Source organism: Promicromonospora iranensis (assembly GCF_028994805.1).
In the GTDB taxonomy this organism is placed as follows: domain Bacteria; phylum Actinomycetota; class Actinomycetes; order Actinomycetales; family Cellulomonadaceae; genus Promicromonospora; species Promicromonospora iranensis.
Genome location: NZ_JAJQQP010000007.1, coordinates 1 through 81,434 on the forward strand (window position 1 = coordinate 1; position 81,434 = coordinate 81,434).

Annotated in this window: 73 protein-coding genes, 4 tRNA genes and 1 pseudogene; 33 read left to right on the forward strand and 45 right to left on the reverse strand. The window is 71.1% G+C overall.

Annotated elements, in window-relative coordinates; translation table 11 throughout:
* Positions 1-587: 587 nt before the first annotated feature.
* The 7 genes from LUM46_RS12820 to LUM46_RS12850 all read right to left on the reverse strand — a co-directional run bounded on the left by LUM46_RS12820 (position 588) and on the right by LUM46_RS12850 (position 6,460).
* Entirely contained in the window at positions 588-1,274 is a 687-nt protein-coding gene (locus tag LUM46_RS12820; protein WP_274994407.1) for a 3-oxoacid CoA-transferase subunit B, read from the reverse strand.
* Entirely contained in the window at positions 1,271-1,984 is a 714-nt protein-coding gene (locus tag LUM46_RS12825) for a 3-oxoacid CoA-transferase subunit A (protein WP_274994409.1), read from the reverse strand. The genes LUM46_RS12820 and LUM46_RS12825 overlap by 4 nt, the downstream gene beginning before the upstream one ends.
* The gene (locus LUM46_RS12830) at positions 1,981-3,174 is read right to left on the reverse strand and encodes a thiolase family protein (RefSeq protein ID WP_274994410.1); all 1,194 of its coding nucleotides are present in this window, start codon (positions 3,172-3,174) and stop codon (positions 1,981-1,983) included. Before LUM46_RS12830 ends, LUM46_RS12825 begins: the two co-directional genes overlap by 4 nt.
* Before the next feature lie 73 nt (positions 3,175-3,247).
* Positions 3,248-4,042 (reverse strand): IclR family transcriptional regulator domain-containing protein, encoded by a 795-nt coding sequence (locus LUM46_RS12835; protein WP_274994411.1) that lies wholly within the window; start codon positions 4,040-4,042, stop codon positions 3,248-3,250.
* Between the two features lie 565 nt (positions 4,043-4,607).
* Positions 4,608-4,883: a hypothetical protein gene (locus tag LUM46_RS12840; RefSeq protein WP_274994412.1), complete on the reverse strand. Its 276-nt coding sequence runs from the start codon at positions 4,881-4,883 to the stop codon at positions 4,608-4,610.
* 51 nt (positions 4,884-4,934) lie between these two features.
* The gene (locus tag LUM46_RS12845) at positions 4,935-5,618 is read right to left on the reverse strand and encodes an HAD family hydrolase (protein WP_274994413.1); all 684 of its coding nucleotides are present in this window, start codon (positions 5,616-5,618) and stop codon (positions 4,935-4,937) included.
* Positions 5,615-6,460, reverse strand: coding sequence for a GntR family transcriptional regulator (locus tag LUM46_RS12850; RefSeq protein ID WP_274994414.1), 846 nt, complete (start codon positions 6,458-6,460; stop codon positions 5,615-5,617). Before LUM46_RS12850 ends, LUM46_RS12845 begins: the two co-directional genes overlap by 4 nt.
* Positions 6,461-6,593: 133 nt before the next feature.
* On the opposite strand from LUM46_RS12850, the gene LUM46_RS12855 reads away from it, so the two are divergent.
* From LUM46_RS12855 to LUM46_RS12910, 12 genes are all read left to right on the forward strand, one after another.
* Positions 6,594-6,821, forward strand: coding sequence for a hypothetical protein (locus LUM46_RS12855; protein ID WP_274994415.1), 228 nt, complete (start codon positions 6,594-6,596; stop codon positions 6,819-6,821).
* On the forward strand, positions 6,821-7,114 hold the full coding sequence (locus tag LUM46_RS12860) for a DUF6284 family protein (protein ID WP_274994417.1): 294 nt from the start codon (positions 6,821-6,823) through the stop codon (positions 7,112-7,114). Before LUM46_RS12855 ends, LUM46_RS12860 begins: the two co-directional genes overlap by 1 nt.
* Before the next feature lie 14 nt (positions 7,115-7,128).
* Complete coding sequence (locus LUM46_RS12865; RefSeq protein WP_274994418.1) at positions 7,129-7,335, forward strand: hypothetical protein; 207 nt, start codon at positions 7,129-7,131, stop codon at positions 7,333-7,335.
* Positions 7,336-7,337: 2 nt separating this feature from the next.
* Positions 7,338-9,557 (forward strand): FtsK/SpoIIIE domain-containing protein, encoded by a 2,220-nt coding sequence (locus LUM46_RS12870; RefSeq protein ID WP_274994419.1) that lies wholly within the window; start codon positions 7,338-7,340, stop codon positions 9,555-9,557.
* Positions 9,558-9,559: 2 nt separating this feature from the next.
* Complete coding sequence (locus LUM46_RS12875) at positions 9,560-10,642, forward strand: hypothetical protein (RefSeq protein ID WP_274994420.1); 1,083 nt, start codon at positions 9,560-9,562, stop codon at positions 10,640-10,642.
* A 1-nt stretch (position 10,643) separates the two neighbouring features.
* A complete protein-coding gene (locus LUM46_RS12880; RefSeq protein ID WP_274994422.1) occupies positions 10,644-10,970 on the forward strand; it encodes a hypothetical protein in 327 nt (108 codons plus the stop codon).
* A 35-nt stretch (positions 10,971-11,005) separates the two neighbouring features.
* The gene (locus LUM46_RS12885; protein ID WP_274994424.1) at positions 11,006-11,380 is read left to right on the forward strand and encodes a hypothetical protein; all 375 of its coding nucleotides are present in this window, start codon (positions 11,006-11,008) and stop codon (positions 11,378-11,380) included.
* 152 nt (positions 11,381-11,532) lie between these two features.
* Positions 11,533-12,528 carry a bifunctional DNA primase/polymerase gene (locus LUM46_RS12890; RefSeq protein WP_274994425.1) on the forward strand — a complete coding sequence of 332 codons (996 nt, stop codon included), beginning with the start codon at positions 11,533-11,535 and terminating at the stop codon, positions 12,526-12,528.
* Positions 12,529-12,566: 38 nt separating this feature from the next.
* Positions 12,567-13,850: a hypothetical protein gene (locus tag LUM46_RS12895; RefSeq protein ID WP_274994426.1), complete on the forward strand. Its 1,284-nt coding sequence runs from the start codon at positions 12,567-12,569 to the stop codon at positions 13,848-13,850.
* A 178-nt stretch (positions 13,851-14,028) separates the two neighbouring features.
* Positions 14,029-14,265 carry a helix-turn-helix domain-containing protein gene (locus tag LUM46_RS12900; RefSeq protein ID WP_274994428.1) on the forward strand — a complete coding sequence of 79 codons (237 nt, stop codon included), beginning with the start codon at positions 14,029-14,031 and terminating at the stop codon, positions 14,263-14,265.
* Positions 14,262-15,434, forward strand: coding sequence for a tyrosine-type recombinase/integrase (locus LUM46_RS12905; RefSeq protein WP_274994429.1), 1,173 nt, complete (start codon positions 14,262-14,264; stop codon positions 15,432-15,434). The genes LUM46_RS12900 and LUM46_RS12905 overlap by 4 nt, the downstream gene beginning before the upstream one ends.
* 207 nt (positions 15,435-15,641) lie before the next feature.
* Positions 15,642-16,172: a hypothetical protein gene (locus tag LUM46_RS12910; RefSeq protein WP_274994431.1), complete on the forward strand. Its 531-nt coding sequence runs from the start codon at positions 15,642-15,644 to the stop codon at positions 16,170-16,172.
* A gap of 67 nt (positions 16,173-16,239) precedes the next feature.
* Here LUM46_RS12910 and LUM46_RS12915 read toward each other — a convergent pair whose 3' ends face one another.
* The 4 genes from LUM46_RS12915 to LUM46_RS12930 all read right to left on the reverse strand — a co-directional run bounded on the left by LUM46_RS12915 (position 16,240) and on the right by LUM46_RS12930 (position 17,780).
* Positions 16,240-16,968, reverse strand: a complete 729-nt coding sequence (locus LUM46_RS12915) for a DUF6338 family protein (protein WP_274994433.1) — start codon at positions 16,966-16,968, stop codon at positions 16,240-16,242.
* 3 nt (positions 16,969-16,971) lie between these two features.
* Complete coding sequence (locus LUM46_RS12920; RefSeq protein WP_274994434.1) at positions 16,972-17,157, reverse strand: hypothetical protein; 186 nt, start codon at positions 17,155-17,157, stop codon at positions 16,972-16,974.
* 249 nt (positions 17,158-17,406) lie between these two features.
* A tRNA-Arg gene (locus LUM46_RS12925) sits at positions 17,407-17,479 on the reverse strand.
* A 209-nt stretch (positions 17,480-17,688) separates the two neighbouring features.
* Positions 17,689-17,780: transfer RNA gene (locus LUM46_RS12930), tRNA-Ser, on the reverse strand.
* Positions 17,781-18,019: 239 nt separating this feature from the next.
* Here LUM46_RS12930 and LUM46_RS12935 point away from each other — a divergent pair.
* Positions 18,020-19,732 (forward strand): GMC oxidoreductase, encoded by a 1,713-nt coding sequence (locus LUM46_RS12935; RefSeq protein ID WP_274994435.1) that lies wholly within the window; start codon positions 18,020-18,022, stop codon positions 19,730-19,732.
* A gap of 75 nt (positions 19,733-19,807) precedes the next feature.
* On the opposite strand, the gene LUM46_RS12940 is transcribed toward LUM46_RS12935, so the two are convergent.
* The 5 genes from LUM46_RS12940 to LUM46_RS12960 all read right to left on the reverse strand — a co-directional run bounded on the left by LUM46_RS12940 (position 19,808) and on the right by LUM46_RS12960 (position 25,910).
* Positions 19,808-19,892, reverse strand: a tRNA-Ser gene (locus LUM46_RS12940).
* Positions 19,893-20,017: 125 nt separating this feature from the next.
* Positions 20,018-20,656, reverse strand: coding sequence for a GTP-binding protein (locus tag LUM46_RS12945; RefSeq protein ID WP_374727013.1), 639 nt, complete (start codon positions 20,654-20,656; stop codon positions 20,018-20,020).
* 172 nt (positions 20,657-20,828) lie between these two features.
* Complete coding sequence (locus LUM46_RS12950; RefSeq protein WP_274994436.1) at positions 20,829-21,239, reverse strand: DUF742 domain-containing protein; 411 nt, start codon at positions 21,237-21,239, stop codon at positions 20,829-20,831.
* Between the two features lie 10 nt (positions 21,240-21,249).
* The gene (locus LUM46_RS12955; RefSeq protein WP_020017525.1) at positions 21,250-21,699 is read right to left on the reverse strand and encodes a roadblock/LC7 domain-containing protein; all 450 of its coding nucleotides are present in this window, start codon (positions 21,697-21,699) and stop codon (positions 21,250-21,252) included.
* 38 nt (positions 21,700-21,737) lie between these two features.
* Positions 21,738-25,910: an ATP-binding protein gene (locus tag LUM46_RS12960; protein WP_274994439.1), complete on the reverse strand. Its 4,173-nt coding sequence runs from the start codon at positions 25,908-25,910 to the stop codon at positions 21,738-21,740.
* A gap of 141 nt (positions 25,911-26,051) precedes the next feature.
* Here LUM46_RS12960 and LUM46_RS12965 point away from each other — a divergent pair, with 141 nt between their 5' ends.
* Together LUM46_RS12965 and LUM46_RS12970 are read left to right on the forward strand one after the other, a co-directional pair.
* The gene (locus LUM46_RS12965) at positions 26,052-27,029 is read left to right on the forward strand and encodes an NAD(P)H-quinone oxidoreductase (RefSeq protein ID WP_274994758.1); all 978 of its coding nucleotides are present in this window, start codon (positions 26,052-26,054) and stop codon (positions 27,027-27,029) included.
* Between the two features lie 94 nt (positions 27,030-27,123).
* Positions 27,124-27,783 carry a bacterial proteasome activator family protein gene (locus tag LUM46_RS12970; protein ID WP_274994440.1) on the forward strand — a complete coding sequence of 220 codons (660 nt, stop codon included), beginning with the start codon at positions 27,124-27,126 and terminating at the stop codon, positions 27,781-27,783.
* 73 nt (positions 27,784-27,856) lie between these two features.
* Here the strand turns inward: LUM46_RS12970 and LUM46_RS12975 are convergent, their stop codons facing one another.
* The 3 genes from LUM46_RS12975 to LUM46_RS12985 all read right to left on the reverse strand — a co-directional run bounded on the left by LUM46_RS12975 (position 27,857) and on the right by LUM46_RS12985 (position 30,228).
* Positions 27,857-28,975, reverse strand: a complete 1,119-nt coding sequence (locus tag LUM46_RS12975) for a hypothetical protein (RefSeq protein ID WP_274994441.1) — start codon at positions 28,973-28,975, stop codon at positions 27,857-27,859.
* Between the two features lie 102 nt (positions 28,976-29,077).
* Positions 29,078-29,653: a dCTP deaminase gene (dcd, locus tag LUM46_RS12980; RefSeq protein WP_274994442.1), complete on the reverse strand. Its 576-nt coding sequence runs from the start codon at positions 29,651-29,653 to the stop codon at positions 29,078-29,080.
* 119 nt (positions 29,654-29,772) lie between these two features.
* The gene (locus LUM46_RS12985) at positions 29,773-30,228 is read right to left on the reverse strand and encodes a TM2 domain-containing protein (protein ID WP_274994444.1); all 456 of its coding nucleotides are present in this window, start codon (positions 30,226-30,228) and stop codon (positions 29,773-29,775) included.
* Between the two features lie 154 nt (positions 30,229-30,382).
* Here LUM46_RS12985 and LUM46_RS12990 point away from each other — a divergent pair.
* Positions 30,383-30,456, forward strand: a tRNA-Gly gene (locus LUM46_RS12990).
* 121 nt (positions 30,457-30,577) lie between these two features.
* Here the strand turns inward: LUM46_RS12990 and LUM46_RS12995 are convergent.
* The gene (locus LUM46_RS12995) at positions 30,578-30,964 is read right to left on the reverse strand and encodes a hypothetical protein (RefSeq protein WP_274994445.1); all 387 of its coding nucleotides are present in this window, start codon (positions 30,962-30,964) and stop codon (positions 30,578-30,580) included.
* Complete coding sequence (locus tag LUM46_RS13000) at positions 30,952-31,251, reverse strand: hypothetical protein (protein ID WP_274994446.1); 300 nt, start codon at positions 31,249-31,251, stop codon at positions 30,952-30,954. The genes LUM46_RS12995 and LUM46_RS13000 overlap by 13 nt, the downstream gene beginning before the upstream one ends.
* Positions 31,252-31,391: 140 nt before the next feature.
* Between LUM46_RS13000 and LUM46_RS13005 the strand changes: the two genes are divergently transcribed.
* The gene (locus tag LUM46_RS13005; RefSeq protein ID WP_274994447.1) at positions 31,392-32,111 is read left to right on the forward strand and encodes a GntR family transcriptional regulator; all 720 of its coding nucleotides are present in this window, start codon (positions 31,392-31,394) and stop codon (positions 32,109-32,111) included.
* Positions 32,112-32,159: 48 nt separating this feature from the next.
* On the opposite strand, the gene LUM46_RS13010 is transcribed toward LUM46_RS13005, so the two are convergent.
* Together LUM46_RS13010 and LUM46_RS13015 are read right to left on the reverse strand one after the other, a co-directional pair.
* Positions 32,160-33,221, reverse strand: coding sequence for a pirin family protein (locus tag LUM46_RS13010; RefSeq protein ID WP_274994448.1), 1,062 nt, complete (start codon positions 33,219-33,221; stop codon positions 32,160-32,162).
* Between the two features lie 520 nt (positions 33,222-33,741).
* Entirely contained in the window at positions 33,742-34,566 is an 825-nt protein-coding gene (locus LUM46_RS13015) for a hypothetical protein (protein WP_274994449.1), read from the reverse strand.
* A gap of 511 nt (positions 34,567-35,077) precedes the next feature.
* Between LUM46_RS13015 and LUM46_RS13020 the strand changes: the two genes are divergently transcribed.
* Positions 35,078-35,689: a TetR/AcrR family transcriptional regulator gene (locus LUM46_RS13020; protein ID WP_274994450.1), complete on the forward strand. Its 612-nt coding sequence runs from the start codon at positions 35,078-35,080 to the stop codon at positions 35,687-35,689.
* Between the two features lie 94 nt (positions 35,690-35,783).
* Here LUM46_RS13020 and LUM46_RS13025 read toward each other — a convergent pair whose 3' ends face one another.
* The 3 genes from LUM46_RS13025 to ptsP all read right to left on the reverse strand — a co-directional run bounded on the left by LUM46_RS13025 (position 35,784) and on the right by ptsP (position 39,817).
* Complete coding sequence (locus LUM46_RS13025) at positions 35,784-36,920, reverse strand: magnesium and cobalt transport protein CorA (RefSeq protein WP_274994451.1); 1,137 nt, start codon at positions 36,918-36,920, stop codon at positions 35,784-35,786.
* 310 nt (positions 36,921-37,230) lie between these two features.
* Complete coding sequence (locus LUM46_RS13030) at positions 37,231-38,109, reverse strand: sugar phosphate isomerase/epimerase family protein (protein ID WP_274994452.1); 879 nt, start codon at positions 38,107-38,109, stop codon at positions 37,231-37,233.
* A 58-nt stretch (positions 38,110-38,167) separates the two neighbouring features.
* Entirely contained in the window at positions 38,168-39,817 is a 1,650-nt protein-coding gene (gene ptsP, locus LUM46_RS13035) for a phosphoenolpyruvate--protein phosphotransferase (protein ID WP_274994453.1), read from the reverse strand.
* Between the two features lie 188 nt (positions 39,818-40,005).
* Here ptsP and LUM46_RS13040 point away from each other — a divergent pair, with 188 nt between their 5' ends.
* Together LUM46_RS13040 and LUM46_RS13045 are read left to right on the forward strand one after the other, a co-directional pair.
* On the forward strand, positions 40,006-40,521 hold the full coding sequence (locus LUM46_RS13040) for a PTS sugar transporter subunit IIA (protein WP_274994454.1): 516 nt from the start codon (positions 40,006-40,008) through the stop codon (positions 40,519-40,521).
* A gap of 36 nt (positions 40,522-40,557) precedes the next feature.
* A complete protein-coding gene (locus LUM46_RS13045; RefSeq protein WP_274994455.1) occupies positions 40,558-41,202 on the forward strand; it encodes an HAD family hydrolase in 645 nt (214 codons plus the stop codon).
* Between the two features lies 1 nt (position 41,203).
* Here the strand turns inward: LUM46_RS13045 and LUM46_RS13050 are convergent, their stop codons facing one another.
* Both LUM46_RS13050 and LUM46_RS13055 read right to left on the reverse strand, forming a co-directional pair.
* Positions 41,204-43,174: an NHL domain-containing thioredoxin family protein gene (locus LUM46_RS13050; protein ID WP_274994456.1), complete on the reverse strand. Its 1,971-nt coding sequence runs from the start codon at positions 43,172-43,174 to the stop codon at positions 41,204-41,206.
* A gap of 10 nt (positions 43,175-43,184) precedes the next feature.
* Positions 43,185-43,400 (reverse strand): hypothetical protein, encoded by a 216-nt coding sequence (locus tag LUM46_RS13055; protein WP_274994457.1) that lies wholly within the window; start codon positions 43,398-43,400, stop codon positions 43,185-43,187.
* 258 nt (positions 43,401-43,658) lie between these two features.
* Here LUM46_RS13055 and LUM46_RS13060 point away from each other — a divergent pair, with 258 nt between their 5' ends.
* The gene (locus LUM46_RS13060; RefSeq protein ID WP_274994458.1) at positions 43,659-44,732 is read left to right on the forward strand and encodes a chymotrypsin family serine protease; all 1,074 of its coding nucleotides are present in this window, start codon (positions 43,659-43,661) and stop codon (positions 44,730-44,732) included.
* Positions 44,733-44,984: 252 nt separating this feature from the next.
* On the forward strand, positions 44,985-45,329 hold the full coding sequence (locus LUM46_RS13065) for a hypothetical protein (RefSeq protein ID WP_274994459.1): 345 nt from the start codon (positions 44,985-44,987) through the stop codon (positions 45,327-45,329).
* A gap of 57 nt (positions 45,330-45,386) precedes the next feature.
* On the opposite strand, the gene LUM46_RS13070 is transcribed toward LUM46_RS13065, so the two are convergent.
* Both LUM46_RS13070 and LUM46_RS13075 read right to left on the reverse strand, forming a co-directional pair.
* Entirely contained in the window at positions 45,387-47,555 is a 2,169-nt protein-coding gene (locus LUM46_RS13070; RefSeq protein WP_274994461.1) for a S9 family peptidase, read from the reverse strand.
* 102 nt (positions 47,556-47,657) lie between these two features.
* The gene (locus LUM46_RS13075; RefSeq protein WP_274994463.1) at positions 47,658-49,697 is read right to left on the reverse strand and encodes a bifunctional copper resistance protein CopD/cytochrome c oxidase assembly protein; all 2,040 of its coding nucleotides are present in this window, start codon (positions 49,695-49,697) and stop codon (positions 47,658-47,660) included.
* Between the two features lie 158 nt (positions 49,698-49,855).
* Here LUM46_RS13075 and LUM46_RS13080 point away from each other — a divergent pair, with 158 nt between their 5' ends.
* Positions 49,856-50,137 (forward strand): WhiB family transcriptional regulator, encoded by a 282-nt coding sequence (locus tag LUM46_RS13080; RefSeq protein ID WP_308434123.1) that lies wholly within the window; start codon positions 49,856-49,858, stop codon positions 50,135-50,137.
* 211 nt (positions 50,138-50,348) lie between these two features.
* Here the strand turns inward: LUM46_RS13080 and LUM46_RS13085 are convergent, their stop codons facing one another.
* The 3 genes from LUM46_RS13085 to pdhA are packed head-to-tail and all read right to left on the reverse strand — an operon-like array spanning position 50,349 to position 54,072.
* Positions 50,349-51,836, reverse strand: a complete 1,488-nt coding sequence (locus LUM46_RS13085; protein ID WP_274994464.1) for a dihydrolipoamide acetyltransferase family protein — start codon at positions 51,834-51,836, stop codon at positions 50,349-50,351.
* Positions 51,837-51,865: 29 nt separating this feature from the next.
* Positions 51,866-52,897, reverse strand: coding sequence for an alpha-ketoacid dehydrogenase subunit beta (locus tag LUM46_RS13090; RefSeq protein ID WP_274994465.1), 1,032 nt, complete (start codon positions 52,895-52,897; stop codon positions 51,866-51,868).
* 5 nt (positions 52,898-52,902) lie between these two features.
* Positions 52,903-54,072: a pyruvate dehydrogenase (acetyl-transferring) E1 component subunit alpha gene (gene pdhA, locus LUM46_RS13095; RefSeq protein ID WP_274994466.1), complete on the reverse strand. Its 1,170-nt coding sequence runs from the start codon at positions 54,070-54,072 to the stop codon at positions 52,903-52,905.
* A 303-nt stretch (positions 54,073-54,375) separates the two neighbouring features.
* Between pdhA and LUM46_RS13100 the strand changes: the two genes are divergently transcribed.
* Entirely contained in the window at positions 54,376-55,374 is a 999-nt protein-coding gene (locus LUM46_RS13100) for an acetylxylan esterase (RefSeq protein ID WP_274994467.1), read from the forward strand.
* 111 nt (positions 55,375-55,485) lie between these two features.
* Here the strand turns inward: LUM46_RS13100 and hisC are convergent, their stop codons facing one another.
* Entirely contained in the window at positions 55,486-56,580 is a 1,095-nt protein-coding gene (gene hisC / locus LUM46_RS13105; protein WP_274994468.1) for a histidinol-phosphate transaminase, read from the reverse strand.
* A 14-nt stretch (positions 56,581-56,594) separates the two neighbouring features.
* On the opposite strand from hisC, the gene LUM46_RS13110 reads away from it, so the two are divergent.
* Positions 56,595-57,002, forward strand: a complete 408-nt coding sequence (locus tag LUM46_RS13110) for a phage holin family protein (RefSeq protein ID WP_274994470.1) — start codon at positions 56,595-56,597, stop codon at positions 57,000-57,002.
* Here LUM46_RS13110 and LUM46_RS13115 read toward each other — a convergent pair.
* Together LUM46_RS13115 and LUM46_RS13120 are read right to left on the reverse strand one after the other, a co-directional pair.
* A complete protein-coding gene (locus tag LUM46_RS13115; protein ID WP_274994471.1) occupies positions 56,992-58,539 on the reverse strand; it encodes an RBBP9/YdeN family alpha/beta hydrolase in 1,548 nt (515 codons plus the stop codon). The genes LUM46_RS13110 and LUM46_RS13115 overlap by 11 nt on opposite strands.
* A 2-nt stretch (positions 58,540-58,541) precedes the next feature.
* On the reverse strand, positions 58,542-58,796 hold the full coding sequence (locus tag LUM46_RS13120) for a hypothetical protein (RefSeq protein ID WP_274994472.1): 255 nt from the start codon (positions 58,794-58,796) through the stop codon (positions 58,542-58,544).
* Between the two features lie 217 nt (positions 58,797-59,013).
* Between LUM46_RS13120 and purB the strand changes: the two genes are divergently transcribed.
* Complete coding sequence (gene purB, locus LUM46_RS13125; protein ID WP_274994473.1) at positions 59,014-60,510, forward strand: adenylosuccinate lyase; 1,497 nt, start codon at positions 59,014-59,016, stop codon at positions 60,508-60,510.
* Between the two features lie 153 nt (positions 60,511-60,663).
* On the opposite strand, the gene LUM46_RS13130 is transcribed toward purB, so the two are convergent.
* A complete protein-coding gene (locus LUM46_RS13130) occupies positions 60,664-62,280 on the reverse strand; it encodes an AbgT family transporter (RefSeq protein ID WP_274994474.1) in 1,617 nt (538 codons plus the stop codon).
* Between the two features lie 103 nt (positions 62,281-62,383).
* Here LUM46_RS13130 and LUM46_RS13135 point away from each other — a divergent pair, with 103 nt between their 5' ends.
* Together LUM46_RS13135 and LUM46_RS13140 are read left to right on the forward strand one after the other, a co-directional pair.
* Positions 62,384-63,763: a M20 family metallopeptidase gene (locus LUM46_RS13135; protein WP_274994476.1), complete on the forward strand. Its 1,380-nt coding sequence runs from the start codon at positions 62,384-62,386 to the stop codon at positions 63,761-63,763.
* Between the two features lie 74 nt (positions 63,764-63,837).
* Positions 63,838-64,212: a hypothetical protein gene (locus LUM46_RS13140; RefSeq protein WP_274994477.1), complete on the forward strand. Its 375-nt coding sequence runs from the start codon at positions 63,838-63,840 to the stop codon at positions 64,210-64,212.
* A gap of 102 nt (positions 64,213-64,314) precedes the next feature.
* Here LUM46_RS13140 and LUM46_RS13145 read toward each other — a convergent pair whose 3' ends face one another.
* Together LUM46_RS13145 and LUM46_RS13150 are read right to left on the reverse strand one after the other, a co-directional pair.
* Positions 64,315-66,597 carry a YhgE/Pip domain-containing protein gene (locus LUM46_RS13145; protein WP_274994478.1) on the reverse strand — a complete coding sequence of 761 codons (2,283 nt, stop codon included), beginning with the start codon at positions 66,595-66,597 and terminating at the stop codon, positions 64,315-64,317.
* Entirely contained in the window at positions 66,594-69,428 is a 2,835-nt protein-coding gene (locus LUM46_RS13150; protein WP_274994479.1) for an MMPL family transporter, read from the reverse strand. Before LUM46_RS13150 ends, LUM46_RS13145 begins: the two co-directional genes overlap by 4 nt.
* Positions 69,429-69,553: 125 nt before the next feature.
* On the opposite strand from LUM46_RS13150, the gene LUM46_RS13155 reads away from it, so the two are divergent.
* Positions 69,554-70,249 carry a TetR/AcrR family transcriptional regulator gene (locus LUM46_RS13155; RefSeq protein WP_274994480.1) on the forward strand — a complete coding sequence of 232 codons (696 nt, stop codon included), beginning with the start codon at positions 69,554-69,556 and terminating at the stop codon, positions 70,247-70,249.
* A 15-nt stretch (positions 70,250-70,264) separates the two neighbouring features.
* Here LUM46_RS13155 and LUM46_RS13160 read toward each other — a convergent pair whose 3' ends face one another.
* Both LUM46_RS13160 and pgm read right to left on the reverse strand, forming a co-directional pair.
* Entirely contained in the window at positions 70,265-71,233 is a 969-nt protein-coding gene (locus LUM46_RS13160) for a glycoside hydrolase family 6 protein (protein ID WP_274994481.1), read from the reverse strand.
* A 178-nt stretch (positions 71,234-71,411) separates the two neighbouring features.
* Positions 71,412-73,106 (reverse strand): phosphoglucomutase (alpha-D-glucose-1,6-bisphosphate-dependent), encoded by a 1,695-nt coding sequence (gene pgm / locus LUM46_RS13165; protein WP_274994482.1) that lies wholly within the window; start codon positions 73,104-73,106, stop codon positions 71,412-71,414.
* Between the two features lie 74 nt (positions 73,107-73,180).
* On the opposite strand from pgm, the gene LUM46_RS13170 reads away from it, so the two are divergent.
* Positions 73,181-73,516 (forward strand): rhodanese-like domain-containing protein, encoded by a 336-nt coding sequence (locus LUM46_RS13170; protein ID WP_274994483.1) that lies wholly within the window; start codon positions 73,181-73,183, stop codon positions 73,514-73,516.
* Positions 73,517-73,594: 78 nt separating this feature from the next.
* On the opposite strand, the gene LUM46_RS13175 is transcribed toward LUM46_RS13170, so the two are convergent.
* Together LUM46_RS13175 and LUM46_RS13180 are read right to left on the reverse strand one after the other, a co-directional pair.
* Positions 73,595-75,262, reverse strand: coding sequence for a glycoside hydrolase family 10-like protein (locus LUM46_RS13175; RefSeq protein ID WP_274994484.1), 1,668 nt, complete (start codon positions 75,260-75,262; stop codon positions 73,595-73,597).
* 227 nt (positions 75,263-75,489) lie between these two features.
* A complete protein-coding gene (locus tag LUM46_RS13180; RefSeq protein WP_274994485.1) occupies positions 75,490-75,789 on the reverse strand; it encodes a GNAT family N-acetyltransferase in 300 nt (99 codons plus the stop codon).
* A gap of 100 nt (positions 75,790-75,889) precedes the next feature.
* On the opposite strand from LUM46_RS13180, the gene LUM46_RS13185 reads away from it, so the two are divergent.
* The 3 genes from LUM46_RS13185 (at position 75,890) to LUM46_RS13195 (ending at position 79,246) form a co-directional block, all read left to right on the forward strand.
* Positions 75,890-77,119, forward strand: coding sequence for an MFS transporter (locus tag LUM46_RS13185; RefSeq protein WP_274994486.1), 1,230 nt, complete (start codon positions 75,890-75,892; stop codon positions 77,117-77,119).
* A gap of 98 nt (positions 77,120-77,217) precedes the next feature.
* Positions 77,218-77,679 carry an NfeD family protein gene (locus tag LUM46_RS13190; protein WP_274994487.1) on the forward strand — a complete coding sequence of 154 codons (462 nt, stop codon included), beginning with the start codon at positions 77,218-77,220 and terminating at the stop codon, positions 77,677-77,679.
* Between the two features lie 88 nt (positions 77,680-77,767).
* Positions 77,768-79,246, forward strand: coding sequence for a flotillin family protein (locus LUM46_RS13195; RefSeq protein ID WP_274994488.1), 1,479 nt, complete (start codon positions 77,768-77,770; stop codon positions 79,244-79,246).
* A 69-nt stretch (positions 79,247-79,315) separates the two neighbouring features.
* Here the strand turns inward: LUM46_RS13195 and LUM46_RS13200 are convergent, their stop codons facing one another.
* Both LUM46_RS13200 and LUM46_RS13205 read right to left on the reverse strand, forming a co-directional pair.
* Entirely contained in the window at positions 79,316-80,623 is a 1,308-nt protein-coding gene (locus LUM46_RS13200) for an MFS transporter (RefSeq protein ID WP_274994489.1), read from the reverse strand.
* Between the two features lie 280 nt (positions 80,624-80,903).
* Positions 80,904-81,434 (reverse strand): annotated as a pseudogene (locus LUM46_RS13205) (hypothetical protein); the annotation flags it as partial.

Below are 81,434 nucleotides of genomic sequence, written 5' to 3' on the forward strand. Positions count from 1 at the left end.
CGGTCAGCGAAGCCACACCCGACAAGGGTTAAAACTTTGGCATTGACTATCAAGCACACTGTTGAGTTCTCAAACAACCGACGCACACCGTCAGAACCATCATCCTGTGGATGCTGGCCCCATCCGGGGCAACCTCTTCAACTTACCAGACCCGAACCCGCCTCGCAAACTTGCTGGTCCTGATGGACCTGCATGCTCTGCACGAGAGGATCCACATCTGATATCCCGCAGGGCGATGTGAACTGCCCTGCATCAGAGATGGGATCCAGCCCCGGCGCGGCCACCCGGGCCGTTTCCGGCCCCGTGTCCGTCGGCCCGTCGGGCTGACATCCAGAACAGTACGTCAGGTGCTGGGGTGCGTCAAAGCCGAGGGCGGTGACGGCGGACACAGAGGTGCTGTTCACCGGCTGTTTTTCCAAGAGGGCATCAGGTCCGAGGGGTGCGAAGCCCTGCCAGACGGCCTCTGACGCGCCCTGGTGCGGCAGATCAGCCGGGACCGGACCAAGAACTGCCCTCGTCGGCCATGTCTGCGTAATCTTTGGTTCAGATTTCGTCATCCCGGCGAACCGGCCGACGCAGCACCGCTCCTAGACCGAGACGGAGGCCAGGCTCAGGCCCAGCATCTCCTCGAGCTCCCGGTGCGCGACGCCGTACGACTCGACGAGGACCGCCTCGCCGTCGGACGCTGGACCGACGTCGATCACCGCGACGTCGCTGTAGATCCGGGACACGCAGCCGACCCCGGTGAGCGGGAGGGTGCACTCGCGGAGGAGCTTGGGCCGACCGTCCTTGGTCAGCAGCCTCATCATGACCACGCTCCGCTTGGCACCCACCGCCAGATCCATCGCGCCCCCGACGGCCGGCACGGCGCCGGGCCGGCCGGTGGACCAGTTCGCGAGGTCGCCCGACGTCGACACCTGGAACGCGCCCAGCACGCAGACGTCGATGTGGCCGCCGCGCATCATCGCGAACGAGTCCGCCTGGTGGAAGTACGAGGCGCCGGCGAGCTCGGTCACGGGGACCTTGCCCGCGTTGATCAGCTCCGGGTCCACGAGGTCCGCCCCGGGCGAGGGGCCCATGCCGAGCAACCCGTTCTCCGTGTGCAGGGTGATGCCCGAGCCGGCGGGCAGATGGTCGGCCACCAGCGTCGGCAGGCCGATACCCAGGTTCACGTACGAGCCGGGCCGGATGTCCGCAGCCACGCGGGCCGCCATCTGCGCGGTGGACAGCGGCGTCGTACCGCGCGCTCCCGTCGGCATCGTCTCCGCGCTCATGACATGGCTCCTCGCTCCGAAGGCTGTGCGCCCGCGAGCACTGTCGCGCTGTCGATCGGCACCACCGCGTCGACATAGATACCAGGGGTCACCACTGTCTCGGGGTCGATCGATCCGATGGGCAGCACCTCCGTCACCTGCACGACCGTTCGGTGCGCGGCGGTGGCCATGATCGGCCCGAAGTTCCTTGCCGTCTTGCGGTAGACCAGGTTGCCCGCAGCGTCGGCCCGGAATGCCTTGACGAGGGCGAGATCGGCGCGGAGCGGCGACTCGAAGACCATCGGGACGCCGTCGACCACGCGTGTCTCCTTGCCCTCGGCCAGCGGGGTGCCATAGCCGGTCGGTGTGAAGAAGCCGCCCAGGCCCGCGCCGGCCGCGCGGATGCGCTCGGCCAGATTGCCCTGAGGGACCAGCTCGAGCTCGATCCGGCCCGCGCGGTAGGCCTCGTCGAAGTGCCACGAGTCCAGCTGGCGGGGAAAGGAGCACACGATGCGGCGGACGCGTCCGCGGTGGATCAACCGTGCCAGGGCGTCCTCCCCGTTACCCGCGTTGTTGGAGACGACGACGAGATCGCCCGCCCCCTGTTCCAGGAGCGCCTCGATGAGCTCGACCGGCTGCCCGGCAGGCCCGAACCCACCGATCATCACGGTCGACCCGTCGGCGACGCCGCCCACGGCGTCGAGCGCGGTCTGCGGGAGCTGGACGGTCATGTTGCGGCTCGGACGTTCTCGAGCACCACGGCCATCCCCTGTCCGACGCCGATACAGATCGCCGCGACGCCCCAGCGTTGGTTCTCCGCGACCAGCCGGCGGGCGAGCGTTCCCAGGATCCGGGTGCCTGACGCGCCCAACGGATGGCCGAGCGCCGTCGCACCGCCCCATGCGTTGACGAGGTCGAGATCCACGCCCCAGGCGTCGACGCAGACGAGCGACTGCGCCGCGAACGCCTCGTTGAGCTCCACGGCGCCGACGTCGGACCAGGTGATGCCGCTCTTCGCCAGAGCCCGGTCGACGGCCTCGACCGGGGCGTACCCGAAGTACTGCGGTTCGTTGGCGACCGACGCACGGCCCGCGATGCGGGCGAGCGGTTCCAGGCCGGTGTGGCCGGCGGCCGCCTCCGAGCCGATCAGGGCGGCGCTGGCGCCGTCCGTCAGCGGGGAGGCGTTCCCCGCGGTGATGGTGCCTCCCTCGGCACGGAACGACGGCTTCAGCGCGGCCAGCTTCTCCAGCGTGCCGCCCGGACGGACGGGCTCGTCCCGGCGCAGGTCGGTGTCAGGCAGCGCGGTGACCAGGTCGTCGTACCGACCTGCCTCCCATGCCTCGTGCGCCAGCCGGTGGCTGCGCAGGGCGAACTCGTCCTGACGCTCTCGCGTGACGCCGTATCTCTCGCGCAGGCGCTCCGTCCCCTCGCCGAGGGAGACGGTCCAGTCCGGTTGCATCCGCTCGTTGATCAGGCGCCAGCCCAGCGTCGTGGAGACGAGCTCTGCGCTTCCCGCCGGATAGGCACGCCCCGGCTTGGGCAGGACCCAGGGTGCGCGGCTCATCGACTCGACCCCGCCCGTGACGACGACCTCGGCGTCGCCCGACTCCACGGCGCGGGCCGCCTGGACGACGGCCTCGAGCGACGAGCCGCACAGTCGGTTCACCGTGGCCCCGGGAACCGTGACCGGCAGTCCGGCCAGCAGCACCGCCATGCGTGCCACGTTCCGGTTCTCCTCACCGGCGCCGTTCGCGTTGCCCAGGATCACGTCGTCGATCCGGGCGGGGTCGAGCTCGGGAGCCCGGCGTGTCTGCTCCGCCACGACGAAAGCGGCGAGATCGTCCGGGCGTACCTCCGCCAGAGCACCCCCGTACCGGCCGAAGGGGGTGCGCACCGCGTCGTAGACGTATGCGTGTCTCATCGATCCAGACCCCTGCCTGTTCGCTGTGCGCACATCAGTTCCATAGGCGCACACTCACGCTAGCAGCCGGGGCTCAGGTCCGGGTGCGGGACAGGTCCGCCTCGATCTCGCGGGCAGCACGGAGCAGTGCCGGGACGAACTCGGAGGTCATCTCCTCGACAGGCCCTCTGCGGACGGGCGCGGAGACGTTCACGGCGGCGACGACCCGGCCGGTCCCGTCGCGCAGCGGAGCGGCGATCGACCGCAAACCCTCCTCCAGCTCCTGGTCGACGAGCGCCCAGCCCTGCTCCTTGACCGTGCCCAGCTCCGCACGCAGCTCGCCCTTGTCCGTGATCGTGCGGGAGGTGAGCGGAGCCAGGGTGGTGGCCGCGAGGAAGGCCTCGCGTTCACCGTCCGGTACGTGCGCCAGGACGGCACGGCCCATCGACGTGGCGGCTGCCGGAAATCTGGTGCCGACCTGGATCGCCGCGGACATGATGCGGCGGGTCGCCACCCGGGCGACGTAAACGATGTCGGCGCCGTCGAGCACCGCCACCGACGACGACTCACCGACCTCCTCCACCAGCTGCTCCAGGTGAGGCTGAGCCACCTCGGGCAACGACAGGCTCGACAGGTACGCGTACCCGAGCTCCAGCACCTGGGGCCGCAGTGCGAACACGCGCCCGTCGGTCACGACGTACCCGAGCTCCACCAGGGTGTGCAGGAAGCGCCGTGCGGACGCCCGGCTCAGCTCGGCCTCGCGGGCGACCTCGCTCAGCGTCATCCGAGCGCGATCCGTGCCGAACGCGCGGATCACTGCCAGGCCACGTTCCAGGGACTGCACGAACTCACCGGACCGAGCGCCGGCGTCCTGAACGATCTCGCTCATCCGAGTTCCTCCCTGCCAGTGCGCGTGTCCGCTTCGCATCCTCGACCGGGTCTCCGGCCGCTCCAGCTCGCACATGTGCGACCGGGGGTGCGTCACCTGGGCAGCACGCCCGCCCGGATCTTCCCCGGGGCCTACGTCGGAACGCATCGTTGAGCTCCGACGTCGGCCCTGGTTGTACTCCGAACGGGTGTGCCGCACGTGAACGTAGCGAGAGCCGCAGGCCAGGTCAACAGTCGAGTGGTCTGGGTCACAACCGTGACCACATCGGGATCTGCTCGCCGCCCGCCTGGCTGCGCCACGAGGAGCACTGTGGGAAGCAGCCGCTGCGGTCGGGTCCCCGCAACGACGAAGCCCCGGCCAGCGTTTCCGCTGACCGGGGCTTCGTGCCTGATGTGCGCCCGGAGGGATTCGAACCCCCAACCTTCTGATCCGTAGATGCGTCCGGATCGAGATTCACCAGGAAGGCGGCTTGCCCAGGACTGCCGCCGCGTCCGCCATCGTTCGGTTACGTCCGGGGCTGACTGACTGGGTTGGGCCAGTGAATGGGGCCAGTGGAGTTGTGTGGCTACAGAAATAGCGACCAGATGCTCGCGACCGCGCCAGCCACCAGGCCGGTGCCAACGAAGCCGATGTCCCAGAGCAGGGAGCGGCGTTCAGCATGCAGCGGCTCTCTGATGTCGTAGAGCATGTCTTCATAGGCCGTCGAGCTATGACCACGCCGTTCGATTGTTCGCTTGGCTTCATTGAGTCGGGACTGGATGCGCCAGAGCAGCCGCCCGAACCCGATGATCGGCAACACGGCAGCCGCGACGATCAGCACGATGATCAGTGAAGTCTGCACATCGAGAGCCTAGCTACATGAGCAGCCCATGCATCGGAGGGGCGGCGCCACCTAGCGGTTCGGACCTACGTTTGCCACAAGGCTGACGATGCTGTCGGTGACAGCGTCGGCACCCGCTTCGTGCAGCTCGGTCCCCCGCTGCTTCGTCTTGGCGTAGCCGATGGAGTGCACGCCGGTCGCTCTAGCGACCTCGATGTCAGACACGGAGTCTCCGATCAGAACTGTGCGGGAGGCACTAGACGCCACGGCCGCCAAGGCCAGCTCGACCGTGTGCGGGTGGGGCTTCATGAGGTCCGGGCGCATGAAGGGGCGTCCGATGACGTCGCGTACGTACGCCGTGAGCTCGTGCCGCTGGAGGTAGTTGTGAATCGCGGATGCGTCGTTGTTACTCACGACGACCACCGGGGTCTTTGCGGCGTAGAGAGCAGCGAGGAGCGCGTGCGCACCCGGGGTTGGGATGCACGTCCGCGCTGAGCCCATTTCCGCGATCGTGCAGGCGTCGTCCACATCGGCGAGCGCGTCGGGTGCGTGGACGCCTGCCCATCGGACCAGTGCGAGGTGGTCCGATGTCTTGGCGAGCTCGCCGGGGGGCGTAAATCCATGAGCTTTGAGCGCTTCACGGGCAGCGTCTGCGGCGTACATGTTGGCCGGCGCAGGCATGAGCGGGGTGACCGGGCCGTCGAAGTCGAGAAGTACGGCGGCGGACTCATTGAGGAGTTGTGCGGCATCGATCACGGCGTCAACTCCGTTGCCACGCTGTTCCAGACGCTGTCGAACCACTCTCGGACCTGCACGACGAAGGTTGATTCGATGGACTCGGGGTCTCCGTCGTCGGTGTAGTGGAAGAGGACAGCGTCCTTGCCCATCGGGTCAAAAATGCTGAGCTTGTCCCCGCTGACCCTGACGTCGTGTGTGACCACGGGGTAGAAGCCGAAGAAGGCGACGTCGCCGTTGATGACGTATGCCTTGAACACGGGCGCGGAGCCGAACGAGCGGGTCTCGACCGTGACGGTCGGGACGAGTTCGAGGTCCGCGAGCTCCAGCACCGAATCTCGAACGGCGCTGATGTGTCGGGTACCGATGTCTGCCATCCGTTGACGGGCGCGGGCGCTGTCGTCAACGTCGCCGCTCTCTGCGGCGGGCAGCGCGAGCGGTTGCCCCATGTCTGACACCAGCAGTCGGATGCGGATCGACTTGGGTGCGAGTCGGCCGGTCCGGATCTTGTCGAGCGGCTCCGCGATCGCTCCGTGAAGGGTCTCGGCCGTGTAGCCGACGAAGTCGATGCTGACGTCGTCTGCCTCGAATGCCTTTTCGAGGTGCGGCCGGAGTCCAACGGGGCGCTCCGTCCGCTCACGTGCGTACATCCCGCTCCCCTGGCGCGAGATGACGAGGCCGTCGTCCTTAAGGATGCGTAGCGCCTGCTGGACGGTCATGCGCGCGACGCCGTAGCGCTTCGCCAGCTCGTTCTGAGACGGGAGCTTGTCGCCGGGCGCGATGGTGCGCGTGAGGATCGCGGCGCGGAGCGCTGCCGCGACTTGCTGGTAGGGCGGGCGCGGGTCGTCAGGGTCGAGGCTCATGCCCTCAACGGTACCCGCTTGGACAGCCAAGTCAGCCAACTTTGATCTATCTGTTGACATGGCTAGCCAGCCTGTGCAAGTCTCCTGTCACGATCAGATGGCTAGCCAAGCTAGTCCACTCTAAGGAGACGAGATGGCACGGAGAACTGAGGACCTGGCCGCCGCAAGGCGGCTGCTGCTGGCGCTGTCCGAGGGCCTGGCCAAGGCCGGGCGGCTGCTCGTCGCGTCCGGCCTGGCCGAGGACGCCCGGGCCGTGGCGCGAATGCGGGCCGAGGTCGGGGGCATGCGCAAGCGCGTCCGCACTGTCCACAACGCCGCCATAGCCGCCGAGCGCGGAACCACCGCAACGGAGGAGAACTGATGAGCACCTACACCGCCCTTGCCGCGTTCGACGACGAGCCCACGCCCGCCGAGCTCGCCGCCATCGACGCCGAGGCACCGGTCATCGCCGCCGAGCTCGACGTCGTCACCGCCGAGTGCCGCCTCGCCAGCTCGCCGGACGAGCTCGCGATCAAGGCGCACCGCCGGGCGGTCACCCGCCTCAACGTCGTGCTCCGCACGAACCGCACCACCACGGCCCCGGTGTACTCCGCCGGTAGCCCGCTCTCGACGGCCCGCCGGGTCGTCATCCGTCCCGCCACCCGCACCGCCTGACAAGGAGCTTCGCCATGATCAACGTTTCCCTGCTGGTCGTCCTGCTCATCGCCGCCTGGATCGCCGTGAAGTACCTCAAAGTCAAGATCGGCGGGCTGCTGCTCGGTGTGTGCGTGGGCCTGGCGCTGGCGTCCACGTCGTTCGGCATGTGGGGCACCGAGGCCCTGAACGAGCTACTCGTCAACATGTTCTCGGGCGCCAACAACATGGTGGAGGGCTGACCATGACCACCCCGAACGAGCACATGCCCAGCACCCCGGATGACGGGCTGCCCGGCGCCGCCGAGCTCGAAGCCTGGATGCAGCTGACCGGCGACGAGACCGCGACCAAGCGGCTGGACCAGGGCGCTGCTCTGGTCCAGCCGGACGAGGACAACGCGCTTACCGGCGAGGTCATCGACGCCCCGAGCGTTCCCGAGGCCGACGCGGCGCCGCGTGCGCCGCGTGTGGTCGTGCACCGCGGGGACCACGAGCCCCTGACGGTGCTGCCCCAGTGGGCCAAGTCGCCCGAGGTGTTCCTCGCCGCCGTGCAGCGCGAGTCCAAGTTCGTGGCCTCGTGGGTCGGTCACCACGGGCTGCGCCTGCCGTTCGTGTACCTGCCCAAGTTCCTGGTCCGCGCCGGGGTCGGCCTGGGTGTGTGCGTGCGGGACCTGGCCCGGTGGGTGACCGACGCCGAGAACAAAGCCACCCGCGCCGCCCTCATGGCCAGTGTGCGCGGCACTGCAGAGTGGAAGACGCTCCGCAAGGAGCACGCTGACGGCGTCCGCGCCCGCCTCGGTGGCCTCGCGGCTGCTGGGTTCACGTCCGGTGTCGCCGGGGTGACCCTGCACACCTACACCGGCTCCGAGGGCCTGACCGCCGCCGCCGTGGCGGTCGGTACGGCCGCCGTGACCGCGTTCGGTGTGATCGGCACCAAGCGCGTCGAGGCGCCCATCGTCGAGGCGCACGAGGGCGAGGTCCCCAAGCTCACGGTGGACGTCGTCTCGGACGCCCTGCTCACCCTCGGTCTCGGTTCCATGGGCGAGGTCAAGGCGGGCCGCGCCGAGAACAAGGTCCTGCGGATCTTCCCCACCACGGGCGGCGTCGAGATTCACGTTGACCTCGTGCCCGGGGCGACCACGGCCATGGTGATCGAGCGCAAGGACCGCCTGGCCTCCGCGCTGCGCCGCCCGCTCGACACCGTGTGGCCGGAGAACAACCACAAGGCCAACCCCGGGCGCCTGAACCTCTACATCGCGGACAAGGCGCTCTCCGAGCGTCGCGACGTCGAGTGGAAGCTGCGCAACAAGGGCGAGACCAACGTGTTCGAGCCCTTCCCGATCGGTGAGGACCAGCGTGGCCGCCAGGTCTCGGTGAACCTCATGTACAACAACGTCGTCGTCGGTGGCCTGCCCGGCATGGGCAAGACCTACCTGCTCCGCGTCCTGATCCTGGGCGCGATGCTCGACCCGCGTACCGAGCTGCACATTCACGAGCTCAAGGGCACCGGTGACCTGCTGGCGTTCAAGCCCGTAGCCCACGTGTGCCAGTCCGGTGACGACCCCTCGGACTTCAAGGCACTGCGGGACGACCTGCGCAACGTCCGCGAGGAGGTGCGCCGCCGGTCCGCGTTCATCCGCTCGCTGCCGCGTGACCAGGTGCCCGAGTCCAAGGTCACCGACGAGCTGGCCAACCGGTACGGCATCAAGCCGCTGCTGTTCGTCATCGACGAGAGCCAGCTCGCGTTCAAGGACCCGACCTACGGCGGGGAGATTGCCGACCTGGTCGAGGACATCACCCGCCTGGGCCGTGCCCTGGCCATCCAGCTCATCCTGGCCACGCAGCGCCCGAACAAGGACGCGATCCCCACGGCCATTTCGGCGCTGATCAGCATCCGTATCTGCCTGCGGGTCGGTGACCAGACCACCAACGACATGGTCCTCGGCACGTCGATGTACCGGGCAGGGCACCGCGCCACGGACCTTGACCCCGAGGCCAAGGGCGTCGCGCTCATGGCGGGGGAGAAGGCGGACCCGCAGCTCGTGCGGGGTGCCAGCGTGGACGGGGCCGCCTCGGACAAGATCGTCGAGCGCTCCCGCGTCATCCGTGAGGCCAAGGGCCTGCTGACGGGCATGGCCGCTGGGGACATCCCCGCCGACCTGGACCACTCCACCGTGCTGGACCACCTGCTCGCCGTGTGGCCCGAGAACGACCCCGAGTGGGCCAACGGGAAGATCTGGTCCGACGAGCTGGCCGCCCGCCTGGCCGAGCACAAGCCCACCCTCTACACGGGCTGGGACGCCGCACAGGTCAACGCCGCCGCCAAGCGCCACGGCGTCACCGCCAAGAACGTCAAGCACGGCACCGGCGCCAACAACGTCCGCAAGGGCCTCGTGCGCGCCGAGGTCGTCAAGGCCGTTGGCGACGTCATCGCACTGCCCGACACCACCACCGAGGAGGACTGACCATGAGCACCACACACACCACGCCTGGCGGCTCCCGCCGCCTGGTCCTGACGCTCGCCGTCACGGTCGCGCTGCTGTGCACCGCCGTGGCCTACGAGGGCATGTACCAGTTCGGCCTGGACATGCTGGGCTGGTCGGTCGGAACCGCCCTCGCGTTCGCGGGCATCTTCGAGCTGGCACAGCTCACCGTGGCGCTGCTGGCCCGCGAGGCCATCAAGGATGGCCGCCCCGCCGGCACTCTGCTCACGTTCACGTGGATGCTCGCTGGAGCGTCCGGGTTCCTGGCCGCGTGGCACGAGCTGGACGCCGGACACGGCATCGGCGCGGCCCTGTTCCGCATCGCCGCGCCGGTCCTGGCCGCCGGACTGTGGCACCTGGTCCTCCTGGGTGACCGCCACCTCGCCGCCGGGCGGTCCTGGGCGCAGATGCGGGCCGATGCCCGGATGCACCGCCTGTTCCTGACCGTCGAGGACGCCGCCCGCGCCCACGAGACCGGCAAGGGCATCCAGCGTGCCGAGGCCGCTCGCCGCCGGGCACGCGCCGTCGCGCTGCGGACGGTTCCGCCGGAGGACATGCGCGCCAAGGCCACCGCGTGGCTCGGGTCGCTGTCCGCCGTCGCGGACGCCACGACCGACGTGGCCCGCATGCACCTGGAGACCAACGCCCGCGTCGCCGGTCTCGCACCGACCGCCACTCTGGTCCAGCCGGACTACGAGGCGCAGGCCGCCGAGTCGGTCCGGTCCGAGCTGGAAGCGATGACCGGTCCGGACCGGACCGCACGCCGGTCCCCGGTCCGGTCCGGCAACCGGTCCAAGCCGCGTCGGTCCGCTCTCCGGTCCGGTGCTGACCGGGCGGACCGGTCCGCCCGCCTGGCGATCGTGTCCGGTCTGCTGGACCAGGCTCCGGACGCGTCCGGTCCGGACGCACAGGCCGCCCTGGCCGCTGCCGGTCACGAGGTGAGCGACGGTTACGCCCGCAAGCTGCTGCGCGAGGCCCGCGCCACCACGCAGGACCGGACGCCCGACGAGGCACCGGCGATGGCTGCCGCCGTGGCGGACGCCGCGCCGGTTCTGGTGGAGGCCTGACATGTCCCCGATCTTCCAGCGCGCCGCCCGGGAGTGGGCCGCGATGCGGTCCGAGTACGGCGACTACCTGGAAGCCCACATCGCCGCCGCGTACCGCTCGACGAACGGTGTGCTGCTCAACGCCAGGGGTCGGGCCGCCGGGGTGAGTGAGGAACGGCTGTTCCTCGCCGGAGGTTCGTTCGCCGCCGCGTACGCCTCGCAGGAGCTGCGCGAGTTCTGGGCCACCACACCCCGGCTCACCGTCGAGGCATTCGAACGGGCCTGGGCCGAACGGCTCTGGGCCACCGAGGGAGAGGAACTGCCCGAGCACTGGCACACCGCCGCCTGACCACCGCACCACCCCGCCCACTCGCAGGAGGAACCGTGAACCGCAACGACAACCTCAGCCCGACCGAGTACGCCGAGCTCGTGCGCGACGCCCGCGAGCTCGTGGCCGCCGTCGAGCGCGCCGTCCGCCGCACTGGAGCCGTGTTCGCCGCCGCTATGGGCCTCACCGTCGCCGCCACGGGCCTCGGGCTGGACCTGGTCGCCTCGCTCGCCGCCGTGGTCGCGGTCATCGCGTTCACCGCTGCGCTGGTCTCGCTCATGGCCCGAATCGCCCTCGGTCCGATGCCCGCCGAGGTAGCCACCACCACCACCCCCGCCGAGGCGGCGCCGAGCCTGGCGATCGGTAGCGCAGGCCCCGCTACCGGTAGCGGCCCCGCTACCGCCGAAAACGGCGTGATTCCAACGAAGTAGCGGGGTAGCGCCCCCTCTCGGCGCACCCCGAAACCCCCACCTCACGCACTGCTGAGGGCACGGCGGGCCGCTACCGCTACCCGCCGTGCCCCTACCCCGCCCATGCCAAAAACAGGCCGCACCCGGCCGACCACCGCGAAGGAGCACCCGTCATGAGCACAGCACCACGCTGGACCAGCACGCACGCGGGCAGCACGCCGACCGAGCTCCACCAGGGCGCGCTACTGGCGACCGCCCTGGAGTACGCCAACCGGGGCTGGCACGTCTTCCCGCTCATCCCGGGCAGCAAGCGACCGGCGACGCCGCGCCATGCCGCCGCCGACTGCGACCACCGCGACCCGTGGTGCCGCAACGGACACACCGGGTGGGAGCAGCGCGCCACGACCAACCCCGACCGGATTACTCGAGCGTGGACCACCGCCCCGTACGGCATCGGGATCGCGTGCGGCCCCTCCGGGCTGCTGGTGATCGACACCGACACCCCCAAGCCCGGTGCCGCCCTCCCTGCGGTCGAGCTCCGGGGCGAGGCGACGTCGGGTGAGGGAGTGCTGATCGCTCTTGCCGAGGACTGTGGCGAGCCGGACGGGCTGCCGGAGACCTGGACCGTGGAGACACCGTCCGGCGGCGTCCACCGGTACTTCACGACCGCTCACCTCACGGAGTCGCTGGGCAACAGCGCCGGGCGCCTCGGGCCATGGATCGACACCCGAGGCGCGGGCGGGTACGTCGTCGCGCCGCCCACGGTGACCGGCGCCGGGCGCTACCTGGTCGGCCTGGACACCCAGCCCGAGCCCCTGCCCGCCTGGCTGGTCCAGCGCCTGACGACCCGTCCGGCCACACCGGTCGGCCCGCGCGAGCCGCGCCCCGTGACGCACCACTCCGCCTACCTGCGGTCGGTGCTGTCCAAGGAGGCACAGCACGTCCGAGAGGCAGCCGAGGGCGGGCGCAACCACGCCCTGTTCATCGCCGCGTGCTGCCTCGGTGAGCTCGTCGCGGGCGGCTCGCTGACCGAGGCCGAGGCCTCCGGGGTCCTGCTGGACGCGTGCGCCGGCCACATCGCCGCCGGGGCGTTCACCGAGGCCGAGGCGTGGCAGACGATCCGCTCCGGCTTCCGTCGCGGGGCCGCCAAGCCCCGCACCGCCGCATGACCGCCACCGACCACCGACGACCCGAGAGAGGACACCTGATGACCGCCACGACCCCCGACCTCCACACCACAGAGTCCGGTGACCTGGACCCCGAGTCGGTGTTCTGGGAAGCCCGCCCCGAGCTCGCCGCCGTCCGCCAGACCGCCCGCGCCGCCATGGCCTCACCCTGGGCCGTCCTGGGCTGCGTGCTGGCCCGTGTGTCGCTCTCCGTGCCGCCCTCGGTCGTCATCCCGCCCTTGGGCAACGACCGCTCCGCAGTGGCGTCGCTGAACGTGTTCGTGGGCCTGGTCGGCCCGTCCGGCACGGGCAAGGGCGTCGCCACCGCCGCCGCCGAGGACTTCCTCGCGACACCGCCGGGCGGTGGCCGCCTCATCGAGAAGCTTCCCCTCGGCTCCGGTGAGGGCATCTCCCACACCCTCATCGACACCGACAGCGAGGGCGACGTCACCCCCTCTATCCGCTCCGTGTGGTTCGACGTCCCCGAGATTGACACCCTCACCGCCCTCATCGGTCGCCAGGCCTCTACGACGTCGTCCGAGCTGCGCAAGATGTTCTCCGGGGAAGGGCTGGGCTTCCAGAACTCCGACGCGGCGCGACGCAAGATCGTCCCCGCGCACTCTTACCGCGCCGCTCTCGTGGCTGGGGTGCAGCCGCTCAAGGCTGGACCGCTGCTGGACGACGCCGCCGGGGGCACGCCTCAGCGGTTCCTGTGGCTGCCCGCCACCGACCCAGGCGCGCCCGACGTCACCCCGCCCGCCCCGGAGCCCCTGTCCTGGTCCAGCCCGGTCCTGGCCACCGAGCACCGCCGCACGCCCCTGACCGTGGCCGCGTCGATCACGGCCATTCTCCGGAAGGAACGCCTCGACCGACTGCGCGAGGTAGTTACGGACGGGAACGGGCAGCAGTCCCTGGTCCGACTCAAGGTTGCTTCCCTGCTCGCACTGCTCGCCCGGCGCCTCGACGTCACCGAGGGTGACTGGCAGCTCGCGGACTACATCATGCACATCTCCGACCGCACCCGGACCCGGATGCGTGACGCGCTGCGCATCGAAGCTGCCCAGGCCGCACGTGCCCGGGCCGAGGCCCGCGCCGCGTTCGACGAGCACCAGGACGACGCCGCCGTGCACCGCACGGCAGACAAGATTCTGGCCAAGCTCACCACCGACCCGACCCCCGCCAGCACGGTCCGGGCGGCCCTCGGGAAGAACCTGCGCGAGTACATCGAGGCCGCCGTAGACAGCCTCATCCGACGCGGCCTGGTCGAGCGCCTGGACGACGAGTACCAGGGCCGCCCTCGCATTCTGCTCCGCCTGCGGGCCTGACTCTCAGCCCTGGCATGTGCCAGGGCTGCCAAGGCTGGAAGTGCCGGGTCTGAAACCCCAGGTCAGGCCCCAAAAACCAGCCTTGGCAGGTCAGCCCTGGCAGTCCTGGCACATGCCAGGGCTGACCCCCTCAGACCACGACCCGCAGCACTCGCCCAACACACCAGGGAGAACCGTCATGGCTACCGCCACAACAGCGCCGGTCTACTCCGAGGCCAGGCCCACCGTCACCGTCCTGCTGTACCGCGTCGAGGAAGCCGCCGAAGCCCTGTGCATCTCGCGCACCCAGGTCTTCGACCTGATCCGCCTCAACAAACTCACGAGCGTCAAGATCGGCCGCGCTCGTCGCATCCCGGTATCGGCCGTAAACGAGTACGTCACCACCGCCATCGCAGAGGCCCAGGAGGCAACATGAGCAAGCGCGCAAACGGAGAAGGTTCGATCGACCAGCGGGCAGACGGCATGTGGCGTGCTCGGGTCTACGTCCTGAACCCCGAGGGCAACAAGGTCCGCCGCCCCGTATACGGCAAGACTCGTGAGGCCGTCGCGGAGAAGCTCGTCGAGCTGCAGTCCCTCACCCAGAGGCACATTCCCGCCGCTCCGGTGAAGCACACGGTCCGGTCGTTCGGTGAGGAGTGGATCCGGCGCCTGCGTGACGACGAGAAGCGCAAGCCCGCGACGGTTGCGAACTACGAGTGGATCTTGAAGCAGTACGTATACGACGTCGTCGGGAAGGTGCGCCTGACCTCCCTCACCCCGAACCACGTCCGCAAGGTCATGACCACGACCGCTGCCCGGCGGCGGACCCGCAAGGACGGGCAGACGGGTGAGCCACTGTCGGCCCGGACAGTGCAGCTCACGCGGGCTGTGCTCCGCGCCCTGCTGGCCGAAGCCCAGCGCGACGAGCTGATCCACCGCAACGTGGCTGCACTGGTGAAAGGTCCGACCGTGACGCGGGACGAGGTCCAGCCCTGGACAGCGCAGGAGGTGGACACGTTCCTCAAGGTGGCAGGGGAACACCGGCTGGGCGCACTATTCTCGGTCGGCGTCGCCCTCGGGATGCGCAAGGGCGAGCTACTGGCGCTCCGGTGGGCAGACGTGGACCTCACGAACAGGACTCTGCGAGTCCGTTCAACGCTCCAGCGCCTCGGCAACGGCGAGGGCATCGTCAAGGGCCTTCCCAAGTCGAGCCGTAGCCGTCGCACGATCCCCCTGCCTCAAAAGTCCGTGGCCACACTGGTCAAGCACCAGGCGACCCAGAGGGGCGAGCGGGCAGCGGCGGGCGACGGCTGGCGGGAGCTGGACTTCGTGTTCACCACCCAGGATGGCAACCACGTCGAGCCGCGCTACGTGAACACGCTGTTCGACAGCCTTCAGAAGCGCGCTGGCGTCCGCCGGATCCGGTTCCACGACCTGCGCCACACGTGCGCGTCGATGCTGCTCGGCCAGGGTGTTGCGCCAAGGACCGTGATGGAAGTGCTAGGGCATGCCCAGATGAGCATCACGACGGACCTGTACAGCCACGTCATGCCGACAACACTGCGCGAGGCCGCAGACGCCATGGACACTGTCCTCGGCATCTAGTCCTGCGCCCCTTGTACTACGGGTCGCGGGCGGTGCTCGGCCTTGGTCGAGCACCGCCCGCGACCCGCTCCAGGTGGTACAGGTCGAGCCCCGCGTGGTCGGCGCGTGTTTCTGGATGGACGCTATTGAATGACTTGATCGGTGTTCGGACGACTGGGTGGTGCCCTCGTGGGACGATCGCGCCACGTTCTAGCGCGGAGGTGAGTCGTGAGCGAGACACTCTGGGGCGTCCTGATCGGTGCCGTCGTCGGTGTGGCATCGGCGGCCATCGGGCCGATGATGACCGCCCGCCATCAGCGAGCCACCACCAGGGCAGAGCGCGTGCACAAGGCGATCGGTGACGTCGAGGCGGCGCACGACGCCTGGATGGCGATCGTCGCGGAGCGTGTGCACGACAGGGCCGAGGCTTGGGAGGCAGAGTTCACCGTCAGCGCTGCACTCCGGAGGTTGAGCACCGCGACGAGCAGCTACGTCCTCAGACGCGAGGCCGAACGGGCCACGGACGAGCTGGGCTACGTGACTGATGTGCTCGTGACGCCCGACGAGAACTACGCGCAGGCGTTCACACGGGCGACCTTCGCGTTCTCGAACACGTACGACGAAGCAATGCAGATCGCCGTGGAGATCGTGGACCCACCATTCCTGCCTGTGCGGGCATACCGCTGGGTCGCCCGCAGCGTACGGCAGCGAAGGTACTGGCTCAGGCAGAGGCAGATTGCTCGTGCTGGCGGCATGTAGGGCTAGGGATTCGAGGCGACGTGACGAGACCCGGACATTCCGCCTGGGCGAAGCCAAGGCACGTGCTCTACACGGCTTCCCGAGACTTCTCAGGCTCGGGCCCTTCCTCCGTCGTCGCCGCCCCCGACCCGGTCCCTGGCTCGGTCGTCATCGCTGGCTCGTAGGAGACCTTCATCCGGCGAATGTCTGAGCCAGGTAGCACTAGGTAGGTGGCCGTCACCGACTTCCGTTCCTCACCCACACGCTGAATCGAGAGGCCTGGCCCCGTAAGCGAGAGTTCCCGGTTGTCCATGGCCAAGTCGGTCGTGAAGTAGTGGACGTAGCCCCACACCTTCACGCCATCCATGAGCTCAATGGAGAGCCAGGTTTCCTCGCCCTTGGGCCTCGACTCCAGGATCGCCAAGTGCCAAATGCTCGTCTTGGCGTGCTTGACCGACTGGTCGTCCACCCACACCGCTAGCGCGGTCGCCGAGAGCCATGCCAAGGCGCATGCGAGTCCGACCTCTAGGAGGACCGACGACACCACGAGCCACAGGTGCTCGCTCACGTATTCGCTGCCCGATTCCAACCAACCAGCAAGATCGACGACAGCCCTCGGCGCGACCGCGCTGGCCGCCGCGAGGATCAGAATCGAAGCGGTGGTGAATGCAAGGCTCGTGAGTGCAACGCGGCTGGCTTCGCGAAAGGCACTCTCCTCCAGAGCTGGCCTGGCTCGCTCCCGAAGGAGTTGAAAGAGCAGGCCCGGTGCCACCAACCCCAGGAATGCATAGACGGTGGCCAGGCTCTCAGGGACCACCGGCTATACCTCGTCTTCGAACTTCCCCGGGTTCTGGCCGGAGCCGCCCGAGGCGGCATTGCGGATCTCCGTCGGCGGGCGGACCGGACCCCTGTCAAACTTCGCAGCTTCTTCGACCACGACCTTCGCTGCGTCCTCGGCACGCTTGGCTGCCGCCTCGGCCCTGGTTGCCGCTTCGTCCTTGTTCATCGGGAGTCACCTCATGAGTTGGGACGCGGGAGATTGTTCCCGCGTGTGCAGCTCATGTTTTCACTCCGACCAGGCACTGGCCTCCCAGGTCTGGGGTGACTTATCTGCCGGTCGCTGGTGCGGCGTCATGGCCGAGCCGAGTCCGGTTGGGCCACGGGATGGGGCCAGTGACAGCCGATCACACCTTCAAGGCCCTGCACGACGAAGCCCCGGTCAGCGTTTCCGCTGACCGGGGCCTCGTTCCGGATGTGCGCCCGGAGGGATTCGAACCCCCAACCTTCTGATCCGTAGTCAGATGCTCTATCCGTTGAGCTACGGGCGCTGGTCGTACCACTTCCTACCAGCCTGCCGTTCACACGGCCGACCGACGAGAACATTACCGCCTGTTCGGCGCGGGCCCAAACTCAAATCCGCGCTTCCCGAGGAGAACTCCGTCACAGCTCTCCGGAAGGCTCGAGCCACCGGGCGATCCGATGCTCCGAAGCCTTCCACAGAAAAGGCCCCGGGCGTCACGCGCGGCCGGGACCTTCCTGGCGGAGACGGAGGGATTTGAACCCTCGAACGGGTTGCCCCGTTACCACCTTAGCAGGGTGGCGCACTAGACCTGACTATGCGACGTCTCCTCGCGACGGCCCTTGCAGAGGCAGGGGTTTTGCCGCGCGGCCCAGGGTACCTGCCGTACGGCGGGCTGAGCAAAGTGGAGGGCCTCTCGACGCCCGAACCCCGCCCGCATCGCCGTCATCCCGCCAATTTTTTCATGTGCGGACACCGCCGACCAGGGTCGGCGGAGCACCCCCGCTCCCGCCGGACAGCATCGGCAGGCGTATTTCACCCAGCGTCAATAGCGGGTACATTCGCGGTCATGGACTACGACGTCTTGGTGATCGGGTCGGGCTTCGGCGGCAGCGTTGCCGCCCTCCGCCTCACCGAAAAGGGCTACCGGGTCGGTGTGCTCGAGGCGGGGCGCAGGTTCGAGGACCACGAGTTCGCCAAGAACTCCTGGCACCTCAAGCAGTTCCTCTGGGCGCCCGCGCTCGGCTGCTACGGGATCCAGCGCGTGCGACTGCTGCGCAACGTGCTGTGCCTGACGGGCGCGGGCGTGGGCGGCGGGTCCCTGGTCTACGCCAACACCCTCTACCGGCCGCTCGACCCGTTCTACGCGGACCCTGCCTGGTCCCACATCACCGACTGGAAGACCGAGCTCGCCCCGTACTACGACCAGGCGGAGCGCATGCTCGGCGTCGTCCAGTACCACGGCCGGTCACCCGCCGACGAGATCATCCGGGGTGTCGCCGAGGACATGGGCGTCGGGCACACGTTCCGCCCCACCCGCGTGGGCGTGTACTTCGGGCCCGGTGGCGCCGACGCGCCGTCCCCTGGGCAGTGCGCCGCCGACCCTTTCTTCGGTGGCGTGGGCCCCGAGCGCACCGGCTGCACCGAGTGCGGCGAGTGCATGACGGGCTGCCGGCACGGCGCCAAGAACACCCTGGTGAAGAACTACCTCTACCTCGCCGAGCAGGCCGGCGCCCAGGTGCACCCGCTGACCACCGCGGGCGTCGTGCGCCCCCTGCCCGACGGCGGCTACGAGGTCCGGACACACCGCACCGGCAAGAAGTGGGCGGGCAAACGGACGTTCACCGCGCGGCAGGTGGTGTTCGGAGCCGGCACTCTCGGCACGCAACGCCTCCTGCACGCCATGAAGGACACCGGCACGTTGCCGCGGCTGTCGAGGCGGCTCGGGCACCTCACCCGTACCAACTCCGAGGCGCTGCTCGGCGCGATGACCCACAAGGTCGGCACGACGGACTACTCGCGCGGCGTCGCCATCACCTCGTCGTTCTACCCGAGCGAGAGCACCCACATCGAGCCGGTGCGCTACGGCCACGGCTCGAACGTCATGGCCGCGCTCCAGCACATCCTCGTCGACGGCGGACCGTTCCGGTTTGTCCGGTGGTTCGGCGAGATGGGCAAGAACCTCAAGTGGCTTCCCGTGCTGCTCGACTGGCGTCGCTGGTCGGAGCGGACAGTCATCGCCCTGGTCATGCAGGCGCAGGACAACTCGTTGACCACGGTCACCAGGCGCGCGCTCTTCGGCCGGTTCATGACGTCCAGGCAGGGCACCGGCGCCCCCAACCCGAGCTGGATACCCGAGGGCCACGAGGCGGTTCGCCGCATCGCCGCCACGATGGGCGACGACGGTGTCGACGGCATCGCCGGGGGCACCATCGGCGACCCGTTCAACATCCCGCTGACCGCACACATCCTCGGCGGGTGCGCCATCGGGTCCGACGCCGAGAGCGGCGTCGTGGACCCGTACCTGCGGGTGTTCGGCCACGAGGGTCTGCACGTCATGGACGGCTCGGCGGTGACCGCGAACCTCGGGGTGAACCCGTCGCTCACCATCACCGCGCAGGCGGAGCGCGCCTGCGCGCTGTGGCCCAACGCCGGCGAGCCGGACGCCCGTCCGGCCCTGGGGTCGACGTACACCCCCGTGCAGCCCGTGCGCCCGGTCGCACCCGTGGTGCCAGAGGCCGCGCCGGCCGCGCTGCGGCTGCCCATCGTGGGCATCACCTGACCGCCGTCAGCAGTGCGGGAACGGCAACGGCTGGAATCCGATCCGGATTCCAGCCGTTGCCGTCTTCACCACGAGCGGAGGGCGAGGGATTCGAACCCCCGGTGCGTTGCCGCACAACGGTTTTCAAGACCGTCACATTAGGCCGCTCTGTCAGCCCTCCTCGTGCGCCGCGACGCACAGTGCACCAGGCACGGTGACGCGGCCACACAGTCTAACGCCTGCCGGAACAGCGACGGCGGGCCGCCCCCAGGGTGGCCCGCCGTCCGCGGAATGCTGCAGAGTGACTCAGCCCTGCGCCTGTGCGCCGGAGCGGAGCTGACGCATCGCGAGCTGAACCAGCGCGATCAGCGTCTGCTTGGTCGCCGCACGGGACCGTGCGTCCGTGTAGAGCATCGGGACGTGCGAGGGGATCTGCAGTGCTTCGCGCACGTCCTCGAGGCGGTGCTTGGCCACGCCGTCGAAGCAGTTGACGCCCACGACGAACGGGATGTTGCGCGACTCGAAGTAGTCGATCGCCGGGAAGCACTGCTCCAGGCGGTCGGTGTCGACCAGGACGACGGCGCCGATCGCGCCGCGCACCAGGTCGTCCCACATGAAGAGGAAGCGGTCCTGGCCCGGGGTGCCGAACAGGTACAGCCAGAGGTTGCCCGGGAGCTCGACACGGCCGAAGTCCATGGCCACCGTGGTGGTGGTCTTGCGGTCCGTGACGCCACCGGCGTCATCGACGCCGACCGAGTGCTCGGTCATGGCCGCCTCGGTGTTCAGCGGCTCGACGTCGGAGATCGACCCGATGAACGTCGTCTTGCCGACCGCGAAGCCACCGGCGACGACGATCTTGACGACCGTGGGCGCGGTGCGCTCGGCTGCGGGCTGAGAACCAGGAGCAGCCTGTGCGCCGGCGTTGCCGGTCGGAGCCTGCTGCATCACCGGCGGTGCGGGCTGTGCCTGCGCCGGACGGGACGCCTGTGCGGTAGGCGCCGGAGCACCGCCGCCGCCACCCAGCACGCTCTGGCGCGCAGGCGTGCTCGAGGAAGCGGTCGCGGTGCCGGCGTTACCCGACACCGGGGCCCAGTTGGGACCGCTGCGGGCCCCGCCGTCAGAGGGCGGAAATGCCATTCAGAACACTCTCCAAGACGCTCAGCGACAGGCCCGAGTTCGAGCTGCCGTGGCCTGTGTGGACGTTAACCGGTGTCGAGGTGTGCACAGTCACGTGCCCTTCCTCCTGCATGTCCGCCACAAGAATCCGGACGACACCCAGGGGCAGCCGCAGAAGGGCCGAGAGCTCGGCGATCGACACGTACGTGTGTGCGGCGTGCTGGAGGATCGCGCGCTTCTCGGGGGGCAACCCGAAGCTGCTGACCGCGCCGGGCAGAACCTCTACGAGGGCCTCGAGCGGCAGGTCGGACAGCTCCGACCGCACCCGGCCTCCGGTGACCGCGTAGGGGCGCACGGTAGACGTCTCACGGACGTCCCCCTGCCCCTGGGAACCGTAAGGTGCGTACGTCATGGTCGAGTCCTCATCCCACGCTGGCGGCTCGGGTCTGCCCGTCGACCGGGAGGCTGCCACGCATCTCCGAGATCAGCTGCGGCGTGAGCGTGGCCTCGGTGCGCGACACCAGGAGAGCCATCTCGTAACCGATAAGACCGATGTCGCACGTAGCTTCCGCCACCACGCCGAGCACAGACCCGTTCGAGACATTCATCAGGAAAAGGAAGCCGTTGTCCATCTCGATGATTGCCTGACGGACATTACCGCCGTTGAGCTGCCGAGAAGCTCCACGCGTAAGGCTTGACATACCCGAAACGATTGCCGCGAGCTGGTCACCGCTGGTGCGGTCCAGCTGGTCGGACATCGCCATGAGCAGGCCGTCCGCCGACACGACGAGCGTGTGCCGGCTGCCGGGAACGGTACGCACGAAGTTGTCGAGCAGCCACCCGAAATTCGTTGCTTCGGTGCTGAGGGTCACTCTCTGTTCCTCCTAGTCAGAATCCACAGACGCGCTTGTCACCGCGACTGCGGCGCTGAGTCAGGGACATGATTCACGGTCGAGGGTGCCCACGTCGAGTCCCCATCGGCCTTCCTGCCGTTCTCGTTCTCCGATCCACCCTCGTCCACGGATTCCGACCGGCCACGGGCGGTGGCCGACTGGAATGCCGAGAGCCGTGAGCGGAGCTGCTCGGGATCACGGTCAATGCGAGCTGAGAGACGCTCGACGGTGGGATCCGCCCCGGTGCCGGAGGCACCGCGCGTGCGGCGGGTCAGACCGCCTCCCACAACCTCGGTGTTGACGGCCGCCGGACGATACGAGTCGTTCTCTTTCGCATCATCTTCCTGAAAAGCCCCTCGGCGAAGGAGGCTCGTCATCTCCTCGTAGAGAACCGCCGAAGCGGTCCACTCCGATCGAGCCTCCACCGAGTCCCGCACGTACTCCGGGTCGAGCGGGTCCTTGCCGTCGCCGTCCGTGCCTGCGGCCCGCTTGGCGAGCGGCGCCGGCGAACCGTACGTCGGGTCGTACACAGCACCGGTCGGGTACGGCTCGCTGAACTCACGAGCGGGCGCCTCGAAGGACTGCTGCGCGGTCGCCATCGGCACGGCCTGGGTGGCCGGCGCCGACGCGAACGAGGTGGGCGCCTGCTCGGGAGCCGACGCCGGGGCGGACGCAGCAGCGGCACGCGGCGCTGCGTCGACGAACGGGTTGTTGCCCTGGGCCGGGGCCTGAGCGGCCGTCTGTGCCTGCGTGGGCACGGGGACCGTGCCACCCGCCGGTGCGCTCGGCACCGCCGGCACGGCCGACGTCAGCGACTCCTGGACGGCCCGCTGGTAGCCCTCCTGGAAGCCCCGCTGGTAGGTCGGGTCTGCCGCGGGCCGCTGCTCCTGCTCCGGAGCCGCGCTCGGGAAGGTCCCGGTCATCGGGCCGGCCGGCTGCGGGGCCGGGGAGCTCTGCGGTGCCTTCGGCGCCTGGAAGTCCTGCGGCACGCGCGGTGCCGGGAAGTCCTGCGGGACACGCGGTGCCGGGAAGTCCTGCGGCGGGCCGCTCGGCGCCGAGAAGTTCGGCGCCTGGAAGCTCTGCGTCTCCACGTTCGGAGCACCGAACGGCACACCGCCGGCGGGGCCGCTCACGGTCTGGATCGGGCGCGACGCGGGACGCTCCTGCGGCTGGTAGGCGCGCAGCTCGCCGGTGGCGGGCTGGCCCGGCCGGCGACCGAACAGGCCACGCTTCTGCTGCGCCGGCTTGGCGCCCTGCTGGGTGCCCGACCCGGTCGAGCGACGGCTCGGAAGATCCGCCATGAGCTCTTCGAACGCGGGCAGTGCCTCGAACGACGAGTCCGGACCCTGCGGTGCGTCTGCCCCGAAGCCCTGCGACTGCTCGTCGTCGCCCTGGTAGGGGTCGCCGTAGCCCCGTGACGGCTCGTCGTCGCCCTGGTACGGGCCGCCGAAGGCCCGGGCCGGTGCCTGTGCGGGAGGCGTCTGAGCGCCGCCACCGGCCGGGAACCGCATGACGTCGGTGTCCGACATCCCGGGCAGCGCGGCCGGGTCCTGCGTCACCGGGTCGAGCTGCAGCGACTGGGTACCGCCGCCGTCGACCGGATCGATGGTGCTCAGGGAGCGGAAGCTCGAGAAGAGAGCGCTGCGCTGGTCCACGTCCACCGCTGCCGGCGTCGTGTCCTCGAAGACCGGCGCGACCGGCTCCTCCGGCTGCGGTGCACGCTGGCGGCTCGGGAGCGAGCTGCCCTCGGACACGTTCGACGGCGGTGCCCACGCGTTGTCGTCGCCCTGGTACTCCTGCGGAAGCGACGGCGTCTGGATCTCCGGCAGGACGATCGAACCCGTGGGCGTCGTCTCGGCCATCGGCTGCGCGGCCGTCGAGCTGCGGCGTCGAGCCAGGCCGAGCGCCGTCGTACCGTCCGTCAGGGCGTTGATGTCGACCTTCTGCGCGACCGGGGCCGGCTGCGCCGCGAAGGCCGCGGCGGCGATCTGCGACGTGCCGGTCGGGACCGGCATGCCACCCTGCTGCGGGACGGAGGTGGTGGCCGGCGACGCCGCCGTTATGGCGGGCGAGCCGAAGCCGTTGGTGGGCGCACCCGCGCCGCGCATGGCACCGGTACCCGGACCGGTGGCCAGGCCACCGTTGAACTGCGAGGCGGCCGCCTGCGTGTTCGCCTCCAGCGGGTCCGTGGGCATCGGCAGCGGCATGGCGTTGTCCGGCATGAACAGCACCGCGGGGAAGCGGACGGTCACCTCGGTACCGGTGCCGCCCTCACCCACGCCGAACTCGACCTGGGCGCCGAGGCGGTCGGACAGACGACCGACCACGTAGAGGCCGAGGCGCTGGGCACCGACGGCGTCCGACGCGGCGTGGCTGAGCACCTTGCGGTTCGCCTCGGCCACCTCGTCGGGGTTCATGCCCAGGCCGTGGTCGCGGACGACGACGGTGACGAACTGCTCGTCACGGGCCGTGGTCACCTCGACCGGCGTGTGCGGCTCGGAGAACATCGTCGCGTTCTCGAGGAGCTCGGCCAGCAGGTGCGCCGCGTTCAGCGCGTTGTGGCCCAGCATCATCGGGTCGACCACGAGGTTCAGGCGCACCCGGTCGTACAGCTCGATCTCGGAGGACGCCGTACGGATGACGTCGGAGACCGGCATCGGCTGGCGGACACGGCGACCGGAGTCGATGCCCGCGAGCACCAGGAGGGACTCGGCGTTGCGGCGCATCCGGGTCGCGAGGTGGTCGAGGCGGAACAGGTTCGACAGCGTCGACGGGTCTTCCTCGGAACGCTCGAGGTCGTCGAGGAAGGCGAGCTGCCGGTTGAGCAGCACCTGGTCACGCCGGGCCACGTTGACGAACATCTCCGCGATGGAGCCACGAAGGGCTGCCTGTTCGCGGGCGACGTCGATGGTCGTTCTGTTGACGTCGTTGAAGGCGGCCGCCAGCTGGCCGATCTCGTCCGACGACTCGACGGAGATCGGGTCGAGGTCGATGCTCGGGCCCTGCCCGGGGACCGACACCTGCTCGACCAGGGTGGGGAGGCGGTCACGGACCACGCCGGCGGCCTGGGTCAGGCGGCGCAGCGGGGAGACCAGGCGGCGGGCGATGACGAGCGCCGTGATGATCGAGAAGCCGAGGGCCGCGATCGCGATGCCACCGGTGAGGTAGGCGCGGTTCGCGGCGACGTCGGCCTGCTCCTGCGCGAAGGCCGCGGCGTCCTCGCGGACCGCGTCACGGACGATGCGCCCCTCCTCGACCCACTTGGTCGACTCGTTCGCGAACGCCTCGATCTGGGCCGGCTGGATCGAGGCGAGATCGCCGCGCGCCACGTAGCCGCGGACGGTGCCGTAGACGCCGTCCATGACCGGGGCCTGGTAGTCACCGGGGATGCGGTCGTAGAGGTCCTGCGTCTCGTTCCACTGGCGGTCACCCAGGTTCACCAGGTCCGCCGCGCGCAGCGCCATGGTCCGAGAAGCCGCCTCGCCCTGCTCGTGCTGCGTGAAGATGCCGAGCGCCAGGGAGACGACCGGGCGCTCGTAGGTGTTCGTCAGCATGAGCTGGTCCATCGAGTGGTACGCCTCGAGACGGGTACCCAGCTCGCGGTCCTCGGACGTGTCCGCGATGGCGTCCATCACCTCGAGGGCACCGTCGATGTACCCGCCGTAGGCCCTGGTCGCCCTCTGCTCCGTGAGGCGCCCGGCAGCGACCTGCTCCTGCACGTCGGTGATGGCTGCGCGGTCCTCGATGGTCTGCGCGACGGCGTTCTTGACACGCTGGTCCAGCATCGAGATGTCGATGTCGAGCAGCGCCTCGTCGCGCTCGTCGAGTGCCTTGATCGTCTGCGCCTGGGCCGCCGGGGCCGCCCACTTCGGGGTGCCGTCCTCGTTGGTCGCCTGGGTGACGCCGTCCTCCTCCATCTCCGGCATCCCCTGCAGCAGCGCGACACGGGCCTGGTCTCCGGAAGGACCGTCGTCGACCATCGCCACGATGTTGTATGCCCGTTCCTGCGCGAACGTCGTTCCTGCCACGTCCTGGTACTTCAGCGCGGCGACGAGATCACTCGTCTGCTGCGCGCGCATCGCGTCGACCACAGACAGGCCGATGATGTACGCCGCTGCGATGACCAGGACGATGGCAGGCGTGACCAGGGTCGCAAGAACTTTCCCGCGCACTCCCAACCTGCGGAACATGCGTACCTCTCTCCATCACTGATCCGGAAGGGGGTGGCGTGCGTGTGCCCGCCGAGCATCCCTCGGTGCTGCGTACAAGTTACCGGCACCTGGATTCCGCTGACGACCAACGTGGGCCGTACGGAAGTAGGCTTGATCGATGTGCGAGCCGTCACGATATCTGGACCGGGCCCATCAGGGAAACTCTCCCTTTCCTCCCTGAATCCCCCGATTGCTGGCCAATGGGACGTGGTGATCACCGTCGCCGCTGCCGGCGTCAACCGTGCTGACCTGCTCCAACGCGCCGGATACTACCCCCCTCCGCCGGGTGCGCCTGACTGGCCGGGTCTCGAGATATCAGGAACTGTGAAGCGTGTCGGACACGGCGTGTCGCGCTGGCGCGCCGGTGACCGGGTCGTAGCGCTCCTCGAAGGAGGCGGTTATGCCGAGGAAGTCGTGGTCCGCGAGACGCAGGTGCTCCCGGTGCCCGACGGCATCGACCTGATCGACGCGGCCGCCCTTCCCGAGGCCGCGTGCACGGTCTGGAACAACCTCGTCGACGTCGGCCGGCTGCGCTCCGGCGAGTGGGTGCTGGTCCACGGCGGCTCGGGCGGCATCGGCAGCTTCGCGATCCAGGTCGCCACGGCGCTCGGTGCGCACGTCGCCACGACGGCCGGCGGTGCGGAGCGCACGGCACGGTGCGCGGAGCTCGGGGCGGACCTGGTCATCGACCACCGGGAGCAGGACTTCGTCGACGAGGTGCGACGAGCGACGGACGGCCGCGGGGCCGACGTCGTGCTCGACCTGCTCGGCGGCGGCGCACTGGGCGACAACGTCCGCGCGCTGGCCCGGGGCGGCCGCCTGGTCGTCATCGGCATGCAGCAGGGGCGGCGGGGCGAGCTCGACCTCAGTGACCTCCTCGCCCGGCGCGGAACCGTCACCGGGACGCTGCTGAGGTCGCGACCTGCGGACGAGAAGGCGCGCATCGTCGCCGATACCGAGCAGCACGTCTGGCCGCTGGTCGCGGACGGACGGGTCCGGCCGGTGGTGCATGCCCGCGTACCGTTCGCCGACGCCCAGTCCGCGCACGAGCTGCTCGAGTCGGGCGACGCCTTCGGCAAAGTCCTCCTGGTCCCCTGATCATCCCGTGCCTATATATAGGCATGGTCGGCAATTTCGACCCCGGGCGGATGCTGCCATGCGGACGACAAGCAATCCGGGCAAGACTGGACCCATGACCGACGAGCGAGCCAACCCCCCGTCAGACGAGCGACACGACGACAACCCCGACCACCGCGAGCGGTCCGGCCGCCCCGACGGGCCGTCCACCGTGCATCCCCAGGTGGTGACGCCCGACGGCGCCGCGGTGCGGTCGGACCGCAGTCCCGAGGGTTCTGCCGAGGAAGAGGTCGACGAGGCCGAGGCCGTCGTGGGCCAGGTGGAGGAGCCGGCCAAGGTCATGCGCATCGGCGGCATGGTCAAGCGGCTGCTCGACGAGGTACGCGACGCGCCGCTGGACGAGGCCGCCCGTACCCGCCTGGCCGAGATCCACGAGCGCTCGATCCGCGAGCTCGAGGACGGGCTCTCCCCCGACCTCGTCGACGAGCTGCACCGGATCACGCTGCCGTTCTCCGACGAGTCCGCGCCGTCCGACGCCGAGCTCCGGGTCGCTCAGGCCCAGCTCGTGGGCTGGCTCGAGGGCCTGTTCCACGGCATCCAGACGGCGCTCGTGGCGCAGCAGATGGCGGCGCAGGCGCAGCTCTCGCAGATGCGCCGTGCACTGCCGCCCGGCTCCGGGGCGTTCGGTCCAGGCGGCCCCGGCGGACCCACCATGCCGGGCGGCCACGAGGACGAGCCGGGTGGCGAGCGCCGGGCCCCCGGCCAGTACCTCTGACCTGCCCGTCGTGGCTCGCCCGCTGTGCCGCGCCTCCGCACGAGGCCGGCACAGCGGGTCAAGCCCTGGGCGCTCAGAGCTCGGAGGGATCTACCAGAAAGCCATCCTCGTCGGCGATCTCGCCTCCTGCGGCGGCGTGGACGGCCCCGGCAAGCCGGGCCACCAGCTCCGCCGCGCGCTTCCGCGCGACTCGTAGCTCCATGGACGGGAACTCGCGCTGCGACTCCACCAGGTCGTGCGGCTCCCAGTGCACCCAGTAGCGCACCGCGCCCTGCTCCGCCCACGGCAGGCCGCGCAGCAGGCGCGGCAGCTTCTCCTCGCCGGAGATCTCCACCGCGACGATGCCGTCGACGTCGAGGTCGACGATCAGCCCGTACCCGTCGAGGATGCGCGGACCGGTGAGGGCCTTGATGTCGTAGTCGTCGGCGGCCGCGTGCAGCTTCTTGCGGAGCTCCGGGTCCAGGGGATCACCGGGGTAGAGCGGCTTGTCGGCGATACCCTGCGGCGGGCCGCCCCACTCCTTGCCCTCCATGTGGAGGCGGGCACGCGGGTGAACCTTCTGCAGGATGGTGTGCGCGGCCTGCGGGTCGAGCCACACGTCCGAGTAGACGGTCATGTCGATGGCGGCACCGGCGTCCGGGGTGAGGACCACGCCGGCACCCGGCTGCGCCGTCGAGCCGCCCGGTGCGTCCCACATGCCGCCCACGTCCAGGCGGAGGGAACCACCCAGCCGGCGTGCCACCGCGACGAGCCACTCGACGAGCCGGCGCTCCTCACGCTCGGGCATGCCGGCGGCAAAGGCCCGCCCGATGCCGTCGCGGTCACCCGCGGGGAACGGCACCTCGCCACGCTCCCGGTGGCAGACGATGTCGAAGGCCATCGCGGCTCCCGGCGGGACACCGAGGTCAAAGCCTTCGCCAGCAGGCAGGTACGGGCCGTTCATCACGGCGTGCCGCGAGACCCGCAGCACCCCGACCTCCTTGCCCTGCGCGCGGCGCACCTGCGGCGCACCCGCCACGTTGCCGGGAAGGATGCCCGCGGGGACGACGTCCCAGCGGGTCGCCGAGAAACGGGAGAGCGCGAGAACCTCGATCTCGTCCAGCTCCACGTCGCCGGGCACTGTCAGCACGTGCCGTGCCTGGTGCGCCTGCGCAGCCGTGCGCGGCAGGAGCGGGAGCTGAGGAGCGGCCATCGGGGTCCCTTCTGACGTGCCGGAGGATGCCCGGTCCGCGCCGGGCACCCGGGAGCCTACCGCTCGGCGAGCACCCGTCGAGGCGCTGCCCAGCCCCGGCGGTCAGACCGCGGTGCGGTGGAAGTTCTTCGACGAGCGGGACGCCGTCGGACCGCGCTGGCCCTGGTAGCGGGAGCCGTACAGATCCGACCCGTACGGGTGCTCCGACGCCGACGACAGGCGGAAGAAGCACATCTGCCCGATCTTCATGCCGGGCCACAGCTTGATCGGCAGCGTCGCGACGTTGCTCAGCTCCAGCGTCACGTGCCCGCTGAAACCGGGGTCGATGAAGCCGGCCGTCGAGTGCGTCAGCAGGCCGAGCCGCCCGAGGGAGGACTTGCCCTCGAGGCGGGCGGCGACGTCGTCGGGCAGCGTGACCGCCTCGAAGGTGCTGCCCAGCACGAACTCGCCGGGGTGCAGCACGAATGCCTCGCCGCCGTCCGCCTCCACCAGGCGGGTGAGCTCCGGCTGGTCCGTCGCGGGGTCGATGAACGGGTACTTGTGGTTGTCGAAGAGCCGGAAGTACTTGTCGAGGCGCACGTCGATGCTCGACGGCTGCAGCATCGACGGTTCGTACGGGTCGAGGACTACGCGGTCGGCCTCGAGCTCGGCACGGATGTCGCGGTCGGAGAGGAGCACCCGGATACGGTACTGGCCGCCACGGGACGATGCCGCCCCGTGGCCCGGCGACGCCGCGACGGGGCGTCCGCGCCGGGCCACCGGGCGACGGTCACCGGGTGCCGGTCACCGGGTGCCGGTCACCACTGCAGCGGCTTGTGCTTCGCGTCCACCGACCAGTAGCCCTTGCGCATCACGAGGTACAGGATCCCCTCGACGCCGCCCCAGATCGCCGGCACGAACCACGCGTTTCCCAGCGACACCGCCGTGATGAGCAGCATGATCCAGCCGAGACCCTTGTAGCCCAGGTAGAACCGGTGCGCGCCCACGACGCCCAGCAGGATCCCGAGGAGGCCCGCGGTGATCCGGGACTTGTGCCCCGGCACGTGCTCCACCGGCGGCGTGGGGCGGTCGTAGTCGTACTGCTGCTGGTAGTTCGCCGGACCGCCGCCCGGAATCTTGCCTCCGGGCGTCTTCATCGCGCGCGTCTCGCCGGGCGGCGGCGGGGGCTTCGACGGGCTCGGTGCGCGTGGTGGCAGCCGCTTCGTCTCCTGATAGATCGGCTCGGTGGGCTTCTCGCTGGGGTGCTCGCTCACTGCTGCTCCGGCTGCTCGGCGACACTCGCTCCGTATCCGGTTCGGGCATCCGGGCGAGGTTGGGTATGATCGGTTCGCGCGCCAGGTTCACGGGCGCTGTTGCGGAACCCTAGCGGGATTCGCAAACAGCAGATACCCGGCAGAACCGGACGATGCGGGTGTAGTTCAATGGTAGAACTTCAGCTTCCCAAGCTGATAGCGCGGGTTCGATTCCCGTCACCCGCTCCACAGGGCAACGCCCCAGGTCAGGATGCAGATCCCGACCTGGGGCGTTCTTCGTCCGACCGGCGCCAGCCCAGCCCCGTACACGTTCCGTGCCCGCCGCGTGCCCCGTCTCGTCCGGCTCGGCTCAGGCCCGCGCGGTCCGCACGGGCGCCGTCAGATGCAGCGAGACCGCCAGGCCGCGCTCGGCCGAGGGCACCCAACCGCTCCAGCACCGCCACACCGGGGGCCCCTCGCCGTCGTGGTGTCCCACCCGTTCGGCCAGGTGGAGCATCGCCGCGAGGCGCACCGCGTCGGGCACCCGTGCGGCGACGACGTCGACGGTGAGCACGCCCACCACGTCGTCCTCCAGATCGAGGTGGTCCACCCCCGCCCGCACGTCCAGCGTGTGGATGTCGAAGATGTGCGCGATCAGCGCGGTGACCCCGACGAGCTCGGCGAGGTGCGCGCCCGGCATCGGACAGGCCTCGGCGGCCGGGCCTGCGTCGCAGGAGCCGTCGGTCATGTCGGCCACGCCCGGATCGCCCGCGCCGTCCCCCGCAGCTCCGCGTAGACGAACATCTCCATGCCGTTCCAGCGTCCGGTCCACACCGTGAAGCCCGGCTTGGTCGCCGGGTAGTCCGTCGCGACGGTGATCCCGAGCTGCTCCGCGATCTCCGCCCCCTCGGCCAGCCGTGCCGGGTGCACGACCAGATGGTCGCGAAACACCTCGACCCACTTGATCCGTGCGTCCCCTACCTCCGCCAGCAGGTCCGCCGCACCGGCCGCGGAATCGGCCAGGCTGCCCGCTATCGTCGCCATCTCTCCCACCTCTCCGCGCCTACCTCTAGGCGCATAGACAGCCTGTTGCGGGTGAACTGGGCACCGCAACCGCTACGCCGAAAAGTTGCGTATACGCACTGGCTGCGGGTTAGGTGGGTTCCGTGTCTAGAGAGGGACGTGTGACTGCCGCAAGCATCGCCAAGGATCTTCGTGCCGCGATCCGCTCCGGGACCTACAAACCGGGCGACCGCCTTCCGAGCGAAGCAGCGCTCATGTCGAACTACGGCGTGGCGCGCATGACCGCGCGCCACGGCCTGTCGATGCTCAAGGACGAGGGGCTGACCGTGACCCGGCACGGCTCCGGCGTGTTCGTGCGCGCCTTCGAGCCGATCGTGCGGGACACCACCGGCGGCAAGGCCGACGAGTCCACCGTGACCGCCGAGGTCGACGAGACCAGCGCGGGGCTCGCCGTCCGCACCCTGGCCGTCACCGCGGAGGCCGATCCACCCGAGAAGGTCCGGACGGCGCTCGGTCTCGCCGAGGGGGACAAGGTGACCGTGCGCGAGCGGCTGCACCTGCGCGAGCGCAAGCCCGTGCTGTTCGCCACGTCCTACCTGCCCGCGTCGATCGCGGCCGGGACACCGATCGCGGAGCAGCAGGTCGGGCCCGGCGGTACGCACGCGCGGCTCACCGAGGCCGGCCACGCGCCGGTGCGGTTCCGTGAGGACGTGGTGGGCCGGATGCCGACGATCGAGGAGATCGAGGAGTTGCGGATCGAGCCCGGCACGCCGGTGCTGGCCGTCACGCGCACCGCGTTCACGCAGGACGGCACCCCTGTCGAAGTGAGCCACGTGGTGCTCGACGCCGGCGAGTTCATGCTCCGGTACGACATCGACTGAACACCGGCTGAGCCGAACCGTCAGGCCTGGCCCGTCAGCTCCGGACCGTCAGGCCTGGCCCGGCCGGGCCCGTGGCCTCAGGCGCAGGTCCGGCAGGGCGGGCGCACGCAGGGGCCCGCTCGGATAGCCCTGCACCTGGCCGAAACGACGCTCGGCGGCGCCGTCGGTGTATCCCGTGGCACCGGCCGACCCTGAGCCGTCCCCCGGCCCGAGCTCGGCGACGAGGGCCATCCAGTCCTCACGAGCCCTGACGATGTCCTCGTGCGTGCGGCCCATGAAGTTCCACCACATGATGACGTCCTCGGCGAACGGCAGGCCGCCGATCAGGACCGCTCGCGCCGGCGCGCCCCCGGCGGCGCGCACGACGACGGTGGACCGCCCGGGCGCGACGTAGCCGAGGCTGTACCGCGGCACCGCGGACCCCTCGAACGTCATGTCGCCGGAGTCCACGAGCAGAGCGTGCTCGTGCGCCGGGTCCACGTCGAGCCGAACCTCCGCACCCGGCTCCAGGTCGATCTGCGCCCCCACGAGCGGCGTGTACGTCGTCGCGGGCGAGTCCAGCTCCTCGCCCGCCACCGCCAGGCGTCCGATGAACACCTGCACGACGGCGCCGTCGTGCCGTACGACCGGGAGGTCGCCATGGTGCTCGAAGTGCGGGTCGATCCCCAGGGCCGCCCCGGGCAGCGCCGTCCAGAGCTGCACACCGTGCAGCAGGGGCGGGCGCCCTTCCGCCGGCGACTCCTCCGAGTGCGAGATGCCCACCCCCGCCGTCATGAGGTTGAGCTCGCCCGGCCGGACCCTCTGCAGCGAGCCGACGGAGTCGCGGTGCAGGATCTCGCCCTCGAAGAGCCAGCTCACCGTCTGGAGCCCGGTGTGCGGGTGCGGCGGAACCTGCATGCCGGCGCTGGACGAGACGTCGTCGGGGCCGTAGTGGTCGCTGAAGCACCATGCCCCCACGAGGGACCGGGCGCGCTGCGGGATGGTGCGCCGCACGTTCATCGCCCGCGGCCCGCCGAGCGGCACCTCGCGCGGCGCGAGGAGCTCGATGCCGTCGCCCTGCTCACCGGCGGTGCAGATCTGCTCGGCCGGCCGGGTCTCGAGGTTGCTCATGCGCAGAGCCTAGATCCAGCCGTGGAGCCGGCCCAGCGCCCCCGGGGCGAGGCCAGGGCCCCCGGGGCAGGCCGGGGGCCCTGGCGTAACCGCGCACCCGTGGTCCGCCTTCGGTGAGGACCAGAGCGCCGTGTCGACGTCACGGCCCCGAAGCACCCGTCAGACCCGGACCCTCAGGCCTGTTCTCCACGGACGTTCGGACGCGGGCGGTCTTCCGGCCCCGTACAAGAACCTGTGGCGTCATCCACAGCCCGTACCGCGGTACGGGACGTCCTGTCGTTCTCCGGTCAACCATGTGTCCGATGTCCGGGCCGGTCGGTACTGCTGCAGCGCACCGCATCTGCACCCGAATCGTCGAACCATTGCCACGTTTCTATCCGCGTGTCGCAGGGGCGGCAACCGCTCCACCGTTGTAATTTCCACCCGATCTTCGCCCACAGTTCTGTCCACAGGAAGAGCCCTGGAATTCCCGCACCGCCCACAGGGCTGTGTACAACATCTGTGGATAACTAAAAGGTGGTCACACCCAGGCTCGTGATCCGGGGGCGCCGCCCGCTGTCGGGTCGTTACGCCCCTCAAGCTCCTCCGGCGCGGCGATGAAGCCGCCCTCGTCCACGAGGATTCCCCCGATGCGGCTCTGGACCGCCACGGCGAGGCGGGCGAGCGAGGCGCGCATGCGGGCGCGGGCGATGACGTGCAGCCCGGACGCCTGCTCGAGCTCGAGCTCGTACGGGTCGGCAGGGACCCAGCTCATGCGATAGGCGAACGGCCCGTAGCTACGCCAGTCCAGCGAGCCGAGTGCGCGCGGCACCCGGTCGACACGTTCCATGTCGACGACCAACGAACCGTCGTACGCGGTGCTGCCGGCGAGGGTGTAGCGCGGCGACCCGTCCGCCGTCGCCTGCTCGGCGGAGACGTCTGCGGTGGCGATGAGCGACCGCAGCATCGGCAGCACATCACCCGGCAGGAGGGCGTGTGCCGCGTAGAGCGCCAGGTTGACCGACGCTGCAGGGTCCGGGACCAGTGGCTGCCTGCCGTCCGCGAGCACGCCACCGCCCGACTTGCGGGCTGCCGCGACCATCCACTGCACGATGCGCAGCTCCGCGCCCTGGGGCAGCGAGTGCGGGAAGGCGCGGGCGATGCCGTCCCGGTCGTCGTACGACGTCGGCGCGGCACCGCGGACGTCCCGCAGGCCGTCCGCACGGGACACCGAGTACGCCTCCGCCTTCGCCGCGGAGATCCGGAGCTCCGCGAGCTGCGCCTCGCCGACCTCGAACGGACCGGTCACCACGTGGTCCTCGCCCAGCCGCATGACACCGGGGACGAGCGCGTCAGGTTGCGCCATGCCCCGGAACCGGGCACCGGCCATCCGTCGAGAGCTCGACGCGCGGGTCGGTTCTCGGAGCCACTCGACGTCCGAGAACCACGCGGCAGCAAGCTCGCTGACCGCGACGGGGCCGTTCGTACTGGGCAGGATCAGAATGTGACCCGAGGCGTGTTCCGCTGGAATCACACCCGCCAGAAATGTCATGCGCAGCACTTTACTGCCGGTCACTTTCCACCATGATGCAGGCATGTTACAAAGAGGAAACACGCTCGTGACAAGAGGCGTAGGTCATTAAGCCACCTGACGATCATTATTTCGCCGGGACGCGACCTGTATGTTTTTGGATATTCATTGGCGACTGAGTCTCAGTGCAACAGGGTGAATGTCGCGTCATTCGACGCTGCAAAGACCGTGTAGGCCGACTTAACGCCACCTTCGCCGTGCAGCCGGACTCCGCCGTCGCGCCGCTCGCGGTGGGACCACGATCCGGCGTTCCAGTTACCTGACGACTCGTGCATATGATGTCAGCATGCCCAAGATCATCGGCAAGAGCCTGCACGAGCACCGGCAGATGACCAGGCACAAGCTGTTCACCGCTCTGTCCACCCTCATGGCGGAGCGTGGGTTCGACACCATCACGCTGGCTGACATCGCCGCGGCGGCGCACGTCGGCCGGACTGCCGTCTACAACCACTTCCACGACAAGGAAGCGCTGCTCCTCGGGTTCATCACGCATGAGACCGAGCAGTACGCCCACACGCTGGAGCGCGCGCTCGACGGCGTGGACGACCCTGTGGAACAGCTGCGTACCTACATCCGCCAGCAGGCACAGCTCACCCGCGTCTTCCATCTCGCTCCCGGCCCGGACCTGCGTACGGTCCTGTCCCGCGCCACGCAGCAGCGCCTGCGCGAGCACGCCGACATCGTGGAGGCGATCCTCCGCCGGATCCTCACCGCGGGCATCGATGCGGGCACCTTCCCGCCGCAGGACATCGATCCGACGGTGCACCTCGTCAACGCCTGCCTGTCCGGCCGTCTCATCCCCGACGAGCCCGCGGCTCGCGAACGCACCATCCGCGCCGCGGAGTCGTTCGTGCTGCGTGCGGTCGGCGCGCGCGTACCGGAGCCCGTCCCCGCCTGACCCTCCTGGTCGTGGGCGCGGATCGTGGGCGCGATCATTGCGCTCTGGCGGGCGCGTCGTCGCAACGGTCGCGCCCACAACCAGGAAGGGTGCTCTAGATCCAGCGCTTCCAGCGGAAGACGCCGAAGAGGCCGACGCTCACGGCCAGCATCGCGACGAGCGCCGCCGGGTAGCCATACGCCCAGTCGAGCTCCGGCATGACGTCGAAGTTCATGCCGTAGACGGTGCCGACGAGCGTCGGGGCGAACAGGATGGCCGCCCAGCCCGAGATCTTCTTGACCTCCTCGCCCTGCCGGATGCTGACCTCCGACAGGTGCTTCATCTCCTCGTTCTGCCGCTGCGCGACGAGAGTGGCGGCCACGGTGAGGATGTCGCGCAGCGCGGCCCGGAAGACCTCGATACGGTCGGCCGCCTCGGTGAGGTGGTCCGCGATGTCGCGCAGGTAGGCCTGCAGCTCCGGGTCCACGCCGTACTTGTCGGCCCCCTTGGCGAGCGAGGCACAGAGGCTCTGCTCGGGCCGCACCGCGCGCTGGAAGTCGATGACCTCGCGGGACAGCTCGTAGATGCGCCGCGACACGTCAGGGGCGCCGCCCCAGACGTCGGACTCGATCTCGTCGATGTCGTGGTCGAGCCCCGCGACGACCGGCGCGTACCCGTCCACGACGCTGTCGAGGATCGCGTACAGGACGGCCTCCGGCCCGCGGGAGAGCATCTCGCGGTCGGACTCCAGCTGGCGCCGCACGGCCGCCAGGTCGGGCGAGGCACCGTGCCGCACGGTCACGACGAAGTCGGGGCCCACGAAGACGTGCAGCTCGCCGAACTCGACCTCCTCGACGTCGTCGAGGTAGCGAGCCGCACGGAGCACCACGAAGAGGGTGTCGCCGTAGCGCTCGATCTTGGGCCGCTGGTGCGCCTGGATGGCGTCCTCGATCGCGAGGGGGTGCAGGTCGAACTCCCGCGCGAGCGACGTCAGCTCGGACTCGTCCGGCCGCTCCAGCCCGATCCAGGCCATGCCGCCGGGCCGGGAGCGGAGCGCACTGAACGTCTCGGCGAGGTTGTCGTAGCCGGCGGTGCGGATGCCGTCGTCGTAGATCGCGGCGGCGACCACCGACGAGCGGGGCGCGGGCGCGGCAGGACGCGGTGCGACGTCGGGCACGACGTCGACGGCACGACGCTGGCGCAGGGCGCCGAGCAGCGGGCGGGACGGGCGGGAGGGCAGGAACGTAGCCATGAGGACTCCTGGGGTCGAGCGCAGGAAAAGGACTGCGAACGGACACCGCAGCAGAGACGGCCGAACGACCGGTGGACCTCACGCCCGAGAAGGGCGGAGCGCACCGGTGCGCGAGAACCCGCGAACACGCGGGAGGGGAACCGTCAGCTCAGCTGCGGTTCGGACTACTCGGAGGCTCGCTGCGGGTCATGCGCGCCACCTCCTTGGTCCCTGCGGCGGATCGCCGCGCCGTACGTTCTCGACAGTGGCCCAGTCTAGCCACGCCGAGGCGCGGAATCGAACCCTTTCGAGAGCAGGATCACACAACTCGTCACCAGGCGTCGTGGGGGCGGTGGTTCACTCCCGGCGGGGTGTGGAACTCCTGCGGCGTCGGCGACAGGTAGGCGCGCGCGAACTCCAGCGACGCGGCCAGGTCCTCGTGCCGCTCGGCGGCCGTGCGGGCCGCGCGGGTGGAGATCTCCACGCAGACGTCGCCGCTCCAGCGCCGCGCGACCAGCTCCTGGAGCACCTTCTCGGCCTGCATGCTGCCGCGGCCGGGAACCAGGTGCTCGTCCCGGGGGCCGTGGTTGCCGTCCGCGAGGTGCACGTGCCGCAGGCGGTCGCCGAACGTGTCCAGGAGCATCAGCGCGTCCTGCTGCGCCACGCTGGCGTGCGACAGGTCGAGGGTGACGGCGTCGTAGTCGTGCTCCGCCGGGTCCCAGCCGGGCAGGTACGCCTGGAACTCCCGCTTGCCACCGCGCCAGGGATACATGTTCTCGACGGCGATCGTGATGCCGGTCGTCTCGCTCAGCGCGCGCACCTGCTCCTGGAACTGCCGTGCGTACTTGTACTGCCAGCGGAACGGCGGGTGCACCACGACGGTGCCCGCCCCGAGCTCGAGCGCCATCTCCGCGGTGCGTTCGAGCTTCGCCACCGGGGACCGGCCCCAGACCCGCTGGCTCACCAGCAGCGTCGGTGCGTGCACCGAGCGCACGGGCATGCCCGTGTCGGCGGAGAGCTTGGCGAGGGAACGAGGGTTCTGTGTGACCTCCTCGGACCAGATCATGACCTCGACCCCGTCGTAGCCGAGCTCTGCGGCCGCCTCGAAGGCCAACGGCACACGGCGTGGGAAGACCGACGCCGTCGACAGCGTGACCTGCACCTCGGGTGCGGCCGGCTCGTGCGGTTCGGTCCGGATCGGTTCGGGCATGCGGGCCACCTTAAAGCGCCTACGTGACTGTGATGTGACCAGTGGGTTCAGATGAGGTTCAAGCGAGCAGACGTTCTTGCACGACGGTGCGCGCCGCCTGCGCCGTCGAGCACCCGAGCACTGTCCGTGCCAGCTCCACGCACTCGTCGCGGGACACGCCTGCCAGGGTGCTCGCGACGTCGGCCAGCGCGCGGGGTGTCATGGACAGTGACGTTACGCCCAACCCCACCAGGACGGGGGCGAGCAACGGATCCGCCGCTGCCTCACCGCACACGCCCACGGGAGCACCATGCATCGCACCGCCCTCACACGCCACCCGGACGAGCTCCAGGACGGCGGGCTGCCAGGGGGTCGACAGAGCGGCGACGCCGGCCAGGTCGCGGTCCGCGGCCATCGTGTACTGCGTGAGGTCGTTGGTGCCGAGGCTGGCGAAGGACACCTCCGCCAGCACGTGGCGCGCCTGGAGCGCGGCGGCGGGCGTCTCGATCATCACACCCGACTGCTCCAGGCCGTGCGCCGAGCAGGCGGCCGCGAAGTCGCGCGCCTCGTCCACCGTGGCGACCATCGGCGCCATCACCCAGACCTCTGCCGACTCGGCCGCAGCCGCCTGGGCGATCGCGTCCAGCTGGCGGTCCAGCACGTCGGGGTGTGCGACGGCGGTGCGCAGACCGCGCACCCCGAGCGCCGGGTTGTCCTCGTGGTCCGGGGTGAGGAAGCGGAGCGGCTTGTCCGCCCCGGCGTCGAGCGTGCGGACGACCACCCGACGGCCCGGGAAATGGGACAGGACCGCCCGGTATGCGGTCACCTGCTCCTCGATGCTGGGCTCCTCGCCCCGCCCGAGGAAGCAGAACTCCGTGCGGAACAGGCCGACGCCCCGTGCGCCGGCGGCCGCGGCGGCCGCGGCGGCCGCGGGGTCCGCGACGTTCGCCACCAGCTCCACCTCGGACCCGTCGCGGGTGACACCCCGGCCGTCGAAGGTGGCGTCGGTGATCCGGCGCCGGGCGCCCTCCACGTCCGCCGGGGACGGGGTCCGCAGGACGGTGCCGACGGTGCCGTCGACCACCACCTCCTCGCCGTCGGTGAGGCTGCCCGCTCCGGGCAGCGCCACGACCGCCGGGATACCGAGGGCGCGCGCGAGGATCGCCATGTGCGAGGTCGGCCCGCCGCGCGCCGTGACGACCGCGGTCACCACTGCCGGGTCGAGCATCGCGGTGTCCGCGGGTGCGAGGTCGCTCGCGACCAGCACGAACGGATGGCCGGGATCGGGGACGCCGGGCGGGGCCGCGCCCGTGAGGGCCGCGACGATACGGTCCCGGACGTCCCGCACGTCGCGGGCACGCTCCGACATGGGCGGGCCGAGCGCCTCGAGCTGCGTCGCCACCGAGCCCGCCGCGTCCCACACCGCGCGCTCGGGGGTGAGGCGGTCCTCCCGGACGCGACGTGCGGCGCCCGCGGCGAGGGTCGGGTCGGCGGCCATGACGGCGGTGACCGCGAGCACGTCCGCGGCGGTGCCCGAGGCTCGGCTCGCCCGCTCCGCCAGGTCGGCCTCCACCTGGGCGGCGGCCTCCTCGACCGCGCGAACGGCTGCGTCGGCCGAGCCCGACAGGCGGGTCGTCCTCGGCTCGGGTACGCGGGCCGGCATCCGGACCACCGGTCCCGCTGCGCGCCCCGGGCTCGCCGGAACCCCCGTGAGCCTCTCGCTCGTCATCCGCACGCTCCCTCAGGCTCGTCGTCGAGTGCGCTGGGAACGTTACACGCGAGCGCTCCGACGAGCGAGGCTCTGCCCCCCGGTCGGACGGCCGGCTGCCTGGGAGGACAGCGCGGCGCGCGAGGGCGCGGGCGCGCCCAGGCAAAGGAGTGCCCTCGGAGGAGTCCGTGGTCTGACAAGATGACCCCATGGCCGAGGCCCTGATCGTCGGATCCCCCGTCGCCGGACGGGTGGTCGCGATGCGCGACGTGCCCGATCCGGTCTTCGCAGAGAGCATCGTCGGTCCTGGGCTCGCGATCGATCCGGACACCGGGCTCGGCGGGCGTGTGGTCGCGCCGTGCGCCGGGGTGGTGGTCAAGCTGCACCCGCACGCCTTCGTGCTGCTGGCCCCGCCCGCCGAGCCGACGGCGCCTCCTGAGCCATCAGCGCAGTCCGGGCCGGCGGCCGGCCGGGGTGTCCTGGTGCACCTCGGCATCGACACCGTCCAGCTCAAGGGCGCGGGATTCCGCCTGTTGGTCGCGGAGGGCAACACCGTGGTGGCCGGCCAGGAGCTCGTCGTCTGGTCCCCGACCGAGGTGTCCGACGGCGGACGCTCGCCCCTCGTACCGGTCGTCGCCCTGGACCTCGGACCCCGCGGGCTCGAGGAGCTGGTCCGCCCGGGCGCGCGGGTACAGGCCGGTGACCCGCTGTTCCGCCTGCCCTGACCGGGGTCCCGCTCCAGACGTCCTAGGGTCGGGGGCATGGTGCGCACTGTGGTGTTCGACGTCGGTGAGACGCTCGTGGACGAGTCCCGGATCTGGCTCCGCTGGGCCGAGCGGCTCGGCGTCCCGCCGCTCACGTTCCTCGGCCTGCTGGGCGGCTGCGCCGCCCTCGACCTGCTGCACCAGGACGCGTTCGAGATGGTGCGCCCCGGGCTGGACGTCGAGGCGGAGATCGCCCGCTGGGCCCAGGACGACCCGGAGGGCCTGCGCAACGGGTTCGACGCCGACGACCTGTACCCCGACGTCCGGCCCGCGCTGACGGCACTGCGGGAGGCAGGCTTCGACGTCGTCGTCGCGGGCAACCAGCCGCCCGAGGCACGCGCCGCGCTGGAGGCGATGAGTCTGCCCGCGAGCGCCATCCGGACCTCGGACGAATGGGGCGTGCAGAAGCCGGACCCGGAGTTCTTCGCGCGCGTCGCCGAGCTGTCGGGCGTGGCGCCGGAGGAGATCGCCTACGTCGGCGACCGGCTCGACAACGACGTGCTGCCCGCCGCCGAGGCAGGGATGCGGCCGATCCTGCTCCGGCGCGGGCCATGGGGCCATCTGCACGCGCTCCGCCCAGAAGCGGCGCGGGCGACGGTGATCGACTCGCTGAGCGAGCTGCCCGAGGTCCTGGCCGTCTGAGTCAGCCGCGGAGCGGGAGCGTGAGTCCGGCGTCGCCGTCCGGCACCACGCGGACCGGGACGCCCCAGTCCTGCTGGGCCAGGTGGCAGGCCGGGAACACGTCGGGGTCCGGCTCGCCGTTCGGCAGGAGGGGAACCTCGTCGCACGACGCCGCCTTGGCGGTCACGTGCAGCACGCCCTCGGTCACCTCGGGGTTGATCACGAGATCCCGGAACAGGTCGGTCCCGCTCCCCGCCCCGGCCAGCAGCAGCTCCGGTGGGGTGGCGCTGACCTGGAGCGACGTCGACGGGCCCCAGCGGTCGTCGAGCTTCTGACCGGGCGCGGGCACGAACGGCACGTCCAGCCGGAGCGGCCCGGCGCCGACGTCGGTGGCGGGCCGGGCGACCCGGTGCGCGCCGCCGTCGAGCACCTCGCCCGCCAGGCTCGCCGGGAGCGCCACCCGCGTGAGCCGGTGGGCCGCCGACTCCACGACGACCAGGTGCACGGCGTCGTCCGCGACCTCGACGAGCACGTCCGACGGCTCCGCCAGGTCCTTGGCCAGGGTCGTCACCTCGGTGGTGGCGGGGTCGTACCGGCGCAGCGCGCCGTTGTACGTGTCGGCGACGACGACGGAGCCGTCGGGCAGCGTGGCCACCCCGAGCGGGTGCTGCAGCAGCGCCTGGTCGGCGGCGCCGTCGCGGTGACCGAAGTCGAAGAGGCCCTGGCCGACGGCGGTCCGCACGGTGGCCGACGGCGCGTCGCCGGCACCGTCGGACAGCACCACGCGGCGCAGCGACGAGGTCTCCGAGTCGGCGATCCAGAGGTGACCGTCCGGCCGGCCGTCGGCATCGACGGACGGCACGACGCCGGAGGTCTGGGCGAACCAGGCACCCTCGCCGGGGCCGTCCTCCAGCCCTTCGTTCATGGTGCCGGCGAGCAGGGCGGCCGAACCCTGCAGCAGATCGACCTCCCACAGGGTGTGGTTGCCCGCCATGGCGACGACGAACGCGCCGCGCACCGCCGACCACGCGACGTCCCACGGGGAGCTCAGCCGCAGGTCGAGCGGCGCGACGGCCGTGCCGGGCTCGTACGCCCGCGCCGGCTCGCCGTCCCGCCCGCGGACGTTCTCCTGGCCACCGACCATGAACTGCTCGCCGGTGCCGGCCACCGTCGTCACCACGCCGTCGGCGAGACGCACCCCGCGCAGGGCATGGTTGACCGTGTCGGCGACCAGGACGTCGTACCCGAGGGGGGCGCGCAGCTCGTCGGGTACCAGGCAGAGCCCGTTCGGCTCGCTGAACCGCGCGTCGCCCGGCGCGCCGTCGACCAGCCCGCGCTCGCCGGAGCCGATCCGCCGCACGAGCGTCTCGCCGTCGGGGGCGAGCTCGGCGAGGGAGTGGTGCCCGGCGTCCGCGACGAGAAGGGTGCCGCCGGGCAGCGCGAGTGCCTTCGCGGGGAACCGCAGCGTGCCGGACGCCGGGGCGGGCGGCACGTACGGGCCGGAACCGCGGTGCAGCGTGCCCTTGGCCGCGTGCTCGCTGATCAGGTCGGTCACAAGCGCGGCGATCGCCGAGCCGTGCCCCTCGCCCGCCATCTGGGCCACGATGTACCCCTCGGGGTCGATGACCACGAGCGTGGGCCAGGCCCGCGCGGTGTAGGCGCCCCAGGTGACCAGCTCGGGGTCGTCCAGGACGGGGTGCCGCACGTCATACCGCTCGACGGCGGCGGCGAGCGCGTCGGCATCGGCCTCGTGCTCGAACTTCGGTGAGTGCACGCCCACGATCACGAGCTCGTCGCGGTGCTGCTCCTCGATCTCGCGCAGCTCGTCGAGGACGTGCAGGCAGTTGATGCAGCAGAAGGTCCAGAAGTCGAGCACGACGACCTTGCCGCGCAGCTCGGAGAGGGTGACGGTACGGCCGCCGGTGTTCAACCAGCCACGCCCGACGAGCTCGGACGCGCGGACCCGAGGCAGGTTCTGGACTCCTGTGCTCACCGGCCCATTGTCACTCCCGGGGTGCGCTGTCCTTGCCGGTGTCCGGCCTGCGGGCACGCCACTGCGCGACCAGGGCCTTGTCGGCCCGCCGACGCGTGAGGTCACTCTTGCTGGAGTGCACGGCCGCCCGGTGCGCGAGCAGAGCAGCGCGGTCCCGCTCGAGGGCCCACATGAGCGCCTCGCGCACGTCGGCGCGCGTCACCCGCACGCTCCGCGTCTCGTCCATCGTCCCGATCATTCTCGCCGTTCCGTGTCCTCCGGCGCCCCGAGCGGGCGCCGCAACGATTCAGGAGGTCATCCGAGGATGTTTTGTGACATCCCAGGTCTTCCTGGCTTTCACCCGGCCATGGTTGGGTGGAGCAGAGGAACGTACCGCGCAAACCTGGCGTTGCGATATCCGCCTATCGGATGACTTTCTGGGGCAGACCGGCGTGTCGCCACCGTGGGTGCCGTGTGTGTTGGTGGGTGAGGAGAGGATCAGGGCATGGACCGCGACCAGGCCAGGAAGATGAAGGAGCAGCTCGCAGCCTTCGCCCGAGAGCTCGCAGAGAAGCATGGAGTCGTGGCGACACCGCGGTCGCTGGGTGGGCAGACGGTGTCGGAGGCTGCCGACGTCGTACGCGCTCCTACGCTCGCCCTCGGCCTCGTGCCTCAGGCCGAGGGTGGCTTCGGCATCGCCGTCCGCTACCGTCTCGGGGTCCCGCGGGCCCGCTCGATCGTGCGCAAGGTCTCGGCGGAGGTGGGACCCGACGTCGACGTACGGCGCACCGGGCGCATCCGCCCCGTGAGCGAGCTGGGTCCGCGCCCGCCCGCACCGACGTCGCAGGCCGACGGCGACACGGACCGGCGCCGCCCGCTGCGCCCCGGCATCTCCATCGGCCACGTGGGGGTCACGGCGGGCACCCTCGGGGCGTTCGTGACCCGCGCGAACGCGCGCGGCGGCAGCCACGCCAGGGACGGCCAGCTGTACGCGCTGTCGAACTACCACGTGCTGGCCGGCTCTCCCGAGGCCCGGCCGGGCGACGTCGTCCTGCAGCCGGGACCCGCCGACGGCGGCCTGGCGCCGGGCGACCGGATCGGTGAGCTGACACAGGTCGTGGACCTGGACGCGGTCGAGCCCGCCGTCACGGACGCCGCGATCGCGCGCCTCGACCGGGTCCCGATCGACTTCGAGTACCCCGTGGGGCGCGTGGTCAAGACGGCGCGTGCGCTCGGCGGCGAGATCGTCGGCAAGGTGGGCCGCACGACGTCGGTCACGCGTGGCCGGGTCACCGCGATCGAGCTCGACGACGTCATCGTGGGCTACGAGGATCTCGGCGCGCTCAGCTTCGACGACCAGATCGAGATCGAGAGCCTCGACGACGGCCCGTTCTCGCGGGGCGGCGACTCGGGCGCCCTCGTGTACCGGCAGGACGGCGTGGCGCTCGGCCTCCTGTTCGCCGGGTCGGAGTCCGGCGGGCACAGCGGCAAGGGACTCACGTACGCCAACCCGATCGACCATGTGCTCGAGATCCTGGGGGTCGAGCTGGCCCGCGAGCAGCCACGCGCGTTCGAGTGAGTCGTGCGCCGGTCCGGGCGCTGACGGCACGCGGTCGAGTGCCGTTCGGTGTGCGCACCAGCGTTTCCCGCGCCGGGCGTGTCGTCCCCGGCGTCTGGGACGTGGGCGTGTCCGTCCGGCGCGTCGCGGCCCGGAAACCCGCCTGACCTGCGAAGCCACCTGCGGCCGCTCGGAGCGACGTTCGGCCGTCCCCGAAGCACGTGCGAGGGGGTAGACACGGGGGACACAATGGATGACCAGGAGGTGATCGGGATGGCAACACTCGACGAGGCTCGGTCGGCAAAAGCCGCATTGCGGGAAAAAGTGACCGGGTTCGACGGTGTGATCGGCGTTGGCGTCGCCCCTGAGTTCACGACGTCCCTCGGACAGCCCCTGCGTGAGTACCCCGCACGGAAGCACGCAGAGCCCGGCACGTCCGGTGGATCACCGGTCGAGGTGCTCGCCGAGGAGGTCTCGGTCGAGCAGGTGACAGGGCCCGGCGGAAGCTGGGTGCTTCAGGTCAACGTGACAGACCCCGGCCTCGTGGACAAGGTGCCCGAGGAGATCAACGACGTAGCGGTACGCGTGCGCGTCGTGGGCGCCGTCCGGGCGGGCTGAGAGCAGCAGCCGAGGCAGAGCGCCGTGGCGGCGCTCCACCTCAGCACGACCGCTCGCTCAGCCGAGGGTCGTCGGCAGCTCCGGCGTCTCGCCGAGCACCTGCTCGGCGAGGAACGCCGACACCACCTGGTACCAGACCTTGGCGTTCTGCGGCGTGAGCACCCAGTGGTTCTCGTCCGGGTAGTACAGGAACCGGTGCACGGTCTCGCCGTCGTCGGACGCCGGGAGACCGGACTTCGTCAGCAGCTCGGACCACAGCCGCAGGCCCTCGCCGATCGGGACGCGATAGTCCTTGTCGCCGTGGATCACGAGCATCGGGGTGCGGATATCGCCCACGGCCAGGTGCGGGCTGTTCTCCAGCGCCGTCTCCGGCGTCATCTCGCGGGCCCAGTAGTAACCCGCGTCCGTGGTGGGGCCGAACTGGTCCAGCGCCCACAGGCTCGCGTGGGTCACCACCGCCTGGAAGCGGTCCGTGTGCCCGGCCACCCAGTTGGCCATGTACCCGCCGAACGAGCCGCCCATGGCCGCCGTGCGCGTCTCGTCGATCTCGGGCCGGGCCTCGGCGGCGTCCGTGATCGCCATGAGGTCGGTGAACGGGGCCTTGCCCCAGGCGCCCCACCCGCGCTGCACGAACTCCTGGCCGTACCCGGTGGACAGCGCCGGGTCGGGCAGCAGCACGGCGTATCCCTGGGCGACCATCAGCCAGGGGTTCCAGCGCCAGCTCCAGGCGTTCCAGGAGCCCAGCGGGCCGCCGTGGATCCACAGCAGGAGCGGGGCCTTGGTCTCGGGTCCCGCGTCGGCGGGCAGTGCCAGCCAGGCGCGCACCCGGGAGCCGTCGTCCGCGGTGGTCTCGATCTCCGTGAGGCGACCGGGCAGCGGAGGAGCTGCGACCGGCGAGCGCAGCAGGGCTGCGGCGACCGGCGTCCGCTCCCCCGGTGCTCCCGAGGCGAGGAAGCCCGCCAGGTCGATCCGCACCGGCTCGGCCGGGGCCGCGTAGGAGGTGCGGAGCGCGAACACGGTGGCACCGTCGGGCGTGACCGCGAGGTCGGAGAAGACCGCGTCGTCCGCCGTCAGCTTCTCGACGAGCACGTCGCTGCCGGGGAGCGCACCGGAGACCGTGAGCAGGAAGACCGGGCCGCGGCCGTCGTCGTCGGCCTGGACCAGGAGGCCGCTGCCGTCCGGGAGCCAGGTGGGCCGGCCGGGCCAGCGGTCCCAGTCGTCCGCGAGGACCACCGGCTCCGCGGAGCCGTCGGTCGGCACCAGGGCGAGGCGGATCACCGGAGCCTCCGCCGGGGACGAGATCGACTCGGTCACGTAGGCGACCCAGGCGCCGTCCGGCGAGATGCGCGGACCCTCGGCGTCGGCGTCCGGGTCGTCGACGAGCACCCGACGGTCACCGGTAGCCGTGTCGACGACGACGAGCGTGCTCCGGGTGGCAGCACCGGCGTCGGGCACGTTCCAGGTCGTGACCAGCGTGCTGCCGTCGGCGGACAGGTCCGCGGAGTGCTCCTCGAGGTGGCGGCCGGCGCCCGTCAGGTCACGCAGGTCGAGGTGCTTGCCCGACGACGGGTTCTCCTCGTCCGGCATCTCGCCCTGGGTGTCGGTGGCACGGGGCAGCGGCGACGCCGGCTCGTCCGCGAGGGTCGCAAGGTCACCGGCGAGGCGCCGTACCTGGTCGGGCCCGAGATCGTGGTCCCAGAACCGGACGGGATAGCCGGTGTGCAGGATCGCGGAGACTTTTCGGTCCTTGCGGGCCTTGCGGAGCTCGGCGTCCTGCGCCAGCCCCTTCGCGGAGGGCAGGAGGGAAGCGGCGACGCTCACCGTGTCGGCGTCGCGGGCGGTGAGCGCCCCGGAGACGCCGCCGGGCGGCGCGGCGACGACACGGGCCTCACCACCGTGGGCGGGCAGCAGCCAGAGGGCCGGCGTCGGCTCGGAGCCCTCCTTGCCGTCCGGGTCGGGCCTGGCCGAGGCGAAGAGGAGGTCGCCCGAGCGGGTGAAGACGGCGGACGACTCGCCCTTGGCGGAACGGGTGAGCCGCCGGGCCGGCTCCTCGCCCGCTGGATCCACCTCCCACAGGGCCGTGCGGTAGCCGGTGCGCTCGTCGTCGAGCGTCTGGACGGTGGCGACGAGGCGTGTGCCGTCCTGGCTGGCCGTGAGGCCGGCGACACGGGGGATCGCGACGTAGTGGTCGAGGTCGTGGAACGGGGTCTGCGGAGATTCGCTCACGCGCCACACCTATCACGCCCAGCCCTGGGTTGTGGGCGTAATTTTTGCGGCTGTGCGCCCGTTGTCGGCGCAATGATCGCGCCCACAGCCCAGCGAGGGGGATCAGGAGTCGGCCTGCTTGGCCGCCTTCTCGGCGAGCATCTTGTTGTACGCCTCGAGCTCGGCGTCGCCGTCCCGCTCGGCCTTGCGGTCGTTCCGCTTGGCCTCGCGGGCGTCGGACCGTGCCCAGGAGATCGCCACGCCGACCGCGAGCAGCAGGGTCGGCAGCTCGCCGATGCCCCAGGCGACGGCGCCACCCTTCTGCTGGTCCTCGATGGCGCTGGGCCCCCAGGGACGGCCCATGAGCCCGAACCAGTCGGGCACGAGCAGGGCGGTGCCGGAGGTGAGCGTGACGCCGAAGAACGCGTGGAACGCCATCGTGGCGAACAGGAGGACGAGCCGCAGCGGGTACCCGGGGCGGGACGGCCCGGGGTCGACGCCGATCAGGGCGTTCGCGAAGAGGTACCCGACGAGCGTGAAGTGGGCGATCATCCACAGGTGGCCCGCGTAGGTGGTCAGCGCGAGCTCGAAGAGGGGCGTGAAGTAGAAGACGATCATCCCGCCCGCGAAGAGGACGGCGGCGACCACCGGGTTCGCCATGAACCGGCCGATCGCGGAGTGCACCAGTGCCAGCACCCACTCGCGCGGCCCGCGGGAGTCGTCCTTGCGTGCGGGCACGGCCCTGGCGAGCAGGGTGACCGGTGCGGCCAGCACGAGGAACAGCGGCACCACCATCGCGAGGACCATGTGCTGCACCATGTGGGCGCTGAACAGGACGTGTCCGTAGGCGGCCGCGCCGCCGTTGGTGGCCCAGAACAGCACCACGATGCCGAGGCACCACGAGATGGTGCGGCCGACGGGCCAGGCGTCCCCGCGACGCCGCAGCCGCAGCGTCCACCGCACGTAGACGAGAACGGCGGCAGCGCACGCGAACGCGACGATGACGTCCCACTGGAACTCGGTGAACCAGCGCAGCATGGTGGGCTCGGGCGGCAGGGGATGGCCGGTGACGAGCTCGGCGGGGGTCGGGTCGGCGATGGCCTCGTCGGGCACCGGCGGCGCGGTGGAGCCGAGGGCGACCGCCACGCCCGAGACGGCCCCCATCACCCCGACCTCCACGGCGGCGAGCCGCCAGAACAGGCCGATCGCCGCGTTCCTGGTGGTGGTCACGGCGGAGAGCCGGGCGACGACGGTGCTGCGGTGCAGGTAGCCGAGGCTGCCGAGGACGATCAGCAGCGCGGTCTTGACCACGAGGAGGATCCCGTAGTCGGTGCCCAGCCCGTCGAGGGAGCCGATCCGGATCCACCCGCTGACGAGGCCGGAGACCGCCACGGCGGCGAAGCACCAGAACGCGATCTCCGAGTAGCGCCGGATCACGTCGGCGGTGGCCGCGTACCGCAGACCGACGAACACGATGGCCGCCAGCCCGCCGATCCAGAGGGCCGCACCCCCGAGGTGCAGGAAGAGGGCGGAGATCGCGACGTCATGGCTCGCGGCGCCGGCCGCGTGGCCCGTCGAGGACTGCATGCCGAGAGCGACCAGCGGCAGCGCGCTGGTGCACAGCGCGCCCACCGGACCACGGACCAGCAGCGCGACGGCCGCCGTCAGCGCGGCGACGACGACGATCCCGAGGTAGGTGCGCCCGACGGAGATGGTCGTGACGTACTCCATCAGGGCAGGGCCGAACCCCGGCGCGTCGAGGGGCAGGTAGGTGGACCACGAGAACCGCAGCACGAGCTGGACCAGCGCCGCGAGCGTCCACACACCGGCGGAGACGCCCGCGACCCCGAGAGCCCGGTCCACCAGCGGGCCGCGCGGCAGCACGAAGGCCGCCAGCGCGAGGGCGCCGACGGTCAGCGCCACCGCCAGCTCGGTGGTGACCGTCGCGACCGGCATGCCCCAGCGCACGAGGACACCCGGGTCGGCGAAGTTGGCGAACGCCGTGAAGGCACCGGAGAACGCGCCCGCGGCGAAGAGGGCAGCCAGCGCCACGAGCGCCGCTGCCGGCAGGGCGGCGACGAGCCACGAAGGGCTCGTCGGGCCGGTCGCGGGGCTCGTCCGGGCAGTTCTGCTGGCCTTGTTCCGGGCGTCGGTCGGGGTCACGCGGTCCAGCCTAGGCGCGACGCGACGCGGTTCCGACCGTCTGCGGGTGTCCGGTTGACCACGCCGCAAGCATCCCCGAACCGGGCATTTCGACGGCGTCCACGAAAAATTCGGCCGGATTATGCACCAAACCCAACCCTTTAGCCCTCTTCTGCGTTGTGACCAGTGTGGACCTCGCGAACATCATCACCGAGACCGACGACTCCGTGCCGTGCTCGGAACAGCCCGAGCTCTGGTTCGCGGAACATCCCGCGGACCTCGAAGAGGCGAAGCGCGCGTGCGCGGTCTGCCCGCTGAAGGCCCAGTGCCTCGCGGGCGCGCTCGCCCGCCGCGAGCCGTGGGGTGTCTGGGGCGGAGAGATCGTCGTGGACGGCACCGTGCGGAGCCGCAAGCGGCGGCGCGGCCGGCCCCGGTCGATCGGCGGCATGCGCGTGGCGTGAGGGCCACGTGACACAGGACCTTGCCTGAGGCACGGCGATCGAGTCCATTCGCCGTGAGATACCGAGGCAGTGCGCTCTCCGCACCGAGGATCTCCCAGACGGATCCGGACGAGCGCACTGCCCCGGTCGCTACATGAGTCAGACCCCCAGGTCACCTTGGTGACCTGGGGGTCTGACTCGTTACCGGACCCTGTCGCTCAGCCCCTGTCGCTCAGCCCCAGACGAGGCCGTGGGCGGGCTCCTCGAGCACGCGTGCGACGTCCTTGATGAACCTCGCGCCCAGCTCGCCGTCGGCCAGCCGGTGGTCGAAGCTGAAGCTCAGCTGCGTCACCCACCGCGGCTTCACCTTGCCCTTGTGCACCCACGGCTGCTTGCGGATCGCGCCGAAGGCGAGGATCCCCGCCTCCCCCGGGTTGAGGATCGGCGTCCCCGTGTCGATCCCGAAGACGCCCAGGTTGGTGATCGTGATGGTGCCGTCGGACATGTCGGTGACCGACGTGCGTCCGGCCCGCGCCGTCGCCGTCAGCCCGGCGAGCGCCTTCGCGATGCCGAGCAGGTCGAGCGTGTGCGCGTCCTTGATGTTCGGCACCACGAGCCCGCGCGGCGTCGCCGCGGCGATGCCCAGGTTCACGTAGTGCTTGTAGACGATCTCCTGCGCCGTGTCGTCCCACGAGGCGTTGATCTGCGGGTGCCGCTTCACCGCGAGCAGCACCGCCTTGGCCGCGATCAGCAGGGGCGTCACCTTGACGTCCGTGAAGTCGCGGTCCTCCTTGAGCGCCGCCACGAGCTTCATCGTCTTCGTGACGTCGACGGTGTGCAGGACGGTCACGTGCGGCGCGGTGAAGGCACTGGCCACCATGGCCTCGGCGGTGCGCTTGCGCACCGACCGCACCGGGACGCGCGTCTGGCGCCCGTCCGGTGAGACCACGCCCGAGGCGAGCCACGGCTCGTCGTCCGGGTAGTCGGTCAGCGTCCGCACCGACGAGCGCTCGGCGTGGGAGACCACGTCCTCACGCGTCACGATGCCGCCCGGACCCGACGCGTGCACGCCCGCCAGGTCCACCCCCAGGTCCTTGGCCAGCTTGCGGACCGGCGGCTTGGCGAGCACCCGGGCCCGCGCGGCGGTGGTGGTCCCGGTGTCCGACGCCGGAGCCGGCGTGGCCGGCCGGGGCGCGGCGGGTGCCGGGGTCCTGACCGGCTGAGCCACCGGCGCGGGCGCTGCCTGCACGCGGGGCTCGACGGCCTCGACCACCGCCGTCGCGGCCGGAGCCGCCTGGTGCCGACGACGCCGTCCGCTCGCCTTGGCCTCGGCGGTGCCGTAACCGACGAGCACCGACCCGGAGCTCTCGTCCTGAGCGTCCCCAGCTGCGGACGCACCCCCCGGACCGGCGTCGGGGCCGGCCGGCGTGGCCGTGCCGTTCTGGGTCGACCCGGCGGGGCCGGCCGCGCCGTCGGGCACCGTGATCTCGATGATCGGGGTGCCGACGTCCACGGTGGTGCCCGGCTCCACGAGCAGGGCGGCGACCGTCCCGGTCCATGGCGACGGCAGCTCGACGAGCGACTTCGCCGTCTCGATCTCGACGATCGTCTGGTTCACCTCGACCGAGTCGCCGACGGCGACCTGCCACTCGACGATCTCGGCCTCGGTGAGGCCCTCTCCGACGTCGGGGAGCGGGAACCTCTGGTTCTTCAAGCTCACTCTCGGCTCACTCTCTGCTCACTCCTGAGTCAGTGCGCGAAGGCACGGTCGACGGCGTCGAGCACGCGGTCCACGCTCGGCAGGTACTCGTGCTCGTGCTTCGCCACCGGGTACGGGGTGTGGAAGCCGCCCACGCGGAGCACGGGCGCCTCGAGAGCATAGAAGCACTCCTCCGTGACGCGGGCGGCGATCTCGGCGCCCGCGCCGAAGAACACCGGCGCCTCGTGGATGACCACGCAGCGGCCGGTCTTGCGCACGCTCGCCACCACCGCGGCGGTGTCGATCGGCGAGATGGCGCGCAGGTCGAGCACCTCGGCGGACCGGCCCTCCTCCGCGAGCGCTTCAGCGGTCTTGACCGCCGTCGTGACGGACGGCCCGTACGCGACGAGCGTGACGTCGGTGCCCTGGCGGATCACCTGGGCCGTGTTGAGCGTGTCCGTCCCGACCGGAGCCTCGAGGTCGACCGGGCCCTTGCCCCAGTAGCGGCTCTTGGGCTCGAAGAACAGCACGGGATCCGGGGAGGCGATGGCCTCCTGGATCATCGTGTAGGCGTCCTGCGGGCTGCTCGGCGAGACGACGCGCAGACCGGCGGTGTGCGCGAAGAGCGCCTCCGGGCTCTCGCCGTGGTGCTCCACGCCGCCGATGCCGCCGCCGTAGGGGATGCGGATCACGACGGGCATCTGCACCGCGCCGCGTGTGCGGTTGTGGATCTTCGACAGCTGCGTGGTGATCTGGTTGAACGCCGGGAAGACGAACCCGTCGAACTGGATCTCGCAGACCGGCCGGTAGCCGCGCATGGCCAGCCCGATGGCCGTGCCGACGATGCCGGACTCCGCCAGCGGCGTGTCCACCACCCGCTGCTCACCGAACTCCGCCTGCAGGCCGTCGGTCACGCGGAAGACGCCGCCCAGCGGGCCGATGTCCTCCCCCATGAGCATGACCTTGTCGTCGTGCCGCATCGCGGCGCGCAGGCCCTCGTTGATCGCCTTGCTGAACGAGAGCGTCCGGGTGCTCGACGCAGGCTCCGAGGCGCTGGCTGTGGTGTGCGTACGTTCCGCCATGGTTGTCATCGTGCGCCTCCCTGCGCTGAGTCCGCGATCGCATACTGCGAGGCCGGCGGGTCGCCGGCTTCGTAGGCCTCGTACCAGGCTCGTTCTGCGGCGACGACGCCGTGCGGTGTCGCGTAGACGTCGTCGAAGGTGCTGGCGACCGCCGATCCGCCGTCGAGGGCGCGGACGCCGTCGCGCAGCTGTGCGCCCAGCTCGTCACCCTCTGCCTTGATCTCGGCGTCGAAGTCCGCGTCGAGCGCGCCCTCTGCCCGCAGCAGTGCGGCGAGACGGTCGATCGGGTCGCGCCGGCGCCACTGCTCCTCCTGCTCGGAGGTGCGGTAGCGGGTCGGGTCGTCCGACGTCGTGTGGGCGCCCATGCGGTACGTGAACGCCTCGATGAAGCTCGGGCCCTGGCCCGTCCGGGCCCGCTCGAGCGCCTCCTGCGTCGCGGCGTAGACGGCGAGCACGTCGTTGCCGTCGACCCGCAGGCTGGGCAGGCCGAACGCCTCGCCCCGCTTGTACAGCGGGATCTTCGTCTGCCGGGAGGTCGGCTCGGAGATGGCCCACTGGTTGTTCTGCAGGAAGAACACGACCGGTGCGTCGTTCACCGCGGCGTAGATCATCGCCTCGTTGACGTCGCCCTGCGAGGTGGCGCCGTCACCGAAGTAGGTGATCACCGCGGTGCCGTCGTTCTTGTCGTGCGGGGTGCCGTCACGCTGGACGCCCATGGCGTAGCCGGTGGCGTGCAGGGTGTGCGCGCCGATCACGATCGTGTACACGCTGGTGTTGTGCTCGGTCGGGTTCCACCCACCGTGGTCGGAACCACGGAAGAACCGCAGCCGGTCGACGGGGTCCAGGCCCCGGACGTGCAGCACACCGTGCTCCCGGTAGGACGGGAACACGTAGTCCTGCGGCCGCAGCGCGTGCGCGCTGCCGACCTGCGCGGCCTCCTGGCCACGAGCGGGTGCGAACAGGGCGAGCTCGCCCTGGCGCTGGAGCGAGGTCGCTTCGTCGTCGAAGCGACGCGTCAGGACCATGTCGCGGTACATGCCGCGGAGGTCTTCCGCGGTCAGGGCAGCGGCTCGGTCGCGATACCCCTTGGTACCGCGCGTCGTGACGCGGTTCCCTTGGGGGTCGAGCAGCTGCAACGTCGGGATCGCCTCGTTGGAGCCGTTGGTCGTAGTCACGCTTCCTCCTTCAACTGCGGACGCGAGCGCCCGCTGTTGCGGAGACGCCCGGTCCGTTCCGGGGACCTTTCCATCCTGGCACGGGTCCAGCCGGAAATTTGGCCGATCCGCAACCTACGCTCTCGTAGCCTACGCAAGCGTAGGCTACGGCTCCGTAGGTTGGTCTGCCGCGATGTCGCCCAATCTCCCGGGGGGCCGTTTGTCGGAATCCACCAAGCCGCGCGACGCAGTCTCGACGCACACCTGTCAGGACCCTCCGCGCGGCGCCTCCGTCTCGGCTGGCCCCAGGCCGATACTGAGCCGGTGTACCCGCCGTACGACAGCTGGTTCCCGGACGCGCCGATCGACGGCACCTACGGGCACGACAAGGACGCCCTGCTCGCGATCGAGCCCGTCCCGCCGCCACCGGGCTTCGGCGACCTCTGGCGAGGCTGGTTCACGGCCTCCCGCGCGGTCCGTCCCGAGCCGCGCCTGACGGCGCTCGGCAGGCGGGACGGGCACGACCTCTACGAGCTCGAGCACACGGGTGCCGACGGGCTACGGCTGCGCGGCTGGCTCGCCCTGCCGTCCGACGGCGCGGCCCGGGTCGGCGTCGTGCACAGCCACGGGTACGGCGGCCGGGAGGCGCCCAGCTTCGACCGTGTGCCCGACGACGCCGCCGTCGTCTTCCCGGTGGCCCGCGGGCTCGGAGCACTCAACGCCGGGGTCGGGGCCCCGGACACGGCGGACGAGCACGTGCTGCACGGCATCGGCTCCGTGGACACCTACTCGCTGGGCCGGTGCGCCGTCGACCTGTGGCACGCGGCCGACGCCCTCGTGGAGGTTGCCGGCGACCTGCCCCTGTACTACGTGGGCGAGAGCTTCGGCGGCATCGGCGCGCTGGCAGTGCCGTGGGACCGGCGGTTCGTGGGCGCGACCCTGGTGGTGCCGAGCTTCGGGCAGTACGACGTGCGGCTCGACGTGGCGTGTGCGGGCAGCGGTGCGGCAGTGCGCCGGTACGTCGCCGAGCACCCGGAGGCCCGGGACGTGCTGCGCTACTTCGACACGTCGACGGCGGCCGCGTTCCTCCGCGTGCCCGTCCGCTGCGAGTGCGCCCTCTGGGACGCGTCGGTGCCCGCACCCGGGCAGTTCGCCGTGGCGAACGCGGTGGCGGCCGCGGCGCGGGCCGACCACCGGACCGGTGCCGAGCTGGAGCTGGAGGTGCTTCCGGCGGGGCACGCCGAGTACCCGGGCCAGGACGCCGACCAGGCCCGGGCCGCCGCCGCGACGCGGGCGCACATCGCACGCTGCCTGGCGCGCTGACAGCGCCCCGCTAGGCAGGGCGGGGTGGGGCGGGCCAGGCTTCGTGGTCGGTAGAAGGTCAGGTAGTCGGTCGCTCCGAATACCGATCACCTGACGTTCTGCCGACCACCGTCAGCGTTGGCGCCAGCCCGCGGCGACCGCCAGGAAGGCGTCGTTCGCCTCCGGGTCGCCGATGCTCACGCGGATCCCGTGGCCGGCGAACGGGCGCACCAGGACCCCGGCGTCCTTCGCCTCGGCGGCGCGCTCCATGGTCGCCTCGCCCAGGTCGAACCACACGAAGTTCGCGTGCGTCTCGGGTAGCACCCAGCCCTGACCGCGCAGGCTCTCCACGACGCGAGCGCGCTCGCCGACCAGCGCCTCGACGTGCTCCGTCAGCTGGCCCTGCGCCTCCGGCTCCAGCGTCGTCAGCGCGGCGGCCTGGGCGACGAGCGAGACGCCGAACGGTGTGGACACGGAACGGATCCCGGCGACGAGGCGCGGCTCGCCGATCGCGTAGCCGATGCGGAGCCCGGCCAGGCCGTGCGCCTTGGACAGGGTGCGCAGCAGCAGCACGTTCGAGTGGCGCCGGAACACGTCGAGGCCGACCGGCGCCTCCGGGTCCCGCACGAACTCGAGGTACGCCTCGTCCAGCACGACGAGCACGTTCTTCGGCACCTCCGCCAGGAACGTCTCCAGCTCGCCCGCGTGCACGGCCGGGCCGGTCGGGTTGTTGGGCGTGCAGACCAGCACCACGCGAGTGCGCGGCGTGACCGCGGCAGCCATCGCCGGCAGGTCGAGCCGCCCGGTGCCGTCCTCGAGCGGCACGGTCACGACGCTGCCGCCGGACACCGCCGCCGCGATGGGGTAGGCCTCGAACGAGCGCCACGGGAACACGATCTCGTCCCCGTGGTCCACGACGGCGTTCAGCACGTGCGACAGGAGCGCCACCGACCCGTTGCCGACCACGACGTTCTCGGCCGCGACACCGCTGTGTGCCGCGAGCGCGCCGACGAGCTCGTCGGCGTAGATGTCGGGATACCGGTTGACCTCGGCCGCTGCACGCGTGATGGCGGCCTGGACGGACGGCAGCGGCGCGTACGGGTTCTCGTTCGACGAGAGCTTCCATGCCGGGGCGCTCGACCCGGCGCGCGCACCGGGAACGTAGGCGGGCAGGGCCGACACGGCAGGCCGGAGCGGTACTGATGCTTCATCCACGGGGGTCAGCATGCCACGATGACCAGATGAAGCTCGTGGCGCGCATCCTCATCACCGCACTCGCAATAGGGCTGTCGGCCCTGATCCTCGGCTCCCACATGAACATCGTCAGCAACGACACCACGCTCGGCGCGATCCTCGCCACCGTGGTGGTGGCGGTGGTCTACGGCCTGGTCCACATGGTCGTGAAGCCGATCGTCCAGCTCATCTCCCTCCCGCTCTACATCCTCACGCTCGGCCTGGTGTCGTTCCTGATCAACGCGCTCATGCTGTGGATCACGACGCTCATCACCAACCAGACGTGGTTCTCCGACACGCCCAACTGGGGCCTCGAGGTGAACGGCGGCTTCTGGTGGTTCGTGCTCGCGGCGCTGGTGATCTCGGTGGTGCAGACGATCCTGCTGGCAGTCCTGCCCAACAAGGTCACCGACTGACGCGCTCGAACCGGTAGTACCGGGTCTCCGCCGCCGCACCACCCAGGCGCGGGCCGATCCGGTCCGCCACCTCGGTGACCCGGGGATCGCCGAGCCCGACCGCGAGGTCGAGCGTTCGGACGTGCGTGGTGATCGAGTGCGCCTGCACCACGTCGCCGGACGCCGTCCGGTCGCCGGGGTCGGTCGAGTCCCGCAACGACCGGACCACCGTGACACGGTCGCGGGTGCGGGGATTCTCCGCGGCGGAGCGCCCGTCCGTGTTCGAGACCAGCTCCTCCGGGGTCTCCAGGTGCAGCGCGGGGACGCCGGGCGGTGCCGCCAGCAGACCCGTGGGCGAGCCGGCGGTGACGAGGCCTCCGACCCGGTAGCGCTCGGCGAAGCCCGCTCGTGAGGCGAGCGCCACGGCCGCGATCCCGCCCAGGCTGTGTCCCACGAGGGTCACCGGCTCGTCCGGCCCGACGCCGGAGTCGACGAGCGCACGCTCGACGGCCGCGGTGGCACCGTCGGCCTGGCCCGCCATGAGCTCCACGTCGGTCCGCCCGTCCCAGGGATGGGCCGCCGGCAGTGCCGACTGGGTTCCGGGGATCAGCACGGTCCAGGACACCTGGCCGCCCTCCCCCACCACCTTCTGCACCGCCACCGTTGCCGCGGGGGCGCCGCCTGTGGCCGGGTAGAGGTCGTCGATCCTGCTCAGCGCCTCCTGGACCGACGACGCGCCGTGGCCGGACCAGGCAGGAAGCCCGCCGCTCGCGAAGTCGCCGGGGCCGAGGCGCACGACCCGGAGCCCGTCGTCGTCGTTCCCGAGAACGGGTGCCTCGCGGGCCACGTGCGCAAGGACCGCGGCTCCTCCGGCCACCCCTGAGCGCCCCTCGGCGCGCCCGGCCTGGGCCAGGCCCACGCCGCCGCCCGCACCGGCGAACACCTCGTCGGAGAACGGCCCGACTCCGCGCGTCGCACCCGACGCGGCCCAGCCCGCCACTGCCCCGGAGGCGCCGCTGGTGAGGGTCCCCCCGACCAGGCGCCCGCCGATCTCGGCGCCGCCCACGACCCCGACACCCACGAGACCCGCCCAGCCCAGGCTGCCCAGCGCCGCCCCCGTACCGAAGGCCCCGGCCGTGATCAGGGCGCCGACCGCCCGCTCCGCCGTCGACTCCGCCTCCTCGTACAGGCCGGCTGCCCGGAGCAGGCGCCAGCCGAGGAGGTCGCACAGGTCGGCACGTGCGACGAGGGATCGCGCCGCCTCGTGCGCCGCCGCCTCCAGCGCCCGGACGGCCGGGCCCAGCGGGGCCACGCCGCCCAGGCCGCCGTCGAGCCAGGGCACGCCGGGGGACGTTCCGAGGAGCCCTGGCACGACGATGCTCCCGCTCGCCGCCAGGCACTGCGCCGCGGCGGCCCGCAGCTCGTCGGCGGCACCCGCCACCCGGGCGGCCGCTCGGCGCACCGAGTCCGACTCGACGCTGGTGGCGCCCCCTCCCCCATAGATCACGACGGTGTCCGACGGCGCGCGCGGACCAGCGGGCTGTGCGGGCCAGGGCATCATCATCCGAGCCCGCCCGCGGCGCGGAGGGCCTCTGCCCGCTGTACCACGTCCTTCAGCAGCAGGAGGTCGCGCGCGACGGCGAGCGCCGCCTCGGCCACCTCTGCCCGGTACAGCTCCGCAGCAGGTGCCTCCCACTCCACCTCGACGGCGGCCCGCAGCTGCTCGATCCCCCGGACCACCAGCTCCAGGGCCGCCGCGAGCGCCGTCGTCGGCTCCCCTGGTCCGGGTACGGGCGCCCCGCACGCACGCGTCATCGTCTCTTCCTCGCCGCTCGTCCTGCTGTGCCCATCCGCCGGCTCCCCTCTGCTGTCTCCTGGTGACCACGACGCTAGGTGCGGTCCGGGCGTCGGCGTCGGCCGGTGGGGTTCGACTGTGCACAGCGCCCCGAAACGGCCGGCTGTGGTCGGGCTCCCGCGGCGCGGCGCCGTCCTGCGGGTCTGTGCGGGTCTCCCGCGGAACTCCCGTGGGAGAATGGAGGACGTGCCTGAGACGACCGCGCCTGCCGCCAGCCCTGCCCGCCCTGCCACCCGCGTCACTCTCGCGGAGGTGAGCCCGGCCATCGCGCTCGGACCGCTCGACGGCCGGTACCGCAAGGCCGTCGCCCCGCTCGTGGACCACCTGAGCGAGGCCGCGCTGAACCGCGAGCGCATCCACGTCGAGGTGGAGTGGCTCATCACGCTGTGCAACGGCGCGCCTGGCGTCGAGGCGCCCGTGGTCCCGGGTGCGCCGACGCTGTCCTCGCAGGAGATCGACTACCTCCGCGCGATCCCCGCGACGTTCGGCGCGGACGAGATCGCCGAGCTGGCCGAGATCGAGCGCGAGACCGTGCACGACGTCAAGGCTGTCGAGTACTTCATCAAGCGGCGCATCGCCGCCGCTCCGGAGGCGTTGGGCTCGACCAGCCTCCCGGCCGCCAGCGAGCTGGTGCACTTCGCGTGCACGAGCGAGGACATCAACAACCTCTCGTACGCGCTGATGGTGCGGGGCGCGGTCCGCGATGCCTGGCTCCCGGCCGCGAACGCCGTCGTCGACCAGCTGGCGGGCATGGCGCGCGAGCACGCCGCGGTGCCCCTGCTGAGCCGCACGCACGGGCAGCCGGCGACGCCGACCACGCTGGGCAAGGAGCTCGCCGTGCTGGCGCACCGCCTGCGCCGTCAGCTCCGCCGCATCGAGGGCGCCGAGTTCCTGGGCAAGCTGAACGGCGCCACCGGCACCTACGGGGCGCACACCGTCGCCGTCCCGGCCGCCGACTGGCCCGCGGTGTCGAAGGCGTTCGTCGAGGGTCTCGGGCTGGACTGGAACCCGCTGACCACGCAGATCGAGTCGCACGACTGGCAGGCGGAGGTCTACGCCGACGTCGCCCGCTTCAACCGGATCCTGCACAACCTCGCCACCGACGTGTGGACGTACATCTCGCTCGGGTTCTTCACGCAGATCCCGGTCGCGGGCGCCACGGGCTCGTCCACGATGCCGCACAAGGTGAACCCGATCCGGTTCGAGAACGCCGAGGCCAACCTCGAGATCTCGTGCTCGCTCCTGGACACCCTCTCGGCCACGCTCGTGACGAGCCGTCTGCAGCGTGACCTCACCGACTCGACGACGCAGCGGAACATCGGTCCCGCGTTCGGGCACAGCTTGCTCGCCATCGACAACGTGGCACGGGGTCTGGACCGGCTCGCCGTCAACGAGACGCTGCTGCGTGAGGACCTCGACGCCAACTGGGAGGTGCTGGGCGAGCCCGTCCAGTCGGCGATGCGCGCGGCGTCCGTCGCGGGCGTGCCCGGCATGGAGAACCCGTACGAGCGCCTCAAGGACCTCACGCGCGGCCAGCGGGTGGACGGCGCGCGCATGCGCGAGTTCGTGGCAGGCCTCGGTCTGCCCGACGACGTCGCCGCCCGCCTCGCCGCGCTGACCCCCGCCACGTACACGGGGCTGGCCGAGCAGCTGGTGAAGGACTACCTGGACTGAGGCGGAGGTGCAGCGCAGGGTGGGGGCCGAGGAACGAGGCACCCGCCCGGAGCGGAACCGCAGTCTCAGGCCACACAGGTCTGGACTGAGGCGGAGGTGCAGCGCAGGGTGGGGGCCGAGGAACGAGGCACCCGCGACCCGGCCGCTGTCCTGCTACTCCAGGAAGATCCCGTTGCCCGGCCCGACGGGCAGGTCGGCGAAGAAGAACACCGACAGGACGGCCGCCCACACCAGCCAGAACGCCACGGTGAAGGGCAGCAGCCGCGCCATCACCGTGCCGAGGCCGGCGCCGGGTTCCCAGCGGCGCAGGAACGTGAGCAGCACGATCATGTACGGGTTGAGCGGCGTGATGATCTGTGTGGCCGAGTCGCCGACGCGGAACGCCGCCTGCACGAACCCGGGCTCGTAGCCGATGAGCGCGAACATCGGCACGAACACCGCCGCCATGATGGTCCACAGCGACGAGCCGGAGATGATGAACAGGTTCAGCAGCGAGGCGAGCACGAGGAAGCCGATGATGGCCCCGTAGCCGGTCAGGCCGCTCGACTCGAGTCCCTCGGCGCCCGCCACGGCGATCCACTGGCCGACGCCGGACCAGTTGAACAGCGCGATGAACTGGCCGAGCACGAACGCCAGCACCAGGAACCCCGCCATGTCCTTGATGGACTGCTCCAGCAGCCGCGGGATGTCCTTCATCGACGTGATGGCTCTGGTCACCACGCCGTACACGACCCCGGGCACCAGGAACAGCACGAAGATCACGAAGGTGATCGAACTGAGCAGTGGTGACTCGGGCAGGAACCCGCCGTCCTCGTTGCGCCACGGTGAGCCGGGCACGAGGAACGCGACCGCGAGCACCGCGGCTACCAGCAGCAGCGCACCGACGGCGAACTGCAGCCCGCGACGCTCGATCGCCGAGAGGTCCGCCGACTCGACGGCGCCCACGGGCTCTCCCTCAGCGTGGGCCCCCGGCGTGGTCCTGCCGGCATTGGGCACCACCGTGCCGGTGAACCGCGCCTCGTCGACAGCAACACCCTGCCGGACCAGGCGTGGCTCCAGGACCTTGTCGATCAGGAACCCGGCGAGCACGGACAGCAGGAACGCCGAGACGACGTTGAAGTACCAGTTGGACACCGGGTTCACCGGGTCGCCCGGGTTGGGCAGGATCTGCGTCACCGACACGGTGATGCCGGCGAACAGGGCGTCCAGGCTGGTCACGGCGAAGTTCGTGGAGTAGCCGGCACCAGCGGCGGCGAAGCCGCCGAGCAGGCCCGCCACCGGGTGCCTGCCGGCAGCCTTGAACACCATCGCGGCGAGCGGCGGGATGACGATGAAGGCGCTGTCGGACATGACGCTGCCCCCGACCCCCACGAGACCGACGGCGTAGGGCAGCGCCCACCGCGGCGCGGAACCGAAGACCGCCCGGACGCCCGCGGCGAGGAGGCCCGTCTTCTCCGCCACACCGACCGCGAGCCAGATGGTCAGGACCGTCGTCAGGGGCGGAAAGCCGATGTAGTTGACGCCGATGTTCTCGGTGAACCAGGTCAGGCCCTCGGGCGTGAACAGGCCCTGGATCTCGGTGACCTCCTCGGCGCCTGGCACCTGCACGGTCACGTCGGCGAGCGCCATGAACGTCGAGACGAGCGCGATCGCCAGGAAGAGGATGAGGAAGAGCGTGAAGGGCTCGGGCAGCCTGTTGCCGACCCGCTCCACGGCGCCCAGGAATCTGTCGGCCCGCGACGGGCGGACGGGCGGTGCTGCGGTGCTCATGCGGTCTCCCTTGGCTCTGGCGTCGTGGCTCCGGCGTCGGTCGGGCAGCCTAGGGTCGCAATCTAGAGGGTGATTTTTCGGCCGGGTAACGACCTTCCATACGATGGACCGCATGAGCCGCTCCACCCCGCCCAGCACCGCATACCTGGACCACCTGGTCGCCGAGACCGCCGGGCGGCGGGAGGCACTGGCCGGCGCGGCCTCGGTGGGCGGCACCGGCGTCCCCGGCAGACCCGGAGCGGCGCTGACCGACGGCGGTGCGCCCGCCGACCTGGTCGCCGCCGTCGAGCGGGCGGCCGACCGGCTCGAGCCGGAGCTCGCCGAGATCGTGCGCCGCCTGCACGCCCACCCCGAGCCGGCCTTCGAGGAGCACCGCAGCGCGGCGACGCTGGTGGAGGTGCTGGCCCGGCACGGTGTCGAGGCTCAGCTCGGCGTGCACGGCGTGCCGACCGCGTTCCGCGCGGAGGCCGGCGACCCCGCCGGGCCGACCATCGCGATCTGCGCGGAGTACGACGCGCTGCCCGGCATCGGCCACGCGTGCGGCCACAACGTCATCGCGGCGTCCGGCGTCGGGGCGTTCCTCGCCCTGCACGAGGTCATGACCTCCGGTGCGGCCCCCGCCGGACGAGTCGTGCTGCTCGGCACGCCCGCTGAGGAGGGGCACACCGGCAAGGAGGTCCTGGCACGCAACGGAGCCCTGGAGGGGATCGACGCCACGATCATGGTGCACCCGTACGGGCTCGACGTCGCCGACCAGGTCTGGCTCGGCCGCCGTCTCCTGACGTGGACCTTCACCGGGCGACCCGCGCACGCCTCCGCCCAGCCGTACATGGGCCGTAACGCCCTCGACGCCGCCAGCCTCGCCTACCAGGGCATCGGCCTGCTGCGGCAGCAGATGCCGCCGGTGGACCGGGTGCACGCGACGATCGCGGAGGGCGGCACCCGGCCGAGCATCATCACGGAGCGCGCGGTCGTGCACCTGTACGCGCGGTCCAAGTACGCCGACACCCTGCGCGACCTGTCGCGCCGCCTGGACGACATCGCGCACGGAGCAGCGCGCATGACCGGTACCGACGTGGAGATCACCTGGGACGACGGGGCTCATCCGAGCCTGCCGGTACGCACCAACCGGCGGCTCACCGACCGGTGGGTCTCCGCCCAGCGCCGCCGCGGACGTGATCCGCTGCCTGCCGGCGTGCTGTCCGAGACACTTGCTGCGTCCACCGACTTCGGCAACTTCTCCTTCCGCATTCCCGGCATCCATCCGCTCGTGCAGGTCTCCGACCCGGACGTCGCTCTGCACACCGCCGAGTTCGCCACCGCCGCGGCGAGCCCCGCGGCGGTGTCCGCGGCGGTCGACAGTGCGGCCGGCCTCGCGTCGACGGCCCTGGACTATCTGTACGACGCCGACCTGCGTGCCGCCGTTCACACGGAGTTCGCCGAGGAGGGCGGCGCCGTCGACGTGCCGGCGTACTTCGACTGACGCCGGGGCCGCGCCGGCCAGCGGCCGGCCAAAAAAGGCGGGCCTGATGCGGGAGGCGACCTTATGGTCGGGCCATGACGACGCCGGAGATCGCCCCCATCGACACCTGGCTCGCCGTCACGCGGGAGGACGGCGAGACCGTGGGCTACCTCGAACCCGTGACCGACGACTACTCCGACGTGATCCCGCGCAACCGGCTCGGCCACGCCGTCGGCGAGGTGTGCGACTACCACGTGGCCGAGGAGCTGGTGCTCGACCGTGGCCTGCGGGAGCTGGCGGAGTACTGGCTGCTCGACGGCGACGGTCCGGAGCTCACGGTCATCGAGTTGTCCCCCGGCGGGGTCGTGCTGCGTGACGCGTTCCTGTCCAAGTCCCTGGCACCCACCCGGCGGGTGGACGTGCCGTGGCCGGACACGGCGCACCGTCTCCGCCGGGCCCCGGCCAGGTAGGTCCTGGCGACGCAGACGCCTGGCGAGACAGGACCGGGGCGAGACAGGCCGCAGGTGCGGTCCTGTCTCGCCCCGGTCCTCCTTCGGGCCGCCTGACGGGGATCAGGCCGTCCGGAGCAGCTCCCCGACCCGGACCGTGCGCCGTCGCGCGACCACGATCGTCGTCACGGCGAGCCCGGCGAGACCCCACAGGGTGGTCGCCGCGATCGCCGCCCCGACGCCGCCCACGCCGGACTCGATCAGGCCGACGAGGCCGTCGAGAGCCGAGCCGACCGGAAGGAACGCCGCCAGCCCTTCGAGCACACCCGGCACCGTCGACACCACCCCGGTCGCGATGACCAGCACCGCCACCAGCAGGCTGATCCCCCGGCCGACGTGCCCGAGCGCTGCGGCCAGCGCCTGGTTGACCGCGACGAAGGCGACCGAGGCCAGTGCGCCGAAGCCCATGGTCGCTGCCCACCCGCCGACGTCGAGGCCCTCGATGCCGGCCAGGACGGCGCCGGTCGCGAGGCCCGTGGCCAGGCCGATCACCGCCGGGACGGCGAACGTCTCGAGCGTGAGCCGGAGCGCGCCGCGCGTCGACCCGCGAGCGTGCAGCGGGACCGGCGAGAACACGATCATCAGCGCAAGTGCACCGAGCCAGAGCGCCAGGACCGCAAACATCGGGCCCGTCGCGCCGGTGTCGAGGTCGGTGACCTCTCCGTCGGTCGCGACCGGGTCGGCCACCACGGAAGCGAGCGACTTGCGCTCCTGCTCCGTGTACGAGGGGATCTCCTCGGTGGCCTGGTCCAGGCCGTCGGACAGGTCCTTCGCGCCGCCGGCCAGCTCGTCGACGCCGCCGGCGAGGCCGTCCACACCGGTCGCGAGCTGGGTGGTGCCTGCTCCGAGGTCCGTGACCCCTGTGGCCAGACCATCCACGCCGGTAGCGAGCTGACTGCTGCCTGCCGCCAGCTGGCCGGCCCCACTGGCGATTTCTGCCGCGCCGGACTCAATACCTCCGGCGGCACCGGACAGTTCTCGAGCGCCCGCGGACAGCTCGGTCACACCGCCAGCAGCCTGATCGGCTCCGGACTCCAGCTCTGCCAGCCCGCCGGAGAGCTGACGGGTGCCCTCTGCCAGCCCTGATGCACCACCCGAAACCTTTTGTGCGCCGCCGGCGAGACCCGAGATACCTGCCGACAGCCCATAGAGCCCGGTCGGCTCGCTGCTGGGGGATCCCGGGGCACCGGCAAGGCCGGCCATGCCGGCGGCAAGCTGGTCAAGGTTCCCCTGGTCCGCGCAGATGGCCGCGAAGCCGGGGTTGACCGTACCCAAGGCACACGACTGCTTGATGCCGTCGACCAGCTCTTGCACCCCGCCGGACAGTGCGGTCGCGTTCGACGGGAGCGTCTCGACCCTCGTCGCCGTCGTCGCCAGACCCTCCGCGACGCCCTCAGCACCTGCTGCGAGCTCCTCAGCACCTGCTGCAAGTTCCGCAGCGCCGTCCGCGGACTGACCGGCCCCGTCGGCCAGCCGGCTCACACCAGCGGCCGCCTGGTCCGCGCCAGCCGCCCACTGATCCGCGCCGGCCGCCCACTGCCCAGCGCCGGCCGCCAAACTGCTTGCACCATCGCCGACCCCGGCCACGCCGGCCGCGGTCTGGCGTGCACCGTCGGCCAGCTCCTTGGCGCCCGCGCCCGCCTCGTTCGCACCGTCGGCGAGCTCGTCAGCACCACCGGCCAGCTCCTCGGCGCCCTTGCCCGCCTCGCTGGCTCCGTCGGCGAGCTGGTCCGCGCCGTCGGCGGCCTTGCCCAGCTCTTCCGAGAGGGTGGAGAAGCCCACGAGGACGTTGTCCACGTAGGTCTCGGTCAGGGTGCTGCCGAGCACGCCGGTGGCGGTCTGCGCCACCACCTGCGCGAGGGCGTCGTCGAGCACACGACCGTTGGCCGGTGTCGCGACGTCGATGGTGGCCTGCCGCGCCTTCGCCGGGTCGTCGCCGCCGAAGGAGGTCGCCGCTGCGGAGAAGCCCTCGGGAATGGTGACGACGGCGGCGTACGTACCGTCGGCGAGGCCGTCGGCCGCGCCCGCCTCGTCGGTGATCTGCCAGTCGTAGCTCGCGTCGGACGCGGGCACCGCAGCAGCCTCGCCCGCCTCGGCGTCCGCGGTCTCACCGCCGCTCACCAGGCCCGCGGCGAGCTGACGACCGAGCGGCACGGTCTGGCCGTCGACCTCGACCGGTTCGTCGAGGTTCACGATCGCCGCCTTGACGGTGTCGAGCCGGTCCTGCGGGTTCCACAGGGCGGAGATCAGCAGCCCCAGGATCATCAGCGGAAGCAGCGCCACGGCCACGGCGCGCCACGGGTTGCGGAAGGGCTCGGGCCGGAGCCATCTCGTTGCGGTGCTCATGCTCGCACCTCCTGCTCGGTCACGTCTGTCTGCTGGTCACGTTCTGTACTGAAGGAGTCGCGGGCACCCGGGGTGACGTCCAGCACCGGGGTGCCGGACGGCGCCAGGTCGGTCGCCGCGAAGCCCGTGGAGCCGAGCAGCACCGCGATGCCCGCACGCTGTGCGCCGGCCACCGCCTGGGCCAGCTCGGCCCGAGCGGCGAGGTCGCCCACCGTCTCGGTGGCGTCCACGACGAGCACCGTCGGCTTGTCGCGCAGTGCCCGGCGAACCGCCTCCGCGGGGTATCCGCCCTCGGCGGCCGAGTCGACGACCGCCACTCGGTGGCGCACCGACGACGCACGTTCGGGCAGCATGAGCCCGGCTGTCTTCGCCACGCCACCCGTCACGTCGAGCCGGCCGGCAACGGCGAGCAGGAAGGCACTCACCGGCACCGTCGCGTCACCGTGCACGAGCAGCGTGCCGCCGCCGGGCACCCGGACGCTCACCGGGCCGACGATCCTGCCGGACCGGCCGCTCACCTCCAGGTCCCCGGTGGCCACCGCGTCAGTAGCGCCCGGCTCCGGCCAGTCCGTGAGCGACAGCTCCCGGGCCAGGCCCTCTCCCTCGACGTCGAACGACGGCAGCACCCGGTCGAGCCACTTCGGCATGTACCAGGCCTTCTCCCCCAGCAGCGCGAGCACAGCCGGGACGAAGACCATGCGCACCACGAAGGCGTCCACGGCCACACCCACGGCGAGGCCGAGGGCGATCGGCTTGAGGTTCATGTCGCCGTGCGGCACGAACGCCACGAAGACCGCGATCATGATCACCGCCGCGGCGGTGACCACCTTGGCCGAGCCCTGGAACCCTGTCGTGATCGCGTGCTTGGCGCTGCCGCCGTGGACGTAGTCCTCCCGCATACGAGACACGAGGAACACCTCGTAGTCCATCGCGAGGCCGAACAGGATGCCCATGAGGACGATCGGCATGAAGCTGATGACCGGTCCGGTGCGGGTCACGTTGAGTGCCTCCGCGAGCACCCCGTGCTCGAACACGAGCGAGACCACGCCGAACGCGGCACCGACGGAGAACAGGTAGCCGATGGTCGCCTTGATCGGCACGGCGATCGAGCGGAACACCATCGTGAGCAGGATCAGCGACAGACCGACCACGACGAGGGCGAACGGCAGCAGCGCGTTACCGAGCTTGTCGGACACGTCGATACCGACCGCTGTGAAGCCCGTGACGGAGAGGTCCACGCCGTACTCGTCGAGGAAGTGGTCGTGCTGCGCGCGGATCTCGCGCACCAGGTCCTCGGTCTGGGCGGAGGTGGGGCCGCCCTCGGGAACCACCTGGATGATGCCGGTGTCCGCGGAGGGGTTGGGCGTCGCGAGGGGGACGTCGGCGACACCCGGAAGGTCCTCGATCTCGGCCCCGATCTCGTTCATGAGCGCCACCGGGTCGGTGCTGGTCACGATGGACCCGGTCACGATCAGCGGGCCGTTGAAGCCGTCGCCGAAGTGCTCCGAGACGAGGTCGTACGTGACGCGGGCCGGGTCGTCCTCCTCCATCACACCCGCGTCCGGGAGGGCGAGGCGCAGGTCCAGCGCCGGGAGGCTGAGCGCGCCCATGGCGGCGATGACCAGCACGACGGTCAGCGCCGGGATCTTGGTCACGGCCCGGACCCAGCCGGTGAAGAAACGGTTCGGCCTCGGCTCGGGCGAGGCCACGGCGGGGACCCGCTCGCGGGTCGCCTCGGGATCAGCGGCGGCAACCGCCTCGGCGGCCTTGGCCTCCTGGGCCGCGGCCCGCCGGACGCGGCGCGACGGCTTGGGCCGCAGCCGCTCCCCCGCGAACCCGAGCAGTGCGGGCAGCAGCGTCAGCGACACCAGCACGGTGACACCCACCGTCACCGCCGCCGCCACGCCCATGATCGTGAGGAACGGGATGCCCGCCACGCCGAGCCCGACGAGCGCGATCATCACGGTGAGGCCCGCGAACACGACGGCAGATCCCGCCGTCGCGGTGGACCGGGCGATCGACTCGTCCACGGGGATCCCGGTACCGAGCTGCTCCCGGTGCCGGGACACGATGAACAGCGCGTAGTCGATACCGACCGCCAGCCCGAGCATCACCGCCAGCATCGGCGTGGTCGAGTTGACCGGCCCGAGGGCGGTCGCGGCGAACAACAGCCCCATGGACGCGCCGACGCCGAGCAGGGCGTTGATCAGCGGCAGACCGGCGGCCACGAGCGAGCCGAGCGTCAGGACCAGCACCACGAGCGCGACCAGGAGGCCGATGCCCTCGGTGAGCGTCATCTCGGGGAACTTGGAGGAGAAGAGCTGACCGCCCAGCTGCGCCTCGGCGCCCTCGGGCAGGGCCTGTGCCAGCGCGTCGGCCTCGACGCCCAGCGCATCCTTGGTCTCCTCGGTGATCGAGCCCTGGTCACCGTCGAGCTGGATCGTGAGGAGCGTGGCGCGCTCGTCGTCCGAGACCGAGGCGGGCATCTGCTCGTCGAACGGCGACGTGACCGCGACGACCTGCGAGACGCCGTCGATCGCCTCGACGCCGTCGGTGATGGCGGAGCGCATGGGCTCGTCCTGGATGGACGCCCCCTCGGGCGCGACCACGATCACCTGCGCTGAAGCGCCGCTGACCTGGGGGAATGTCGATGCCAGGCGGTCAAGAGCCTCCTGGGACTCGGTGCCCGGGATGGACACCTGGTTGTCGAGACCTTGCTGGAGCAGGCCGGCGGCACCGCCCACGAGGACGAGCACCACCACCCAGAGAGCCACGACGAGGCGGCGGGCACGGACGGCCCAGCGGCCGAGCGAGTAGAGAACGGAGGACACGCACACTCCTGGACGAGGCGGGGTACGGCGAGAGACCTACGATGCACCACTGTATCCGATACACGGATGCATCCGATACAAAGATGTATTGATAGACTGGCCACTCGATACCCCGAGGAGCTTCCGTGACTGCTGAGCACACCCCCGACGCCGGCTCCGGGTCGTCCGTCGAGCGTGCGTTCGCCACGGCCCTGACCCCCCGGCGTGAACGAACCCGCGAGCGCCTGCTCGACGCCGCCTTCACCGTCTTCGCGCACCACGGCATCCACGGTGCGTCGATCGAGGCCGTCTGCGAGGCCGCCGGCTTCACCCGCGGCGCCTTCTACTCGAACTTCAGCAGCAAGGAGGAGCTGTTCCTCGCGCTCGCCGAGCGGGCCATGCGCCAGCAGCTCGCCTCGCTGGAATCCATCCGCAAGGATCTGGAGCCCGGCATCGTCCAGGGCGGCTGCATGGATCACGACGCGATCCGCAGCATCCTCGCGGTCGTGGTCACCGACCCAGGGGACGCCCGGCAGTGGGCCCTGATGCGTGCGGAGCTGGAGCTGCTCGCGATGCGGGACCCCGCCGTCGGCCGCCCGTTCCTTGCCCAGGAGGAGATGCTGCGCACCGAGGTGGGTGCCGCGATCGAGCGGATCCTCAACGACCTCGGCCTGCGGTTCACGGTCGACCAGCGCACGGCGGTCGACCTGCTGCTCAGTGTCTACGAGTCGTCCGCCCGCAGCGCTGTCGTCGCGAACCCCACGGCAGAGGACGGCGATGCCGCACCCGACACCGCCGTCCTGACCCACCTGGTCAACCTCGTGGTGGCCCCCGCCGACTGAGCCGGCTCCCGCTCGTCACCAGCGCGCGTTCGCGGCGAGCTCCAGCGCGATCTCCTGCCACCACTGGCCGGCCGCGGGGCCGCCGTTGCACGCACCGTCCGACTCGCCCGGCAGCTTGACCCACAGCAGCGCGTCGAGCGATGTCGCGTCGTCGACGAGCCGCGGCTGCTCCCCCAGGGCGCGGCCGCGCGGGTTGCACCACTCACCGTTGGAGCCGTTGCCGTTGCGCGACGTGTCGATGACGTACGGGCGCCCGCCCACCTGCGCCGACACCTGCTCGGCGTACGCCTGGGTGTCCGCCGTCGTCTGGTAGTTCGAGGTGTTGAGCGCGAACCCGACAGCATCCGTGAAGCCGATCAGCTGCAGTCGCTGCGCGGCCTCGCCTGCGCTCAGCCACCCGGAGTGTCCAGCGTCGATGTAGACGCGCGCGCCCGCGGCGGTCAGCGACGCCGCCGCGTACCGCAGGTAGCCGACGCGGTCGCCCTGCCCGTCGCAGTCGCCGAGCTGGGCCAGCGCGTCGGGCTCGAGGATCACGATCGGGCTGCCCTCGATGCCCTCCGCCACGGTGTCCACCCACCGCGCGTACTCGCTCTCGGGCACCCCGCCCCCGGAATGGTTGCCGCAGTCGCGGCCCGGGATCGCGTACACCGTCAGCATGCCGGTCTGGCCGGCGGCCGCGGCACGACCCGTGTAGTCCGCCACCTCCGCACGGGAGTGGTCCGCGTCGGCCCAGTTGCCGACCCAGTACGACTGCGGGGTCAGGGCGATCTTCGCCAGCAGGTCCTTGTCCGTGCCGCTCGCCGCCTCCCAGGCGGCATAGGCCTGGGTGCCGGGGTCCACGTAGAGGTCCGACACCGCGGGTGCCGGCTCCGGGCTGGTCACGTCGGCGGCAGCGCTCTGGGACACCGCGACGGCGCCGGTGGTCATGAGGGCGAGGGCTGCGGCCAGGGCCGCCGTTCGGGTACGACGTCGTACGCGAGGCATGGCGCTCTCCGTTCAGTCGGGCTCACCCCGGCCGGACCGGTCGAGGTGTATCCCGTGACGCTAGGAAGGACGCCGCCGCCACGGGAACCCCGCGAATCGTTTAGGCGGATCGTCGGTCGAGCCTGCCGGGACCCGTGGGTCCCGACAGGCTCGACCGGCGGGACCGATCAGCGAGGGCTCACGCGAGTGCCTCGTCGACCAGCGTCCTCGCGGCCTCCTGCACCTCGGTGAGGTGCTCGGCGGACACGAACGACTCCGCGTAGATCTTGTACACGTCCTCGGTGCCGCTCGGGCGGGCGGCGAACCACGCGTCCGCTGTCGTGACCTTGAGGCCGCCGACCTTGGCGCCGTTGCCGGGCGCCTCGGTGAGCTTGGCGGTGATGTCCTGTCCGGCAAGCGTCGTGGAGGTGACGTCGGACGGGGAGAGCGCACCGAGCCGGGCCTTCTGCTCGCGCGTGGCGGCGGCGTCGACCCGGGCGTACCAGCTCTCGCCGAAGCGCTCGACCTGCGCGGCGTGGTGCGCCGAGGGCGACGTGCCGGTGGTCGCGAGGATCTCCGAGGCCAGGAGCGCGAGCAGGATGCCGTCCTTGTCGGTGGACCAGACGCGACCGTCCTTGCGCAGGAACGACGCGCCGGCGGACTCCTCTCCGCCGAAGCCGACCTCGCCCGAGAGCAGGCCCGGGACGAACCACTTGAAGCCGACCGGCACCTCCAGGAGACGCCGGTTCAGGTCTCCGGCCACCCGGTCGATGAGCGCCGAGGACACGAGGGTCTTGCCGATCGCTGCACCGCTCGGCCAGCTCGGGCGGGCCCCGCCGTACAGGTACTCGATGGCCACCGCGAGGAAGTGGTTGGGGTTCATGAGGCCGTCGGCGGTGACGATGCCGTGCCGGTCGGAGTCGGCGTCGTTCCCCGTGGCGATGTCGAAGGGCGCCCCGCCGACCGGGTCCGCACCGCTCGTCATCCGCTCCACCAGCGACGCCATCGCGTAGGGCGAGCTGCAGTCCATCCGGATCTTGCCGTCCCAGTCGAGCGTCATGAACGCCCAGCGGGGGTCGACCTGCGGGTTCACGACGGTGAGGTCGAGGTCGTACCGGTCGGCGATCTCGCCCCAGTACTCGACCGACGCCCCGCCGAGGGGGTCCGCACCGATCCGCACACCGGAGGTGCGGATGGCTTCCAGGTCCAGCACGTTGGCGAGATCGTCGACGTAGGTCGACAGGAAGTCGTGCCGGTGCGTCGTGTCCGAGGCCAGCGCGGCGTCCAGCGAGACCCGCTTCACGTGCCCCACGCCCGTGCGCAGGATCTCGTTGGCCCGGTCCGCGATCCACCCGGTCGCGTCGGAGTCGGCGGGGCCACCGTGCGGCGGGTTGTACTTGAACCCGCCGTCCCGGGGCGGGTTGTGCGACGGCGTCACCACGATCCCGTCGGCCAGCCCGGCGCCCGGAGCGGCCCGGCCGGGCGTCCCCTCGATGAACCGCGTCTGGTTGTGCAGCAGGATCGACTGGCTGACGGCGGGTGTCGGGGTCCACGAGTCCCGCGCGTCGATCATCACGTCGACGCCGGCGGCGGCGAGCACCTCCAACGCCGTCTGCCAGGCAGGGCGGGACAGCGCGTGCGTGTCCCGCCCGATGAAGAGCGGTCCGTCAGTGCCCTGGCCCCGCCGGTACTCCACGATCGCGGCGGTGATCGCGACGATGTGCGCCTCGTTGAAGGCGTGGTCCAGGCTCGACCCGCGGTGACCGGAGGTGCCGAACGCGACCTGCTGGCCAGGGTCCTCCGGGTCCGGGGAGAGGTCGTAGTAGGCGCCCACCACCTGGTCGACGTCGATGAGGTCGCTGGGCTGGGCGGGAGTTCCGGCACGCGCATCCATACAGCCGATACTGCCAGGTACCGGGCGGCTCCGTCGCCGCCGGAGCCGTCGTGACGCCGTCGTAGGCTGAAGGCATGTTCCCGCAGATGCTGCCCGAGGTTCCCTCGGTCCACCCCAGCGAGCTCGACCCGACCTCCCCCGTACCCGCCGGGTCCGTCCTGCTGGACGTGCGCGAGCAGGACGAGTGGGACGCGGGCCACGCTCCCGGCGCCGTGCACATCCCCCTGAGCGATCTGCCCGCGCGGTACGGCGAGCTGGACGCCGACTCCCCGGTGCTGGTCATCTGCCACTCCGGCGGCCGCTCGGCACGCGCCACGCAGTGGCTCAACGACGCGGTGGGCTTCGAGGCGACCAACGTCGACGGCGGCATCATCGCCTGGCAGGGCGCCGGGCTGCCCGTCGAGCGCTGAGGACGGGCTCGACGGCGACGCCCAGGAGGTCCTGGTCGCCCAGGGCCACCATCTACAGGGCCACTATCTACAGGGCCACTACCTGCTGGAGCGTGGCTGGCTCGGGTCGGTCTCGTTCCAGACCCGGTCCAGCGCGGTGACGGCGTAGGTGTAGGCGGTACCGGGCCGGGCCGAGGTGTCGAGCCAGGACTGGACGCGTCCGCCCGCCGAGCGGAACGTCCCCACGAGGTTCGCCGGGTCGTTCGTGTCCACGGAGGACACCGACCCGGCCACGCGGTACACCGCGAACGACGTCGCTCTGGCCTCCTTGGTGCCGATGTCCGCCACGTGGACCCGGATGCCGTCGCGTACCGCGCGCACGTTCGCGAGGACCGGGGTGACCACGGGCTCGGCAGGCAGGTGCGGCATGGGCGGCACCAGCGCCGGGTACTGGTAGTGGTCCTCGACGACCTTCGACATCCCACCCTGCGCGTCGACGGGTATGTGCTTCGCGGAGTAGTAGACGTTGCCGTGGATCGGGCCGACGTCGCGGCTGACCTCCCGGCACAGGTCGAGGTGGTTGGTGAGCTCGTCAGGGTCGGTGAAGACCCCGCTCGTCATCTTGTACAGGGCCTCGCCGATGTACAGCTGCGTGCCGGACTGCGCCGCGACCGCCGCCCACCACGGGACGAGAGCCGCGTAGTCGGCGACCGCCAGGCCGATCTGCCAGTAGATCTGCGGGTTGACGTAGTCGAGCCAGCCCTTGAGCACCCACTTGCGGGTGTCGGCGAACTGGTCGTCGTACGACTGGGAGCCACGGGTCTCCGAACCCAGCGGGTCCGTGGTCGAGTTCCGCCAGATGCCGAACGGGCTGATCCCGAACTTCACCCAGGGCTTGGTCTCCTTGATACGGACGCTCATGGTCTCGACGAATCGGTCCACGTTCGCCCGGCGCCAGCTCTCGACCGTGTCGAAGCCCGCGCCGTACCGCTCGTAGGTCGCGGCGTCGGGCAGCGCCTGGCCGGCCACCGGGTACGGGTAGAAGTAGTCGTCGAAGTGCACGCCGTCGATGTCGTAGTTCTCGACGGCGTGCAGGATCGCCTGCTGGATGTGCTCCTGCGCCTCCGGGACGCCCGGGTCGAAGTAGAGCCGACCGCCGTACGCCCAGACCCACTCCGGGTGCCGGCGCGCGGGATGCTCCGGGACGAGCTGCGCCGGGTCCGCCTGCATCGACACGCGGTACGGGTTGAACCAGGCGTGCAGCTCGATGTTGCGCTTGTGCGCCTCCTCGACCATGAACGCGAGCGGGTCGTAGCCCGGGTCCTGGCCCTGTGTACCCGTCAGGTACTGGGACCACGGCTCGTACGGGCTCTCGTAGAAGGCGTCAGCAGTGGGTCGCACCTGCACGAACACGGCGTTCAGCCGGTTCTCCTCCGCGACGTCGAGCCAGTGCAGGAACTCGGCCTGCTGGGTGCCGGCATCGAGGCCGCTCGCGGAGGGCCAGTCGATGTTGACCACGGAGGCGATCCACATGGCCCGCAGCTCACGCTTCAGGCCGAGGCCCGACGACGGCTCCGGCGCGGCGTTCCCCGTCATCGCCGGAGCACCGAGCGCCGTGGCCGGGTCGAGCGCCGCGATGGTGACGCTGATCGCAGCCGCTGCCGTACCCGCCGTCGCCATCGTGAGGAACTCTCGGCGACCCAGCCCCGATCTCAACCCCGACAGCTGTGCCGGCGGGAGCGACGTGGTGCGCGCAGAGGCGGGCATGGGTGTCGCCTCGTGGCTGGCGGGGTGCCTCACGTACTTGACCTCCGGTGCTGGCTGCTGGGGGCTGGTGCCGTGGTGCTCTGTGTTCTCGTTTTGCTAGGTTGGCCGGCGTCGGTCGGCACACTGAGGTGACGAACAATGCCACCGGACGACGCCGTGGGGAAACTCTCGCACATGTCGCTGCGGATGTGAAGTTTGCAGCGGCCCCGAGAACGTGAAAGTTAGTTTCACGCCTCCCGCAGCAGGTCGTCGTACTCGGGCGCGTGCTTCCGCACGTAGGAGCGGATGTAGGGGCACAGCGCCACCACCTTGCCGCCTGCCTCGCGCACCATGCCGAGCGCCGCCTTCGCGAGCTGCCCCGCCAGGCCCCGGCCCTCGTACTCCTCGAACACCTCGGTGTGCACGAAGACGACCGCCCCGCTGTCGATCTCGTAGGCGGCGAAGCCTGCTAGCTTCCCGTCGACGCTCACCTCGAAACGGGACTGGTCAGGGTTGTCGGCAACGGTCACCTGCGGTTCGTCGGTCATGGGGTCATCGTGTCCCCTCAGTTCCGTCGGAGGCCACCCCTGCCTCATCGGCCGGCAGAAACACGGGGCCCGTGTCGGTGGTCGATGGCACACTCGCTCCGTGCCCGAGACCGTCGACCCGCCCCGCTCCAACCCGTACGCGGCAGTGCTGCGCACCCCCGGGGCACTCAGGTTCTCGGCTGCCGGCGCGCTCGCCCGCCTGCCCATGTCGATGGTCGGGATCGGCGCCGTGCTCATGGTGCAGGGCCTCTACGACAGCTACGCCATGGCGGGCCGGGTCGCGGCGGTCCTGGGGCTGGCGCAGGCGTTCCTCGCCCCGCAGATCGGCCGCTGGGTGGACCGGCACGGCCAGCGGACGGTGCTGCTGCCGGCACTCGTCGTGACCGTGACCGGCCTGGGCGGCCTCGTGACGGCCGCCGTGCTCGGTGCCCCCGAATGGGTGCTGTGGCCGTTCGCCGCGCTCGCCGGCGGGAGCCAGGGGTCGTACGGCTCGATGGTCCGGGCGCGCTGGAACCACACGCTGGACGACCCCCGCCGCCTGCACACGGCGTACTCGCTGGAGTCCTCGATCGACGAGCTGGTCTACATCGTCGGCCCGGTGCTCGCCACGACGCTCGCCACGACGGTCGCTGCGCCGTCGGCCCTGGTGCTCGCCGGGGTGGCGGCCGTGGTGGGCGGCGTGCTGTTCGTCGTGCAGCGCGCCACCGAGCCGCCGGTCGTCCCGCCCGACGCCGGGGTGCGACGCCGCGCCGTCCTGCTCGTCCCCGGCATGCCGATCGTGGTGCTCGTCTTCATGGGGATGGGTGTGATCTTCGGCTCCATGGAGGTCGTCACCGTGGCCTTCGCCGAGGAGCGGGGCAACAAGGGCATGTCGGGTGTGGTGCTCGCGGTCTTCGCGCTGGGCTCGCTGGTCGCCGGGCTCGCCTACGGCGCCCGCCACTTCACCAGCCCACCGTCCCGCCGGTTCGTGATCGGGATGGCGGCGCTCGGCCCCGGCGTGTCCCTGTTCCTGCTGGCGCAGTCGCTCTGGGTGCTGGCGATCGTGATGTTCGTGGCCGGGCTGGCCATCGCCCCGACGGTCATCACCGGCAACGGCCTGGTGCAGGACATGGTGGGCAGGCACCAGCTCACCGAAGCACTGACCTGGGTGGGCACCTCGATCGGCATCGGCGCCTCGATCGGCGCGTCGTTCGCCGGGGTGCGCGTGGACGAGGCGGGGTCGGCCGCAGGCTTCCTCGTCACCGTCGGCGCGGGCTGGTTCGCCACGCTGCTGACCCTCGCCGCGAGCCGAACGCTCCGGCGACAGGCGGCGGCGCGGCACGAGGGGTGACGGGCGCGGCGGCATTTCACCCCGCTCAACACCCGATCGCAAGAGTCCCCCTGATACGTTGCATCCGACTTTTCCGAATCTTCACGAACGGACCCGGGATGCTCGTCTTCATCATCATCGGTCTTCTCGGGCTCGCGCTCGCTGTCGCCTCGCTCCTGCTCGGCGACTTCCTCGACCTCGCTGACGGGGCGCTCTCGGGCACCTCGCTGGGCGCCGGCGCAATGCTGTTCGGCGCGACCGGAATGGTGGTGCTGTCCTCCGGCCTCGAGCCGTGGGTCGCCTACCCGGCGGGTCTCGTGGTCGGCGTCCTGGTGATCGTCCTCGTGAACGTGCTGCTCAAGCGGCTCAAGGCCGGCGACGACGGCACACCCGTCTCGCTCGTGGGCGCCCAGGGTTCCGTCACGTCCGATGTCGACCGCGGCCACGGTGAGGTCTCCCTCGACGCCGCTACCGAGCTCGAGACCCGGCTCGCGTTCTCCGACGAGCCCATCGAGCAGGGCACGCGGATCGTCGTCGTGGAGCAGCACGGCGCGCGCGTCAAGGTCGAGCCCGTGCGCTGAGCCGCGCTCCGCCGTCCCGATCCCCGCACCACCAGACATCCGGCCGGGACCACCTGTGAGCCTGGCCATCACATCCCCAGGAGCAGACATGGAAATGACCGGACAACTAGTGGGCGTCATCGCCGTCGTGGCCGGCGTGCTCGCGATCTTCCTCGTGCTCGCGTTCGTCGCGAGCCGCATCCGGCGAGTGCCGCCGAACGAGGCCTTGATCATCGTGGGCCGCGGCGCGGGCAAGTCCGAGGCCCAGATGGCGAGCCAGCGTGTCGTCGTCGGTGGCCGGGCGTTCGTGTGGCCGGTGCTGCAGCAGGGCTTCGCGATCTCGCTGGAGCAGCGGCAGATCGGCATCACCGTCGAGGGTGTCGACAAGAACCGGATCAAGATCGCGATCAAGGCCTCGATCAACTTCAAGGTGCGCGGCGACGAGGAGGGCGTCCGACGGGCGGCCCAGCGGTTCCTCTCCCAGCAGCACCTGCTGACCGAGATCATCAAGGAGTCCCTCGAGGGTTCCCTGCGGTCGATCGTCGGCGACATGACGATCGAGCAGATCATCTCGGACCGCAAGGGCCTGTCGGACCGCGTGGTGCAGTCCACCAAGACCGATCTCTCCGAGCAGGGTCTCCAGGTCGACCTGCTGAACATCTCCGACATCTCGACGCCTGGATCGGACTACCTCGCGAACCTCGGCCGCGCCGAGGCCGCCAACGCCCGCCAGCTCGCCGAGGTCTCCGAGGCGGAGGCCAACCGTGCCGCGGAGTTCGCCGCGATCGAGGCGGCCGAGCAGATCGCCGTGCGTAAGAAGGCCCTCGACCTCAAGAAGGCCACCATCAAGGCCGAGACGGACAAGGCGAACGCCGAGGCCGACGCCGCCGGCCAGCTCGCTCGTGCCGAGCAGGACCGTCTCGTGGCCCAGCAGGAGCGCGAGGCCATGGCCGAGAAGGCGCGCGTCGAGCAGGAGCGTCTCGACATCGAGGTCCGCAAGCCCGCCGAGGCCAACGCCTACGCGGAGGTCCAGAGCGCCAACGCCCGCCGTGACGCCAACAACGCGGCCACGGAGGCCGAGGCGTTCAAGCGCACCACGATCGCCGGGGCGAACAAGACCGCCGCGCTGCAGGACGCCGAGGCGTCCGCCGAGTCGGTGCGCCGCGCCGGTGAGGCCGAGCGTGACAAGCAGGTGGCTCTCGCCGCCGGTATCGAGGCCGAGGGCCGGGCGCGGGCCATCGCCGTCGAGGCCGAGGGCCTCGCCGAGGCCAAGGCCATCGACGCCAAGGCTGAGGCACTGCGCAAGTACGGCGAGGCCGCCCTGGTGCAGGAGCTCATCGAGCGGATGCCCGACATCGTCCGTGCCGCTGCCGAGCCCATGGCCTCGATCCAGGGCATGACCGTGATCTCGACCGACGGCGCCTCCGCGATCACCAAGAACGTGGCGTCCGTGATCGGCGAGGGCCAGGGCGTCATCAAGCAGCTGACGGGCGTGGACATCAACCAGCTCATCTCGAACCTCGCCGGCCCGATGAACGGTGGCGCCTCCGGCCCCACCGACGTCTCCGGCGCCGCAGAGAAGAACTGACCCTCTGGTCAGAGACCGTCGAACAGGTCAGGCCCCCAGGTCACTCCGGTGACCTGGGGGCCTGACCCGTCATGGCTCCGGGTAGCGGGCGTCGTAGCGCCAGAACCGCGACGTCAGCCGCACGATCACCCAGAGCAGCACCAGGCACGTGAGGCCGCCGACGACGGCCGCCCAGCCCTCACCGAACCACGTCGCCTCCACGCCGAGGACCATCTCCCCGAGGCGCGGCCCGCCGGCCACCACCACGATGAACACACCCTGCAGCCGCCCGCGCATGTGGTCGGGGGTCGCGGTCTGCAGGATGCTCTGCCGGAACACCGACGAGACGCTGTCGGAACCACCGGCGAGCGCCAGCGCGATCCCGGCCACGACCACCGCCCAGACGATCGGCCCGTCCGGTGAGCCGCGGCCCACGAGCACGAGGACGAGCCCGAAGGCAGCGATCGATACGGCCCACGCGGTGATCGCCCAGACGATCACCTGCCCCTGCTTGCGGATGCGCGTCAGCCCGCCCGAGAACACGCCGGCGAGGATGCCCCCGACGGCGAAGGCCGCGGCGAGCACACCGGTGGTCGTCTCGCCGCCGCCGAGGTAGATGACGCCGGCGGCCGGCCACAGCACGCGCGGGAAGGACAGGACCATGGCGCAGATGTCGACGAGGAACGTGGTGCGCACGTTCGGCTGGGTCGCGAGATAGCGCAGGCCGTCCAGGACCGACCGCAGGCCGACGCCGCGGACGCGGCTCCTGCCGTTCTGCGGGCCGTCGGCCTCCGTGCCCTCCGGCAGGACGGGCGGCAGCCGGAACACCGCCCAGAGAGCTGCGAGGAACAGCACCATGTCGAGGGTGTACGCCCAGGCGTACCCGAGCTGGGCGACCAGCAGTGCGCCGATCAGCGGTCCACCGGTCAGCGCAACGTTCCAGGAGAGCGTCATCAGCGCGTTGGCCGCCGGCATGAGCTCCTTGGGGAGCAGTCGCGGGATGATGGCCGACCGCGCCGGGTTGTTGATGGCGAAAGCGGCGCTCTGCACGGCGACCAGTCCGTACAGCAGAGGCACGGACTCCAGCCCGAGCCACGCCTGCACGGCGATGCCGGCCACGACCACCCACAGCACGAGCGACGACACGAGCGACACCTTGCGCCGGTCGTAGTGGTCCACGAGCGCCCCGCCGTACAGGCCGAGCGCCACCAGCGGAACCAGCGAGAAGAGGCCCAGCAGCCCGACCGCCAGCGTGGACCCGGTCAGGGCGTAGATCTGCAGGCCCACCGCGACGATGGTGACCTGGGTACCGATGTTCGAGACCGAGAGCCCGAACCAGAGACGCCGGAAGTCGGGCGACACCCTCAAGGGTGTGGTGTCGGCGAGCAGGTGGCGCATGGTGTCCGATGGTAGGCCGCGCTCAGGCCCAGCCGGCTCGCCTGTGACGTGCGCCTCTGACACATGACAGAGCGGGCGCTCAGGACACCCCCCGATGTCCCGAGCTCCCGCTCTGTACTGTCCTGGTCCGCGGGCCGGGGCGCCCCCCAGCGGCGCCCCGACCCTCGAACCTGCCGACCCGGGTGATGGTCAGCCCTCGTTCATGAGTCACCTTGATGGCTCATGAACAAAGACCGCACCCGGATCGTTGTCAACCGGCAGAGCGTGGACGAACCACGCTTCACCGGCGACGCACTCGGAGCGCCGCGATCCCCAGCCCCAGAAGGAGCGAGATCAGCGAGAGCTGCCCCGTGGTCATGTGGCCCGTCTCGGCGAGGCCGGCTTCGGGCACCACGATCGGTGCCGCCTCCGCCTCCGCCTCGGGCTCAGGAGGTATGGCGCGCAGTCCCTCGCTCAGGCCGTGCGACAAGAAGCTCTCGTCGTAGGCCGTCGGGACGCTGCCGCCCTTGTCACCCCAGCTGAGGTCGACGCCCTCGCCGGGAACGCCCGCACCGGCATCCGGCCCGGCCGCGGGTGCACTGTCGTCCTCGTGTCCGTCGGCCGCGGTCGGTACGACGTCCGAGACACCGCCGACGGCCAGTCCAGCGGCGACCACATCCGCGACCGTGGAGCCCTCGGACACCTGGCCGGCGCGATCCTGGGCTTCCGGTCCCTGGTTTCCCGTTCCGTCCGCACCGGGCTTGCCGGTGTCGGGCTTGCCGGTGTCGGGCTTGTCGGTGTCGGGCTTGTCGGTGTCGGGCTTACCGGTGTC

Excerpts from the sequence above, each read along its gene's own strand:
- LUM46_RS12975 (WP_274994441.1), bottom strand. The coding sequence starts at position 28,975 with ATGGCCGCTCCTCAGCTCCCGCTCCTGCCGCGCACGGCTGCGCAGGCG.
- LUM46_RS13160 (WP_274994481.1), bottom strand. The coding sequence starts at position 71,233 with ATGCCTCGCGTACGACGTCGTACCCGAACGGCGGCCCTGGCCGCAGCC.
- LUM46_RS12875 (WP_274994420.1), top strand. The coding sequence starts at position 9,560 with ATGAGCACCACACACACCACGCCTGGCGGCTCCCGCCGCCTGGTCCTG.
- LUM46_RS13115 (WP_274994471.1), bottom strand. The coding sequence starts at position 58,539 with ATGCCCTGGCCCGCACAGCCCGCTGGTCCGCGCGCGCCGTCGGACACC.
- LUM46_RS13030 (WP_274994452.1), bottom strand. The coding sequence starts at position 38,109 with ATGCCCGAACCGATCCGGACCGAACCGCACGAGCCGGCCGCACCCGAG.
- LUM46_RS12820 (WP_274994407.1), bottom strand. The coding sequence starts at position 1,274 with ATGAGCGCGGAGACGATGCCGACGGGAGCGCGCGGTACGACGCCGCTG.
- LUM46_RS13025 (WP_274994451.1), bottom strand. The coding sequence starts at position 36,920 with ATGGCTACGTTCCTGCCCTCCCGCCCGTCCCGCCCGCTGCTCGGCGCC.
- LUM46_RS12920 (WP_274994434.1), bottom strand. The coding sequence starts at position 17,157 with ATGAACAAGGACGAAGCGGCAACCAGGGCCGAGGCGGCAGCCAAGCGT.
- LUM46_RS12830 (WP_274994410.1), bottom strand. The coding sequence starts at position 3,174 with ATGAGACACGCATACGTCTACGACGCGGTGCGCACCCCCTTCGGCCGG.
- LUM46_RS12960 (WP_274994439.1), bottom strand. The coding sequence starts at position 25,910 with ATGTTCCGCAGGTTGGGAGTGCGCGGGAAAGTTCTTGCGACCCTGGTC.
- LUM46_RS13065 (WP_274994459.1), top strand. The coding sequence starts at position 44,985 with ATGGCAACACTCGACGAGGCTCGGTCGGCAAAAGCCGCATTGCGGGAA.
- LUM46_RS13020 (WP_274994450.1), top strand. The coding sequence starts at position 35,078 with ATGCCCAAGATCATCGGCAAGAGCCTGCACGAGCACCGGCAGATGACC.
- LUM46_RS13040 (WP_274994454.1), top strand. The coding sequence starts at position 40,006 with ATGGCCGAGGCCCTGATCGTCGGATCCCCCGTCGCCGGACGGGTGGTC.
- LUM46_RS12905 (WP_274994429.1), top strand. The coding sequence starts at position 14,262 with ATGAGCAAGCGCGCAAACGGAGAAGGTTCGATCGACCAGCGGGCAGAC.
- LUM46_RS12850 (WP_274994414.1), bottom strand. The coding sequence starts at position 6,460 with ATGAGCCTCGACCCTGACGACCCGCGCCCGCCCTACCAGCAAGTCGCG.
- LUM46_RS12895 (WP_274994426.1), top strand. The coding sequence starts at position 12,567 with ATGACCGCCACGACCCCCGACCTCCACACCACAGAGTCCGGTGACCTG.
- LUM46_RS13190 (WP_274994487.1), top strand. The coding sequence starts at position 77,218 with ATGCTCGTCTTCATCATCATCGGTCTTCTCGGGCTCGCGCTCGCTGTC.
- LUM46_RS13015 (WP_274994449.1), bottom strand. The coding sequence starts at position 34,566 with ATGGCGCAACCTGACGCGCTCGTCCCCGGTGTCATGCGGCTGGGCGAG.
- LUM46_RS12865 (WP_274994418.1), top strand. The coding sequence starts at position 7,129 with ATGATCAACGTTTCCCTGCTGGTCGTCCTGCTCATCGCCGCCTGGATC.
- LUM46_RS13170 (WP_274994483.1), top strand. The coding sequence starts at position 73,181 with ATGTTCCCGCAGATGCTGCCCGAGGTTCCCTCGGTCCACCCCAGCGAG.
- LUM46_RS12825 (WP_274994409.1), bottom strand. The coding sequence starts at position 1,984 with ATGACCGTCCAGCTCCCGCAGACCGCGCTCGACGCCGTGGGCGGCGTC.
- LUM46_RS12950 (WP_274994436.1), bottom strand. The coding sequence starts at position 21,239 with ATGACGTACGCACCTTACGGTTCCCAGGGGCAGGGGGACGTCCGTGAG.
- LUM46_RS13200 (WP_274994489.1), bottom strand. The coding sequence starts at position 80,623 with ATGCGCCACCTGCTCGCCGACACCACACCCTTGAGGGTGTCGCCCGAC.
- pgm (WP_274994482.1), bottom strand. The coding sequence starts at position 73,106 with ATGGATGCGCGTGCCGGAACTCCCGCCCAGCCCAGCGACCTCATCGAC.
- LUM46_RS13120 (WP_274994472.1), bottom strand. The coding sequence starts at position 58,796 with ATGACGCGTGCGTGCGGGGCGCCCGTACCCGGACCAGGGGAGCCGACG.
- LUM46_RS13000 (WP_274994446.1), bottom strand. The coding sequence starts at position 31,251 with ATGGCGACGATAGCGGGCAGCCTGGCCGATTCCGCGGCCGGTGCGGCG.
- LUM46_RS13110 (WP_274994470.1), top strand. The coding sequence starts at position 56,595 with ATGAAGCTCGTGGCGCGCATCCTCATCACCGCACTCGCAATAGGGCTG.
- LUM46_RS13055 (WP_274994457.1), bottom strand. The coding sequence starts at position 43,400 with ATGGACGAGACGCGGAGCGTGCGGGTGACGCGCGCCGACGTGCGCGAG.
- LUM46_RS13045 (WP_274994455.1), top strand. The coding sequence starts at position 40,558 with ATGGTGCGCACTGTGGTGTTCGACGTCGGTGAGACGCTCGTGGACGAG.
- LUM46_RS12880 (WP_274994422.1), top strand. The coding sequence starts at position 10,644 with ATGTCCCCGATCTTCCAGCGCGCCGCCCGGGAGTGGGCCGCGATGCGG.
- LUM46_RS13130 (WP_274994474.1), bottom strand. The coding sequence starts at position 62,280 with ATGAGCACCGCAGCACCGCCCGTCCGCCCGTCGCGGGCCGACAGATTC.
- purB (WP_274994473.1), top strand. The coding sequence starts at position 59,014 with ATGGAGGACGTGCCTGAGACGACCGCGCCTGCCGCCAGCCCTGCCCGC.
- LUM46_RS12945 (WP_374727013.1), bottom strand. The coding sequence starts at position 20,656 with ATGCAGCAGGCTCCGACCGGCAACGCCGGCGCACAGGCTGCTCCTGGT.
- LUM46_RS13180 (WP_274994485.1), bottom strand. The coding sequence starts at position 75,789 with ATGACCGACGAACCGCAGGTGACCGTTGCCGACAACCCTGACCAGTCC.
- LUM46_RS12970 (WP_274994440.1), top strand. The coding sequence starts at position 27,124 with ATGACCGACGAGCGAGCCAACCCCCCGTCAGACGAGCGACACGACGAC.
- hisC (WP_274994468.1), bottom strand. The coding sequence starts at position 56,580 with ATGCTGACCCCCGTGGATGAAGCATCAGTACCGCTCCGGCCTGCCGTG.
- LUM46_RS13145 (WP_274994478.1), bottom strand. The coding sequence starts at position 66,597 with ATGAGCACCGCAACGAGATGGCTCCGGCCCGAGCCCTTCCGCAACCCG.
- LUM46_RS12870 (WP_274994419.1), top strand. The coding sequence starts at position 7,338 with ATGACCACCCCGAACGAGCACATGCCCAGCACCCCGGATGACGGGCTG.
- LUM46_RS12835 (WP_274994411.1), bottom strand. The coding sequence starts at position 4,042 with ATGAGCGAGATCGTTCAGGACGCCGGCGCTCGGTCCGGTGAGTTCGTG.
- LUM46_RS12890 (WP_274994425.1), top strand. The coding sequence starts at position 11,533 with ATGAGCACAGCACCACGCTGGACCAGCACGCACGCGGGCAGCACGCCG.
- LUM46_RS13175 (WP_274994484.1), bottom strand. The coding sequence starts at position 75,262 with ATGCCCGCCTCTGCGCGCACCACGTCGCTCCCGCCGGCACAGCTGTCG.
- LUM46_RS13090 (WP_274994465.1), bottom strand. The coding sequence starts at position 52,897 with ATGGCGGAACGTACGCACACCACAGCCAGCGCCTCGGAGCCTGCGTCG.
- LUM46_RS12860 (WP_274994417.1), top strand. The coding sequence starts at position 6,821 with ATGAGCACCTACACCGCCCTTGCCGCGTTCGACGACGAGCCCACGCCC.
- LUM46_RS12900 (WP_274994428.1), top strand. The coding sequence starts at position 14,029 with ATGGCTACCGCCACAACAGCGCCGGTCTACTCCGAGGCCAGGCCCACC.
- LUM46_RS12935 (WP_274994435.1), top strand. The coding sequence starts at position 18,020 with ATGGACTACGACGTCTTGGTGATCGGGTCGGGCTTCGGCGGCAGCGTT.
- LUM46_RS12855 (WP_274994415.1), top strand. The coding sequence starts at position 6,594 with ATGGCACGGAGAACTGAGGACCTGGCCGCCGCAAGGCGGCTGCTGCTG.
- LUM46_RS13140 (WP_274994477.1), top strand. The coding sequence starts at position 63,838 with ATGACGACGCCGGAGATCGCCCCCATCGACACCTGGCTCGCCGTCACG.
- LUM46_RS13060 (WP_274994458.1), top strand. The coding sequence starts at position 43,659 with ATGGACCGCGACCAGGCCAGGAAGATGAAGGAGCAGCTCGCAGCCTTC.
- ptsP (WP_274994453.1), bottom strand. The coding sequence starts at position 39,817 with ATGACGAGCGAGAGGCTCACGGGGGTTCCGGCGAGCCCGGGGCGCGCA.
- LUM46_RS13135 (WP_274994476.1), top strand. The coding sequence starts at position 62,384 with ATGGACCGCATGAGCCGCTCCACCCCGCCCAGCACCGCATACCTGGAC.
- LUM46_RS13010 (WP_274994448.1), bottom strand. The coding sequence starts at position 33,221 with ATGAGCAACCTCGAGACCCGGCCGGCCGAGCAGATCTGCACCGCCGGT.
- LUM46_RS13195 (WP_274994488.1), top strand. The coding sequence starts at position 77,768 with ATGGAAATGACCGGACAACTAGTGGGCGTCATCGCCGTCGTGGCCGGC.